Source organism: Neorhizobium sp. SOG26, assembly GCF_003491345.1.
Classification (GTDB): domain Bacteria; phylum Pseudomonadota; class Alphaproteobacteria; order Rhizobiales; family Rhizobiaceae; genus Neorhizobium; species Neorhizobium turbinariae.
Window position 1 is genome coordinate 660840 of the sequence record NZ_CP025513.1, and the last position, 112159, is coordinate 772998.

The window sequence follows — 112159 nt, forward strand, 5'->3', positions numbered from 1 at the left end:
GATCAACACGGTACATGCACCGCACTGGCCGTGGTCGCAGCCCTTTTTCGTGCCGGTCAGCTCCAGAGGACCACGCAGAAGATCCAGCAATGTCACCCATGGCGGGATGTCGAGCGACCGGTTTTCGCCATTGATGGAGATGTTGACGGAACAGGTCGGGAGGCCGGAGCCGAGAAGCGCGGAATCCATGAAGCTTGCCTTTTCTCGATAGAACCAGCCGGTAACGGCAGCCGGTGCGGATTGTTCCTGAGCAGCGGCATGAGGGGGCGGTCGGGCCTGTTACAGTCTGTTACAAAACAGCACCATTTTTCACACGTCAGGCATCAGCGTGTTACGGCCGCGCGACCATAAGGCTCCATCACAGAATGGAGACCAAGCCCGTGTTTCTCACCGCTTATGCGAATGCCCATCAGGTCGCCAAAGCAACGCCCTTCGCGGAAGCCGAAAACCTGCATTCGCTATTTGCGAAGCAGCCTCTGGAGCAGCTCGGCGCCGGTCAGTCCCTGTTCTTCGAAGGAGATGAAGCAAAGCACGTCTTCGAGATCGTCGAAGGCACCTTCCGACTCTTCCGGATCCTTGGGGATGGTCGCCGCGTCATCACCGGCTTCCTTTACGCGGGCGATATCGTCGGAATCTCGATGAAGGACTGTTACCTCTACAGCGTTGAGGCAATCGCGTCGGCCAAGATCAGAAGACTGAGCCGCCGGGCATTCCAGTGCGCCGTGGCAGAATCAGAAATACTGAGCGCCCTGGTTTTCGAGCATCTCTGCGACGAGATGGCTTCGGCTCAGGATCAGATGGTCCTGTTGTCGTGCAAGAGCGCGGAAGAACGGCTCTGCACCTTCCTGCTTCGGCACATGAACCGCACGAAGGCCGACGGTGCCGGACGTTTCGTCATCGAGATCCCCATGCCGCGCCAGGATATGGCCGACTATCTCGGCCTCACCATCGAGACCGTGTCGCGCACCATCACAAAGCTCATCGGCAAGGGTGTTCTCACCGTCGTTGATCCGGCGGCGCGCCACTTTATCAAGGTCGACAAGCCCGCAGCGCTTGCACAACTTGCCGGAGACGGCGATGAATGCATCGACATGCGTCGCGACCATGCCGTCTCTGGAGGTCGCCGGCGTCACTGACGGCTAGCATCCATGGGTCCATCATGAGCGGTAAGACACCGAACGACAATAATACCGATTATCTGCTCGATGCTGTCACCAACGTACTCAACGCAGCAAACCTTATCGTCCATGGGGAGGACGGCGTCATCAGCCGATGGACGGCCGGATGCCAACAGCTTTACGGCTGGGCTGCGGAAGAAGCGATCGGCAAGGTCGTTCACGAGCTTCTCGTTACCCGCTTTCCCGAGCCGCTCGATGCCATTCGCCGGCATGTCCGGCAGCACCATCATTGGCAGGGTGAGGTCGTCCATCGACACAAGGACGGCCGTTCGGTCGTCGTGGCGACCCGCTGGGTTGCCGTCAACCCGACACCCGGCGGCCCGACCATCATTGTCCAGACAAACAATGATGTCACGGAGATGAAGAGGGTGCAGAACAATCTGGCCGAGCGCGAAGCGCATCTTCGATCGATCCTGGACACGGTTCCGGAAGCCATGGTGGTCATTGACGAGGTCGGGATCATCACCTCCTTCAGCGCCGCTGCTGAGCGGCTTTTTGGATTCACGGAAGACGAGGTCGCCGGCAGAAACGTCAAGATGCTGATGCCGTCTCCGGACCGCGAAGCGCATGACGGCTATATCTCCCGCTACCTGGAGACGGGCGAACGGCGCATTATCGGTTATGGCCGGGTGGTGACCGGGCAGCGCAAGGACGGCTCCACCTTCCCGATGGAACTGGCGGTCGGGGAGGCGCTGACTGACGGCAAGCGCATTTTCACCGGCTTTATCCGTGACCTCACCAGCCGCCACAAGATCGAGGACGAACTCCGGCAGTCCCAGAAGATGGAAGCGATCGGGCAGCTCACGGGCGGTCTTGCGCACGACTTCAACAACCTTTTGACGGTCATCAGCGGCAATCTCGAGATGATCGAGGACCGGCTCGCCGACGACAAGCTGCGCGTACTGCTGCGAGAAGCCCAGGACGCCGCGGAAGACGGCGCCAAGCTGACAGGGCAGCTGCTTGCGTTCGGACGGCGCCAGCCTCTCAACCCGAAGCTTGTCGATATCGGCAACCTCGTCTCCAGCTTCTCTGACCTACTTCGGCGTACTCTCGGCGAAGCGATCGAGTTCCGCACCATCGTCAACGGCGCCTCCAACGAAGCCCTGGTGGACGGCTCGCAACTGCAAAACGCATTGCTGAACCTCGTGCTCAACGCGCGGGACGCGATGCCGCGGGGCGGTAAGCTGACCGTCGAGATCTCGCGTGTGCGGCTCGATGTCGATTATGCCCAGATGTATCCGCAGGCGCGCACAGGAGACTACGTGCTGATCTCCGTGACCGACACTGGCGAGGGCATGACCGCCGACGTGCGTGAGAAGGCATTCGAGCCCTTCTTCACCACCAAGAGCGTCGGCTCCGGCACGGGCCTTGGTCTCAGCATGGTCTACGGCTTCGCCAAGCAATCGGGCGGTAACGTCCACATCTACAGCGAGCCTGGTCAGGGCACGAGCATCAGGATCTTCCTGCCCGCCGCAGTGAAGGCCGAAACAACAGGCATTGATGCTGATGCCGCCGGTCCGCGCCCGACCCAGAGCATTCCAACAGGTACGGAAAAGATCCTGGTGGTTGAGGACGATGCACGCGTCCGTCGTGTCACGGTCTCGCGGCTTACCGGCCTTGGCTACGACATTGTCGAGGCGTCCAACGGCATCGAGGCGCTCGAACGCCTGAGCGAGCACGATGACATCGCGCTCTTGTTTACCGACATCGTCATGCCGGGCGGCATGGCAGGCGACGAGCTGGCGGCGGAGGTGCGTGTGCTTCGGCCTGAGATCAAGGTGCTCTTCACCTCGGGCTATGCCGAACCCACCATCGCAGGGCGTGAGCTTGCGCAATCCGGCAACTGGCTGAAGAAGCCGTATACAGCGCGCGAACTCGGCACCCGCTTGCGTGAACTGCTGGACTAAGAATTTCAAGAAGCGGCGAGGTCGCCGCTCCAATTCTTCCTGCATCTTCTATTTGTGCTGCTGTCGGTCTTCGGGAGGCTCGTCACCGAGGGCACGCCAAGCTGCGCCGTCCAGGTCTTCGTATTGACCGGTCTTGATCGACCAGAGGAAGGCAAGCAGACCCAGTGCGCCCAGGAAGAGCGCGATCGGGATGAGGTAGATGAGCATGTTCATGCTGCTTTAGCCTCTGTGAGCGACGGCTGCGTCGCAGCCGCTTCGGCCTTGTCCGCCCCCGAGTGAACCGAAAGGTTCAGCCGCAAGGCATTGGCGACCACGATCAGCGAAGACGTCGACATGGCAACGGCCGCAATGAGCGGCGTTGCATAGCCGGCGAGCGCGATCGGCACGGCGATGATGTTGTAGCCGATCGCAAGCGCAAAGTTCTCGCGGATCAGCCGCCCAGCCTTGCGCGACACGTCGATGGCCATGGGCACGGCTTCCAGGCTGTCGTGCATGAAGACGAAATCTGCAGCTTGACGGCCAATATCGGCGGCTGTGGCCGGGGCCATGGAAACATGCGCTGCAGCGAGCGCCGGTGCATCGTTGATGCCGTCGCCGACCATCAGGACACGTTTGCCGTCTTGTGCCAGCGACGAGCAGAATTCTGCCTTGTCCTTTGGCGATAGCTCGGCATGCCAATTCTTGATGCCGAGCGTGGCGGCGAGATCGGCCACAACAGCCTTTCGATCACCCGAAAGAATGCCCGCCGAAAGCTTCATCTTCTGCAGGGCCTCGACAGCAGACGGCGCGCCGGGACGGAGGATGTCCTGGAACTCGAACACCGCCACTTCCTTGTGATCGAGCGACAGGACCACTTCCGAGGCAGCATTGCCGGATGCGGTATTGTCCATGCCGAGCGCAAAGCGCCGGTTACCCAGGCGATAGATGCCCTTCTCGGTTTGCGCCTCAAGCCCGTTTCCCGGCAGCTCAATGACATTGTCGAAGACTGCGACCGGACCCGAAATAGCGCGCGCAAGTGCGGCCGAAAGCGGATGTTTCGAATGGAGTGCCAGCCCTGCAGCAACCGCCAACTGTTCGCGGCCGTACCTACCGATATTGAGGACGCGCGGGCGGCCCACGGTCAATGTTCCTGTCTTGTCGAACAGGACGGTATCGGCTTCCGCAAGACGCTCCATGGCCGAACCATCCTTCACCATGATGCCGTTCTTGAACAGGCGCCCGGCTGCGACGACCTGGACGACGGGCACAGCAAGCCCCAGCGCACAAGGGCAGGTGATGATGAGCACGGCGATCGCAATCAGCATCGCCTGTTTCCAGTCCCCGCCGATGATGCCCCAGGACAGGAAGGCGACAAGCGCAAGCAGATGGACCGCCGGTGAATAAATCTGCGCGGCGCGATCGGCGATGCGGCGATAGCGCGCCCGGCCGCCCTCGGCCGCTTCCATCAAGGATACAACCTCCGACAGGAAGCTGTCCTTTGCCGCCGTCGTAGCCTTGACGATGAGCGAGCCGGTGAGGTTCAGCATGCCGGCCTGGAGCGCATCTCCGGCCTTGACGGAAACCGGGGCGCTTTCGCCATTGACGATCGAGATGTCGAGATCGCTGGTGCCGCTCACCACGGTGCTATCCACCGGTACGCGATCACCTGCCGCGACGGAGACTTGATCGCCTGGCCGGATCTCTTCAACCGCTCGATATTCACGGGTCCCGTCAGCCGCCACGACCATCGCACCTCGCGGCGAAAGACGCGTCAGGCCGCTGATTGCCGAACGCGCACGATCGCGCATGATGTGATCAAGCGTCCGGCCGATGAGCAGGAAAAACAACAGCGACACAGTTGCGTCAAACCAGGCATGCGAAGCGTGATGAAGCGTCTCCCAGAGCGAAACGACGTAAGAAAGCGTGATCGCCAGCGCGATCGGCACGTCCATGTTAGTGTGGCCGCGCTTCAGAGCCGCCCAGGCGGAGCGGTAGAAGAACCGGCCACCATAGATCAGCGCCGGCGCCGCGATCATCGCCGAGATCCAGTGGAAAAGGTCGCGCGTCGCCGTATCGGCTCCGGACCAGACAGAGACCGAGAGCAGCATGATGTTGGCTGCCGCGAATCCGCATAGTGCCACGGCGCGGATCAGGTCCTTCTGGAGCTTGTCACCAGCGTCTTCGGCATCATGGAAGAGATGCGCCTCATATCCCGTCGCGTCGGTAATCGCCTTCACAAGTTCAACCGGGTCCGTCGGTTCTCCGGACACCCCTTCCTTCCAGACGATTGACACGCGCTTTGTCGAAAGGTTGACGCGCGCACGTTCGACGGACGGACGTTTGGTCAGTGCGTTTTCGATCGCCGTGATGCAGGTGCCGCAATGGACCTGCGGCACGCTGAGGTCCATCTGGCGAAGGCCAGGACCGACGGAGCGGCTCGACAGCACGAGTTCCTCAGAAGACGGCAGCGGATGATCCAGCGAACCTTCGACGCCGGGCGCACAGCAGGTCATTGTTATCTCCGCACCGAGATGCGCTCTACCTGGTGAAGGATGCGTTTGCCGTCGCGCGTGGCGCTGGCGTCAACGATCCACTCTCCTGGCAGGACTTCATGTTGTGTCGTGAACACGCCCTGAGAGACCGGAACGAGATCAAGCTCGAAATCCTGATGCTCGCCGACCGGCCGCTTGAACGCGAGGACGAGTTCGTCGGCAGCGACTAAGCCGTCGTCCGGATGGCTGATCTCGAAGCGGATGTCGGACCCGTCGATCAGCAAGGTTCCGACAACACCCGATGCTGCCAGGGCGCGAGCCTCGGCCGCCTTGCCGTTGAACTGCTGGCTGGCGACATAGGTGTTTTGAGCCACCAGACCGCTCCAGCTCGTCACGGCGTTGTAGGCCATGTAGACGTTGACGGAGATGATGGTGCCGAAAAAAAGCACCATCACGCCAATCATGTGCCAACCCGTGAAGACGAAGCCCTTGCCGTTGGAGAGGCTTGCATTGCGGCTCATTTCTTCGCTCCTGGTGTGTTGAAGGTGGCGGCATATCTGTCGGCTTCGTGGCTCGACCGGTCCTCAGCGATGAAGTGGAAGTCATTGACTTCGGACGCGATCGCCTCCTTCGGTAGCGTGACGAACACCTTGAGGGCCATCGTCTTGTCGGGTTCTACCTGGACGGCAAAGAGCCTGCCCGGAACCTCGGTGATACCGGTGATCTTCATCGTTGCTTCCGGCAGCCCGTCCATCGACAGCAGGATCGTGCGCGGTTCGGGGATCATGTTGAGCAGCCGGATGGTGTAGCCGTTGCGGATCGACCCGTCAGACTCCAGCACGAACTGGGGGTTGCGGTCGTGGAGCACGTTGATTTCCAGGCGGTCGCGCGACAGCAGGGCGTAGACAAGGCCGAGGCCGACCAGCGTCCAGACACCGAGATAAAGCAGCGTGCGCGGCCGCAGGATGATCCGCCAGTTGAAGTGGCGGACCTTGTCGATGAACGATCCGTCCGGGTTGCGCACCTTGGCCGGGTCGATGGCGGTCGTACCGTGCTCGGTCGCGAGTGCCATATTGTGCTCGTATTCGCTCAGCGTTGCATAAGCGATCAGGCCGCGTGGCTTGCCGATCTTGTCCATGACGCTGTCACAGGCATCGATGCAGAGCGCGCAGGTGATGCATTCCATCTGCTGGCCGTCGCGAATGTCGATGCCCATTGGACAGACGGCGACGCAGGCATTGCAATCGACACAGTCGCCAACTGGTTGGCCTGCAGCGGCGGCCTTCTTAGCATGCCGGCTGCGTGGTTCACCGCGCCAGTCGTTGTAGGTCACGACCAGCGAATGTTCATCCAGCATCGCGCCCTGGATGCGCGGCCAAGGGCACATGTAGATGCAGACCTGCTCGCGCATCAGCCCGCCCAGTACGTAGGTCGTGGCGGTCAGGATAGCGACGGTGGTATAGGCGACAACCGCGGCATTGCCAGTGAGGAAGTCGAAGGCAAGCGTCGGCGCATCAGCGAAATAGAAGATCCACGCACCGCCGGTTACCACCGCAATGACGATCCAGGTGGCGTGCTTGACGACGCGGCGCCAGAGCTTGTCAAACGTCCACGGAGCCGCATCAAGTTTGATGCGGGCATTGCGGTCACCTTCGATGAAGCGCTCGACGGCAAGGAAGAGGTCCACCCACACGGTCTGGGGACAGGCGTAACCGCACCATGCGCGGCCGACGGCCGAGGTGACGAGGAACAGCCCGAAGCCCGCCATCACCAGCAGGCCGGCGACAAAGAAGAATTCCTGCGGCCAAATTTCAATGAAGAAGAAGTAGAAGCGGCGGTTGGCGAGATCGACCAGCACGGCCTGGTCCGGGGCATAAGGCCCACGATCCCAGCGTATCCAAGGCGTCAGATAATAGATGCCAAGCGTGATGAGCATCACGAGCCACTTGAAGCGCCGGAAGCGACCTTCCGCTTTTTTCGGGAAGATTTTCTTGCGCTTGGCGTAAAGCGGCTCGCGTGGCTTGTTGCGTGAATGGGCAGGCTGGACGTCGATGCGTTCAACAGACGCAGGCTCGGTTTCCAGGTGGGGGGCTGTGTAGAGATTCATTGGGCCTATCCTTCTGGCCCGGTTGTGGCATCCGCCACCTATTCCCGCTTTGACCAATGTCAACTCGGCAGCGTGTGCCGCCCAAAGAAAAGGCCGCCCGGTTGCCCGAGCGGCCTTCGTTCAATGTGTTCAGGTCTTACTGCCCGCCACCCAGCGAGTGGATGTAGACGCTGAGCTGCTTGACGGCGACTTCACCCAAGCGACCTTCCCAAGCGGGCATGACACCATGCCGCGGGGCGACGATCTGCTGTGCAATGCCTGCCTCTCCGTCGACCTTCAGCCAGATGGCATCGGCCAGCGCAGGTGCACCCATGTCCTTGTTGCCCTCGGCACTCTCGCCATGGCACGAGGCGCAGTTGTCGGCGAAGAGCTGCTGGCCGGGAGCGACCATCGAGGGATCACGCGGCGTGCCCGTGAGGCTGACGACATAGGCGCTGATCTGGCGCACCTCCTCAGGCTTCAGCATATCGCCAAACGCGGGCATCTCCGAGACACGGGTATCAGGATCGGCGGGATCACGGACGCCATGGGCGATCGTCTGGTAGATCTCGTCGAGACTACCGCCCCAGAGCCATTCATTGTCGTTCAGGTTCGGATAACCCTGGCCGCCCGCAGCACCGCTGCCATGGCAGGGCGTGCAGTTGACGCGGAATGCTGCCGCACCGGCTGCGGTCGCGAACTGCGACAGTTGAGGATCCGCCACGATATCCTGCAGCGAGGAACTCGCAATCTTCTCGACCACCGCACCCTGTGCCGCCTTTGCGGCATTAAGGTCAGAGGCGAGTTCCGCGCGGCTCGAATATCCGAGCACCCCTCTGGTCGCTTCGTTGATCAGCGGCCAGGCGGGGTAGAAGATGCAATACGCGATCGCCCAGAGGATTGTCGCGTAGAACGTCAAGACCCACCAGCGTGGCATGGGGTTGTTGAGTTCGCGAATGCCGTCCCATTCATGGCCGGTTGTTTCGACGCCGCTGACGTCATCGACATGTTTTTGCGCCATCTTAGTCTTCCTTCAGGGGGATCTGTGCGGCCTCGGTGGCACGGGCCTTAGCAGCAGGACGAAACATGAAAAGAACCACGCCGAGGAAGAAGAGGGTCATGGCGAGCAAGCCCCAGCTGTCGGCGAAGTGACGCATGGCAGTGTAGATTTCCATCGTCTTAGCTCCTCAGCGGTAACCGGCAGCGTCGTCATAGGTGGAGAAGTCCACCAGCGTGCCGAGCATCTGCAGGTAGGCTACCAGTGCATCCATTTCGGTCAGCTTTTGCGGGTTGCCGTCGAAATCACCCACCTTCGCCTTGGGATAGCGAGCAAGCAGGCCCGAGGTATCGGCGTCCGGATCGGCTTGGGCCGCAAGGTCTGCCTTGGCGTTCTCGATCATCTCGTCCGAATAGGGGACGCCGACGGCCTTGTTGGCCTTCAGCTCCATCGACACGTCGGTCACCTTGAGCGGCGTTTCCTTGAGGAAGGCGTAACTCGGCATCACCGACTCCGGAACCACATCGCGCGGCTCGGTCAGGTGCTGCACATGCCATTCGTTGGAGTAGCGGTCGCCAACGCGGGCGAGATCAGGCCCGGTTCGCTTCGAACCCCACTGGAACGGGTGATCGTACATCGACTCCGCAGCAAGGCTGTAGTGACCGTACCGCTCCACCTCGTCACGGAAGGGGCGGATCATCTGACTGTGGCAGACATAGCAGCCTTCGCGAACATAGATGTTGCGGCCGGCGAGCTCGAGCGGCGAGTAGGGCCGCATGCCCTCCACCTTCTCGACGGTGTTCTCCAGGTAGAAGAGGGGCGCGATCTCGACGATCCCGCCGATGGAGACGACGAACAGCGAACCGACGAGCAGGAGCGTGGCGTTGCGTTCGATATGATGATGTTTGTCGAGGATTGACATCGAAGGAACTCCTTACTCGGCCGGCTGCAGGGCAGGGGCCTTCGCAGCAGGACGGCCGATCGGGGCCTCGTCGCGCTGGTGACCGAGGATGGTCATGGTGATGTTGAAGGCCATGATGAGAGCGCCCGCCAGGTACAACCCGCCGCCAATGGCGCGAAGGACGTAGTAGGGGATCATCGCGGCAACGGTTTCAGCGAACGAGTAGACGAGGAAGCCCTGGTCATCGTATTCGCGCCACATCAGGCCCTGCTGGACGCCGGCAACCCACATGACGGCTGCATAGACGACGATGCCGAGCGTGGCGAGCCAGAAGTGCCAGTTGACCATGCGCAGCGAGTAGAGGCGCTCGCGGTTCCACAGCTTCGGTACCATGTAATACAGCGCGCCGAAGGTGATGAGGCCGTTCCAGCCGAGCGCACCCGAGTGAACGTGACCGATGGTCCAGTCCGTGTAGTGGCTGAGCGAGTTGACCGCCTTGATCGACATCATTGGACCTTCGAAGGTGGCCATGCCGTAGAAGGCGACTGCCATGATCATCATGCGGATGATCGGGTCCGTGCGGATTTTGTCCCATGCGCCCGAAAGCGTCATCAGGCCGTTGATCATGCCACCCCACGAGGGCATCCACAGCATGATCGAGAACACCATGCCGAGCGTCTGCGCCCAGTCGGGCAGCGCGGTGTAGTGGAGGTGGTGCGGGCCGGCCCAGATATACATGAAGATCAGGGCCCAGAAGTGGATGATCGACAGGCGGTAGGAATAGACCGGGCGGTTCACCTGCTTCGGAATGAAGTAGTACATCATCCCCAGGAAGCCCGCGGTCAGGAAGAAGCCGACGGCGTTATGGCCATACCACCATTGGGTCAGCGCGTCCTGGACACCTGAGAATGCCGAGTAGCTCTTGATGCCCAGGAACGAGACCGGAACCGCCAGGTTGTTGACGATGTGCAGCATCGCAATCGTGATGATGAAGGCAAGATAGAACCAGTTCGCCACGTAGATGTGGGGTTCCTTGCGCTTCAGGATCGTGCCGAGGAAGACCAGCAGGTAGCAGACCCAAACGATCGTCAGCCAGATATCGACATACCATTCCGGCTCGGCATACTCCCGGCTCTGCGTGATGCCGAGGAGGTAACCGGTCGCAGCCATGACGATGAAGAGCTGGTATCCCCAGAAGACGAACCAAGCCAGGTTGCCGCCGAAGAGCCGCGCACGACAGGTGCGCTGGACCACGTAGAACGAGGTTGCAAGCAGCGCGTTACCGCCGAAGGCAAAGATTACCGCGGACGTATGAAGCGGGCGCATGCGGCCAAAGCCAAACCACGGCTCGATGTTGAGATCCGGGAAAGCGAGCTGCAGCGCAACGACAACGCCGACAAGGAAGCCTACGATTCCCCAGAACACCGTTGCGATCGCACCGTAGCGGATCACCTCGTCAAAGTATTCGGATTGTCGGGCGGCCACCGCGGCCGGATCAGGCCGTGTGAACGAGATGCGGCGCATCAGGACGATGGTGCTGATCAGCAGCACCACGAAGAGAACCCACATATGGGCTGCGAACTGACTATCGTGCGCATAGGCCGCGCCTAGAAGAGCGAGGAAGGTGCCGATCGCCAGGATGATCGTCTCGGAGACGTAAGTCATGGTCTTTGAACCTCACAGCGCACCCGCGCTGCCAGTTGATGGATTGTCACTACTGTCTGCTGACATATCGGAGAGAGTTCCGGTTTGACCTGCATCAACCAGACGGTCGCGCCTGTTGACAGCCGGCGGCAAACATTCCAGTCTGCGGAAATTCCGAGGGGGGCATCGTGCGGTGCTGAGATGGCGGTGAGCCGGACCCTTGAACCTGATCCGGGTCATGCCGGCGTAGGAACGGAAACGGCGTCACCTCTCGCGATGACACTTTCTCTTCTCCGCTTCACCTGGGTCTCCGTGATTGGTTTATCTGGAGATCGCCCATGATGTTCGAACACGCTTACCCGATCGCGGGATCCAGGGCCTTCCTCACCTCGTCTGAGTAGGCCGCGATGCGCACTTCCCATGCCGGCCTCGGCACCCTCCTGCTGCTGCTCTTGTGGCAGGCGGGTGTGATGCTGTTCGAGCCCCCGCGCTACGTGCTGCCATCACCGCTCACTGTCGGAGCCGCTTTCCTGCGGCAGCCAGCCTACCTGCTTCACCATGCGATGATCACACTGACGGAGATCGTCCTGGGGTTGCTGATCGGATCGACGCTCGGTGCCGCCATTGCCTTCGCTGTCGCGGCCTGGCCGCGGATCGGACGCCTGGCCTGGCCGATGGTGCTGATCCTGCAGGCGTTCCCCGTCTTCGTGCTCGCCCCGATCCTTGTCATCTGGTTTGGCTTTGGACTGGCTTCGAAAGTCGCCATGACGACGATCATCATCTTCTTCCCGGTCGCGTCATCCTTTGCCGATGGCCTGCGCCGTACGGAGCTGGACGTGCTCGATGCCGCGCAGCTCGACGGGGCGGGCCACTGGGACGTCCTCAAGAACATCCGCCTGCCGCTCGCTATCCCGAGCCTGATATCGGGGCTGCGCGTCGCCGCACCCTTGGCACCGCTTGGTGCCGTCGTCGGCGAATGGGTGGGGGCGGCGGGCGGGCTCGGCTTCATCATGATGCAGGCGAACGCGCGCATGCAGACCGAAACCGTCTTCGCCGCAATGCTCATTCTAGCCGCCCTCACCCTCGTCTTGCGGCTTCTCGTTGACCGGTTGACCCGTGGCCTTGCGCCTTGGGCGCACGAACAGCCCGAAGAGCCATCCCTTTTGCCCACAACGTCAAGAAGGTGATCTCATGATCCGTGTGTTTTCTGCTGTCATCATCGCCTGCGGCAGCCTCCTCTTGCCTGTGCCGTCGCAAGCGGCGGACAAGCTCTCTGTCCTGCTCGAATGGTTCGTCAATCCGGATCACGCGCCGATGGTCATTGCCCGCGAGCGTGGGCTGTTCGCGGACGCAAATCTGGAGGTTGAACTCATTCCGCCGTCCGATCCGTCCGTGGTGCCGCGTCTGGTTTCAACAGGCGAAGCGGACATTGGCATCCACTACCAGCCGAACCTGTTTCTGGATCACGACGCAGGCTTGCCGCTGGTGCGGTTCGGTACGCTCGTGGAAACGCCGCTGAACACAATCACCGTTCTCGCCGATGGCCCGATCAAAAGCCTCAAGGACCTCAAGGGTAAGAAGGTCGGCTACTCTGTTAGCGGCTTCGAGCAGGCGATGCTGAAGAAAATGCTTCAATCCGAAGGTGTTTCAAGCGAGGACGTCGAGTTGATCAACGTCAACTTCTCGCTATCTCCGTCGCTGATCGGCGGCAGGGTGGACGCGACACTGGGCGGCTTCCGCAACTTTGAGCTGACGCAGATGAAGCTCGAGGGGAAGACCGGCCGCGCCTTCTTTCCGGAAGAGCATGGCGTGCCGCCCTATGACGAGCTGATCTATGTCACACGCAGGGACCTGATTGGCGACGAACGGCTGCCCCGGTTCCTGTCTGCCGTGGAGCAGGCATCGATCTTCCTCACCAACCATCCGCAGGAGGGCTGGGAGTTGTTCATCAAGGCTTATCCCAATCTCGATGACGAGTTGAACAAGACAGCCTTCTTCGAAACGTTGCCGCGTTTCGCCAAGCGCCCCGCGGCGCTGGACCGCGGTCGTTATGCCCGCTTTGGTGCGTTCATGCAGGAGATGGGCCTGATCAAGGCCACTCCACAAACGGAAGACGTGGCGGTCGAGATCCGCTGACCGTCACCTGAGCCCGTAGCGCGGATGCGACAGCGCCCGCTCTATGCCGCGAAGCTCGGCGAGACCTTTCAAGCGACCGATCGCCGGATAGCCAGGCTGGGCACCGCGCTGCAGGTCATCGAGGATCTCCTGCCCGTGGTCAGGGCGCATCGGGATCTGGTGGTCGCTGCGTCCCTCCTGGCCGCGGCGGCGCTCTTCCGCCAGGAGCTCGGCGATCACCGCCACCATGTCGGTATCACCCTCAAGGTGCTCGTCTTCGAAGAAGGAGCAAGGGCTTGATTGCTCCTCGCGGCGGACGTTGCGAAGATGGACGAAATGAATGCGTGGCGCGAGGCGACGCACCATGGCGGGCAGATCGTTGCTGGCAAGGGCGCCGAGCGAGCCGGTGCAAAAGGTGACACCATTCGCGCGGCTATCGACCGCATTCAGCATGTGAAGGTAGTCGGCTTCCGTGGACAGGATGCGCGGCAGGCCGAGCAGAGGCCATGGCGGATCATCCGGGTGGGCACAGATGTTGATCCCGACCTTTTCCGCAACCGGCGTCACTTCCGAAAGAAAGTCGATGAGGTTCTGCTGCAGCCTTTCGCGGCTGATGCCCGAATAGGTTCGGAGGAGTTCAAGAAGCTGCGGCAGTGTATAACCATCGGCTGAGCCGGGCAGCCCGGCCCCGATGTTCTTCGACAAGGCGGAACGATGCTCATCACTCATTCGAGCGAACCGCTCCGCCGCCTTGTCACGGATGGCCTCGTCGTAATCGTGCGAGGCTCCCGGCCGGTTCAGCAGGTGGAGGTCGAAGGCGACAAAATCGATCAGGTCGAAGCGCATCGCCTTTGCGCCGTGGCGGGTGGACCACCGCAGGTCGGTGCGCGTCCAATCAAGCACCGGCATGAAGTTGTAACAGACGGTGCGGATGCCGGCCGCGGACAGCCGGCGCAGCGTCTCCTGCCAGTTGGTGATATGGGCACGCCAGTCCCCGGTTTGCGTCTTGATGCTTTCGGAGACGGGGACGCTCTCCACGACATCCCACACGAGACCGCCAGCCTTGATCTCCTCATGCCGCTTGGCGATCTCGGCTTCGGGCCAGGCATCGCCCGTGCGGATGTGATGCAACGCACTGACGATACCGACGGCGCCGGCCTGGGCTGCATCACGAACGGTAACCTTGTCGATGAGGCCGAACCACCGCCATGTATGTCTCATTCTCTTGTCCTCACGGCAGAAATGTCAGTTGCACCTTGCAGGCGGTACTGCGGTCGCCTGCGACTTCAAAGGCGGCGGCAGCCTCGTTGATCGGGAAGCTGTGCGAGATGATCGGACGCACATCGATGCTGCGCGACGAGATCAGGTTAACAGCCACGGCGAACTCGTTGTCGAAGCGCTGCGAGCCAATCCAGAGGATTTCCTTGCCGACAATCATGTTCAGCGGCACGGCGGTATCGCCGCCGACGCCGACCTGCACGATGGTGCCGCGCGGCTTCACCGCCGCAATGGCGTTTCGAATGGCCGGACTGGCCGCGGAACATTCGAAAACGACATCGAACCAGCCTTTGTCGGCCTCGAACTCAGCAAGCGCCTCAGCTTGTTTTGCGACGTTGATGGTCCGGCTCGCGCCCATCGCTTGTGCGCGCTGCAAGGCCGCATCCGTCAGGTCGGTGACCACGATCTCGTCCGCGCCGGCATGCCGCGCGGCCGCGACAACCAACGTGCCAATGGGACCCGCACCGGTCACCAGAACGCGCTTACCGACCAGGTTACCCGCGCGCGAAACGGCATGCAGGCAGACGGCGAGCGGTTCGGAGCAGGCCACTTCACCGGCACTGACGTCGCCACCCACCCAAAAGCATTGTTGTGCCGGAACAACCAGGTGATCCCGGAACATGCCCTGCGCGTGGGGAAGCCGCATTGCGCTACCCATGAACTGCATGTCGAGGCAATGGATTGCCATACCCTGAAGGCAGAAACGGCAGCGGCCGCAGGGTTGGCTCGGATTGACCGCAACAAGCTGGCCGATGGTCAGGCCGGAGACGCCGCTTCCGAGCGCTTCGACGGATCCGGCTGCCTCGTGGCCAAGGATGATCGGCTCGCGAACCCGAACAGGGCCGAAGCCACCATGCTGATAATAGTGAAGATCCGAGCCGCAGATGCCTCCAGCCGCCATCTTGAGGAGTACCTCGCCAGCGCCGGGCTCCGGTACCGGTGCCATCTCGATCTTCAGGATTCGCTCGGCATGCAGCCGCACGGTGCGTGTCTGCATGATGCGCTACTTGAGCAGGCCGAGCTGAGTCGGCAGCCACAGCGTGATCTGCGGTATGAAGGTGATCAGCAGCAGCGCGACGAAAAGCGGAATCATCCAGGGCAAGATTGCCATCGTCGTCCGTTCGATCGACAGCTTCGATATCCGCGAGAGCACGAACAACACCATGCCAACGGGCGGCGTCAACAGGCCGATCATCAGATTCAGCGTGAAGATCAGCCCCATATGCACCGGGTCGATGCCATACCGCGCTGCAATCGGCATCAGGATTGGCACCAGGATGCTGATCGCGGCAATGGTGTCGAGGAAGGCGCCAACGATCAAAAGCAGAATGTTGACGATGATCAGGAAGGTCCACCAGTTGCTGGTGAGCGAGAACATGAAGTCAGAAAACAGCTGGGCCGCTTGGCTGACGGTCAGGAGCCACGCAAAGATCGAGGCGGTCGTGACGATGAAGAGCACTGAGGCGGTGGTCTCGATCGTATCGAAGCTCGCCTTGGCAAGCGTGCGCAGCGTCATGGTGCGATAGCGCACCAGCCCGAGGAAAAGCGACCAGATCACGGCCGCAACTGCGGCTTCGGTTGGCGTGAACCAGCCCATGGTCATGCCGCCGATCAACAGAACCGGCGTCATCAGCGCCATCACGGCGGAGAAGTCATAGTACCAGTCGAGCGCTATCAGGACGACAAGGGCGATGAGGACCGCGATGTTGATGGAAAGCCCTGCCAGAACCAGCAGGTAGACCGCAAGGGGAAAGCAGAAAACGATGGCAATCTCGAGCGAGGCGCTGGCGAGCCTCTTGAGCTCGAAAGGCGTGTCCGATCCCCAGCCCTTGCGGTAGGCAAAGATGACAACGGTCAGCATCATCAGCACCGTCATCACCACACCTGGCAGAATCCCGGCCATGAACAGCGCGCCGATGGACACGTTCGCCATCATGCCGTAGATGACAAAGGGCAGCGAGGGCGGGAAGATCGGGCCGAGCGTTGCCGACGCGGCGGTCACGCCGACAGCGGCCTCGACCGGATAACCGTGGTCCTTCATCGCCTTGATCTCGATCGTGCCGATGCCTGCGGCATCCGCAAGCGCGGTGCCGGACATGCCGGAGAAGACGACCGAGCCGATGATGTTCACCTGCGCCAGGCCGCCCTTCATCCAGCCGACGAGCGACAGGGCGAAATGGTAGATGCGACCGGTGACCCCGGCGATGTTCATCAGGTTTCCGACAAGAATGAAGAAGGGCACCGCGATCAGCGGAAAGCTTTCCACCCCCGCGATCATGCGCTGGGCGGCGATGATATCCGGCGCGACGCCATAGATGACGAGATAAAGCAGCGAAGAGACGCCGAGCGACACCGCAATCGGTGCACCAATGATCAGCAGCAGCAGGAATGATCCGATAAGAAGCAGCATTGGTCAGATCCCCTGCACACCGGTTTCGTTCGCCTGCTCGCGAACCGTTTTTTCGTTGATCATGTCTTTGATGAAGTTCTGGACCGAGCGCGCGAGCATCAGCGCGAAGGCGGCGAAAACGGTGTAGAAGACGTAGCCGCGCGGCAGGTTGACGGTTACCATGCGCTCATTGCCGACAATGGCGATGTAACGCCACATCAGCCAGGTCGTGTAGGCGAAGAAGCCGATGACGATGAAGTCGACCAGAAGTTCGAGCGCCCGCCCGACCTTGCGCGACAGGAAGCGGTAGAGCATGTCCACGGAGATATGCCGTGCCATCCGCACGCACATGACGGAGCCCAGGAAGACGAGAACCACGAGGCAGTTGGCTGCAATCTCCTCGGTCCAAGCCAGGCTGTTGTTCAGAGCGTAACGCGTGAAGAACTGCAGGAAAACACAGGCGGCCATGGCCCAGAAAATCGCCATGTTGACCCAGTCCTCCACCGCGTAAGGTGAAAGATCCACGGGGCCGGCGCTTTCCTCGAAGGCATGCGCCATCTCGTCGACGCTAACCGGAGCGTGCTGTTGTTCGTGCATGGGAAACTCCGCCAGTTCAGGAGATGGAGAGAGCGCCCGGCAACTCATCGGGCGCTCCAGGAGGCGAGCTTTATTGGACGGCGCGGATGGCTTCCCAATCTTCCTTCTTGTAGCCGAACTCTTCGAAGGTCACCTTTTCCATGACGGTTTTCTCGAAGTCAGCCTTGTCCACTTCGGTGACCGACAGGCCCATTTCCTTGAACTTGGCGACGAGCTCTTTTTCGCGCTGTTCAATGATCTTAGTGCCACGTTCTGCAGCCTCAGCCATGACTTCGGAGAAGATCTTCTTGTCCTCGTCGGAAAGCTTCGCCCACAGGCTCTTGGAAACGACTGTGTTCAGATGGTCAACGATATGGCCGGACAGGATGATGTTCTTCTGCACTTCAAAGAACTTCTTGGCCTCGATCGTTGTCAGCGGGTTTTCCTGGGCTTCCACGGTGCCGTTCTGCAGTGCCAGGTAAACCTCTGCGAAAGCGATCGGCGTCGTGTTGGCTCCGCAAGCACGGGGCATGGCGAGATAGGCCGGCACGTCCGGAACGCGGATCTTCAGGCCCTGCATGTCGGCGCATTTGGTGATCGGCTTGTTTGCCGTCGTATGGCGGGTGCCATAATAAGTGACGGCGGTGATGTGGTTGCCCGAAGCCTCTTCATACCCTTGGGCGAGCCGCTTGAAGACGTCGCTCTTCGTGTATGAGATCAGGTGGCTCGGATCGCGGAAGATATACGGGAAGTAGGTGACGCCGATCGGCGGATATTCGCGGGACGCGAAGCTCGAACCCGAGATAATGATGTCAACGGTGCCGAGCTTGAGGCCCTGGTTGATGTCAGATTCCTTGCCAAGCTGCGAAGCCGGGAACACATCGATCTTGTAACGACCATCGGTGCGCTTGTTGATCTCTTCTGCCGCCCACACAGATTCCGTGTGGAACGGCTCGGACGTCTCATAGACATGCGCCCATTTGAGCGCGGTCTGTGCCTGTGCTGCCGCCGCGGACGCCAGAATGGCGACGGTGGCTCCTAAAATCGCAAATTTCACTTTCATGCCTTCATCCTCCCAGTTGAAGTCGATCCTGCCGAGACTACGGCGCTAGTGCATGTCTTCGCTCTTCGAGTGCGAGCCAGTCGGTCTCTCCACCGAAGCTTTCGGACAATCGTCGTTGCGCGAGTTCGAGATGGATACGCATCGCGTCCCGCGCAGCAGTGGGGTCACCCGCCGCAAGAGCGTCGCGGACCGCCCGATGTTCATTGAGAGCGGTCATCCAGGTGTCGCGGTTTTCGAAATAGCCGGCCAGCTTCTCGAAATATGGCGTCAGGCGCAGGTCATGAAGCTCACTAACCAGCCGTTCGAGCGTGGAGTTGCCAATGATGCCGGCGATGAGCGCGTGAAATTCGCGGTCGTGCTTCAGCGCCTCCGGTCGGTTATCCAAGGACTTGGCCATCATGGCGATGTTTTCGTTGAGTGCGGTAATGTGGTCAGGCCGCACCAAAGCCGCTGCCTGTTCTGCGATCGCGCATTCAACTAAAGATCGCGCCCGGAGAAGCTCGAATGGACCTTCGCTGTCAGGGACCGCGGGAGCGACCGGTGCTTTTCGCGAGGTGACGTAGACGCCCGATCCCATACGGATCGTGATGAAGCCTTCGACCTCGAGGACAATGAGCGCTTCGCGCACAGTGGGGCGCGACACGCCGAGCAATTCGGCAAGATCGCGCTCGGCCGGAAGACGGCTGCCGACCGGAAATTCCCCCTTTTCGATAAGCGTGCGCATCTGCTCCGCGGCCAGCCGGTAAAGCCGGCGCGGTTCCACAACCGAAAACATCAACAGGTCCTCCCCGTGCGCGCTACTCCTCCCGCGCACTGGTTAACTGGTCTTACCAGTTAACCAGATAATATGCTTGAGAAGAACAATGTCAACGGGTGTTTACTAGAGGTTGCCAAAGAGCAGTTGCTGCTGCTTATGTGGTTGGAAGCCCAAAGATTTGAGGCTTAAACGCCACCGTCTTGCTCGACCGTCCTTCACCAGCGGTCGCCTCCCGCACAAGCCTCGCGGCAATCTCACCGATCTCCCGCCGTGACGATTCCGATGTCGCGATCTTCACCGGTAGCGCATGCGCCAGTTCCAGACCGTTGAAGCCGGCGATCAGGATCTCGTCCGGCACGCTGACACCAAGCTCCATGCAGGCGAACAGTCCGCCAGCGGCCATGTCGTCGTTGGAGTAATAGATGCAGTCGAGCCCAGCCGATGCCTTCACCATCTCCATCGTAAGGCGCTTGCCGAGCACGATGGAAGAGGACCCGGGGTCGATGTGTTTGGCTGCAAAGCGCAGTCCGTGTTGGTCGAGAACACGCTCGAAGCCCCGCCTGCGCTTCTCGGCTCGGGTATCCCGGTTCAGCGCGCTGCCGATATAGCCGAAACGCCTGCGGCCCGCGGCAATCAGAGCCCGCGCCATGTCCTCTCCGGCGCCGCCTTGCGACAGCCCGACACAATGATCAACCGGCTCCCCATCCAGATCCATGATCTGGATGACCGGGATGTCCGCGTCCTTCAGCATGCGACGCGTGTCTTCCGGCTGGTCGAGTCCGGTGACGATGATCGCCGACGGCTGCCAGGAGAGCATGTCGCGGATCACCTCGCGCTCCTTGTCCACATCATAGTCGGATATACCGAAGACGGCTTGCATCCCGGAACCTTCAAGGCCGGCTGAAATGCCAGCCATTACCTCCGGAAACACGATATTCGACATGCTCGGCACAACGACCGCCACCAGCTTCGTCCGTTGCGCCGACATCGACAGAGCCAGTCGGTTTGCAACGTAGCTCAGTTGCTTGGCCGCCTGCAGCACTTTTGCGCGTGTTTCTGGTGAGACATCCGTCGTGCCCCGCAATGCCCGCGAGGCCGTCATCTTGCTGACGCCGGCGGCGGAGGCGACCTCTTCCAGTGTAGCTTTGCGCATTTTCCGTCCCCTCGACGGCCGACGATCCCGCATAAGCCATACGCTCACGAGCAGGGGAAAGTAAACCGGACGGGGCTTGACTTCTTCGACAAAAACCAATGGTGATAGCGATACCGGTACCGGTAACACCGTATCGGAACTTGAGTTGCACCTGGGGAGGAGCAGCCGTGCAGGAAGCTGAGAAGATCGCCGTGATCGGGCTCGGATCCATGGGTTGGGGCGCGGCCGTGTCCCTGCTCAGGGCTGGCTTTCGCGTAACGGGTTGCGACGTGCGCCCGGATGTTCTGCAGCGTTTGGAAGATGCCGGCGGCACACCCTGCGGGACCGCTTCAGAGGCGGCCAAGGATGCTGCTGCGGTCTTCATTTACGTGGTCAATAGTGCGCAGGCCGAAGAGGTTCTTCTCGGACAAGGTGGAGCGCTTGAGACCGCGGATCCCGGCACGGTTTTCATGCTCTGCAGCACCATGGCGCCAAGCGCCACGGTCTCGCTCGCCGATCGGCTGGAGGCTGCGGGGATGCTGGTCATCGATGCGCCCGTGTCAGGAGGACACCTGAAGGCCCTTTCGGGCGAAATCACGGTCATGGCATCCGGGTCCGATGCTGCCTTCGCCAAGGCGCAAACAGCGCTCGATGCTGTTTCTGCGAAGGTGTTCCGTCTTGGCGACAAGCCGGGCATGGGCTCGCAGGTCAAGATGATCAACCAACTCCTGGCAGGCGTCCATATTGCCGCAACGGCGGAGGCGATGACGCTCGCGGCGAAGACCGGCATCGATCTGCAGACGCTTTATGACGTGCTGCGGGTTTCCGCCGGCTCATCCTGGATGTTCGAGAATCGCGGCGAACACATCATTGCGGGCGATTATGCGCCGCGTTCGGCTGTCGACATCTTTGTGAAGGATCTCGGAATCGTCACGGCCGAGGCGGCACGAAACGGGGCGACAACGCCTCTTGCCAGCATCGCACTTGACCTCTTCAAGGAGGCCTCGGCGGCGGGCCTTGGCCGAGAAGATGATGCGGCAGTCGCAATAATCCTGGCGAAAAAAAGCGGTGTTTCCCTGCCCGGCATGGAGGGCCAGGCCTGATGGTGACGTTGCTCGGCTGCATTGCCGATGACTTCACCGGCGCCACGGATCTCGCCGCCTTGCTGGCGCGCAGCGGCCTGCCGGTCTCGCTGCGCATAGGCGTGCCGCAGGATGATCCTGATGATGCGGCGGCTCTGGAAGTCATCGCGTTGAAGATCCGCACCGTTCCCGCAGCGGACGCTGTTCAACAGGCCCGCGACGCAGCCCACTGGCTGAAGCGTGCCGGTGCAACGCGATTCTTCTGGAAATATTGTTCGACATTCGACAGCACCGCCGCCGGAAACATCGGCCCCGTGGCCGAGATGCTGATGCACGAAGTCGGCGCCGACCAGACGATCTATTGCCCGGCCTTTCCAGAGAATGGGCGCAGCGTCTTTATGGGGCACCTGTTCGTCGGCGAGCAACTGCTCGCGGAAAGCCCAATGAAGGATCACCCGCTGACGCCCATGAGGGACTCCAGTCTCGTGCGGTTGCTCGAACCACAGGTGCGCGGGAAGGTGGGGTTGGCCAACCGCCATGCGGTCGCGCAAGGCCAAGCCGCTTTGAATGAGCGGCTTCAGGAGCTCGTCACGGGCGAGGTCTCTCACGTCATCGTCGATGCCGTTTCCGAAACTGACCTCAACATAATTGCCGAAGCCGCGGCGGACATGCCGCTGGTGACGGGCGGCAGTGCAATCGCCGGCCAACTGGCGCAGGTTTATCTGCAGCGAGGACTGATCGCCAAACCCGAAGGCCGGGTGTCGCTAAACGTCCCGGCAGGCGGACAGCTGGTGCTTTCCGGCAGTTGCTCAGCGATGACGCGCAGGCAGGTCACTTCCTACAGCGCCACGAGCGCCAGCCTTAAGCTCGATCCTCTACGCCTTGCGGATGAGGGCGAGGTTGCCGCCGGTGAATGGCTCGAGAGGCAGCCATCCGAAGGTGCCAAGGTCATCTATGCAACAGCCGAACCGGACGAGGTGCGCAGCGCGCAGCAGAAGCTCGGCACCGAGCGCGCCGGCCAACTTGTCGAGCAGGCGATGGCGCATCTGGCGCGGCGGGCGTTCGATCTGGGCGTGCGCCGGTTCGTGGTGGCAGGCGGTGAGACGGCTGGCGCGATAACACAGGCCCTGGGCATCACACGTCTGGAGATCGGGCCTGAGATCGCGCCGGGTGTTCCCTGGGTTTTTGCTGATATGGAGGGCGAGCGCGTCGCATTGGCGTTGAAATCAGGCAATTTCGGCAGTGAAACCTTCTTCGATGACGCCTTCAAGCTTCTGGAGGCTGCATGAGCGAGGAAGCGTTGTTACGAGAAGACATTTGCCGGATGGCAAAGTCGCTCTACGACCGGGGGCTGACGGCTGGTTCTTCGGGCAACATCTCCGCGCGCTTGTCGGACGGGCGGCTTCTCGTAACGCCGACGGGCAGTTCCTTTGGCCGGCTGGACCCGGCCCGCCTAGCCTGTTTCGAGGTGGATGGGAAACAGACAGGCGGCGACAAGCCGACGAAGGAGATGCCGCTGCACTCCGCCTTCTACGAGACGCGGCCTGGCAAGACAGGTGCCGTGGTACACCTTCATTGCAGCCACTGCGTGGCACTCTCGCTGCTGCCGGAAGTCGATCCTGACAACATGGTGCCGCCGCTCACAGCCTATTCCATCATGAAGCTCGGCAAGGTGAAACTCTTGCCGTATTTCATGCCGGGCGACCCGGCCATGGGTGACGCTATCCGGGGACTCGCAGGCAAACGCAGTGCCGTGATGCTCGCGGCGCACGGTCCCGTCGTCGCTGGAAAGGATCTGGAAGCCGCCGTTTATGCGATCGAAGAGCTTGAAGAGACGGCCAGGCTTGCCCTGCTAACACGTGGCGCCAATCCGGACCTGCTCAGTGCCGGTCAGATCGAGCAGATCGTCCGCACCTATGACGTCGAGTGGGACTGATATGGCACGCTTCTCCGCAAATCTCGGGTTTCTATGGCAGGAGCTGCCGTTGCCGGATGCCATCCGCGCCGCAAAGGCGGCCGGATTCGACGCCGTCGAATGCCACTGGCCTTATGAAGTGCCAGTCGAAGCGGTGCGTTCGGCGCTGCGCGAGACAGGCCTGAAGATGCTTGGCATCAACACGATCCGAGGAGATGTCGCGGCGGGTGAAAACGGCCTTGCGGCGCTGCCGGGCCGCGAGAACCAAGCACGAGATGCGATCCAGCAGGCGGTCGCTTATGCCACGGAAATCGGTGCGGTCAACGTGCATGTGATGGCAGGCAGGGCATCGGGCGAGGCTGCGCGCGAGACCTTCATCGCCAACCTCCAGTTCGCGTGCGAGCTTGCGGCAGAGCCCGGCATCATGATTCTGATCGAGCCACTGAACCATCGGGATGCGCCGGGCTATTTCCTGCAGACTTGCGAGCAGGCGCTGGAGGTGATCGAGGCGGTCGGGCGGCCGAACATCGAGCTGATGTTCGACTGCTACCACCTGCAGATCATGCAAGGTGACTTGACCTTCAGGTTGCAAACGTATCTGAATTCGATCGGACATATCCAGATTGCGTCGGTCCCTGATCGACGCGAACCGGACCATGGGGAGATCAACTACCACCACATCCTGGCGCAACTGAACGAGCTTGGTTACCGGCAGCCGATCGGCGCCGAATACAGGCCGGCAACGTCGACAGATGCAGGATTGGGTTGGCTGAAGACGTTTCGGGAGAAGACATCGCTTTGACCTCGTCGAGAGGTGAAGTCCAGGGTGATACGGCTGAACTGGGAGGAGAAGGCCGAATGCATGTAATGGTCTTGGGTGGAGCAGGCATGATCGGTCGCAAGCTTGTGGAAATGCTTGCGCGGGAACCGGGCGTGCTCGGCGGCTCGATCGAGCGCTTGACGCTTGTCGACGCGTTTCAACCACCCGTACCAGAGGCTCTGCAGTCCATCTCGACGGCAATGACCGCCGACCTTTCTCAGAACGGTGTCGCCGAGAAGGTGATCGCTCTGCGACCGGACATCATCTTCCACTTGGCAGCCGTTGTTTCGGGTGAAGCGGAGGCCGATTTCGACAAAGGCTATTCCGTCAACCTCGACGGCAGTTGTGCGCTTTTCGAAGCCATCCGGCAGCAGGGGCAGAATGCAGACTATGTGCCGCGGGTGGTCTTCGCCTCATCGATCGCTGTCTTCGGGACCCCCTTCCCGGAAGTCATTCCAGGCGAGTTCTTCACGACACCGCTCACCAGCTATGGCACCCAAAAAGCAATCATCGAGCTGTTGCTTGCCGACTATTCCCGCCGCGGCATCTTTGATGGCATCGGCATCCGCCTGCCGACGATCTGCGTGCGCCCGGGCGCTCCGAACAAGGCCGCATCCGGGTTCTTTTCGAACATCCTGCGCGAACCATTGGTTGGCAAGGAAGCCGTCCTGCCGGTCAGCGAGAATGTGCGCCACTGGTTCGCGAGCCCGCGCTCGGCGGTCAACTTCTTCATTCATGCCGCGACGATCGATACGGCAGCCGTGGGACCGCGCCGCAACCTGACCATGCCGGGGCTTTCTGCCCTGGTCGGAGAAGAGATCGAGGCTTTGCGTCGTGTCGCGGGTGACAAGGCCGTTGCGCTCATCAAGCGCGAGACCGATCCTGTCATCGAAAAGATCGTCGCCGGTTGGCCGACACAGTTCGATGCCAGCCGCGCCGAGGCGCTGGGTTTCCAGGCGGAGAAGGATTTCGACCAGATCCTGCAGGCGCATATCGAAGATGAACTGGGTGGGAGGATCGCTTGAGCATGGAATGGACCAAGATTGCACTGGTTACCGGTGGCGGGACGGGGGTCGGCAAGGCGATCGCCAAGGCTCTGGGCGTTGCAGGTTACAAGGTGGTCATTTCAGGCCGGCGAAAGGAAGTGCTGGAAAGCGCGGCATCTGAGCTGGAAGCTGCCACCGGCAGCGAATATCTTGCCGTGCCGGCCGATGTTGGAGATGCTGCTTCGGTGCGAAGGCTATTCGATACGATCGCCGAAAAGTACGGGCGGATCGACCTTCTGGTGAACAATGCGGGCATGAATGTGCCGAACGTGCCAATCGAGGAACTTGAGGTCGAGCACTGGCATGCGATCGTCGCTGCAAACCTGACGGGCGCCTTCCTGTGCACCCAACAGGCAGTGCGGATGATGAAAAGCCAGACGCCGCGTGGCGGGCGCATCATTAATAACGGGTCGATTTCGGCGACCACGCCGCGTCCGCATACGGCGCCTTACACGGCGACCAAGCATGCGATCACCGGCTTGACCAAGTCGACGGCGCTCGACGGACGCGACTTCGATATCGCATGCGGCCAGATCGATATCGGCAACGCCGCAACCGATATGACCAAGAAGATGCAGGCGGGCGTCATGCAGGCGAATGGCGAGGTGGCGATCGAGGCTACCATGGATGCAACGCACGTTGCAGACGCGGTGGTCTACATGGCGAGCCTGCCACTTAGCGCCAACGTGCTGACGATGACCGTGATGGCGACCAAAATGCCGTTCGTCGGACGAGGGTAATGCTGCGGGACCTTCCGCAGATACATGAAATGGCATGCGTGGTGCTCGATATCTGGGAGGAGTAGAGTATGGCAGATGTGCAGTTCGCCGATGTGCGGAAATCGTTCGGTTCGTTTCCGGTCATCAAGGGCGTCAACATCGACATTGCCGATGGGGAATTCGTCATCCTCGTCGGGCCCTCTGGCTGCGGGAAATCGACGCTTCTGCGGATGCTTGCCGGCTTGGAAAACATATCCGAAGGCGAGATCAGGATCGGCGGACGGGTCGTCAATACGCTGCCGCCGAAAGAGCGCGACATCGCCATGGTGTTCCAGAACTACGCGCTTTATCCGCACATGACGGTGGAGCAGAACATGGGCTTTTCGCTCATGCTCAACAAGGCGCCGAAGGCAGAGGCCGAGAAGCGGGTGAAATACGCCGCCGGCATCCTGGGGCTCGACAAGCTGCTCGACCGTTATCCGCGCCAGCTCTCCGGCGGCCAGCGCCAGCGCGTCGCCATGGGCCGCGCCATCGTGCGCGACCCAGAAGTTTTTCTGTTCGACGAGCCGCTGTCGAACCTCGATGCGAAGCTGCGCGTGGCGATGCGCGCCGAGATCAAGGAACTGCATCAGCGGCTCAAGACAACGACCGTCTATGTCACGCACGACCAGATCGAAGCCATGACCATGGCCGACAAGATCGTCGTCATGCACGATGGTGTTGTGGAGCAGGTGGGCTCGCCGCTGGAACTCTACGACAAGCCGGCGAACCTCTTCGTCGGTGGCTTCATCGGCTCGCCGGCCATGAACATGATCAAGGGCAGGCTCGACACTGCCGATGGCGGCCGGTTCATCACCAGCGATGGCACAGCGCTGCCCGTGTCGAACCCGCCGGCGGCGGCTCAAGGCCGCGATCTGGTCTACGGTCTGCGCCCGGAATACATTTCACTGGCAGATGATGGTCTGCCCGGTGAAATCATCGTCATCGAACCTACCGGCTACGAAACGCATCTTTCCCTTCGCCTGGGTGGCAGCGACCTGAACTGCGTATTCCGTGAGCGCGTCACCGCGCGGCCCGGTGAAACTCTGCGCGTCGCGATCGACGCGACCCATGTGCATCTCTTCGACGCTGAAACGGGTCGAAGATTGACAGACTGACGTTGGGCGGCGGTTCGGGAAGAGGAGCCCGATCAGCCGCTCAGCACGCAACCCGCTACGGGTGCAGCAGGCTGTCGTTCGCCAGCGGGAGGCGGATGACAGAGAGTTCGCTCCCGCTTTGCAAGAGGAGGAATATTATGACGATCAGAAGACGTGACTTTCTAGCTGCTTCAGCAGCCGTCGCTGGCGCAACCGGCTTCGGCATCCGCCCTTCGTTTGCGCAGGCGGAACCGAATTACACACCTGAAAGCGGTGCGAGCCTGCGCCTTTTGCGCTGGACACCTTTCGTGAAGGGCGATGAAGAAGCCTGGCTCGCCAACACCAAGAAGTTTACCGAGGCGACGGGCGTCGAGGTTCGCATCGACAAGGAAAGCTGGGAAGACATCCGTCCGAAAGCCGCCGTCGCGGCCAATGTCGGCTCCGGCCCGGACCTTGTCATGTGCTGGTTCGATGACGCGCACCAGTATCCGGACAAGCTGGTCGACCTGACCGAACTCGCCAACTATCTCGGCAACAAATACGGCGGCTGGTATGACGGCGTGAAGGGTTATGCGTCGCGCGGCGATCAGTTCATCGCCATGCCACTCACCGCCATCGGCAACGCCGTCGTTTACCGCGACAGCCACATGAAGGCGGCAGGCTTCAGCGAATTCCCGAAGGATACGGCAGGCTTCCTGGAGCTCTGCAAGGCGTTGAAGGCGAAGGGCACACCCGCCGGCTTCCCGCATGGCAAGGCCGTGGGTGACGGCAATAACTATGCCCACTGGCTGTTGTGGAGCCACGGCGGCAAGATGGTCGATGAAAGCGGCAAGGTGACGATCAATAGTCCCGAAACGCTGGCATCGATCAACTATGCCAAGGAGCTCTACGCCACCTTCATCCCGGGCACGGAAAGCTGGCAGGACGTCAACAACAACCGCGCCTTCCTGGCAAACCAGGTCTCGCTGACGGCCAACGGCGTCTCCGTCTATTACACCGCCAAGGCAGATCCGAAGCTTGCCGAGATTGCCCAGGATATCCGCTCGACCAACTTCCCGGTCGGCCCGGTCGGCCAGAGCGTCGAACTGCACCAGACCAGTTCGCTGCTGCTGTTCAAGCACACCAAGTACCCGGAAGCTGCCAAGGCCTACATCAAGTTCATGATGGAAGCGGACCAGATGAACGCGTGGCTGGAGGGCTCGAGTGCCTATTGCTGCCAGCCGCTGAAGGCCTACGCGAAAAATCCGATCTGGACAGCCGACCCGATCCACGCGCCTTACGCGCGCGCCTCGGAAACGCTGCGCCCGAACGGGTATGCCGGCCCGCTGGGTTACGCTTCGGCAGCCACGATGGCGGACTATGTGCTCGTCGACATGTATGCGGCAGCCGTCACCGGCCAGTCGTCTCCGGAGGACGCCATGAAGGAAGCGGAACGCCGCGCGAACCGCTACTACCGCGTGTAACAGACAAAGCGCCTGCGGCACTCATCGTGCCGCAGGCCAACGACTTTTTCAGGCTGGAGAATAGCAATGGCGACCGTAGATTCCAGACGTGGCCAAGGCCGCCGCCCGTCGCTCCTGCAGAACAACAACGTGCTCGGCTTCCTGTTCATGTTGCCGGCTGCCGTGTTTCTCGTCTGCTTCCTCACCTATCCGCTCGGTCTTGGGGTGTGGCTTGGCTTCACCGATACGCGGATCGGCCGTGACGGCATCTTCATCGGGCTTGAGAACTACCAGTTCCTGATGGACGACGGCGTCTTCTGGCTCTCCGTCTTCAACACGGTGCTTTACACCTTCGTGGCGTCGGTCCTGAAGTTCGCGCTCGGGCTCTGGCTCGCGCTGTTGCTCAATCAGCACCTGCCGTTCAAGAGCTTCTTCCGCGCCATCGTGCTGTTGCCATGGGTCGTGCCGACGGTGCTCTCCGGCCTTGCCTTCTGGTGGATCTACGACTCTCAGTTCTCGATCATCTCCTGGTCGCTGATGCAGATGGGCCTTATCAACGGGCCGATCAACTTCCTGGGTGATCCCACCAATGCTCGTATCTCTGTCATTCTTGCCAATGTCTGGCGCGGGATCCCCTTCGTCGCCATCTCGCTGCTCGCCGGCCTGCAGACGATCCCGGCATCGCTTCAGGAGGCGGCCTCGCTCGATGGCGCGAGCAACTGGCAACGGTTCCGCTACGTTACGCTGCCGATGCTGACCCCGATCATCGCCGTGGTCATGACCTTTTCTGTCCTGTTCACCTTCACGGATTTCCAGCTGATCTACGTGCTGACAAAGGGCGGACCAGTGAACGCCACGCACCTGATGGCAACCTTGTCCTTCCAGCGCGGTATCCCCGGCGGGCAGCTCGGCGAGGGCGCGGCAATCGCCGTTGCCATGGTTCCGTTCCTGTTGGCCGCGATCATGTTCAGTTTCTTTGGCCTGCAACGCCGCAAATGGCAGCAGGGCGGTCAGGACTAAGGGAGAACCATATGTCGACCAATTCCAACGCCGCTGACCCGATCCTGACCGACAATGCCGAAGGCATGAGCTACCTGAACCGCCTGCCGCGGCGGATCGTGATGCTCTATCTGCCGATGGCGGTGTTTGTCTTCGTGCTGCTTTTCCCATTCTACTGGATGGCAATCACGGCGGTGAAGCCGAACGACCAGTTGACGGATTATTCGAACTACAGCCCCTTTTGGGTCGTGAAGCCGACGTTGGACCACATCAAGTATCTGTTTTTTCAAACGTCCTATCCGGGATGGCTGTGGAACACGATGCTGGTAGCGGTCTGCTCCACCTTCCTGTCGCTTCTCGCCTCGGTCTTCGGCGCTTATGCGATCGAACGCGTGCGATTCACGGGTGCGCGATCGATCGGTCTGGTGATCTTTCTCGCCTATCTGGTGCCGCCGTCGATCCTGTTCATTCCGCTCGCCTTCATCGTCTTCAAGCTCGGCATCTATGATTCGCGCCTTGCGTTGATCTTCACCTACCCGACCTTTCTCATCCCCTTCTGCACATGGCTGTTGATGGGCTATTTCCGGTCGATCCCCTTCGAGCTGGAAGAGAGCGCGCTGGTCGATGGCGCCAACCGCTGGCAGATCCTGACGAAGATCATCCTGCCGTTGGCGGTGCCGGGCCTGATCTCGGCCGGCATCTTTGCCTTCACCCTGTCCTGGAATGAGTTCATCTACGCGCTCACCTTCATCCAGTCGTCGGAGAACAAGACGATCCCGGTTGGCGTGCTGACCGAACTTGTGCGTGGCGACGTGTTCGAATGGGGATCGCTGATGGCCGGTGCGCTATTCGGCTCCCTGCCGGTCGTCATCCTCTATTCCTTCTTCGTCGACTATTACGTGTCGTCAATGACCGGAGCCGTGAAGGAATAGGAGCAGGAAAAGGCCTCTTGCCGGGCAAGAGGCCTTCAATATCGCTGAGGCTTCAAGCTTTGATCTTGTCCTGTGTCTTCGTGTCGAAGTCGGATGCGTCGTGGCGCTCGTGCAACTGTTCCGAGAGCTCTCCGCTCACGCGGTTCACCATCCGCCCGCGCTTGACCGCAGGACGGGCCAAGATGGCATCGGCCCAGCGGATGACGTTCTTGTATTCGTGCACCGAGAGGAACTCGGCCGCGCCATACTGCCAGCCCTTCACCAGCCCACCATACCAGGGCATGACGGCCATGTCGGCGATCGTATAGTCGCTGCCTGCCAGGTATTCGTTCTCGGCCAGACGCCGATCGAGCACATCAAGCTGTCGCTTGGTTTCCATAGCAAAGCGGTCGATCGCGTATTCAATCTTGGTTGGAGCATAGGCGTAGAAATGACCGAAGCCCCCGCCGAGATAAGGCGCGCTGCCCATCTGCCAGAACAGCCATGACATGCATTCCGCACGCTTTGCCGGCTCCTGTGGTAGGAACTCGCCAAACTTCTCTGCAAGATAAAAGAGGATCGATCCCGACTCGAAGACACGAATGGGTTCAGGCCCCGAGCGATCCATGAGGGCCGGGATCTTGGAATTCGGGTTCACCTCGACAAAGCCCGAGCTGAACTGGTCGCCGTCGCCGATCCTGATCAGCCAGGCGTCGTATTCGGCACCGGAATGGCCGAGCGCCAGCAATTCCTCCAGCATTATGGTGACCTTCTGGCCGTTCGGCGTCGCCAGCGAATAAAGCTGCAGCGGATGTTTCCCGACCGGCAGTTCCTTGTCATGCGTCGGCCCGGCGATCGGCCGGTTGATGTTGGCGAACTGACCACCATTCGCCTTGTTCCAGACCCAGACCTTTGGAGGTGTATAGTCAGACATATCTGGCCTTCCCATTCGTTTCGCTTGGTGAGGTTGAGGGTGAACCCGCGGCTAGAGCAGCCGCCGCTTGGCAAGGTTCTGCATCAATGCACCGATACCGAAGCTCCAGGGAGAGCATTCGGTCGAGCGGCGTACGGTGTTGCGCAAAGTGCCCAGCGCCGCAGAAGAGATCTCCACGACATCGCCGTCCTTGTGAGTGAAGCCCTGGTTCGGCGTGTCGCGATCTTCCGTCGGCGCGAACAAAGTGCCGAGGAACAACATGAACCCATCCGGATACTGGTGGTGGGCGCCGCAGGTCTGCGAGACGAGGTCGAGCGGGTCGCGGCTGATCTGCGACATCGAGCTCTTGCCGTGCAGCACGTAGCCATCTTCGCCAGTGACCGTCAGGTCAAGCTCCGCCTGGCGGATATTGTCGAGCGTGTAGCTGGCATCGAGAAGGCGGATGAATGGGCCGATTGAGCAGGAGGCGTTGTTGTCCTTCGCCTTGCCGAGCAGCAGCGCAGAACGACCCTCTACGTCGCGCAAGTTCACGTCGTTGCCAAGCGTCGCCCCCTTGATCTCGCCGCGGCTGTTGACGGCAAGCACGACTTCCGGCTCCGGATTATTCCAGGTGGAGACCGGATGCAGGCCGACATCCGCACCCCAGCCGACGGACGAAAGCACCGGCGCCTTGGTGAACACTTCCGCGTCCGGTCCGATGCCCACTTCAAGGTATTGGGACCACATGCTTTCTTCGATCAGCGCCTGCTTCACGCGCTGAGCCTCCGGCGAGCCGGCCTTGAGGTTCTTGAGGCTTCCACCAATGAGGGACGCGACCCGCTCGCGGATGGCGGCAGCGCGATCCGGGTTCCCGGCGGCTTTTTCCTCGATCACACGCTCGATCATGGACTGGGCGAAGGTCACGCCGCAGGCCTTGATGACCTGCAGGTCCACCGGCGCGACCAGGTACGGCTTCGACGGGTCCGGGGTGCCTTGGCTGTTCGCTGCAACAGACGCCAGATCTGCAACTGTCTCGCCTGGGGCGCGAGCCACATATTCTGCCGCGTCGTCCCGTTCCAACACGGCACTGATCGTCGGTGCCTCAGCTGTCGTGATGTCGACCAATGAGCCATCTCGTATCGTGACGACACTCGGACCCTGGACATCGGGCCGCCAGATGCGGCCGAGGAGAAGTGCTTGTTCGGGCAGGTTCAGAAGATCAAGGCTCATCAATCACAATCCGCTCGTATATCGGGAGGTCTGTTGTAGATGATATTGTGCCGTGAGCGCCAGTGGGGAGAGGCAGAAGCGCAACATCCGGGACGTGACTTTACAAACCTTCACAGGACGCTAACTTCAGCCCGCGCTGAAGAACTGGAAACCCAAAAGTAAGGATCAGTTGAGTGGACCATCCCGCGACGGATCTCGAAGCCTGTGCTCAAGAGCCCATCCATATTCCAGGCGCTATCCAGCCGCACGGGGTGCTCTTCGTCCTGCGACCGCCGCATATGGCGGTGGTGCAGGCAAGCCAGAATGCGGAGCGCTTTCTTGGCCAACCGGTACAATATGGCGAGCCTCCGCGCAGACGCCTTGATCCGATCCTGCCAAAGATCGCCGCATGGCATGGCTCCAGCGAGCCGACATTCCAGATGCCACTCACGAATGAGCAGGTGACGGTCAGCGCCCACAGGTCTGGCCGCTCGATCATCCTGGAAATCGAAGAGGCAAGCTATCCGCCGCTTGATGATCTTCTGCCGAAACTGAGGAGCTTCGGCCAGATCCTTGCGGGGCAATCGGATATCGCGGGCTCGATGGCCGCATGCGCACGGTTCATCGCGCAACTGACGGGTTTCGACCGCGTGCTTGTCTATCGCTTCGACAAGGACTGGAACGGCCATGTTGTTGCCGAGCACGGTAACGGCAAGCTGCCGTCCTATCTGGATCTGCGGTTCCCTGCAAAAGACATTCCTGCGCAGGCGCGCGCCCTGTACGCCGCCAACCCGATCCGCATCATTCCGAACGCTTCCTACCAGCCGGTCCCGATCGAGCCTTCGGTTGATCCTGAGCACGGCAAGCCGCTCGACCTCAGCAACGCCCAGCTGCGCAGCGTTTCGCCGGTGCATTTGGAGTATATGCGTAACATGGGGACGGCGGCTTCCATGTCCGTTTCCATCATGGTGAATGGGACGCTCTGGGGTCTCGTTTCATGTCACAGCGCCAACCCGCACATGGTCTCGGCGCCCATCCGCGACGCCTGCGATTTCGTGGTTCAATCGCTCGCGATCCGGATTGCGGCCCAAGCTCACTCGGATGACTCGGCAAGGCGTGTGGAACTCGGCCGTGTGACAGCGCAGTTGCTTGCCTCGATGACCACAGAAGCGTCATGGCTCGAGGGCCTGGTGGGAGATGGTGAGGCGCTGCTTGCGCAAGTAGGGGCTAGCGGCGCGGCCATCGTTGCCGAGGATGCCTACCTTACAACAGGTAGCGTCCCGCGCGAGGAAGAGGTTCGCGAGCTGGTGGAATGGCTGCGCGCGCAAGGCGAGGCGGAGCTTTTCTCAACCGCGTCGCTTGCGCAACATCTCCCAGGCAGCGGGCGGTTCGCGGACGTTGCAGCGGGTGTCATCGCGGCTCGCATCTCGGAACTGCACTCCAGCTGGCTCATCTGGTTCCGGCCGGAGGTCGTGCGAACCGTTCAATGGGGTGGTGATCCGCACAAGGAAGTGCGCGAAGAGGGGAGGATCCACCCGCGCAAATCTTTCGATGCATGGCGCGAACAGGTGCGCCTTACTGCGCTGGAGTGGACTGGTGCGGAACTCGCCGCAGCGCGTGACCTGCGCACTGCGATCGTGGGGATCGTGCTGCGCAAGGCAGAGGAACTTGCCTCGCTCTCCGCGGAGCTGCAGCGTTCCAACAAGGAGCTCGAAGCCTTCTCCTATTCGGTGTCACACGATCTCCGGGCCCCCTTCCGGCACATCGTCGGTTTCGCGCAGTTGCTGCGGGAGCGGGAGTCGGACATGGATCCGAAGTCGCTGCATTATCTCAACACCATATCGGAATCGGCGCTTGCCGCAGGCCGGCTCGTCGACGACCTGTTGAATTTCTCGCAGCTCGGACGCACCTCGATCACCTACAAGAATGTCGACATGAATAAGCTGGTCGCCGAGGTGTTGCGCAGCGTCATGCTGACCAACGAAGGTCGCAACATCGACTGGAAGATCGCCGATCTGCCGCCTGCATGGGGTGACGCGACATTGCTGAGGCAGGTCTGGTTCAACCTCATCGAGAACGCGGTCAAATACACCCGCCCACGCGAAACAGCCCATATCACCGTTTCCGGCAACGGCTCTGACAGCGCGACGACCTATACGGTGTCAGACGATGGCGTCGGGTTCGACATGACCTATTCCGGGAAACTTTTTGGCGTTTTCCAACGTCTTCAGCGCCAGGAAGACTTCGAAGGAACCGGGATAGGCCTTGCTCTTGTTCGACGCATCATTGAACGGCATAACGGCACGATCACGGCGACGGGCGAGGTCGACAAGGGCGCCTCGTTCACCTTTGAGCTTCCCACAGTCCAACCGAAAGGCCATGCCTTTGCCTGAATTGAGACCAATCCTTCTCGTGGAAGATAGCCCGCGAGACTTGGAGTTGACGCTTGCAGCATTGGAAAAGTGCCAGCTGGCGAACGAAATCATCATTGCGCGCGACGGCGCGGAAGCTGTCGACTACCTCTTCTCCACGGGCGCCCACAGTGGCCGCAATGGAGGAGATCCAACCGTGGTCCTCCTGGACCTGAAATTGCCAAAGGTGGATGGGCTGGAAGTCCTTGAGCGGGTCAAGAAGGACGAGAAGCTGCGACACATCCCAATCGTCATGCTGACCTCCTCCCGCGAGGAGCAGGATCTCGTCAGGAGTTATGAACTTGGCGTCAACGCATTCGTGGTCAAGCCAGTCGAATTCAACGAATTCTTCAAAGCCATCCAGGACCTGGGAGTCTTCTGGGCTCTCCTCAACGAACCCCCACCGGGATATCGGGGACAAGGTGCCGGCTAGCGCTGCAGCCCCAGTGCCCCGCATTCTGCTTCTCGAAGACAGCCACCTGGATGGTGAGCTGATCTGCGAACATCTCGAGCGCATGGATCCGCGGCCGCAGGTGCGGCGTGTCGCCAACCGGGCCGGCTATATGGAAGCTCTTCAGCAACGGGACTTCGACCTGATCCTGTCCGACTTTTCGCTTCCGGATTTTGACGGGATGAGTGCACTTGAGCTTGCGAGCGCGGCGCTGCCGGAAATCCCATTCATCTTCGTCTCAGGCGTGCTGGGTGAAGAGGCGGCGATTGAATCCTTCCGGCACGGCGCCACTGACTACGTCTTGAAGCAGCGGTTGATCCGCCTGCCCGCGGCAGTCGATCGAGCACTGGCGGAAGCGCGTGAGAAGGCGGAGCGCAGGCGGGCCGAACATCAGAAGGAATTGCTGGTTCGCGAGTTGAGCCACCGCGTCAAGAACACCATGGCGATGGTGATGTCGCTGGTGCGGCGCACTGCCAAGAGCAGCCTCACGGTTGACCAGTACACGGAAGTTCTGCTCGGTCGTTTGCGTGCCATGGCTGACGCGCATGCCCTTCTGTTCGAGACGAACTGGAGCCAGGCCGAACTTCTTGAGGTCGTGCGCCGTACGCTTGAGCCCCATCGCCAAGGACGTGGCGAGCGCTTCAGGATCGAGGCGGGCCCGCTTGTGCATCTTGACCCGAAGACGGCGCTGGCGCTGAGCATGGTGTTCAACGAGCTGACCACCAATGCCGTGAAATACGGCGCTCTGTCGCAGGATGGCGGCTACATCTCAATTACCTGGCACCGCGAGGAGGCCCAAGACGAGGCACGGGTTCATCTGAGCTGGGAGGAGCATGACGGTCCAGCGATCGCAGCTCCCGGCGACCAGGGTTTCGGGACGACCCTGATCCAGCGAAGCGTGCATTACGAACTGCAGGGTGAAGCGGTTCTCGACTACGCCGCGACGGGGTTGAAGTGCCACATCACCTTCCCGCTCCAGGCTTGATCCTTGCGTCAGACGCGGTTGTTGACGGAGAAATGCTCCTGCATCAGCCGCGACAGGATCTTGGCGTCCCAAGGTTTGGGAAGCAGCGGTAGCCCGGCAAGGCGTGCCTTAAGCTCCGGTAGTTCCGCATAGCCGCTGCAGACGATCACCGGGATAGAGTGCTGTTGCAGGAGCTCGATGACCGGGAATGACAGCTCCCCGTGCAGGTTGAGGTCGACGATCGCGCAATCAAGCTCCGTCCGCCCGATCGCATCAACGGCATCCGCGACGCGGCCGAACGGTCCGACGATCGTGAAACCCTTGTCGATGAGGTAGTCCTCCATATCCATGGCAAGGAGAAGGTCGTCCTCCAGCAGGAGGATCCGTTGGGTATCTTTTTGCAACACGTGGGTACCACAGGTTCGGGTGACAATTTCCTGTCGACAGACTTAGCGGCCATGATCAGATCATCAAGGCCCGTGCGTTCTCAGCGCGACATGAGGAAGATGAGAATTAGCGCTTGGTTAAGCCCCGCGCGGCACCCGTTAACCATTTGTTAACCATCGAAGCAGTAAATCCAATCAACGATTTGTTTACGTAGATGACCAAAGTGCTAACAGACGCTCGCTCGATCCGCATCAAGGGCCGCTCATTCCTCGCGGTCGTTCTTTCTCCGGACCTTCCGGTAGAAGACTGGTTGACAAGGCTCGATGATCTGGCGTCGCGTTCGGCCGGCTTCTTCCTGGGCCGTCCGGTGGTGCTGGACGTTAACGACCTTGATATCGGCAAGGCCGACCTGAAGGAACTCGTCGCGCAGCTTTCGCAGCGCAACGTCAGCATCATGGGCATCGAGGGCGCGCGTCCGTCACTGCTCGGTCCCGGCATGCCACCGGCACTGAAGGGCGGCCGGCCGGTTTCCGACGAGGCGATTGCCAAGGAGCCTGTTATCGAGCTTCGCAACAGCGAGGCAGAGGTAAAGCCTGCTCCGGTAGAGGTGCGGCCGACGCTCCAGTCGCTGGTGATCAGCGAGCCGGTGCGTTCCGGACAGTCGGTGATCTTCCCGGAGGGTGACGTGACGGTGATCGGATCGGTTGCTTCCGGCGCGGAAATCATCGCTGGCGGATCGGTGCACATCTACGGCGCCCTGCGCGGTCGAGCCATGGCGGGTTCGCTTGGCAACGCCACGGCGCGGATATTCTGCCGCAAGCTCGAAGCCGAGCTGGTGGCAATCGACGGCATCTACAAGATGGCGGAAGACATGGCCGAAAACCTGCGCGGACAACCGGTCCAATGCTGGCTCGACGGCGATTCGATTATTGCAGAAATACTGACGTGAGCCGAGGCGGGCTCTTAAAGGAGATCGAGATGGGGAAGGTCATTGTAGTTACCTCAGGCAAGGGTGGCGTCGGCAAGACGACGTCTACCGCCGCACTCGGCGCGGCCCTGGCGCAGAGGAATGAGCGCGTCGTCGTCGTCGATTTTGACGTAGGGCTACGCAATCTCGACCTCGTCATGGGTGCCGAGCGCCGCGTCGTTTACGACCTGATCAATGTCATCCAGGGCGAAGCCAAGCTTTCCCAGGCGCTGATCCGCGACAAGCGGCTCGAAACCCTGTTCCTGCTGCCGGCCTCCCAGACCCGCGACAAGGACAACCTGACGCCAGAAGGCGTGGAGCGGGTGATCAATGAGTTGAAGCGCGTCTTCGACTGGGTCATCTGCGACAGCCCCGCCGGCATCGAAAGCGGCGCAACACTTGCCATGCGGCACGCCGACGTGGCGGTTGTCGTCACCAATCCGGAAGTCTCTTCCGTCCGCGACTCCGATCGCATCATCGGCCTGCTCGACGCCAAGACGCTGAAGGCCGAGCGCGGCGAACGGATGGAAAAGCACCTGCTGCTGACCCGTTATGACTCCAATCGTGCCGAGCGTGGCGACATGCTCAAGGTCGACGACGTTCTCGAAATCCTGTCGATCCCGCTTCTCGGCATCATCCCCGAAAGCATGGATGTGCTGCGCGCGTCCAACATCGGCTCCCCTGTCACCCTGGCAGACGCACGTTGCGCACCGGCCATGGCCTATTTCGACGCTGCTCGTCGTCTCGCAGGCGAGTCCGTGCCGATCACCGTCCCGAATGAAAAGCGGGGTATCTTCGACAAGATCTTCGGAAGGAAGGCGGCATGAGCATCCTCAATCTGTTCCGCAAGCAGCGTTCTGCTCCGATGGCGCGTGAGCGTCTGCAGGTCCTTCTGGCCCATGAGCGCGCTTCTTCCAACTCGGATCTCGTCGCGGTCCTGCGCGAAGAAATTCTCGCCGTGATCGCCAAGCATGTCGAGATCGACAGCGACAAGGTCCACATCAAGATCGACCGCGACGAAAACGTCTCGATCCTGGAGATCGATGTCGAAATTCCGGTCGCCGTCGCAGCCGAAGCGGCTTAATCCATACAAGTGTCACCGTCGTCCGAACAGGGCGGCGGTGATGGGCTTCTAGTGGTTGCGGAAGACGGTGCACGGAACGCCCGCGGCCTTGATCTGACCGCAGAGGTCGTTTGCCTCGGCGCGCGTCTGCATCCCGATCCGTGCCGCATAACGCGGGCGACGTCCGAAATTCCCGCCGCGCTGCCTGACGATCAGGGCTCGCTGTTCCTTCAGGTTTTTCGGCAACTGATCGACTGAGCGGGTGAAAAGCCTGCTCGCGACCGACGGGTTGTAATGGGCCGCCAACTGGACGCCCCAAGGCGCCCAATCTGCCGATGCAAGGATGGGCTCGGTAATGGATCTTCGACGGGCGAGATCCATACAGGCTTCATGGAAAGACTTATCCTTATCAAGCGCCGGTGCCGGATCGGCCGGTGGGGAGGTTTTCCACGTTTCCGCCGTGTGGCCAGTGATTGCGAAGACATAGTCTCGCGTTTCGAGCGGCAGCGCTCCTGATGAGAGGAACCGCTGGGCTCCGGCTTCACCCGAATTATAAGCCGCCGCCGCCAGGCCAAAATTTCCGAAGCGCTCCTTCAGTTCTTTCAGATAAGCGGCCGACGCCGTAAGCGCCTCGACGGGATCGAAGCTGTTCTGAAGCCCCTTAAGCTTGGCCGTCGCAGGCATGAATTGCGCGATGCCTTCCGCGCCTTTGGGGCTGACCGCATCGGGCTTGAACAGGCTCTCTCGCCAGATCAGCCGCGCAAAGAAATCAGGTGGAACGGAGTTTCGGAGGGCCACGGCCTCCATATGCGTGCAGAGATCCTCATGGTACGAGCTTCTCCGGATGCAGGCCGGAGGGGCGGCCGGTCCGGCGGGTCCGGAATAAAGGCACTGCTCGGGTTCGTTCTTTTTCTCCTCCGCCTGAGCAGGAATAGGAGATAGAAGCTGCGTCAGGCCCATCAAGGATCCTGCCAACAACATGCGGTAGGTCGGTTGGGCCCGCGGACTGCCAACATCATCTCCCACAACAGCAACATTCATGGTGATCAATCCGTCGTCGGTGATGTGTCTGTCGCTAGCATGCTCGCAGTGTTGGCCTGGTTCATCTGCCGGACCAAGGTATGGCTCGGCAGCTCCAGATCAAGCTCCAAAGCCTTGTGGTCTCGAAACGGCGCGAGTGGAACTTCTCGGCGGACTTGAGGTTGGTAGGGCCAAACAAGAGGAGTATCCGATGTCCCAAGAGCCGCGCGAACTATTCATTACCGGACTTAAAAATGCACATGCCATGGAAAACCAGGCATTATCGATCATGAAGCCGCAGCTTCAGCGCATCGAGAACTACCCGGAAGTCGCCGCCAAGCTTGATCAGCATATCCGCGAAACGGAAGGCCAGATCCGGCGTCTCGAAGAAGTTCTGAGCGGCCTTGCCGAGAGCCACTCATCAATCAAGGACGCCGCGCTTTCCTTCACGGGCGCGATGGCAGCGCTCGGGCATACGGTTGCCGGTGACGAGATCCTCAAGAACTCGATGGCGAACTTTGCCTTCGAGAATTTCGAGATCGCAGCCTACAAGTCGCTGATCGCGTTGGCTGACTATGCGGAGCTTCCGGCGCTTGCAACGCCGCTGAAGGCAAACCTTGAAGAAGAACTCGCCATGGCGAAGTGGCTTGATGAAAACATCGGCACCCTGACCACCAAGTTCGCCGCACTGAAGCAGCAGGGGGCGAGTGCCAAGGTTTGATTACAGCGACAAACGGCCGGCTCGAAGTCGATCCGGCCGTTGAAGTCCGTTGCCGCTCAGGCTGATCGGGCAGCCGAAACGGCAGATGCCACGCCCGCGCCGAGGAACATCGTGTCGCTGGCGATGAGGTAGAAGGTGATTTCGGCGTCCCTCCATTTTCCAACATCATCTGGCGATGGCCGGAAGATGCCGACTGCCTTGCCAGCGGCGCGCGCGGCCTTTGCGATCGTCAGGATCGCCGCTTCCAGTTTTTTCGCTCCCTCCGGCCCAAGAGCGTTTATAGAAACTGAGAGGTCGCCCGGGCCGATGAAGATCACATCCACCCCTTCAACGGCGACGATCTCCTCAACCTTCGCCAATCCTTCCGCCGTCTCTATCTGGACGGCGAGCAGGATCTCGTCATTCGCGCGCTTCAGGTAGTCCGGAATGCGGTAGCCATAGCCGGCTGCGCGCCCCGGGCCAACCCCACGTTCGCCAAGCGGCGGGTAACGCGTCGCCATCACGGCTGCCTTCGCCTGGGCGGCTGTCGAGACTCGTGGAACAAGAACGCCAGCGGCCCCGGCATCGAGAACCCCGGCAATGGATTCGGGGGCATGACCCGGCACGCGCACGATCGCCGGTACCCGGTGAACATCGGAGGCGCGGATGAGGTTTTCGATCAGTTCTCGTCCGATCTGCGAGTGCTCGGCGTCGATGCAGAGAAAGTCCACACCAGCCGCGGCCGTGACCTCGACAGTCACCGGATGAGGTACGGCGGCAAAGGTGCCGATCAGCCGTTCACCGCCAAGGCATTTCTGTCGAAAGTCACTCATTGTTCTGCATCCTCGATGATCAGGGTGGTGGAACTGGCCTCAATCAGCTTTAAGCCTGAAACGTCCCGCCCTACAAGATGTGGAAAACCGTATACTGATAACACGGCCGGTCTTCACATTCTATGTGCGGTAGCCGCTCATTCCCTTGAATATAGCCATGAACGGTATACGGTTTCGGCAGGAGATGGGATGTTGAAGCCGGTTGATAATCTCGTGGATGGAATTTATGCCGACCTGCGCTTGAAGCTGCAGCGGAGTGCGATTGCACCATCGGAAAGGCTGGTGGATACCGAGATTGCAGCCAGACACGGCATATCGCGCATGCCAGCCCGTGAAGCTTTATTGCGGCTGGTGGCGGAGGGTTATCTTGTTGGAACGACGCGGGGGTTTGCCGTGCGAGAGCTCTCGCCGGCCGACATCTCTGGCTTGTTCGAGGTTCGCCGGCAACTTGAGCCTCGCGCTGCGGCCTCAGCCGCGCGTGACCTGACGCCCGAGGTTGCCGGGAAACTATCGGAACTGTTCGCACTCATTGAAAAGGCGCTTGCTGAGGGAGATCTCCCGGCACTCCTGGCTGCCAATGTGGATTATCGCAATGCCTGGCTTGAGGCTGTTCGCAATCCCCACATGGCGGCAACGATCGCGCGCTTCATAGACTACTTCCAGTCGGTCCGCATCGGTACGTTCGCCGATCCCGCCACGGCCGCGACCTACATCTCCAGTCTTTCTCGAATCCAGTCAGCCTTCATGGCGCGCGATCCGCTGATGGCGCAGGACCGGATGATGCTTTTCCTATTTGCGGCGGAGGAGGCCTTCCTCTCCGTCCGTCATCGCCAGTTGCAAGAAGCCGAGAGGCAGGCGCTCTCGGGTCGAAGAAGAAGTCGGAGGACGAAATGAACCGCAGACCACACCCGCTCAAAGGTGCGAGCAAGCTGAAGCTTGGGGTATTTTCCGCCAATGCAGACGGTGGATTGGCTATTACGGATGTGCCGGAGCGGTGGCAGGCGCGGTGGGAGGACAACTTGAACGCCGTCCAGATCGCAGACCGCGGTGGTCTCGATTTCTTCCTCCCGATCGCGCGCTGGAAAGGTTTCGGTGGCAAGAATCGGGTGAGGGAGTGGTCGTTTGAAACTTTCACCTGGGCAGCCGGCCTTGCCTCGGTAACCGAACGGATAGGCCTCTTCATGACGGTCCACGTGCCGCTCGTGCATCCGCTATACGCGGCGAAGGCGCTCGCGACGGTCGACCATATCAGCGGCGGACGCGCCGGGCTCAATATCGTCTGCGGCTGGAACCCGAAGGAGTTCGGGATGTTTGGCGTACCGCTGGTGGAGAAGGGTTATGACCAGGCCGCGGAATGGCTGGAGATTGTCGAACGGTCCTACACTTCCGACGCTCCCTTTGACTTCAACGGCCAGTATTACAAGCTGAAGGACGTGGTCACCCGCCCTGCGAGCATCCAGACGCCGCGGCCTGTGACGATGAATGCGGCCTTCGGCGGACCGGGGCGGGATTTCGCCGCCAGGAACTGCGAATATCTGTTCACCACCTTCACGGAACTCTCGGAAGCCGGCAAGCATGTAGAAGACATCCGCAACCGGGCCAGCGTCATCGGCCGCGATGTTGGTGCCTATACCGTCTGCCACGTTGTTTGTCGCGAGACGCAACAGGAGGCGGAGGATTATTACGAGCGTTATGCAGTGACGCTTGCCGATCATGAGGCTGTCGACGCCCATATGGCAGGCAAGAAGGAGTTCTCGCAGTCGCACGACAAGGAAAGCTACGACCGTTACCGCAAGCGCTTTGCCGGGGGCGCCGGCGGATATCCGCTCGTTGGCACGCCGGAGAAGATCGTCGAGGACATGCTGGCGATCTCCCAGCAGGGCTACTCCGGCATTGCCTTATCCTTCGTCAACTACACTTACGAACTGCCATTCTTCTGCGACCGTGTTATGCCGCTGCTCAAGAAGGCAGGACTGCGAAGCGAATGACGAGTGAGATGATGCAGGACGACATCGAGGCGAGCCGCCTCGCCTTTCGAGAGGGTATGTCGCGGTTGGCGGCGGCGATCAATATCGTCACCACCAACGGGGCGGCCGGCGTGGCAGGGTTCACTGCCTCGGCTGTCTGTAGCGTCACAGACCAGCCGCCAACGCTGCTGGTTTGCCTGAACCGCTCCAGCTCGGTCGCGAAGATCTTCGAGACGAACCGGGTGCTTTGCGTCAATGCGTTGACGAGCCGGCACGAGGGTTTGTCCAAGCTCTTCGGTGGCGCAACGCCGCAGGAGGAGCGGTTTTCTCGCGGCAACTGGACCGCGAGTGAGACGGGATCTCCGGTGCTCTCCGATGCAGTCGTATCCTTCGACTGCGAGGTTGCGGACGTCGTCCAAAGCGGCACGCATCATGTGCTGTTCTGCCGGGTGCGCGGCGTCATCCATGGCAATGACAATGACGAGGCGCTCGTTTATTTCCGTCGCCGTTATCATCACATCCGCTAGCAAATCGAGGGTCAGGACCGGATGAGGCGCACCGCTGAGGTTGAGCAACATGCTGTCGCGGCCCGCCACCGGGATTGCTCGCACCGAGACGATGCGAGGCGCAGTTTGTGCAAGGTGCGGGTCAGTCCTGCCTGCCGTGGTGGCATCCATTGGCATCATCTCGTCCTCCTCGGCTCGACCTATGGGCGGCCGCGCTCGCCGTTGGTGACTCATCCACCCTTTCCCAAGCAAGGCGTCATCCGGCTGCTGGTGACGAGAGCTGATGCCTAAAGCCTGGCCATAGGCAGTGCGCGGATGACGATCTCCTCCTGCTGGAAGCGATCCTCCAGTGCCTTGCGATAGGCATGCCACCAGTCGCGATGCAGGTCATCGATCATCACCTCTGCAATGATGATGGCGTCCTTCTCGACGTCATCATCATTCGCCCAGAGCCCTTCGGCGGGCGCGTTCTTGTGGAAGGTCATCCCGCCAAACCGGCTGGTGAGCTCCTCGCGAAGCATTTCGTACGGATCCGGTCTGTCGCTCTGTGGGCCGATCACGGGCAGGAGGATCTGGATGAGGTACATTTCAGCCATGCGCGTAGCCCATGCGAACGAGAGCCGGTTTAACCAGGTTGAAGGCGACGACCGCGGCAGCACCGATAACCAGGCCCAACACCGCCTGCTGCAGGGACGTAGCGAGCCACCCAACGACCGAAGGTAGCACCCGTACGACGGCGGCGGCCTGTTCTGCAACATGTTCGATCATGTGCTCCGGTGCGTGGAAGCCGAGCTCCGCCAGACCGTGGACGATGATGCTGCCACCGACCCAAAGCATCGCGGCAGTTCCAATGCCGGCCAGCAGTTGCAGAAAAACAGGCACGCCGCGGACGAGCAACTTTCCGAAACCGCGCAGGGCCGCGGAGCCGCTCTTTGCCAGCGCTAGCCCGATGTCGTCTGCCTTAACAATCAACGCGACAACGCCATAGACCGCCGCGGTGATGAATATGCCGACGCCAGCGAGCACCGCAGCCTGCGCGTAGAAGCCGGACTCCGACACACCCGCCAGCGTCAGCGCCATGATCTCGGCCGACAGGATGAAGTCGGTACGGATTGCGCCGGACACTTTCTCCTTCTCGATTTGACTGGCATCCGTGCCATCCACTTCCGTCGCGCCTTGCTCCCCATGATGGCCGAACACCGCTTCATGAAGCTTCTCCGTACCTTCAAAGCACAGGTAGATGCCGCCGAGCATCAACAGCGGCATGATCAGCCATGGCGCGAAGTAGCCGAGCAGCAGGCACAGAGGCAGGAGAAAGATCAGCTTGTTCTTGAGCGAGCCGAGGGCGATCTTGCCGATGGTCGGAAGTTCGCGAGCAGGCGACAGACCGACGACATATCGCGGGGTGACCGCGGTATCATCAATCACGACACCCGCAGCCTTGGTGCTGGCCTTGATCGTTTGCGCGGCCACATCGTCAAGGGACGATGCCGCGAGTTTTGCAATCGCCGCCACGTCATCAAGAAGAGCAATCAATCCCGTTGCCATTCAACTCACCGACACTATCGTTGCATTGGATGATGAAGGCGAAGCCATGGCAGATGGTTCCGTTGAGGCGGGGGATCGTAGTTATTTGCTGCGCTCCGGTTTGCCAAAGCTCGTCCATCTTGTCGATGCCTGCGACAACGCAGGCCTCCGGAGCAATCCATGGCCAAGACCAGTGCAGGTCTCTTGATCTATCGAATGACGGACAGCGAAGCGGAAGTTTTGCTGGTGCATCCGGGCGGACCGTTCTGGGCGAAGAAGGACGAGGGCGCCTGGTCGATCCCCAAAGGCTTGGTGGAGGACGACGAGGAACCTTTGGACGCGGCCATTCGCGAAGTACAGGAAGAGCTGGGCGTAGCGGTCGACGGCGACTTTTCCGAGCTTGGGAGATATCGCCAGCCTGGCGGCAAGATCGTTCTGGTTTGGGCGGTGGAGGCAGAACCGGATTTTGACCTTGACCACCCACAAAGCAGCCCGTTCCAGATGGAATGGCCGCCGAGGTCGGGACGGATGCAGTTCGTTCCCGGAGGTAGATCGCGCTGGCTGGTTCGACATCGCCGCCGCGCGCACGAAGATTCTGATCGGCCAAAAGCCGATGCTCGACGACCTTCTCAGCAGCCTGGGCAAGGCGAAGGCTTCGGGCTGACAGCGGTCTAGGTCGTGGTCAGGTTGCGTTGATCGTCGGCAGATGAAGCTCCACCTCGCGGCGCTTGTCTTCCGGCAGCGACTGGATGTGCTTATCCCAGAATGCGGCCGCTTCCGGAGGGTCATTCTCCCACAGCCGTGTATTGACGATGTTGTCATCGATCTTGGCTCTCCGTGCGCCGCCCAAGGAAAGGTACTCCTTGGCAAGCTTCAGGCTCTCCGTTTCCATCTCGCTCATCGATCGTCTCCACGTCATGTGTTGGGTTGTTGTCCTAACAACCCCTGATGCTGGAGAAGGTTTCGTGCAAGCCGCCTCGCTGGCCACGCGAGCAGCCGACGCTCGCGGCGAAGGTTGATCGCGGCCATCAACTTTCTTGCGACGCGACGAAACTTAATGCCGATCTCGTTGTTCTTTGCGCTCCCCCAACCAAAAGGAGAGCTTCATGTTCTACACTGACGGCAAGTTACAGTATCCGGTCCGCGTCGAGACCCCCGATCCTCTGTTTGCACGGGCGCTCCAGCAGGCGATCGGTGGTGTCGAAGGCGAGATCCGTGTCGCCATGCAGTATTTCTTCCAGGCCTGCGGTGCGCGTGGTAACCCGAAGTTCCGCGACCTGTTGATGAACACTGCTGCCGAAGAACTCGGTCACATCGAGATGCTGGCAACGGCTGTGGCTCTCAACCTCGAAGGCGCTCCGCTGAGCGTGAAGGAATCGGTTGCTGCTGACCCTGTGGGTGGTGCCGTGCTCGGCGGCCTGAACCTGAAGAACCTTCTGTCTGCAGGCCTCTCGGCTATGCCGGTTGATTCCGACGGAGTGCCGTTTGACATGTCGCACATCTATGCGAGCGGCAATATCGCTGCCGACATGACGGCTAATGTTATGGCCGAGTCGACCGGTCGCGTTCTCGCCGTTCGTCTCTACAACATGACAAACGATCCGGGCATGAAGGACATGCTGTCTTTCCTGATTGCCCGAGACACCATGCACCAGAACCAGTGGATGGCTGCGATCGAAGAGCTCGGCGGTGCTTCCGGCGCCTTCCCGATCCCGAACAGCTTCCCGCAGGAGCAGGAGAACCAGGAGTTCAACTACAGCTTCCTTGGATTCCAGGCTGACGGCAGTGATCCGGTTCCAGGCCGCTGGTCGGAAGGTGCATCGATCGACGGCAAGGGCCAGTTCAAGCCGATGCGCATGACCGAAGCGCTTGGCGAGAAACCGGTTCTGGGACCGGCCAAGCCGAACAGCGGCGCACAATCCGAGCAGATGTAAGGACCAGTCGACGCCGGCAGCCATGCCGGCGTCCTCTTCATGTATGAGCAAGCATCCAGGCAGGGTACATCCATGGCGGAAGGGCGGGACCCATTCGGCGCAAAGGACGAAAATACGGAGTATGACGGGCAGCAACGGCCCGCACCTCATACCGGAAATGGCCGGTCCGCGTGGTCGGTTGCGATAGCCGCCGGCGTTCTGGCGTTGATCCTCGCCATCATGTTCCTCCGGACACCGGAGAATACCGAGACTGCACCGAACCGGCCGACAACGGGTTCGGGTATTGACGGTAGCGCAGGTCCAACGGCGCCGAGACAGTGATGCCCTATCGCGTTTGAGTGTCCTTGACCTTCGCCGGAATTGGCGTGGTCGAGAGATAACGCCGTGCAATCAGCCAGCATCCGAGCGCCCACGTCGCGCCCGCGCACCAGCCGCCGAGTACGTCTGTCGGGAAATGCACGCCGAGATAGATGCGGCTGATGCCGATGAGCAAGGTCAGGAAGATCGCTGCGCCAAGAAGAAAGATCCGTGTCGAGCGATAAGGCTGCGCGCGGGACAGAAGGGCGCCAAGGGTGAGGTAGGTCGCGGCCGACAGCATCGCATGACCGCTCGGAAAGCTGAGGCTGTGCACATCCACCAAATGCGGCACGATGTCTGGCCTTGGGCGAGCAACCCCGAGCTTCAGCAGTGAACTTACCAGCAAGCCGCCAGCGATCGACAGAAAGGTGAAGATGGCAATTGCCCGCTGCCGCGACAGAAACAGGAAGATGGTGGCCATGATGGTCATCAGGCTGAGCACGGTGTGCCCGCCAAGGGCCGTAATATCGCCCATCGCCTGGCCGAGCCAAGCCGGCCCGAGCGGCGTCCCGAGGTCGGTGGTGTTACGAAGGGCAAGCAGGATCCGCTCATCGAAGGCATGGGTATTGCCCTCCATCACTTCGCCGGTGAGTTGGAAGAAGAGGAACAGGCCGCCCGCCACGATCGCGACCATGATGAGCCCCAGCGGCTCGAAGCTCTTGAACTTGTCGAGAACCCTGCGCGCGTAAACGTGATGAAAAGCCATGCCGAACCCCTAGATTGAGGCTCTAACCTAACGCCGAGCGCGCAGCGCTCAAGGGTCTCTGTAAGTCGGGGCTGCGGATCATCCTGTATCGGCTTGCGATCAGGCCATAGAGCCCGAAAGCAAACAGGCCAACGGCGACGAGAAGATAGAGTAGCGCGCCGAAAGGAAGCTCGCGGATCCATGACAGCGCATCCGCTGTTCCACCCGCTTGTTCTGGATCGATGGTGAAAGCAGCATAGGCAAGGAAGACGCCGAGTATCACCAGAACCGCTCCGCGGGCCACCAAGCCATAGATGCAGGCGGCGTTGAGGACCTTCTTGTGTTCGAAACTGTGTGAGAAGTACTTGAGGTACCCGCGCTTGGCACCCTTCAGGATCTGCGCTCCACCGGCACCAATGACAGCCAGGGCGACGAGGCCAACGACATAGCGGCCGAAAGGCTGCTGCATGAGCCATGCCGTCCAGTCCTGCCGGCTGTCGGATGATCCGCCGCCGAGGCTGAAATGCAGGGCGTGACTGATCGCATAAGCGGCAAGACCGGTATAGGTGGCTGCGCTGATCAGCAATCCGCCCCGGACTACGTAGCCCTTGAGGTCCTGCCCGTGCCCATCGGTATCAAGCGTCGCCTGTGCAATGCGCCACAGGATGAAGCCGACCAGTCCCAGGCCGATCAGCCCGAGCCAGATCTGACCGAAAGGTTGCTCGAGTACAGTCGTCAGCGCTGACTTGGAATCAGCCTTTCCGCCACCAAAGATCGGAAGGACTGCCAGGGCGGCGACGAGGATATAGACCACGCCTCGCGCCGCATATCCTCCACGCGCCAGCCATTCCAGTCTTTTGCCAGTCATACGGCCACCAATGTCTTTCAGCGAAGTCTCATGGAGGATGGAGCAGGTTGATTGCCAAGCAGTTCAACCTGCTCGACGTGTCATGCGTCGGGGGCTTAGCCGCTGGTCGTTTCAGACACGACCTCAGGCACATAAACCTTTGCCGAGGCGACCTTCGCGGGATCGTTGAGGAACGCCAGCGTAGCCGTCATGCCTACCATGAGAACGAGGATCGAGAAGATTGCAGATTTCATGCTCTTGAACCGTCTGTTGGATGCTGAAGGCGCGGTGGCCTTCATGCGAGTTCAGTTGATGGCGGGATAACGCAAGCTTCCTCCAAGCGTTCCGGCCTGGGCCTTAAGTCCCACCTGTTTTTGATGATGTTCGTTGACCGGGGACAGCAACCTTCAGAGTGCGTGATCTTGTATGAAGACGTGAATCGTGCGATATCGTGCAAACAACGTGGGAGGGTGTAATGGCGGTGGCGCAGAGAGTTCGGGTCGAGGATGTGACGATCCTTTCCGATGACTGGTATGTGCTGAAGAAGACGACCTTCAGCTTCCTGAGATCGGACGGGACGTGGCAGAGGCAAAGCCGCGAGACCTATGACCGCGGCAATGGCGCAACCATCCTGCTTTATGATCTTGAGCGTAGAAGGGTGCTGCTCACCCGCCAGTTCCGTTACCCCGCCTTCGTCAACGGGCATGACGATCTGCTGATTGAGACGCCGGCGGGGCTTCTCGATCACGCGAGCCCGGAGGAGCGGATCCGGGCCGAGGTGGAGGAGGAAACCGGCTATCGGGTGAGCGACGTGCGCGAGATCTTCGACGCCTTCATGAGCCCGGGCTCGGTAACGGAGCGGCTGCATTTCTTCGTTGGCGCTTATTCAGCCGCTGATCAGGTTTCTACTGGCGGCGGCAATGCGGAAGAGGGCGAGGACATCGAGCGGCTGGAGCCGACGATCGAGGAGGCGATGCAGATGATCTCGAACGGCCGGATACGCGACGGCAAGACGATCATGCTGTTGCAACACGCGGCGCTGAACATCTTCAAGGAGAGCAGGTCACCTTGAAGCGCGGCGGCGGTTTGCCGGTCTAGCATACCTGACGTGAAGCCATATATCCTTCCAACCGACGACGTTAAATGGAGAGGTGGGATGGGTATCTTTGGTGCGCGCCAGCGCAGATTTGTCGCCCGGATGCTCGCAATTCTGTGGATGATCATGCCAGCTTCACTGTGGGCGCAGGACCGGGTGACTGTCTTTGCAGCGGCAAGTCTCAAGAACGCGTTGGACATGGCCAACAATGCCTGGGCCACGCAGGGCCAGCCACCGGTCACCGTTTCCTATGCCGCAAGTTCGGCGCTTGCCAGGCAGATCGAGGCAGGAGCGCCAGCCGACATCTTCATCTCCGCCGACCTCGACTGGATGCAATATCTATCCGAAAAGGGTCTGCTGCAGGAGGATTCGCGGACCAATCTTCTCGGGAACCGCCTGGTGCTCATCGCGCCGAAGGCCCATGCGACCCCCATCCAGATCGCGCCTGGATTTGATCTCGCCGCGCTGCTGAACGACGGCAAGCTCGCCATGGGGGAGCCGAACTCGGTGCCGGCCGGCAAATATGCCAAGGCGGCGCTGGAAAAACTCCGCCTTTGGTCGGTGGTCGAAAAGCATGTTGCGGGCGCCGAAAATGTTCGCGCGGCCCTTGCTCTAGTCTCGCGCGGAGAAGCGCCCTATGGCATCGTTTATCAGACGGATGCCGCGGCAGACCCGGGTGTCGCGGTCGTTGGCACCTTTCCCGAAGATCTCCATCCGCCGATCATTTACCCGATCGCGCTGCTGAAAAGTTCGGGGGCTAGTGCGGCGTCATCTTACCTAAATTTTCTGAATTCTCCGAAAGCGGCACCTTTTTTCGAGAAGGAAGGCTTCACGATCCTCCATTAAACGGCTTTGTTGTGCCTGCGTCGAAACGAGGATTGCGTTCTGTTGGAATGGCTTCATCTCAGCGAGGATGAATGGGCGGCGGTCAGGCTTAGTGTGTGGGTGTCGACGATCGCGACACTGGTGGCGCTGCCGTTCGGCGTGTTCGTTGCTTACCTCCTGGCGCGGGGAAGGTTCTGGGGCAAGTCGGTGCTCAACGGCCTCGTGCATCTGCCTCTCATTCTGCCGCCGGTCGTGACTGGATATCTGCTGCTCATCGCCTTCGGCCGCCGCGGTGTGTTTGGCGCTTATCTCGAAAGCTTGTTCGGGATCGTCTTCTCGTTCCGCTGGACAGGGGCGGCACTGGCCTGTGGCGTGATGGGCTTTCCGCTGATGGTGCGTTCGATCCGGTTGTCGCTCGAGGCGGTGGATGGGAAGCTCGAGGAGGCCGCTGCGACGCTCGGCGCCAACCGGGCCTGGGTTTTTCTGACAGTGACGCTCCCTCTGAGCCTTCCCGGAATCATTGCCGGTATGGTCCTGGCGTTTGCGAAGGCGATGGGCGAATTTGGCGCGACGATCACATTCGTGTCCAACATTCCGGGTGAGACGCAGACCTTGTCTGCTGCGATCTACACCCTGACCCAGGTCCCGGGTGGCGACGCGGGCGCAACGCGCCTGACGCTGGTGGCGATTGTAATCTCGTTCTCCGCGCTGATGGCTTCGGAGCTCTTGGCACATTGGGCTGGGAGGAGGCAGCACCATGATCCTGTCCGTTGAAGCACAAAAACATTTTGGTGCCTTCGCACTTGACGCAGGGTTCACGTCTGCGGCTGGTGTGACAGCTTTGTTTGGTCGCTCGGGATCGGGCAAAACAACGTTGCTGCGCATTATTGCGGGGCTTGTGAGACCGGATGTTGGACGGCTGACTTTTGAGGATGCGGTTCTGGTGGACACCCAGCGCAAGGTCTTTGTGCCGGTCCACCAGCGCCGCTTCGGGTACATCTTCCAGGACAGCCGGCTGTTTCCGCATCTTTCGGTGCGCAACAACCTGAACTTCGGATCCTGGTTCACGTCGCGAAAAAGGCCGGCAGATTTTGACCACATCGTGCATCTTCTCGGCATCGAGGCGCTGCTGGATCGCAAGCCTCACGGCCTTTCCGGCGGCGAGAGGCAGCGCGTCGCGATCGGCCGTGCCTTGCTGGCGTCCCCGCGTCTCCTCTTGATGGACGAGCCGCTGGCGGCGCTGGATGATGCGCGCAAGAGCGAGATCCTGCCTTATCTCGAAAAGCTGCGCGACGAGATGAAGACGCCGATGATCTACGTCAGCCATTCGGTCGCCGAGGTCACGCGGCTGGCAGATCGTGTCATCGTCCTGGCCGATGGAAAGATCGAAGCTGCAGGATCCCCGGCCGAGGTGCTGGCGAGCCCCTCGATCGACCAAAGAGACACGGGGGTGATCATCAGCGGCACGGTGGCGTCAGCCGATGCGCAGCACCGTGTTTCCCATGTCACGCTGAGGGCGGGGGAGGTGATCTTACCAGCCGCAGGACTGGAGCGCGGCCGGCGGGTGAACATCCATATTGCCGAGCGGGATGTCCTGGTCGCCGTCCAGCAACCAGAGGGCCTGAGCGCGCTCAACATCCTTGAGGGGTACATTATTACCCTGGAGCCGCAGCGTGAAGGTACGGTCCGCGTGAGGATCGACGCCAAGGGTGATATCCTGCTGGCGCGCGTCACGACGCTTTCCGTCGACCGACTGGGACTGACCGTCGGCCGACCCATATTTGCAGTCATCAAGGCGATGGCGCTCATCCATTGACGCTGCCGATCCAACAGTTCACGAAAGTCTCATGCCCGTCGAAGATCGCAAGAAAAGCCGAGTGACCCTCTTGGATGTAGCGCAGCGCGCGGGCGTGTCTCGCGCCACAGCTTCGCTCGTGGTCCGCAAGAGCCCGCTTGTCGGGGCACAGACGCGTGCCCGGGTCGAAGAGGCCATGGCGGCGCTTGGCTACGTCTACAACATGGGTGCCGCGAGACTCAGGGCTGAACGCAGCAATGCTGTCGGCGTCGTTGTTCCGAATCTGACCAACCCGTTCTTCGCCGAGCTTCTGTCCGGCATCGAGGCGGTCATCGACCGCGCAGGTATGGTGGTCTTGCTGGTCAACAGCGGCGATACGGTGGAGCGACAGGACGTGTTGATGCGCCGCCTTCGGGAGCATGGCGTAGACGGCATCATTCTGTGCGCCGCCGCGGGCACGCAAGCCGGGATTGTACAGCAATTGCTCGACTGGGATCTGCCTGTCGTGCAGACCCTGAGACATATTTCGCCAGAGCTCGACTATGCCGGTGCGGACTATGCCGCCGGTATGCGTCAAGCCGTTGATCATCTCGCAGACCTGGGTCACACGGCGATTTCCTTTGCCGTGCATGGTCCGGTTCACTCCGCCTACGACGAACGCATCAAGGGCTTCGATGAAGCGATGCGGGCGAGGGGGCTCAAAAGCGATGATGTCATCCGCGTGCCGGACCAGACGGCGCAGATCCCCCACGCTGCCAAGGCGCTCTTCGAAGCGTCACGACCCACCGCGATAATCTGCTTCAACGATGTCATTGCGGTCGGGCTAAATGCAGGACTGAGCGACCTTGGGCTGAAAGTCGGCGAGGACGTATCCCTCGTCGGCTTCGACGATGTTACCGAAGCTGACATTACCCGTCCGCGGCTGACCTCAATATCGACTGAGCCCGTGACCATTGGCGAGGATTCCGCGCGGCTGCTGCTGGATCGCATCCGCGAGCCGCAACTGCCGCCCCGCTGGATTATCAAGCCGACGCAATTGCATGTGCGGCAGTCTTCTGCGGCGGCTGCGCTATCTTTGGGAATCCATAAGGCGGGTTGACCTCGCACTCGGACCCTATTAGATCGATCTAAATCGCAGCCTGCTCTGGGAGAAGAGACGGCTGCAAACGTGGTCGGGAGGTCACAGGTTGTACAACTTCAACTTCGAACCGGTACTCGCAGGCTTCGACAAGCTTCTGGTGGGTGCGGCGCTGACGATCCAGCTTTCTGTCGGCGCGATGCTGATCGGCCTGATCGTCTCGATCTTTTGCGCCTGGGGCAAGACATCCGGCCCTCTGCCTCTCCGCTGGTTGGTCAACGCCTATATCGAGATCATCCGCAACACGCCGTTCCTGGTGCAGATCTTCTTCATCTTCTTCGGTCTTCCATCGCTCGGGCTCCGCCTGACACCGAACAGTGCCGCGCTTCTTGCTCTGGTCGTCAACTTCGGCGCCTATGGAACGGAGATCATCCGCGCCGGCATCGAGTCGATCCAGAAGGGGCAGGTGGAGGCTGGCACGGCGCTCGGCCTGTCGAAACTCCAGATCTTCCGCTACATCGTCATGAAGCCGGCGCTGCGCACCGTGTACCCGTCGCTGACCAGCCAGTTCATCTACCTGATGCTCAACACCAGCGTCGTTTCCGTCATATCCGCTGACGACCTTGCTGCGGCCGGGAACGACCTGCAATCAGCGACCTTCGCAAGCTTCGAGGTCTATGTCGTCATCACGGCTATGTACCTCGTCATGTCGGTTGCCTTCTCGACGCTGTTTGCCGCCATCCAGAAGGTGGCCTTCAAATATCCGCTGAGCCGATAGGGGAAGACAGACATGCTGATCAGACCTTTCGGCTGGAACGAGTTTTGGATCATCGTCATGGCGGCGCAGTGGACGATCGCGCTGTCGGCGATCGCCTTTGCGGGCGGCGGTGTTGGTGGACTTCTCGTTGCTCTCGCCCGTGTTGCCGACCACAAGGTGCCGCGCCTCCTCGCCACGGGCTTCATCCGCCTTTTCCAGGGAACGCCGCTACTGATGCAGCTTTTCCTGGTGTTCTTTGGCATGAACATCTTTGGCTTTGCCGTGAATCCGTGGATCGCTGCGATGATTGCGCTGACGCTTCATGCCAGCGCCTTCCTTGGCGAAATCTGGCGTGGCTGCATCGAGGCGGTGCCGCCGGGCCAGCGCGAGGCCGCAACCGCACTTGGCCTGCGTTACATCAACCGCATGAGATACATCATCCTGCCGCAGGCGACCCGTGTCGCGGTCGCACCGACCGTTGGCTTCCTCGTGCAGCTCATCAAGGGCACGTCCCTTGCGGCAATCATCGGTTTCGTTGAACTGACGCGCCAGGGCCAGATCATCAACAACGCGACGTTCAGCCCCTTCCTGGTCTTCTCCACGGTGGCGGCGATCTACTTCATCCTGTGCTGGCCGCTGTCGCTGCTGGCCGGACGCATGGAACGCAAATTCTCCCGCGCAACAACACGTTGACGGGACCCGCGCCGGAGGGAGGTAAACCGGCATAACTGAAAGGGTAGGAACATGGAAATTTCCAGACGAATGCTGACGGCAGCCATTGGTGCCGGTCTTCTTGCGGGCGCGATCGCATCGACCGCCGCCGCACAGACGGTTGAAAGCATCAAGTCGGCCGGTACCTTGAAGGTCGGCATGTTGGTTGACTTCCCGCCGTTCGGCATCATGAACACGTCGAACGAGCCGGACGGCTACGATGCAGACGTTGCCAAGCTTCTGGCCGAAGAACTGGGCGTCAAGCTGCAGATCGTCCCGGTCACTGGCCCGAACCGCATTCCGTATCTCCAGAGCAACCAGGTCGACGTGCTCGTTGCGTCGCTCGGCATCACCGAAGAGCGTGCGAAGAACGTGGACTTCTCCGCGCCTTACGCTGGCATCTCGGTTGGGGTCTTCGGCGGCAAGGACATCCAGGTTTCGAAGCCCGAGGATCTTTCCGGCAAGACCATTGGCGTCGCACGTGCATCCACGCAGGACACCGGCGTCACCAAGATTGCTCCGGCTGACGCCAAGATCCAGCGGTTCGATGACGACGCGAGCGCCATCCAGGCCCTGCTTTCCGGCCAGGTTCAGCTGATCGGCGTATCCAACGTCGTGGCGGCGCAGATCGAGACGGCGGCTCCGGGCAAATACGAGCAGAAGATCCAGCTCAGCCAGCAGGTCCAGGGCATTGCCGTGCGCAAGGGCTCCAGCGAGCTGTTGACTGCAGTCAACGCCTTTGTCGACAAGGTCAAGGCGAGCGGCGACCTCAACAAGATCCACGAAAAGTGGCTCGGTTCCCCGCTGCCGGCTTTCGTCACCGACGCCAAGAAGTAAGCTAGTCAGAGATTGAAAGGAGTTCCTCGCATGGCTGAGGTAGGCGCAAACGCACCGGCATCGGAGATGCGGGGAGCTTCAGATCTGGCAGTACAGATGGAGGGCGTGAACAAGTGGTATGGTGCTTACCACGCCCTTCGCGACGTCAACCTGTCGGTGAACCGTGGCGAGCGCATCGTCATCTGCGGTCCGTCTGGTTCGGGCAAATCCACCCTCATTCGCTGCATCAACCAGTTGGAAACGATCCAGAAGGGCCGGATCGTCGTTGACGGTCACGACCTAACGGCTGGCGGCAAGAATGTCGATATCGTCCGTCAGGAGACCGGTATGGTCTTCCAGCAGTTCAACCTCTTCCCGCATATGACGGTGCTTGAGAACTGCACGCTTGCGCCGATGAAGGTCCGCGGTATTGCCAAGGCGGAAGCCGAGGCAACCGCCCGTCGCTACCTGGAACGCGTTCGGATTCCTGAGCAGGCGGAAAAGTATCCGGCACAGCTCTCCGGTGGCCAGCAGCAGCGTGTTGCCATTGCCCGTGCGCTTTGCATGAATCCCAAGATCATGCTTTTTGATGAACCGACCTCCGCGCTTGACCCGGAAATGGTCAAGGAAGTGCTCGACACCATGATCGACCTTGCGAAGGAAGGCATGACGATGTTGTGCGTGACCCACGAGATGGGCTTCGCTCGACAGGTGGCGGACCGCGTGATTTTCATGGACCAGGGCCAGATCCTGGAGTCGGGCGCACCGGATGAATTCTTCGGCAACCCGAAGAACGAACGCCTGAAGCTTTTCCTCGGCCAAATCTCCTGATTTTTTGAAAGAAGCGATATGAAACCGGATCTCCTGCTTGTCGAACCGATGATGGAATTCATCGAAGAACGTCTCGATGCAAATTACACGGTGCATCGCCTTTATGATGAGTCGCAGAAGGAAAGCCTCGAGGCCGCGCTTCCCAAGATCCGCGCAGTTGCCACGGGTGGCGGAACGGGCATCTCCAACGAGTGGATCGACAAGATGCCGTCGCTCGGCGTCATTGCCGTCAACGGCGTCGGCACGGACCGCATTGATCTCGCCCATGCGCGCAGCCGCAACATCGATGTTGCCACCACCCTCGGCGTTCTGACGGATGATGTGGCCGATCTCGGCATCGCCCTGATGCTCGGCGTTCTGCGCCAGGTTGCGTCAGGTGATGCTTACATGCGCGCCGGCAAGTGGGGCAAGGAAGCCTTCCCGCTGGGCACAAGCCCGAAAGGCAAGCGCCTCGGCATCCTCGGGCTTGGCCAGATCGGCAAGGCCGTCGGTCGCCGCGCTGAAGTGTTCGGCATGGATGTGCGGTTCTGGAACCGCTCGCCGATCACTGACACCTCGTGGAAGTCCTGCGCCTCGCCGGTAGAGCTTGCCGAAGACAGCGACATCCTTTGCGTCATTGTTGCTGCGACCGCCCAAACCCAGAATATCGTCAATGCTGATGTCCTCAAGGCGCTTGGGCCAAAGGGCGTGCTGATCAACATCGCGCGCGGCAGCGTGGTGGATGAGGATGCGCTGCTCGCGGCGCTCAACGATGGAACGATCGCCGGGGCCGGTCTCGACGTGTTCGTCAACGAACCGAACATTCGCCCGGAGTTCTACTCCGCACCTAACACGCTGCTCCTGCCCCACCAGGGTAGCGCGACGATGGAAACGCGCATCGCCATGGGCGAACTTGTGCTTTCTAATCTTGAAGCGCATTTCGCCGGCAAGAAGCCGCCGACCACAGTCAACTGACCGAAGAGAGTATCATGATCATTCGCCAGGCCTTCTTCGAAGGCACGATCAAGCCCGGCCAGGACGATGCGTTTCGCGCCTATGTCGCCGAGAAGCTGATGCCCATGTGGCTGGCTTTCCCGGGCGTGAAGGAAGTTCGCGTCCTCTACAACATCGAGCGGGACGAGGGCGCACCGTCTTACGTCATGGCTCTTTCAACCATGTACGAGGATCGGGCCGCGCTCGCAGCTGCCCTGGAATCGCCGGTGCGCTACGAGAGCCGTGAAATGACCAAGGGCTTGCTTGAGATGTTCGACGGCCATATCCATCACCACGTCTTCGACATGGGTCCGTCCAGCTAAGCCCGATCGGTTTCAAGCACAGATCTGAAAGGGAGCGTCTCCATCGAGACGCTCCCTTTTTATTGCTTAGTCCAGAAGGTCCGCGGGTACCTTGCCACCGTTCTCGGAGAGCTTCTTCAGCAGTGCCTTGTGCAGCCACATGTTCATGGTAGCCGAGTCGTTCTTGTCACCCGTGTAGCCCAATTCGTCGGCCAGTTCCTTGCGCTCGGTGAGGCTCGCGTCCATTCCGAGCGCCTTCATCAGGTCGACGATCGAGCGGCGCCAATCAAGCTTCTGGCCGTTCTTCTTGACGGCCTCGTCAAGGATGGCCGCCACGTCTACGTTCTGCGCCGGGGTGCTGCCGGCCGGCTGCGCTGGACTGCTCGATGCGGAAGACGGTGCAGCAGATGATGCCGGTGCGGGTGCTGCGGATGCCGCCGAGGGTGCGGCAGGCGATGCGGTTGCGGCTTGCGTCGGCGCCGTGGTGGACGTGGTCGGTGCGGCGGCAGGTGCGGCCTGTGCCGGGCCCCCAAAGATGGCCGACTTGATTTTGCTGAATATGCTCATGAAACCTCTCCTCTAACTGACAAGTGCCAACTCTGCTGGCATCTCGCTGTTCCGGCACTCCTGCCGTCTTGCAACGATAGAGCAGTTCTCGACATTGAACACGGGTGTTTCACAAAAACTTCAACATGGAACCTCCCGACGCGAACGGGGTTTATCCCTCCTGTCGTACGAAAGGATTCCACAATGCGCACAATGTCCAAATTGCTTTCTGCAGGCGCCATGAGTGTCATGATGTTTGCATCGTCCCTCACCCCAGCAGGCGCGGTCATGATGCCGAAGGTCAAGTCTCCTGAAGCTTCCGCCGTCGAGCAGGTGCAGTTTCGCCGGGATCGCCGCGACCGCCGTGGCTGGTATCATGGTCATCGTGGACATCGCGAGTACCGCCGTGGCTATCGCCGCCACAGTGACGGCTTCTGGTATCCGCTCGCCGCCTTCGGTGCTGGCGCGATCATTGGTGGCGCAATCGCCAACCAGCCGACGCGCGCTTACGCCGGTTCTAGCCGCCATGTTCAGTGGTGCACGGAACGCTATCGCACCTACCGCGCATCGGACAATACCTACGTCCCGCGTGTTGGCGTACGCGCGCAGTGCAACTCGCCGTACAACTAAGCCGTCTTCGGTAACCCGATTGAAAAGCCCGCCAACCGGCGGGCTTTTTTCTGCCTTTGAAAGTCGCCACTTTAGCCGAGCTTGGCTGGCCTTGGGCCGCCATAGGCCCAGTCCAACAGTTCCACCGTGTGAACGATCGGCACTGCTGTTCCGGATGCGATCTGCGTCATGCAGCCGATGTTTCCGGTGGAAATGATGTTGGCCTTCGTGGCTTCGATGTTCTTTACCTTGCGGGCTTTAAGCTGTGCCGAAATCTCCGGCTGGAGGATGTTGTACGTGCCTGCCGAGCCGCAACACAGGTGGCCTTCAGCCGGATCGCGGACGGCGAAGCCTGCCGCTCTCAGGAGCGCCTTCGGCTGCAGCGTGATCTTCTGTCCGTGCTGCATCGAACAGGCGGAATGGTAGGCGACGGTCTCGGCTCTCGGTTCCAGCTTCGGCAGGTCCAGTGTCGCCAGGTATTCCGTCACGTCCTTGGCCAGCGATGAGACCTTATCGGCCTTGGCGGCATAGGCCGAGTCGAGGCGCAGCATGTGGCCGTAATCCTTGATCGTCGTGCCGCAGCCAGATGCCGTGATGATGATCGCGTCAAGGCCGCCGTCCTTCTCCATCTCGCGACACCAGACATCGATGTTGCGGCGCGCGAAGTCGAGCGCCTGTTCCTCGCGGCCCATGTGATGCACAAGCGCGCCGCAACAGCCTTCGCCCGCCGGTGTCACCACTTCGACGCCGAGGCGGGTCAGGAGGCGAATCGCGGCTTCGTTGATGCCAGCATCGAGCACGCTTTGGGCGCAGCCGGCGAGGATCGCGACGCGCCCACGCTTCGGCACGTCGACCGGCGGCAGTGCGCGTGCGGAAGTGTCCGCCTTGCCCAGCCGAGACGTCGGAGCGAGATCCAACATTGCGCCGAGCGGCCTCAAGGCCGGCACACGTTTGAATAGCGGGGCAAGCGGTCGGCCGAGCTTTGCCAGCAACAGGGCGGCGCGGAAGCGGCGAGGGTAGGGTAGCACCGCGGCCAGGGTGGAGCGTATCAGCCGGTCCACCGGAGGCCGAGTGTATGTTTTCTCAATATGAACGCGGGCGTGGTCGACGAGATGCATGTAGTCGACGCCGGAGGGGCAGGTCGTAACACAAGACAGGCAGGAAAGGCAGCGGTCGATATGCGTGACCACCTCCTCGTCGGCTGGTCGTCCGTTCTCCAGCATGTCCTTGATCAGGTAGATGCGGCCACGCGGACTGTCGAGCTCGTTGCCAAGCGTCACATAGGTCGGGCAGGTGGCGGTACAGAAACCACAATGAACGCAACGGCGCAGGATTTTCTCCGACTCCGCCACATGCGGGTCGGCAAGCTGTTCGGCGGTAAAGGAAGTCTGCATTCTCTAAAAGCCCATCTTCCCTGGCGCAAAGATGCCCCACGGATCCAGTTTCTCCTTGACGCGAGCCGACAGTGCCGCGACGGCCTCTGGCAAGGGTTCGAAAGCCGGGGTCTGCTGCCGCACAAGCTCGGAAGCCCGCACGAGGGTCGCATGGCCGCCGCCAAGCGCGCGGATATAGCGGCGGATAAGCTCGGCTTCAGGGTCGGCCTCCATCCGCATCCAGACAAGGCCTCCTTGCCAATCGTAGAAAGCATCTATGCCCGCTTCAAGGCGAAGCGCTGCCACCAACTGATGCCCGGCCGACGGTGCGACTGATACCCGCCAGAGCGGCTTTTCCGTGCCGTCTGCATACGGATGGATGTCCCGGATCTGGCGCCAAAGAGTGAGGCTGTCGTCCATGCCAAGACGCGTTACCGGGCCGAAGGCCTGCATGACAGCTTCGAGTTTGTCTGCCCGGACACCAACGGATGCCTCTAGACCTTCGAGCCGCAGAACGGTCGCCTCACCCTCCGGAAGCTTGCCGTCGATGAATTTCGACCGCACCGTCTGCGGCAGGTGCGCGGCACCCGAGACCTCGACCGGCATCGCCATGGCTGCTGCCATCGCATTGGTCGCGGCGTCATTGTTAAGGCCGGAGATGACGATGGTTTCCACCGTCTGCGGCACCGGCAGAACCCGGAACGTCACTTCCGTCAGGAAACCTAGCGTTCCTTGGGAGCCAGCGAGCAGCTTCACCAGGTCGAGCCCAGTGACATTCTTCATGACCCGGCCACCGGCGCGCACCGTCTCACCTTTGCCGTTGATGAAGCGGATGCCGAGCAGGCTGTCACGCGCAGCACCCGCCACGAACCGACGGGGCCCTGAAATATTTGCCGCAAATACGCCACCGATGGTGGGCTCGCCGGAAGTCTTCAGGATCCCGCGGTGGTCCATCGGCTCGAACGCCATCATCTGGCGGTTTTCGGCCAGGGTCGCTTCGATCTCCGCAACGGGGGTGCCGGCGCGGGCCGTCATTACCATTTCGGCAGGGTCATAGGTGACGATGCCGGACAGGCCGCGCGAACTGACCACTTCTATGTCAGCAAGCGGATCGACGTCCGGCGAGCGGGTCTGCCCGCCGCACAGAATGAGCGCCTTCTTGTTTGCTGCCGCCGTGCGGATCACATAGGCAGCATCATTTTCGGAATGGGGTATCAGCATCACGCGTCTTGTCGGCCCTCGGGCCTCCCTTCGAGCGGGAAGACCTTTGACGGGTTGAGGATCCAGCCATCGTCGAATGCGGAGCGGACCGCCATCTGCTGGTTGAGATCCACGTCATTATATTGGTGGCGCATCAGGTCGCGCTTTTCGATGCCAACGCCGTGCTCGCCAGTCAGGCATCCACCGGCATCGACACAGAGCTTCAGGATCTCGTTGCCAGCCGCTTCGGCTTTTGCAGCATCTTCGGGATCATTGGCATTGAACAGGATCAGGGGGTGCATGTTGCCGTCGCCGGCGTGGAAGACATTCGCCACCCGCAGGCCGAACCGGTCGGTGATCTCCGATGTCTTGTTCAGCACATAGGACAGCTTGCTGAGCGGTACCGTGCCGTCCATGCAGATATAGTCCGCGATACGGCCTGTCGCGCCGAAGGCGGACTTGCGACCCTTCCAGATCAGTGCGGCTTCCGTTGCAGACTGGCATTCGCGCACCGTCTGCACGCTGTGGCGGCCAGCGATCTCGACGATGCTCTTCAGCATCGCGTCCATCTCGGCGTCCGACCCCTCGACCTCAACAATCAGCAGGGCCTCGACATCCAGCGGATAGCCAGCCTTGGCGAAGGCCTCGCAGATCTCGATCGCCGGCTTGTCCATGAACTCTATCGCAACAGGAATGATCCCGGAGCCGATGATGTCGGCCACACATGCCCCTGCGGCCTCGGAACTGGGAAAGCCGAAGAGAACCGGACGTGCACCCTCCGGCTTGGCAATCAGCCGTACCGTTGCTTCGGTCACGATGCCCAACTGTCCCTCGGACCCACAAACAAGACCAAGCAGATCGTAACCCGCGGCATCCAGGTGCTTTCCACCGAGCTCGATGATGGTGCCATCGACCAGAACCATCTTGACGCCCAGCAGGTTGTTGGTCGTGACGCCATATTTCAGACAGTGTGCACCGCCGGAGTTCATGCCGATATTGCCGCCGATTGTGCAGGCGAGCTGTGAACTGGGGTCGGGCGCATAGAAGAAGCCGTCGGCACCGACGGTTTCCGAAATGCTCAGGTTCGTGACGCCGGCCTGAACCATGGCCGTCCTGTTGGGGTAATCCAGTTCCAGGATGCGCGACATCTTGGAAAGGCAGAGGACAACCGCATCCTCCTGGGGAATGGCTCCACCGGAAAGGGACGTACCTGCGCCGCGGGGCACGACGGGGATCTTGTAGCGGTGGCAGTATTTCATCACCGCGGCGACCTGCGCCGTCGTCTTCGGCAAGGCAACCGCCAGCGGCACCCGCCGATAGGAAATGAAGGCGTCCGTCTCGAAGGGTACGAGTTCGCGAGCTTCATGCACAAGGCATTCGGCAGGCAAGAGCTCCGCAAGATCCGCGATGATGATCTTCCTTCGGGACAGGACATCTTCCCGTGCCGGCAGAAAGGCGATCTGGTTCAAGTGCTGCTCCTTCCCATTGCGGAACGACTCTAACTGAAAGAGCGAATACAAGACAATCGCCTTATGGCGAGCATCACCGGGTTTAGAGCCTATGTCAGAGGTGGGCGCGCCAGTGAACTTCGGAAACGATGGAAATAGGCACGCCCTTTCTCCGGTACTCAACAGCGTTGGAAATCGTGCTTCCGATGGTGGAGTCCTGCCAGATGTCGGTCGTGTACATGCCGATCACCAGCACGTTCGTCTTGCTGTTCAGCCCGCTAGTGAGCGCACCGCGTTCGATGACAGCCTCTTCGCAGAGACGCCGCCGGCCGTAGTTGAAGATGCCCGTGAAGCAATAGACGGTGGCGGGGAAAGCAAGAGCTGGCGCCGGGCTGCAGAGCGGCAAGGCGTTGCCGCGCAGCGCTTCGAGCTGCTTGAGGTCCCCGCCGGACAGGCGATGCAGGGTTTCCAGAAGCTCCGCCCTTTCAGCGTCATCGGCGATGCCGTCAGCCATGATTTCACGAACTCGGCGATAGAGCGTGTTGACGGCGGGAAGGTCGCTCATGTCCCGGTTGGCGATCAGCCAATTCTCGAGAAACTCGACTTCATCCTGGTTGATAACGCCATCGGCAACCAGACCACGCGCCACGCCGACAAGTTCATCCAGTTGACCAGCCGAAACACGGTCGTTTCCAGTCTCTTGAAGAAGCAGCCCGTCCACCTGACGCCTCGCGAGGATAGTTTCCGCAGAGGCAGTGTTTTCCTCTCCGGCTTATCACCTGTCAAGCTCGCGGCTAGAGGAGCCGCTTCCGCCAGATGACATAGGTGATGCCGCCACTCATCAGCGCCATGGAAAACCATGTCAGCGCGTAAACCAGATGTGTGTTGCGGAACCGGATGACGGTCAGGCCACCAACCGGATATCCGCCCGGATTGGGCGTCGCATCGGCGTCGATGAAATAAGGTGCCGTTTCAGGCAAGTCCTTGGCGGAAGCGATGGCCGAGACATCGCGTGAATACCAGCGATCTGCCTCCGGCGCGTTCGATCGCAGGAAGCCGCCGCCTTCTTCGCTGATCCGAAGAAGGCCCTTCACCTCGACGGTGCCTTCCGGCTGCCCCTGCGGACGGTTCGCCTGGTCCCGCCGTTCGGGCGGCACGAAGCCACGGTTAATCAGGATGGTTGAACCGTCTTGCGTTGCCAGTGGCGTCAGGACCCAGAAACCGGGCCCGAGCTCGGTGACAGCCTGCACGAAGGTCTCCTTCGTGTGATCGAACTGCCCGGTCGCCGTCACGTGCCGGTATTCGTCACGCTCCGCGGTCACGTCCGGCCATTGGGTGCGCGTCGGTGCCTGCACGGGTTCCGCATTGACCCGGCTCTCGACGCGTTCGATCAGGTCGAGCTTCCAGAAGAGACGCTGAACCTGCCATGCACCCAAAGCGGTGAACACCAACATGAGAACCAGCATGGCACCGGTAAAGGCGAGGCGGCGACGCGACGAGCCGTCGCGTTGGGATGGGCCCGCCGCCTCTGCACCGTTTTCAGGAGGATGCATGGCGATGCCTCGTCAGGGCATGTTCTTCATCATCTCCGGCGTCATCGGCATCATGTTGGCATTGAGGTGATGCATCACCCAAAGCGAGCCGGCAAGCGTGATGCCGACGAGCACGAGGGTGAAGATCAACGCCATCAATGTCCAACCGCCTTCCGAGCGCGGGTTCATGTGAAGGAAGTAGATCATGTGCACCACGATCTGAACAACACCCAGAGCCATGACCATGAAGGCCGTGGCGAGCTTGCTGTCGAAGACGCCGCCCATCACCAGCCAGAATGGGATGGCGGTGAGGATGACCGAAAGCACGAAGCCGATCATATAGCTCTTGAAGGAGCCGTGCGCCGCTTCATGACCATGGGAGTGGCCGTGATGCGTATTGCTCGCGCTTTCGTGCGAAGGTGCTTGGGTGTTCGAGGTCATCCGAGGACTCCCATCAGATAAACAAAGGAGAAGACGCCGATCCAGACAACGTCGAGGAAGTGCCAGAACATCGAAAGGCACATCAGGCGACGCCGGTTCTCCGGGATCAGGCCGAACTTGCCGACCTGCACCATCAGGGTAACGAGCCAGATGATGCCGAAGGTGACGTGCAGCCCATGCGTACCGACGAGCGTAAAGAAGGACGACAGGAAGGCCGAGCGCGTCGGGCCGGCGCCTTCATGGATCAGGTGCGCGAACTCATAGAGTTCGAGCCCGAGGAAGATCAGCCCGAAGATGCCGGTGATGCCAAGCCAGAACAACGTCTCGGCCTTGGCGCCCCGCTCCATCTGCAGCATGGCGAAGCCATAGGTGATGGAGGAGAGAAGCAGCATCGCCGTGTTGATGGCGACGAGCGGCAGGTCGAACAGATCAGCAGGAGAGGGCCCGGCCGCATAGGAGCGGCCGAGAACGCCGTGGGTCGCAAAAAGCACGGCAAAAATCAGGCAGTCGCTCATCAGGTAGAGCCAGAAGCCAAGCATCGTGCTGCCTTCTGGATGATGCTCTTCCGTCAGGTAGAACTGCGGAGCGTCCGTGGTGGAGCCTCGGGTTTCAACGTGTGTCTGGCTCATGGGTCAGCTCCGTTGCGCGAGCAGCTTGGTCCGCTCGTCTTCTGTTGCAGCCACGTTCTCGGCTGGGATGTAGAAGTCACGGTTGTAGTTGAACGTATGTCCGATCGCGACGGCGAGCAGCGCCAGGAAGCAGACGATCGCCAGCCACCAGATGTACCAGATCATCGCGAAAGCGAGCACCACGCTCAACCCGGCCAAGATCACGCCGGCGCCGGTGTTCTTGGGCATGTGGATCTGCATGAAACCCTGGAGCGGACGCTTGTAGCCGCGGTTTTTCATGTCGTACCAGCTGTCATGATCGTGCACGACCGGCGTGAAGGCGAAGTTGTAGTCCGGCGGTGGCGACGAGGTCGACCATTCGAGCGTGCGGCCGTGCCACGGGTCACCGGTGTCGTCACGCAGTTGGTCACGCTTCAGGAAGGAAACGATCAACTGGATGATGAAGGCGGCAATTCCGACAGCGATCATGGCCGCGCCGATCGCGGCGATGATGAACCAGATCTGCAGCGAGGAATCCTCAAACTGGCTCAGGCGGCGGGTGACACCCATCAGGCCGAGCACATAGAGCGGCATGAAGGCAACAAAGAAGCCGATCTGCCAGAACCAGAAGCTGATTTTGCCCCAGAACGGATCGAGCTTGTAGCCGAAGGCCTTCGGGAACCAGTAGTTCACACCGGCGAGCAGGCCGAACAGCACGCCGCCGATGATCACGTTATGGAAGTGCGCGATCAGGAAGAGTGAGTTGTGCAGCACGAAGTCGGCGGGCGGTACGGCCAGCATCACGCCGGTCATGCCACCGATGACGAAGGTGACCATGAAGCCGACGGTCCACAGCATCGGCACTTCATAGCGGATGCGACCGCGATACATTGTGAAGAGCCAGTTGAAGATCTTCGCACCCGTTGGGATGGAGATGATCATCGTGGTGATTCCGAAGAAGGCGTTCACCGATGCGCCCGAGCCCATCGTGAAGAAGTGGTGCAGCCACACGATGTACGACAGGATCATGATCACGCAGGTCGCATAGACCATCGAGGCGTAACCGAAGAGGCGCTTGCCGCAGAAGGTCGCAACCACTTCCGAGAAGATGCCGAAGGCGGGCAGAACGAGGATGTAGACCTCCGGGTGACCCCAGATCCAGATGAGGTTGATATACATCATCGGGTTGCCGCCGAGGTCGTTCGTGAAGAAGTTCGTGCCGGCATAGCGGTCGAGCGTCAGCAGAACGAGGGTGGCCGTCAGGATCGGGAAGGTCGCAACGATGAGGATGTTGGTGCAGAGCGAGGTCCAGGTGAAGATTGGCATCTTCATGAAGGTCATGCCCGGGGCGCGCATCTTGACGATGGTCGCTACGAGGTTGATCCCGGACAAGGTCGTCCCAACGCCCGCCACCTGCAGGCCCCAGATATAATAGTCAACACCAACGCCGGGGCTGTAGTCCGCGCCGGATAGCGGCGGATAGGCGAGCCAGCCTGTGCGGGCGAACTCGCCGACGAACAACGACATCATGATGATGACGGCGCCGGCCGTGGTCATCCAGAAGGAGAAGTTGTTGAGGAACGGGAAGGAAACGTCGCGCGCGCCGATCTGCAGCGGCACCACGTAGTTCATGAAGCCGGTGACGAACGGCATCGCCACGAAGAAGATCATGATCACGCCATGCGCGGTAAAGATCTGGTCGTAGTGGTGCGGGTTGAGATAGCCCTCATTGCCGTTGAAGGCGATCGCCTGCTGCACGCGCATCATGATTGCATCGGCAAAGCCGCGCAAAAGCATGATGATGGCGAGCACGATATACATGATGCCGATCTTCTTGTGATCGACACTCGTGAACCACTCGTTCCAGAGGTAACCCCAGAGCTTGTACTTGGTGATCAGCGCCAACAGCCCGAGGCCACCGATCGCGACCGCGATGAAGGTCACGACGAGGATTGGCTCGTGGTAAGGAATGGCTTCAAAGGAAAGCCTTCCGAAGAGAAACTGCGTCAGGGTGGTATTACCGAACATGGGTCCCTACCAAATATTGTCTGCCGAGTTCACGGCTGGGGTGCAGGCTGAGCCGGCGGATTGTTATTGAGCTGAGGAGGTGCGGCGCCGCTCTGATCTCGGTTCATGTCCTTCATGTCATGATCAGTCGTTTGCGGCTGGCTTTCCGTGCGATCGTTGACGCCCTGCGCAGGCTGGTCGGTCTTTGCCGGATTGCCCGTTGCCGGGAAGGTCGCGCCAGGGCCGGGGCGGCCACTTTCCTCGTTCTCATTGGCCTCGCCTGCATGGCGGTTGTCATGCTCTAGACGGGCGCGGTTCTCGTGGCTCTCGACCCCGGCACCGCCGGACATGTCGATATGCATCATTTCGTCCATGCACATCTGTCCGGGCCGCGTGCACATGTTGAGAATGGTGCGGTAGAGCCCTTCCTCGACATTGGCGTAGTAGCGCACCGGCTCCTTGGCGCTCGGCTTTTCAAGCTTGAGGTATGCATCGCGGTTGAGCGCCGTGCCGTTCTGCTTCACACGCGCAATCCACTGGTCAAAGCCGTCCTGGTCCGTGCCGTGGAACTTGAAGCGCATGTGGGAGAAGCCATCGCCGCTGTAGTTGGCGGAGATGCCCTCATATTCACCCGGCTTGTTGATGACCGCGTGGAGCTTCGTCTCCATGCCCGGCATGGCGTAGATCATGCCCGCGAGCGCCGGAACGTAAAACGAGTTCATGACCGACGACGCCGTGATCTTGAAGTTGATCGGCACATCGACCGGTGCTGCCATCTCGTTAACCGTGGCAATGCCGTAGTCCGGATAGAAGAACAACCACTTCCAGTCGAGCGCGACGACCTCAACCGTGAGCGGTTTGGTATCGGCGGGGACCGGACGTTCTGCGTCGATCCGCTCCAGTGGTCGGTAAGGGTCTAGCTTGTGGGTGCTGATCCAGGTGATCGCTCCAAGGGCGACGATGATCGCGAGCGGTGCCGACCAGATGATGACTTCAAGACGCGTGGAGTGGTGCCATTCGGGATCGTAGGGCGCATCGGTGTTGGAACTGCGATACCGCCAGGCGAAGAACAGGGTGAGGAAGATCACCGGGACAATGATGAGGAGCATCAGCACCGTCGACACGACGATCAGTTCTGCCTGCTGTTGCGCGATATCGCCAGAAGGCGACATCACCACCAAGTTGCAGCCTGAAAGCATCACCAGTGTCAGCAATGCCAACAAGCGTCCAACGATTTTAAACTGAGGGATCATCTCAAGCTCGATCTACGTTTTTGCTGGCCCGGACTACGCCCGTTCCAATGTCCACTGGAATGAGGCCGGTTGTCGCACTGCAGCAATCCGTCGCACTGCAACAAAAAACCGCATGGTATTCGCCTTGTATCTAAGGCATGAACCGGAACAGGCTCAGCCGGAAGTCCACTACCGGTCAATCTAGGTCATCGTTCCAAGGTGACCAGAGGCCGCAGCGGGAGGAACGCTGCACGTACTACGCAGGCTGTTTTTTGTTCGCCCTTCCTTGATCTCCAACGCGTGTTGATCAACATTCAAGGCAAGAGGCGAATATCGCCAGGAGGAATCTATGACCACGGCCGTCAACACCGCGTCCGCAGGCCCTACATCATCCGGCCTTGAAGAGGATGCCCGCCGCATCCACGACGACAAGCCCATCTCCGCCGGTAATATCGCGATCGGCGTGATCATCGGCCGCACATCTGAATTCTTCGACTTCTTTGTCTATGCGCTTGGCTCGGTTCTCGTCTTCCCGAAGCTGATCTTCCCGTTTGCGCCAAATCCGGTTGCAGCAACGCTGATGTCGTTTGCGATCTTCCCGCTGGCCTTCATGGCACGGCCGGTCGGATCCTTCGTGTTCATGTGGATTGACCGAAATTACGGGCGCGGCACGAAACTCACGATCGCGCTCTTCCTGCTTGGCGGCTCGACAGCATCGATCGCCTTCCTGCCCGGCTACGAGACCATCGGTTATTGGGCCGTCGCCTTGCTGGCGCTGTTCCGCATGGGGCAGGGCTTTGCGCTGGGGGGCGCCTGGGATGGGCTTGCTTCGCTTCTGAACCTCAACGCGCCGCAGAACCGTCGTGGCTGGTACGCGATGATCCCGCAGCTCGGTGCGCCGATCGGTTTTGCGCTGGCAAGCCTGCTGTTCGGTTATTTCGTCGCCAATCTCTCGGAAGAAGAGTTCCTGTCCTGGGGCTGGCGTTATCCGTTCTTCGTTGCCTTTGCGATCAACGTCGTCGCGCTGTTCGCTCGCTTGCGCATCGTCGCGAGCAGGGAGTTTGGTGCTGCGATGGACGCCAACGAACTGCAGGCGCGGCCGGTCTTCGAGATGCTCAGCAAGCACGGCTATGACGTGATCCTTGGCGCTTTCGCGCCGCTGGCAAGCTTCGCGATGTTCCACCTCGTCACGATCTTCCCGTTGAGCTGGGTGATCCTTAACGGCGGCCAATCTGCAGCGGAATTCCTTCTGGTGCAGGTTGCCGGTGCGGCGGTGGGCCTGGTTGGCATCGTGCTGTCGGGCATCATCGCTGACCGTATCGGCCGCCGCAGCCAGTTGATGATCGGCGCGAGTCTGATTGCCATCTTCTCGTTCTCGGCACCCTTCCTGCTCGACGCCGGCGGCAAGGGCCAGGATGCTTACATCATCATCGGCTTCTTTATCCTCGGCCTGACATTTGGCCAGGCGTCCGGCGCGGTGTCGTCGCGCTTCACCCAGTATTATCGTTATACGGGTGCAGCCCTGACATCCGACCTGGCATGGCTGGTGGGTGCGGGCTTTGCGCCGCTGGTAGCGCTGGGGCTTGCCACCAACTTCGGCATCATCTTCATCGGCGGGTACCTGATCTCCGGAGCCATCTGCACACTCGTGGCGCTGAGCCTCACCCGCGTGCTTGACCAGGCGAACGAGCCGGGTCCTCGCTAAACCCACAAAAAAATGCCGGGCCGAGGCCCGGCATTTGCTTTCCATGACGTAACCCGCTGCAGATCAAGCGAACGGTTCGGTCGGACCTTTCGCAGGCTCGGTAAACCATCTAGGGCCTTCGGCCGACATGTAGATATGGTCTTCGAGCCGGATGCCGAAACGGTTGGGATAGACGATCATCGGTTCGTTTGAAAAGCACATGCCCGGCTCCAGGCCCGTTCGGTTGCCGCGCACGATGTATGGCTCTTCGTGGATCTCCATGCCGAGCCCGTGCCCGGCGCGATGAGGTAACCCCGGCAAGGCATAGTCCGGGCCCAGGCCGTGGCGCGCCAGCACCGCACGGGCGGCATCATCCAGGCTACCGCAGGTGGCGCCGAGTTGAGCGGCATCGAACACTGCCTGCTGCGCCTCTCGTTCGATCGCCCATGCTGCCGCGAACTCCGGTGTCGGCTCTTCCATCACATACGTTCTCGTGAGGTCGGAGTGGTAGCCGTCGAGCCGGCAGCCGGTATCGACAAGCACCACGTCACCCGGCTGATAAGTCTGGTCGCCATCAGCGCCATGCGGAAGCGAGGTCGCCACCCCGAAGGACACGATGCAGAAGCTCGATCCGCTGGTGCCAAGCGCGCGATGTTGTTCATCGATAGAGCGAACCACCTCCGAAGACTTTACCCCCGGCTTGATCATCGCATGGGCGCGGCGGTGGACCTCCAGCGTCAGGCCCATCGCGTACTTGATCAGCGCGATCTCGTTCTGCGACTTGCGCAGACGCAGGCCGCGGATGAACGGGCCCCCGTCAACGAGGCGGTCGGCCCCGAAGACATGGGCAAGCTGATGATACACGAAGAGCGGCAATGCATCATCCAAGGCAAGCTTGCCGCCTTGCGGCATGAGGCGTGCAACGAGTTCTGCACTCGACTGATCTTCCTGCCAGACAACGATCTCGCCCGGAAGATGCGGCAGGCTCTCGACGCGGCTCTGCTCGAAGCCCGGGACGACATAGGTCCCCGCGTCCGGCGTCACCAAGGCGCCAACAAGCCTTTCGCTCGCGTGCCAGACCAGACCGGTGAAATAGCGGAGGCTTTCGGTGGATCCTAGCAGCAGTCCCTGGATGTTCTGCTCCGAGAGCCGCTCCTGCAGCCGCTTGAGGCGCCCGCGTCGTTCATCATCGGATATAGGGGGAACGGGGTGCTTCCACGACATTCTGGACCTCACTGCACTACAAGCTGGATGGCCACTGCGTTAGCGCGTCGTGGATGCAAAGTCGATCATGGATAGGTAGGATTGGACGCTGGCTTCAGCGTTACGAAGCGTGTGCTAGTCCATTATGGATCTGAAGCGGGCGCGGTCGGCGCCTGTCGCCGGGCGGCTGATGATCGTGCGTCCCCGTCGGTCACGCATGGTGTAACGATCGCGCGTCAGGACTTCCTGAATTCCCGAGCGGTGCCGCACCTCCACAGATGACCCGTTGACGCTTACGCTGTCTCCATTGCGCGAACTCGTGCGACTGCCTTGGCCCTTTGAGCCGCCGCGACCTGGTGAGCCTCCACTCGCACCTGAGCTTGCGCCGCCACGGCCGCTATTGCCTCCGGAGTTTCCTCCGCCATTGCTGTTGCCGCCGCCGGCACCACTATTCCCACCACCGTTGCCATTGCCGCCGCCGTTGCCTCCGCCGTTGCCGCCCCCGTTACCACCGCCATTGCCGCCGCCGTTACCGCCCCCATTGCCATTGCCTTGCGCAAAGGCCACCTGGCGGTTGAAGGCGGCCTCCAACAGCAGGGCAGTTGCACCCAAGAGGATCGTTCTGCGCGCTAACACCGGAAACTCCTAAAACTTCTCACACTCTACGCAAAAAGGGCGTCCCTTGACCATACCATCGGCAAGACGCGCTGCCGCGTGTCAACTTGCGAGGGCACCAAGAGTGGTCATTCCGACCGTCAGAGCAAAGATGATAAACAGCAGCCAGCGTGCTTGATGTATGCTTTCTTCCATGGTTGCCTCCTTTTTCAATGGGGCAACACCTGCTCCTTTGCGGCGGTTCCGCCCCAGGACCTTATCCTCAGGCTCCGCCGTCATAAGTCCGAAATCGGATGGCCATTGGTCCAGCAGCACGTCAGACTGAAGGCTGACGCGGGGTAGTGACGCGAGCGCGATGCCGCAGCCTGATTGATCGCACGTGGTCTCCCGCGATCAATCAATTGCTGGATAAGCTACATCAGGTCGGAGGTTAGTGGTCCTGCTGTTTCGATAACCGCATCGCCCGAAGCCGCGCGGTCTTCTCGTCGCGCGCCTTCTTTTCAGCTTCCGCCGCGAGCTTTGCGAACTCGGTCGTTTGCTCGAAAGCGGCTCGTTTCATTTCGGTGGTGGTGGGCTTTTTCTGTGTCGTGTCCGTCATGCACGAGTAGTTAGGCCAGTGTCGGGTCGCGGCAAGGCTGAACCTGAGCTTCCCACGCCAGAAATCAACGGGCGTGCTCAGAGGCCGGCTTGCTTGCGCAAACGGGTAAGTTCATCCTCAGTGAGCGGTCGGCTTTTGCCCTTGGCCAGCTGCCCCAGCTCGATATCCCCCATCCGGACGCGAACGAGCCTCAGGCACTCGAAACCGAGCGCTTCGAGCATTCGTCTGATCTGGCGGTTCTTTCCCTCTTGCAGTTCCACTTCGATCCAGGCGTTCTTGTCGCCCTGTCGGAGCAGTTTGACCGCAGAAGCCCTCAGGAACTCGCCGTCGTGCTGCACGCCGGCCGCCATGTGCTCCAGAAACTCGGTGTCTACCGATCCCTTGACCTGAACGTGATAGGTCTTCGCCACATGTGTTTCGGGATCGAGCAGCCGCTGCGCGAACACAGTGTCGTTGGTGAACAGCAGCAAGCCTTCGCTCGCTTTGTCCAGCCGGCCGACCGGCGACAGGTGGGGCACGTCATAGGCTTCCAGGCAGCTGAATACGGTCGGCCGCCCCTCGGGATCGTCCCTGGTCGTGACCAGACCCCTCGGCTTGTTCAGCAAGAGATAGACCTTGGATGCCGCGGCGACACGAATGTCATCGACGGAGATCTTGTCACGGGTGATGTCCACCCAGCTGTTCAGGCTTTTGTCGACGCGGCCATTGACCTTTACCTGGCCGCCCGCCACGAGCTGCTCCGCTTGCTTGCGCGAACAAAAGCCAAGCTTGGAAAGTGCACGGGGTAGCGTGACCCTGACGCCAACTGCCGCGGACCGGCTGTTCTTCAAGATCCACTCCTTCTTGCCGCTGCTTCGGTCTTTGACCTAACCTGACATTCCTGGAAGCGCCAGAGCTAGACGTTCTCCGTTGTGGCGGGTTGGATGTGCTGTGGTGCGTTCAACTGCAGGTCCGCCAGGCAGGTCTCTATCCTGTGCACCAATGCCTCGCGGGTCGGGCGAACCGACCACAGGATGTCGCTGAACAGCCTTTCGTTGATACCGCCAGCGATGTACTCGGACAGGCAGAAGGCAAAGCGACACGGTTTATGCCCCAGCACCTCCTGAACCTCTGCGATCGCGCAGAAAGCGTTTGCCGCTCGGCGGGACACGAAAACCACACCCAGTAGCGACCCACTGCGAAAAGCGTCGAGGGTCGTTTCGCGGACGTCCTCAACCTGGTCCGCCACATAAGCGGTGGCACGGCTCGCCTTGTACCCCCATGACCGAAGCTCGAGCGCGATATCGCATTTGACGTGTTTCCCGGAGACATGGACGATCTTGCCGTCGGTCGGTCTCCAGGTCGAGAAGATCAGGCGGAGCAGGCTGTCAGCGTCTCCCTCTCCGACGACCGCATCTCGATACCCGTGCTGTGCGAGGCAGGCTGCCGTCTGCGGACCCACCGCATAAAGCCGGACATTGTCACTGATCTGTCCCTGCCTGAGGAGGGCTTCAACACCATTCGCAGAGGTAAAGACAAGAGCGGCGGCATCCGCCGCCTCGTCTCTGTCAATGGGCAGGTCGCGCGTCACCAGCATAGGCTCTACCAGGCCACTGACGCCGATCCCCGCCAACGCTTCCACCGTGCCGCGCGCGTGCGGCGCGGATTGGGTCACCAGAAGCTTTGGTCGCTGAGCGTAGTGGTCGAAGTGCAACATCGACGTCAGGCGGCCTGGGACTTTGCCATTGGCTCGACGGAAAGGATCGTCAGCCGGTGGACCTGGCCGTCCCTGGCCGTCCAGTTGATGGACTGGCGCGGCGAAAGACCAAGAAGGGCCACGCCGATCGGCGTCATGACGCTGACCATTGAGCGGCCGATATCCGCTTCGCCCGGGTAGCAAAGGGTGACGGTTCGGGTCTGGCCGAGCTCGGTTTGGTAAGACACTGTCGAACCAATACCGACGACATTCGCCGGCAGCTTCTTGTCAACAACTATCTTTGCGCGTTCCAGTTCTGCAAGCAGTTCGTCTGCGACTTCGAGGTCACGCCCTGGAGCCGCCAGGGCAAGCGACGTCAAGCGAGCGTGTTCAGTTTCGCGAACGATGATCAGCGGCTTGCTCACCTTTTTCGATACGGAGTTCATGTTCATAGCCTCTCGCGCAGCCGCCAGCCGCGCACCGGATGTGTAGAAGATGGGTGATTGGGTCGCGCAAAAACTTAAGCGAGGTGCCTAAGAATCCCGGTCCTGACGCGCGACAGCAGTCAAGGAGCCGGGCTAGTGTCCTTCGATGGGACACTCACGGCGGAGGCGATAGCTATGGAGATCCGAAATCTTCATCATGGCAGCCTGATGATGTCACGCTTCCACGGGAAGTCAACCACCGCAGCGGAGGTCGATCTGTCGCACAGTTTTTTATTTCCCTCGTCCGCACGGTTGGGTTACTGCACGCTTCCAGTCAATGGATAGCACCAAGGAGTGAAATAATTGCAGGTCCATGAGAAGCTGGAACCGATCCTGACAGAAGTACTGCGTCGCAATGGTGGCGAGCAAGAATTCCACCAAGCCGTGCGCGAGGTTCTCGAGAGCCTTGGCCGGGTGATCGCCAAACATCCCCGATACGCAGACAATGCTCTGATCGAGCGTATTTGCGAACCCGAGCGCCAGATCATCTTCCGCGTGCCGTGGGTAGATGACACGGGGCAGGTGCAGATCAACCGCGGTTTCCGCGTTCAGTTCAATTCGGCCCTTGGCCCTTACAAGGGCGGCATCCGCTTCCATCCCTCGGTCAATGTCGGAATCATCAAGTTCCTCGGTTTCGAGCAGACCTTCAAGAATGCGTTGACCGGCATGCCGATCGGCGGCGGCAAGGGCGGCTCGGATTTCAATCCGCGCGGCCGCTCGCAGGGCGAGATCATGCGCTTCTGCCAGTCCTTCATGACCGAGCTACACCGCCATCTGGGTGAATATACCGACGTGCCGGCCGGGGATATCGGCGTTGGCGGTCGCGAGATCGGTTACATGTTCGGCCAGTACAAGCGCCTGACCAACCGGTATGAAGCCGGCGTTCTTACGGGCAAGGCCCTGTTCTACGGCGGGTCGCGCGCTCGCAAGGAAGCGACAGGCTATGGCGCGACTTATTTCGTGCAGCGCATGCTCGGCACAAAGGGGCAGTCCTTCGAGGGCAAGCGCGTCGTCGTTTCCGGCTCCGGTAACGTCGCCATCTACACGATGGAGAAGGTCATCGAGTTTGGCGGCAAGGTGGTGGCCTGCTCGGATTCCAACGGCTTCATCATCGACGACAGCGGGATCGACCTGGACCTGGTGAAGGAGATCAAGGAAGTCCGTCGCGCTCGCATCAGCGAATATGCAAACCTCAAGAAGGGTACCGCGCGCTATGTCGAGGGCGGCTCGATCTGGGACGTAACCTGCGATGTGGCAATGCCATCGGCCACGCAGAACGAACTGACCGGCAAGGACGCACGCACGCTGGTGAAAAACGGGGTCATCGCTGTAGGCGAGGGTGCCAACATGCCCTCAACGCCGGAGGCAGTTCGCATCTTCCAGGATGCGGGCGTCCTGTTTGCGCCCGGCAAGGCAGCCAACGCCGGTGGCGTGGCGACTTCGGCACTCGAAATGCAGCAGAACGCCTCGCGTGACAGCTGGACCTTCGAGCAGACGGAGAGCCGCCTCGCATACATCATGGAATCCATCCATGACCGCTGCGCGGAAACGGCGGAAGAATATGGCGCGCCGGGCGATTACGTTCTGGGCGCCAATATCGCCGGCTTCGTACGCGTTGCCGAAGCCATGGACGCGCTCGGCGTCATCTGATCCACAGAAGTTGTTACAAGACGAAGTGCCGCAGGCCTACCGCCTGCGGCACGGCGCCGCGCGGCTTGACTTCGGTGATCGGCCAACCGATCTTATGGCCATGTTGACGAACCGCGACATACTTCGGCTGAACGCCTTTCGGGTGTGCCCCATCGCAGGATCCTGACCCGGGTCCGGTGTTTCGTCGCCTATCGGACCCTGGGATACAGATCAGCTTTAGCGCTGATTCTCGCGACAACCTTCATCACTTAGGTTGATTTGGGCAGACTGCCCCAGAGGTACTGACATGATTTCCGGAAATTCTCATTGGCCCCCTTTGGTGGGAATAAGCGACCATGCACGCCTGAGCGCGCTGATGCACAGGGCGCCTGCCGATTCCAAGCTGCGGCGGCGACTGGCCGAAAAGCTTCGGCAATCCTGCCTGATGCTGGACGACCAGCTTCCACCGAATGCGATACGGCTTGGCTCCACCGTCACCTTCGAGGCCGAGGGTGAGCCGGCGAGAACCATTACGGTGGTGCATCCAAGCGAGATCGATGCAGAGGAGGCCCGGATCTCGATCCTGGCGCCGGTTGGCCTTGCGCTATTTGGCCTGCGTCCACGCCAGCACGGCGAATGGATCGCCCAGGACGGGCGCAAGAGGCAGGCGATCATCCTTGGTGTGGAAGGCCGCGCTTAGGCTCCAGCCACAAACCCGCAGAACCAGTTTCGAGAGACAGGTGGAAATGATGCAGATCGTGTCCAGAGGAGGTTGCCTTACCGCAGGCCCGTAGCCCTGTGCCGCCGACACGGCCGGCACAGGGAGTTCTTGTTTCGCCCACTTGAACGCCATCGGGAGACGATTATGCCTGCCGCCAATGCCCTTGCATTCCTCACCGCCGAGGATGCTGCCGTCCTGCAAATCCTGCTTCAGGATCCTGCCCTTACGGATACAGAAAAAGCGACCATCTTCCGCAAGCTCGATACCGCTCGCATCATCGACGGCGGGCGGGTGCCTGCAGATGTCGCGACCATCAACAGCCGGATCACCTACCAAGTGAACGACGGCGTGCCCGTGTCCGCCTTCCTCGTCAATATCAGAAAACCGTTCCGCTCGTTCCAGGGCGTCATTCCGCTTCGCGGGATCGGCCTGTCTCTGCTCGGCATGCGGGAGGGAAGCCGAGCACAAATCGTGCTGCCTGGAGATGCAGCAGCGGAGCTTGTGCTGAAGCGCGTGCTTTACCAGCCACAGCGCGTGGGGGCAGACGTGTTCGGTTGTGTGGCGCAAAAGACGAAAGCGCACCCGGCACCACGTCTCCGGCCACGGTTGGATCAGCGTACGGTGCAATCGGCTGCGGGAGGGGAGCAATGACCGGCGTCCATGGCGACCTCGCGGCCCGCTCCAGGCCGTGGATCGATGTGCAACTGCATTACGATCACTTCAGCGGAAGGGCGCTGATCTGCTTTCCCTCGGGCGAGCGGATCATGCCGTCCCGGTACCCCAGCCGTGAAGCGGCCGCAGATGCGGCACGTGAGCTTGTCGCTCTCACGAGTGCGGAGAACGGCGCGCAGATTGAGCAAGATCGCATCCGCATCTGGCTGCGCTAGCCGATCTGCCACCGAATTCAAGACCAAACCTGGATCGCACCTGACGATCCTGTCGATACCAGCACGCTGGAGGATTACGATGTCCCGTGAAGCTTTTTGCCAACTGACTGCAGGCGATCTCAACGTCCTGATGTCGATGCTCGACCAGGAGAATGATTTCTCCGAACGCTTTCTCGTTCTGCTTCGCGAGAAGCTGAACCATTCGAGTATCTTCTTCCGCGAGGATATTCCCGCGAACGTGGTGACGATCGACTCGCAGGTTTTCTATCAGGTCAACGGGGTGCAGGCTGGGCCGCATGTGCTTGTCCGCAACCCCGGCGATGACCTTCCCAACTTCGCGATCTCGGTGCAGTCGCTGCGCGGACTGGCCCTGCTCGGCCTCGCCGTCGGCGAGTCCACCGAAATCTGCACCGATGACGGCTACTGCGAGACAATCACGGTCGAGAAAGTGGTCTTCCAGCCGGAGGCTGAGGCGCGACGCAGGTCTGCGCGGGTTGAGCCGCGCGAACTGCTGGATCACGCCCCGCAGATCCTGAGCTTTCGACCGAAGCCGCGAAGGGTGTTCACGGGTTACGACGACGATCCCGGTCCCAGCGCGGCCTGATCTTTATTCAGACACTCCGGTGACCATGGCTGCAGCCATGGTCACGCCTGTATAATTCTCATCTCTGCTAGGCTCCGGGCACAACCGGCGTGGATGCTTGCGCCTTTTCGCGGTCCCGGCCTGTCAGGAATGACTTGTATTCCCAGCCGCCGTCGTGGCCGCGGTTGCGATAAAGCGTCTCGAGCCAGAACAGCCCGTCGTCGTCATGAGGCTGGACCGGATACCAGGCATACCACTCATGCCAGATCGTCTTTCTGCCTCCAGGTTGCATGCCGTGCCTCCTCCTTGCATCAACAATACGCCTGAACCATTGCTACCGTTCGTGAGGGTCACGAGCGGGTAGACTCTTCCTGCTCGTCCGATGGCGCACTCCGCAGAGCCGTGGCATCCTTGTTCTTCTTGCGCTCGTTCTTGCGCGGCAACGGCGTGTCGAGCCCCATGTACGCGGGATCCACTTCGTGCATTAAACATGCCGGCGAAGAATACTCGTTCTGCTCGTCTTTGCTCATCTGGACGCTCTCCTAGAAAGCCTTTCCTATCTTCGAGATGATTTTGGTCATCCGAACTCAGGTCGGCCATTGCCATCATTCTATTTTACGGAATAATAAGCAAGAATTTTCCAGAAGTGAGATCGATGGATCTGTCCTCAGTTGAAATCTTCGTTGCGGTGGCCGACAGCCAGAGCGTGACGCGTTCCGCGCAGCGGCTTGAGCGTGCGCCCTCGAACGTGACGACGCGCATCCAGCAGCTTGAGCAGAAGCTGGGCGTCAACCTTTTCAGCCGCAATTCGAAGAAGATGACGCTGACGGAAGAGGGCAGGGCCTTCCTGCCCTATGCCAAGAAGTTGATCGCGCTGGAGCAGGAGGCGAGAAATGCCGTCAAGGCGCTCGACGTCCCGCCCGTCCTCAACGTCGGCACGATGGAAAGCACGGCCGCAAGTCGCCTGCCGCCCGTGCTGGCCGCCTTCAGCAGCGAGTGCGGCACGCCTCTGCAACTGACGCTCGGTGCGACGCGCGAGCTGATCCGCGCCGTGGAGTCCGAAGCACTCCACTGTGCGTTGATCGCGGCGCCGCATGACGAGCCCGAGTGGTTTGCGCAGGCCGTTGGACGGCTCGATCACCTGCATTCGGTCCGCGTGTTCCAGGAAGACCTGCTGCTCGTTTTTCCCTCGACACACCGCTCTGTCGAACAGCCCGCTGACATCGCCGTGCCGTCGCTGGCCGCGCTGGAGCCCGGTTGCACCTATCGACAGGTTGCGGAACGCTGGATCGGCTCATCGGCGCGTTGCCCGACGCTGGAGCTGTCTTCCTATCATTCCATTCTCGCGCATGTCGTTGCCGGCAATGCGGTAGGCGTCATGCCGCTTTCGGTGTTGAACATGCTCCCCTGGAACAGCGAGGTTCGCACCCGCTCGATCGGGGTCATCGACACCCTGCTGATCTCCCGCGCAGGCGATCGGCCCCCAACGCTCGGGCAGTTCGAGCAGATCCTTCTTGCATCATCGGCTGCAACGGCTGACAAGATGCTGCAATCCCAGTTCGTCCAATAAACTCCCAAGAGCGTTCATGCCTCCTTCCTTGCCTGATGAGCCATCTCATCGTTCAGAGCCGTCACGCTGGTTCAACCCGATCCTGGCCGGGGCGACGCTCCCCGATCGACTGCTCGCCTGTGCGGCGGCGCTGGTTGCGATCATCCTGACGGGGCTGATTTGCGGCCTCATGTTTGGCGAAGGCTCGCACCTGCCCCTCATCGTTGCCCCGATGGGTGCCTCGGCTGTTCTTCTCTTTGCAGTGCCTTCCAGTCCGCTGGCGCAGCCTTGGCCGATCATCGGCGGCAATACGATCTCCGCGCTTATCGGCGTTGCTGCCGCGAGCGCCATCAGCGACCCGATCATCGCAACCGGTGTTGGCGTTTCGCTCGCCATCGCGGCGATGTCGTTTACCCGTTGCCTCCATCCACCCGGAGGTGCCGCGGCCTTAACGGCGGTGCTCGGCGGTCCGGCTGTTGCGAGTTGGGGGATGCTGTTTCCCTTCGTACCGGTTGCGCTGAACTCCTGCCTGCTGGTCGCCATTGGCCTGGCGTTCCACAAGCTCTCCAAACACAATTACCCGCATGTCGCGACGCCGCCCGTGAACACCCACCTGACCGCCGATCGCCCGGCGGCCGAGCGCGCGGGCTTCCAGGAGCAGGATGTGGATGCGGCACTTGCGGCCTTGAAAGACAGCTTCGACATCGATCGCGACAGCCTCCTTCGGCTCTTGCGCCAGGTGGAGCTTGAAGCCGTTGCCCGCTCTAACAGCGAGATCAAGTGCGCCGACATCATGTCGCGCGACGTCGTTTCCGTCGATATCGATGCAAGCGTTGAACAAGCGCGATGGCTGCTCCTGCATCACAATGTCAGGACGCTGCCGGTGAGGGACCACGACCGGAAGCTTGTAGGGACCGTCGGCCTGCGCGAACTGGCCGTGGCCGCCGGCTCCGTCGAGCCGCTGATTGCGCGGCCGATTTCAGCCCGGCCTGACGATCCGGCGCTGGCACTTCTTCCGGTGCTGACGGATGGGCGGGCGCATGCCGTCATCATCACGGACGCGCAGCGCAACATTCTGGGGCTGATTTCACAGACGGATCTGCTGAGCGCAGTTGCCCGGTCACTGCCCAAGGCGGTGCAGCCTCAGACCGTTGCAGCGTAGGCGTCAGCGCGCTCCAACGTAGGCGAGGAGACAGGCCGCCGCGCAGAGAACGGGAAGCACCGAGCGCGTCGGATTTCCTAAGAGTGCGATCGGCACCGCTGCCGCGAGGATAAGGCTGAAGGCTGTAAGCTCGGTGTCCGCCAGCGCCAGTCCCAGCGCGCCGAGAAACACGGCGGTGGCAATCGTTGGCATCAACGGCGAAGCTTCAACTCGCGCGGGCGCTGCCGTGTAAAGCAGCATGAACTGCCTGAAACTTAAGCCCGCGGCGCAGGCCAGGAGGAAACAGTTGAGGAAGACCTGCATTTTGCGCCTCGCCGACTGATTGTTTTCAGTTCACGTTGCAATCTTCGTGCCAGTGCGGCAGGGGGCGGATTCTCGCGATCCTCTTGATCAACGGGCTCTAACCTGATCAAGACGAAGTTGTCGCCATAACCGGGGCGGGATCACGCAGGAAATCGGCAGTCTATGGCTCGTGAATTCGAAAGAACTGGCAGCGAAACATCCGGGTCGGTGGCATCGGATGCATTCCTTCGTCTGCACCAGGTCTCCCGCTCCTTTGGCAAGACAGCGGCGGTCAAGTCGGTGTCGCTGGCGGTGCGCGCCGGCAAAGTGCTGTCGCTCGTCGGTCCTTCCGGTTGCGGCAAGTCCACGCTCCTGCGCATGATTGCCGGCGTCGAGCATGCCGATCAGGGGCGGATCGTTATTGATGGTGTCGAAGTGGACGGCGCCAGGTTCGTACAGCCGGAAGAGCGCAGCGTCGGCTTCGTGTTCCAGGACTACGCGCTGTTTCCACATCTGACGGTGCGGGAGAATGTGCTTTTCGGTTTGAAGCGCTTCGACCGCTCGTCGGCCCGCGCGAAGGCGGACGCGGTGATCGACCGCATCGGCATCATGCACCTGGCGGGGCGTTATCCAGCAAGCTTGTCGGGTGGCGAGCAGCAGCGTGTCGCCCTGGCGCGTGCGCTGGCGCCGGACCCAAAGATCGTCCTGATGGACGAGCCCTTCTCAAATCTCGATCAGGGGCTTCGTGCGCAGGTGCGGGGTGAGACGCTGGCTCTTTTGAAGGGGTTGGAGACCACGGTCGTTCTTGTGACCCATGATCCGCAGGAGGCGCTTTCGGCCGCCGACCAGGTTGTTCTGATGAAGCGGGGTGAGGTTATTCAGGCTGGCAGTCCTTATGATGTCTACGATCGGCCAGTCAGTGCATATGCGGCCGAGTTCTTTGCGCCCTCCAACAAGGTGCAAGGCGTCCTGCGTGGCAATCGTGTTGACACGCCGCTCGGAGCGTTTCCTGTCCTTGAGCGTACGTTCGAGACGTCTTCTCCCATCGTCTACATCCGCCCGCACATGATCACGCTGTCGCCGGACGGTGGCGAGATTGTAGGCAAGGTGGAGCGCCGTGTCTTTTCTGGCGACACCGAGGAAGTGGTGCTGCGGATCGAGGGATTGCAGGAACCGCTTCGTGCGGTGGCGTCGAAGCGCCTGCCGCTCAACACGGATACGGTTGGGATACACATCGAGCGCGACAAGGTGCTGATGTTCGACCCGGCCTGAGGGCGCGGCGCGTCACCGTTCACGTTATCGTGAACCGCAGTCAGTATTAGAAATTAAACTTGACTGTCAGCATCCACAAATGCTGGAAGCGTTCCCGTGTTTCTCACGTCTCGGGGGGAGTTCCAGATGACATCACGCACGATCCTTCAGGCCGCTCTTATGGCAACGGCCGCCATGTTGCCGTCCTATGCCGTGTCGGCAGAGCTGAACCTCTACACGACCCGCGAACCCGCTCTGATCGCTCCCTTGATCGAAGCCTTCACCAAGTCGAGTGGCACCAAGATCAACACCATCTTCCTGAAGGACGGCCTCGCTGAGCGGGTCGCCTCGGAAGGTGAAAGCTCTCCGGCCGATATCCTCATGGCCGTCGATGCGGGCAACCTTGTCGATCTTGCCGAGAAGGGTGTGACGCAGCCGGTTGATTCAGAGGTGCTGAAGACAGCCGTTCCTGAACAACTGCGGGATGTCAACGGGCACTGGTTTGCGCTTTCGATGCGCGCTCGTGTTCTTTACGCGGCCAAGGATCTCGATCTGGTCAGCTTCAATTACGAGGATCTGGCGGATCCCAAGTGGAAGGGCAAGGTCTGCATTCGTTCTGGCCAGCACCCTTACAACACTGCGCTTTTTGCGGACTACATCGCCCACCATGGCGTTGAAGAAGCGGAAAAGTGGTTGGCCGGCGTCAAGGCCAACCTTGCCCGCAAGGCCGCCGGGGGTGATCGCGACGCTGCCAAGGACATCCTTGGTGGGATCTGCGACATCGGCATCGCGAACTCCTATTACGTCGGCCTGATGAAGTCGGGTGCCGGCGGTCCGGAACAGGAGAAGTGGGCAGAAGCCATCAAGGTCATCCTGCCGACCTTCAAGGACGGTGGAACCCAGGTCAACATCAGCGGTGCTGCGGTTGCCAAGCATGCACCGAACAAGGCCGAAGCAATCAAATTCCTGGAGTATCTGGTCTCGGACGAAGCACAGCAGATCTATGCCAAGGCGAACTTCGAATACCCGGTAAAGGCTGGCGCCCAGATCGATCCGATCATCGCGTCCTTCGGCGAACTCAAGATCGACAACAAGTCGCTCGCCGAGATCGTCAGCCATCGCAAGGAAGCCAGCGCCCTTGTCGACAAAGTCGGCTTCGACAACTGAGGCGGAGGAGGGCGCCGTTCGTGGCGCCCGCCTCTTTCGCGTGATCGGCGTCTGAATGCTGCATCCGTTCCAGTCAACCTCTGCTTCCAAGTCCGGCGGCGCAGTCATTCCAACAGCTTTGTTGGTAATTGCGCTTCTCGTCATTTTGCCGTTCGGCGGCCTGGTTCGCGAGGCACTGCGCGGCTCACCCGGGCTTTGGGAGCATCTCGCTTCCACTGTTCTACCCACCGCTTTGCTCGACACGGCGATCCTGCTTGCCGGCGTCGGGGTGATTACGACCCTGATAGGCACATCCGCCGCCTGGCTCGTCAGTGCCTACCAGTTTCCGGGACGAAATGTTCTCCAGTGGGCGCTGCTGCTGCCGCTCGCCGTTCCGACCTACATTATTGCCTATGCCTATCTCGACATCCTGCATCCGGTGGGTCCGGTTCAGGAGGCCGTTCGCTGGCTGCTGGGTTATGAGAGCCCCCGCCAGTTCCGCCTGCCGGATATCCGCTCTATGCCAGGATGTATCCTGCTCCTGGGTTTCGTCCTTTACCCCTATGTCTATATTCCAACGCGGGCGATGTTCCTGACCCAGTCGGGTAACCTCGTCGATGCTGCGCGCACGCTTGGCGTCTCCAGGCGGGCGATCTTCTGGCGGGTGGCGCTTCCGCTTGCGCGGCCCGCGATTGCCGTGGGGGTCAGCCTCGCGCTGATGGAAACCCTGAATGATGTCGGTGCCGCGGAATTCCTGGGTGTCCGGACGCTGACGGTCACCATCTATACGACCTGGATTACCCGTACGGACCTGCCCGGCGCCGCGCAGATCGCTCTCGCGCTTCTCACCATTGTGGTGTTGCTGGTCATGCTGGAGCGCTGGGCGCGGCAGAAACAGAGTTTTGTCACAGACGCACGCCGTAACCGTCCCTTGCCTTTGCAACAGACCTCCATGCTTCACGGTCTCGCCCTGCTCCTGGCCGGGACAATCCCGGTTGTCATTGGTTTTGCAGCGCCGGCGCTCTACCTCGTGAAGGAGGCCTGGCAGCGATACCAGTTCGCAGGCATATCTCCCCGGCTGTTTGATGAAGCCATTGCGACGCTTGGCATTGCTGCTGCCGCGACCGGCGCGACCATCCTGCTCGGACTTGCAGCCGCTCATGCGATCCGGTTCAACAAGGGGCGCCCCGTCTCCGGGTTGTTCCGGATCCTGATGCTGGGTTACGCCGCTCCCGGCACGGTAATCGCCATCGCGGTCCTGATCGTGCTGGCTGGCGCGGATCGTGCAATCGACGCTGCCTTGCGCCAGTGGCTGGGTGTCTCTGTTGGCCTCGTCTTCCTGGGCTCGGGCGTGGCTGTCGTCTACGCGCTGACGGTGCGGTTCCTCGCCATCTCCGCCGGCAGCATCGAAGCGGGCTTTGCGCGCATCCCCGGCTCCTTCGACCAGGTTGCCAGAACGCTTGGCCATACGCCTTCCGACACGTTTCGCAAGATCCACATCCCGCTGTCGAAGACGATGATCTCGGCCGCCGCCATTCTGGTCTTCGTGGACTGCGTCAAGGAACTCCCTGCAACGCTTCTTCTGCGCCCGCTGAACGTCGAGACATTCGCCACGCACCTTTACGGCGAAGCAGCCCGAGGAACCTATGAAGAAGGATCAATCGTCGCGCTGGCGATCGTGGCAATCGGCATCATCCCGGTCATCCTGCTGTCGCGTGTGGGCGCGAAACATTAGGCGGGAAGCGCTCCTTGAGTGTCTCTTCAAGCACGTCCCAGACTTGGGCGTCCAGCATCTGTGAAACGTTGAATCGCATGAACCCGGTTGCGGATTGTGACAGGCTGAAAACGTTGCCGGGTGCTAGGATCACCTTCCGCTTCAACGCGCTTCGAGCGATATCCGCGGCATCCACGCCCTCCGGCAGCTGGCACCACAAAAACATGCCGGCCTGCGGCTCCAGCCATGGCGTGACACCGAGGTTCTTGAGCTTTGAAGATGCCTCGCGCATCGCCTTCGACAGTCTCACGCGCGTCGCTTCAAGATGTTTTCGGTAGCCGCCGTCGCTCATGACGTTGAACACAAGTTCTGCCGCCAACCGGCCGCCGCCGAAGGAGGTTGCAATCTTCAGGTCCGTCAGACCTTCAATCCAATCCGGTTTGGCGATGATGAAGCCGCAGCGGGCCGAAGCAGACAGCGTCTTCGAAAAGCTGCCGATGTGGATGACGCGGTCTAGACCGTCGAAGGCTGCGAGTCGCGGCGCGGGTATGTGTTCGAAGTCGGCGAAGATATCGTCCTCAACGATGGTCAAGTCGAACTGGTCCGCCAGCTTCAGGACCTTATGCGCAATGACAGGCGACAAGACGGCTCCCGTCGGATTGTGGATCCCGGAATTGGTGATGTAGAGGCGCGGCCGGTGCTCCCGCAGAATATGGGCGAAGGCCTCAACATCTGGTCCAGCCGGTGTGTAAGGCACCCCGACGATCTTCGCCCGGTGCGCCCGAAGAAGCGCATGGAAGTTGAAGTAGCAGGGGTCATCGACCATCACCGTGTCACCGGGCTCCAGCAGGAAACGACACAGGAGGTCGATTGACTGGGTACCGGATTCGGTGAGCATGATCTGGTCAGGCGAGGCTTCGATGCCCTTCTCGGCCATCCGCCGGGATAGAAGCTGGCGCAGCGGCGGCAGCCCAAGTGGCGAACCGTAGTCACCGAGCGTGCCTTCCCCGGCACGTGCAAGTTTCCGGAGCGCGCGACGGAGCGCATCATTGGGCAGCCAGGACTGGGGAAGCCAGCCGCAACCTGGCTTCAGATCATCCTCACCCGCTTCGAGCGACTGCCGCGACACCCAGAACGGGTCCACTGCGCGGTCTGTCCTCGGCCCGGCCTCAGCTACCGTGAAAGGGAGCGCCTGGTTGGCAACGTAGAAGCCGGATCCTGGCCGGGAAAAGATCACGCCTTCTGCGGCGAGCCGGTCATAGGCCTCGACCACGGTGGCGGGAGAGAGCTTCAATGATGACGCTAGGCTTCGGACAGATGGGAGCTTCGCACCCGGCCCCAAGGCGCGGCCGGCTATACGCTGGCGGATCGTGTCCATCACCAGCGCTATCCGCGTCTGCCTTACGCCATGCTCAACCATCTGTATCAGTCTCTCGCCCATAACAGTTTTGCTCAACTGTATCAGACTGTAACTAGCGCCGCCACGGCTCCTCGTCGATGAATATCACCTTTAGCATTGGAGCAGATGATGGATCGGACAACAGCTGGCTGGATCAACGGCTTTATCGGGATGGTGATATTCAGCGGCTCGCTGCCGGCGACACGGGTAGCGGTGATGCAGTTCGATCCGGTGTTCCTCACCGTCGTGCGAGCCGCCATTGCGGGGATGCTTGCGCTCGCGCTTCTCCTTCTGCTCAAGCAGAAGCGGCCGCCTGCTGGAGATGTGATGTCGCTGGTCATCGTCGGAGCCGGCGTGGTGGTGGGTTTTCCGTTGCTAACCGCGCTGGCGCTGCAACACGTGACTTCAGCACACTCCATCGTCTTCATCGGCTTGCTGCCGCTCGCAACGGCGTTCTTCGGTGTCATCCGCGGCGGTGAGCGGCCAAGGCCAGCCTTCTGGTTGTTCTCTGGCCTGGGCTCCCTGCTGGTTGCCGGCTTTGCCCTGTCGCAAGGGTCGGATCTGTCGCCGGTGGGAGATCTCCTGATGCTTGCCGCCGTCCTCGTCTGTGGCCTCGGATATGCGGAAGGTGCCAAGCTTTCGCGTCAGCTTGGTGGATGGCAGGTCATCTGCTGGGCACTCGTCTTGTCACTGCCGCTGATGGCGGTCGCCGCCGTGATCACTATGCCGCCCACATTCGCCGGAATAGGCGCGCCCGCATTGATCAGCCTTGGATATGTCTCGCTCTTCAGCATGCTGATCGGCTTTGTGTTCTGGTACCGCGGGCTGTCGGAAGGCGGTATTGCTGCCGTGGGTCAGTTGCAGCTTCTGCAGCCGTTCTTCGGACTGGCGCTCGCAGCGACGCTGCTGCGCGAGCCGGTCTCTCTCGGCATGGTTTTTGTCACCCTCGCCGTTATCCTGTGTGTGTTCGGCGCCAAACGGTTTGCTCGCTGAGGCGACCGGGACGGTAACTTTCGGGTCGCTTACGCGTTCTGGAAAACCGTGACCATCAGGAGGCTGGGATGCCGGTTCGAGTGTTGTTGTGTAAGAGACCCAGTTGTGCCCATGCCTGGGCCAAACAGTGAAGATCGCCACTTATAACGTCAACGGAGTGAATGGTCGCCTCGAAGTCCTGCTGCGGTGGCTCGAGCAGGCCTCCCCGGACATCGTCTGCCTGCAGGAGTTGAAGGCACCGGACGAGAAGTTTCCCGCCAAAGCACTCGAGGCTGCCGGCTACGGGGCGATCTGGCACGGCCAGAAAAGCTGGAACGGCGTCGCGATCCTCGCGAAGGAAAAGGAGCCTCTGCTGACCCGCAAGGGTCTGCCCGGCGGTTTCGATGACGTGCAAAGTCGTTACATTGAGGCGGCGATCAACGGCATGGTCATCGGCTGCCTCTATCTTCCGAATGGTAACCCGTTTCCCGGTCCGAAGTTCGACTACAAGCTTACGTGGTTCGAGCGCCTTCATTCCTATGCTGCAGAGCTTCTCGCGCTGGAAGTCCCCGTGATCCTCGCCGGCGACTACAACGTGATGCCCACGGATCTCGACGTGTACAAGCCGGAGCGCTGGAAGAACGATGCCCTGTTTCGCATCGAGGTGCGCGACGCTTTCCGCCGCCTCGTGGAGCAGGGTTGGACGGATGCGCTGAGAAAGCTTCATCCTGACGAGCGCGTCTATACGTTCTGGGACTATTTCCGGAATGCCTTCGCACGGGACGCCGGGCTGAGGATCGACCATTTCCTGCTTAGCGCAGACATTGCCGCGCGATTGTCGGCCGCAGGCGTTGATCGGGAGGTTCGCGGCTGGGACCATACCAGCGACCATGCCCCCACCTGGATCGAAATCTCCGACAAAGCCACCAAACGCAGGAAGGTGCGGTAGCCACACACACGGAACAAGTCAGGGCTCTTCGTGTTGACCACCCTCAACAACGAGGAGACATCAATGGTAACGATGGTAGGAAACGAATCCGACATCAAGGGTCTGGTGAAGGACCTGATCTATCTCGAGCACGATGCAATCGCCGCTTACGACTCCTGCATCGAGCGGCTGAACGATAGCAGCCTCTCTGCGCAAATCGCGACGTTCAAGCAGGATCATCTCCAGCACCTCGTGGTGCTCAACGACATGGCGCGTGAGCTCGGAATAGAAGCGCCGACAGAAGGCGACATGAAGCAGATGCTGACCACCGGCAAGATCGCCCTCGCCGACCTGCTCGGCGACGCTGCAATCCTCAAGGCCATGAAGACCAATGAGGACGACACGGTCACCGCCTATGAACGTGCGGCGCGCCATCCCAATGCCATCCCGGCATCCAAGGCATTTTTCGAAAAGGCCCACCAGGACGAAGAGCGTCACCGCGCCTGGATGGAAACCACCGCCATGGCCCTTTGAGCCGCGATCAGATGGAGACGCCTGCGGCGTCTTCATCTCCTTGCACGGAGCGCGCATTTTGGGGAACGTCATCGGCGGTCGCTAGTTCTTCTTCCCGAAAACAAGGAGATCGGACCATGAAAGTGCTGTTTGCTGCGGCGCTGGCGTCGGCCGCAATGTTATCCGGCAACGCATATGCGGCCGAAGAAGACTTCCTGAAGTCCATCGAAGGCAACTGGACGGGCGGAGGCAAGGTTCTTCGAAAGCTCGGCGGCGAGAATGTCAGCGTGACCTGCAACATGAAGTCGGACGCACAAGCGTCGAGTTTCTCGATGGACGGTTCTTGCCGTGCGCTTGTGGTCGTGACGCGCGGCTTCAATGCCAAGGTCAAGACGTCCGGCAACTCCTATTCCGGCACCTATGTCGGTGTATCAGGCAAGCCTTCCACTCTCTCGGGCAGCCGGAAGGGTAACACGATCAATCTCAACGTCACCTGGGCGAACGAGATGTATGGCGACCGGAAGGCAACCATGACCATCCAGAAGGTCGGAAACGATGGCCTGCGCATCCGCACGATCGATCGTGATCCGTCGTCCGGCAAGTCCATCGTTACGACGCATCTCGACTTGCGGCGAAGCTGATCGCTCTGGCGGAGCAGAACTAGAGGCCAAGGTCGAACTGCTGTTCCGTCACCGTTGCGTTCCGCCGTTCAAGCGAGGAGAGGGTGACCCCAAGCAGCCGCACACCTTTGTCGCTTGGAAACTCGCCTGCGAGGATCGTGTTGCAGATCTCGCGGATCATTTCGACCGACTTGATCGGCGTAGCGGTTGATCGGCTGCGCGTCACCTGCCGGAAGTCCGCATACTTGATCTTCACCGTCACAGTTCGCGGCCGTATGTCGTTTGCCTCGCAATAGCGCCAGGCTTTGTTGATCAGCGGTACGACCTCGGTTTCCGCCGCTTCCAGTCTGTGGATGTCCTGCGAGAACGTGTCCTCAGCACCCACGGACTTCCGAACCCGATCTGGCCGCACCTGCCGCTCATCGATCCCCCGCGACAGTCCGTAGAAGTAGGGACCGGATTTGCCGAAGTGCTGGACCAGGAAGTCGAGCGACTTTGACTTCAGGTCGGCGCCGGTCTTGATGCCAAGCCGGTGCATCTTTTCGGCTGTCGCTGGGCCGACGCCGTGAAACTTCTTGATCGGAAGGGCCTCCATGAAGGCCGGCCCATTCTTTGGCGTGATCACCGCCTGGCCGTTCGGTTTGTTGAGGTCGCTCGCCATCTTCGCCAGGAATTTGCAGTAGGAGATCCCGGCAGAGGCGTTGAGGCCGGTGGCCTGCTTGATCTTTGCCCTGATTTCCTGCGCGATCTCCGTGGCGACCTGCATGCCCTTCAGGTTTTCCGTCACGTCGAGATAGGCCTCATCGAGCGATAAGGGTTCTATCAACGGCGTATATTCCAAAAAGATCTCCCGGATCTGCAGCGACACCGCCTTGTAGACGTCAAACCGCGGCCGCACGAAGATAAGGTCCGGGCACTTCCGCATTGCCGTAACGGAGGCCATGGCCGAATGGATGCCGAACTTGCGGGCCTCGTAACTTGCTGCGGCCACGACGCCACGGGCCTGCCCATGTCCGACGGCGACCGGCTTGCCTCGGAGCTCAGGATTATCGCGCTGCTCGACGGAGGCGTAAAAGGCATCCATGTCTACATGGATGATCTTCCGGATCGGCCGCGCGTCGTTCTGGTCAGGCACCGCGCCCATTAAACCTGCCTGTCCTCTTCATCCGCGTTGCAAAGGTCTTGCTGTTCAATCGCTACCTAATGGAACAGATACGGAACATCAATGACTATTAACCGCGACCGGAAAATGTCGCCGCCCACCGATTGCAACCGGGGGTAACCTCATCCATCTTCGCACACGACCATGTCGCTCCGGAGCTTGCTGCATGCCACAGCCACGTCCGCCACGTCTTGCGGTGCTCATCGATGCGGAGAACGCATCGGCCCGGATCGTCGATGGGCTGTTCGACGAGATTGCCAAGATCGGCGAGGCGAGTGTCAGGCGCATCTATGGCGACTTTACCAGCAGCCGCTCCAGACCATGGATCGACGTGTTGGCGCGGCATGCGATTATCCCTCAGCAACAGTTTGCCTATACGACGGGCAAGAATGCCTCGGACATCACGCTCGTGATCGACGCGATGGATCTGTTGCATAGCGGGCGGTTCGACGGCTTTTGCCTCGTCTCCTCCGATAGCGATTTCACCCGCCTTGCTTCCCGTATCCGCGAACAAGGCGTGGATGTGTTCGGTTTTGGCGAACAGAAGACACTGGAGAGCTTCCGCCAGGCCTGCCGGCGCTTCATCTACACAGAAAACCTCATACCGCCTCAAACGGTAGAGGGGGCAGATGCTGCCCCACCCGCACCGCCACTTCAGCCACTGAGTGCCGCCACGCGCATCATCAGGAAAGTGATCGCCCAGATGGAAACGGAAGATGGATGGGTGTCTTTGGGCCCTGTTGGAAGTCAACTGGGGAACATGGCGTCAGACTTCGACCCGCGAACCTTCGGGTTCAAGAAACTGAGCGACCTAGTCAAGAAGACGAATGCCTTCGACGTCGATCATGTAGAGGGGCGACCTCTGCGCATCAGGTTGAAACAGCATCCAAAGCCGGTGCAGGTCAAGGCCGCTAACGGATCAGCGTGATCAGCTTCTTCCGCCAGAAGCGCGTTTGGGGCTGCTGGCGGGAGTATCTGCCTGATTGTCAGGCTTCTGTACCTCGTGATCTCCGCCGCTCATCGAGAGCGCCGCAAACGGGACACGGATCTCGCACTCTACCCCTCCCGGCTTGAAGTGCCAGGCGACATCGCCGCCGACGCTCTTGGCGAATGCCATCTTGATCATCCGTGAGCCAAATCCCTTGCGGGCCGGTTCCGCTACAGGCGGGCCATTTCGCTCGACCCACCGGAACACCAGTTGCTCTGGATCGGTTGCACCGTCATGGCGCCAAGTGATTTCCACTTCGCCCGCGCTGTTGCTGAGCGCCCCGTATTTCGTGGCGTTGGTGCAGAGCTCATGAATGGACAGCGCAAACGGCAAGATCAGTTGCGACGGCAGCCGCACGTCTGGTCCCTGGACCTTGAAACGCTCGCTACCATTGCGGAACGGCGAGGTCGCCAAGTTGTCGATCAGGTCGTGCACTCTGACGCTGGTCCAGTTCGTTTGTGTGAGCAGGGATTGCACGCGCGCGAGCGCCGTCAGGCGTTGCTCGAAATCACTGTAGCGGGATTTTTCGACATGCCGTCTCAGCGTGTTGGAGGCGATGGCACTGACGACAGCGAAGGAGTTCTTCATCCGATGCGCCAGTTCCTGCAGCAGAAGATGGCGTTGCTCGCGACTGCGCTCCCTTTCGATCGCAAGCGAGGCAATCTTGACGAGCAGTGTGACGATCTCGATGTCTCGTGGCTCGGGTGAGCGAGGCTCGCGGTGATAAACCGCAAAAGTCCCCAAAACCGTATTCATGCGTGACATGATCGGGGTGGACCAGCAGGCTCGGAGTTGGTGCTGCCGCGCCAAGGCGCGAAAGTCTGCCCATTCGGGAGCCGTCTCGACATCGGCAACATAAACTGGCTGTGCGCGAAATGCGGCCGATCCACATGACCCGGCCGATGGTCCGATCTCCAATCCGTCGATCGCCTTGTTGTAGCTGTCGGGCAGACTGGGTGCGGCACAATGGCGGAGACGCTTGCCATCGTCATCGAGCAGAAGAACGGATGCGAGGACGGTATTGTCTGAATACACCTCGATTGTCCGCGCAACGCTGGAAAGCGTCTCGGCCAGCGGCTTGTCTTCTGCGATCAACGTCAGCGTGTCGTTTTCGGCACTGATCAGCCGCATCTGTCGCTCGGTCTGCTTCTGGCGCTCCTGCGAACGCCGCAGCAGGCGCCGATATTCATCCGAAATCCAGATGATGAGGCCGGAGATCAGTGCATATTGAAGCAGGCCGGTGACGGAAAACTGCTCGGGCACATGCTCCACGAACACGAACCACGCCAAAACAACCCCGAGCACCGCGCCGACGAGGCCTGCCATGCTGCCTGCGACGATCGCCGTGATCATCGTCGCAACGAGAAATGCGGGGAACGGCGGTGCAGCAGGATCAAGCATTCCAATCGCTGCGCGAAAGCCCAGTGCCGCTGCCGAACAGATCACTGCAAAGGCAAACGCTTTCCCCGTCCGCGGTTCGATGGTGACAGTGGGCAGTCGTTCGAATACCCGGATCCCCGCCTGGGGCATTTGCGCCTCCCTTCCGTCAACCACGCTGATTATGCATGAGTCTGGAGGCGTGACAACGCCCCGTCGCTATCGCGGAAACCGGAGTCCTTGGCGCCGGGCGGTAGGCTTAACGGCTTCTTAACCTCTCGAGACACACGGACGATCCGATCGAATGAATGGCTACAGGCGGTATCCGTTGGTCCGGAAGTAGGTTTCGAGAGACTGATCGGCATTCGCGATAGGTTCATTCAGCGCGACATATCCGTCCGGGCGCAGAAGGATGGCGCGATCCGCCGTTTCGGCTGTTTCTGAAACAACAATACGCAGTGGGGCCGCAAGGCCTGCCGGAGGTTCGAATGTTGACGAGCCGGTGACAAGAACAAAATCTTCAGCCGGCCGGATCGGTCCTGGATCGACACAGTCAGCATGTCGCGACAGCTTGAAGCCTGGTAGGGCCGAGAACTGATGGCTGCCGAGGGCCGAGGGGAGGCCTTGCGTCCCATAAGATAGAGGCGAGCCGGTATAATGCGGCGCGAACTGCTCTACCTCGCGAACGCTGAACTCGCGCCGACGTGCCAGTTCGGCGGCGAAAGCCTCTGCATTGCGATCAGGGTGGAAGTTGTTCAGGAAGTCAGCGTCGCTCTCGATGGATCTGCGAATAAAATCGCGGATGGTGGAGTCGAACACATGACGGCGCTCGAAGTCATAGGTATCCAGAAGACCGTCCGAGGCCCAGCCTTTGACGATGGCCTCAAGCTTCCAGCCGAGATTACGGGCATCCTCGAAGCCGGAATTGATCCCGTAACCACCATAAGGTGGGTGGGAATGTGCCGCGTCTCCCGCTATCAGCAGCCGCTTGTTGCGGTAGCAATCCGCAAGAGCAAATCGCAGGTCCCAGAAGCCGAGGTAGACAAGCTCGACATCAAACGGCTTGCCGACCACTGTCGCGAGCAGTTTGGCGAGGTCGCCAGCGCTAAATTCCTGTTCGAGCCCCACGGGGGCATGAAAAAACCATTCCCGCTGGTCATCAACACGCCCGAGGAACTGCCAGTAACCCTTCAACTCAGGCGACAGGTTGTTGAAGATGGAATAGTGCCGATGCTCGCCGAGCACTTCGTCAAGCTGGGTTGAGCGAAACACCGCCAGCAGCATGCGCTTGTCGTGGTCGTCCACGGTCTGGACGAGGCCAGCTTGCCCGCGCAAGCGGGACCGGCTTCCGTCACAGCCAACGACGTAGCTGGCGGTCAGTTGGAGTTCCGTCTCAACCTCCTTGCGACTGGCGGACACGCGGCAGCCGGACTCGTCCTGGGTAACATTCGTGAACTCCACACCGTATTCTACAATTACTGTGCCAAGCTCCGCCGCGCGTGCGCGAAGTGCTTCTTCCGTCTTGTACTGTGGCAGACGCTCGTTCGGCTCGTCGTAATAGCGTGAAACCAAACCGCGGTTCAGCCACTCGTAGTTACACCCTGAGAGCAGCGTCCCCCAGCTAACCAAACCGCCGGTATTCTTGGCGCGATCTGTGGTGCGCAGCGCGCGAAGCCGCTTGTCGACGCCCCAGCTGACCGCAATCTCCATGGTGCGGCCGGTGAGGTTCTGGCCCTTCGGTACCGGCTGAGGCTGCGCGTATTTCTCAAGAACGGCGACGTGGAGCCCGCGTTGTCCAAGATCGATTGCCAGGCCCATGCCGACCGGCCCACCTCCAACGATGATGACGTCATAGTGGCTCATACGCGCCTACAGCTCGTAATCATTCTCGAGATAAACATGCTTGGTCTCCTGGAAATCCAGAAGCGCCTCGACTCCGTGCAGCCTACCGATGCCTGACGATTTGTAGCCGCCGGTCTCCACCTCAACGAACAGCCGGTTATGGCAGTTGATCCAAACGGTCCCGCTGTCGATGCGGCTCGCTACCCACCGCGCGCGGTTGATGTCTGTGCTGTGGACGCTCGCCGCGAGCCCGAAATCAGGAACGTTGGCAAGCGCGACGGCCTCTTCGGGGTTGTCGAAAGTCTCGAACGACGCCATCGGCGTGAAAAGTTCGTTCTGGATCAGCGGATGGTCGGTGGTGCGGCTCGAGAACAGGGCCGGCGTGACAAAACAGCCGCCAGTTTCATCACGAAGGTCCTCGCCCGCCAGCAGGACTTCCATGTCAGGGTGAGCGCGTGCCGTCTGCTGGTTCGTCATGTGACGCTCGACCGCGCCGTCATCGAACATCGCACCCATGGTTGATGATGGGAGGTGTCCCGGGCCCGGCCGGACCGCTGAAAGCTCCCCTATGAGCTTATCCCGGAACGCCTCTGCAATGTGGCGGTCAACGAGAACGCGGGAAACGCAGACGCACATCTGCCCGGAAAGAACGGTGATGCCCTTGGCGATCTCGCGCGCTGCACGATCGAGATCGGCATCTTCCAAAACAACGGCGGGCGCCTTGCCCCCGAGCTCAAGGGATAGCTTCTTGAAACGAGAGGCCGCCGAACCTGCGATTTTCGCCCCGGTCGCGGTGGAACCCGTGAAGGAAATGACCCGAATATGTTCATGGTTCACCAGCCGTGCGCCGACCCAATCCCCCGGATCGTTGAGCGATTGAAGGACGCCCGTTGGTAGATTTGGGACCGATGTGATCGCGCGCATGAAGAGATTGCTGACAACAGTCGTCGCCCGGTGCGGCTTGACGATGACGGTGCACCCTGCAGCCAGGGCAGGACCGAGCGAGCGCACAAGGAGCGTCAGCGGTGCGTTCCATGGCGTGATGACGGCGCAAACACCCGCAGGTTCCTTATCGATCAGAGACAACTGGCCAGGCTGCCCGGAAAATGTCCTGCCGAAGATATCGCGTGAGAGCCCCGCGTAATAGCGAAGCTCAGAAATAGACGCCATTACCTCACCGGTCGCTTCGGCGCGTAGCTTGCCGTTCTCCCGCACGAGAAGATCGATAAGGTCATTGGCGATGGCGGCAACCGCATCCGCCATCGCATTCAATGCGGCAGCGCGCGTCCGGGGACTGCGCGCCCATTGGCCTTTGCGGAACCCGCGCACGGCCGCCGCAACGGCTTGTTCAGCGACAGCCGCGTCCGGACCATGCACCTCGCCGACTGGCGATCGATCAGCCGGATTGAGGCTGACGTAGCAACCATTGATGCCTTGAAGCCAGACGCCATCCACAAGACTGAAGTGACCGTGGTCCATCATGCTCGCTCTCCTCAAACCTTCAGCCCGAGGAGATTGGCGGCATTATCTTGGTAAAGCTTACGGCGAACCTCCTCCGAGACGTCGAGCTCATCAAGGATGCGGATCGTCTCGCGGATATACATCGGGCCGCCTTCCGGATCGAAGGGAGCATCGGAGGCAAACAGCACGTGGTCTTCACCAAAAAACTCGATTGCATGCTTGATCGCCATGCGTGAGCCGAAGCTTGCTGTATCGGCGTAGAAGTCCTTGAAATACTCGAGGTGGGGCCGCTTGAGAGAGCGGCGCACCGCTGCCAGATCACGGTCCGTCGTGCGTTTGCCCATCTGGTCCCAGCCGGGGCCGACGCGACCTTCGAAGAAGGGGATCATGCCGCCGGCATGGTGCGTGATGACCTTCAGACCCGGGTGTTTGTCGAACATGCCGGAGAACACCATACGCGCCATCGCGGCTGAGGTCTCGTACGGCCAGCCGAAGGTCCACCAGATCTCATATTCGGAGCGCTTTTCGCTGAGGTAGTCCGGGAAGTTCTCGCCGCGGGCAGGATGCATCCAGACCGGCTTGCCGACGGAGGCCATGTATTCGAAGAATGGACCAAACCCTGGAAGATCGAGCGGCTTACCGCCGACATTGGTGAAGATCTGCATGCCGACGGCGCCGAGATCTTCCACAGCGCGCCGTGCCTCCGCAACAGCCGCGTCGGGATTGTTAAGCGCCGCCGTGCCGATGAAGGCCGGGAAGCGTTCGGGATACTTCTGGCAAAGCTCGGCCATTGAGTCAGAGCCGATGCGGCTGAGATCGGCGGCCTTTTCAGGTCCGGCAAGCTTTTCAAGCGGGGGCGAGGCGAGGGACAGCACCTGCTGGTAGTCCTCGCCGAACATGTCCATGACCTCGAACCGCCGATCCAGTTCCGTCATCATTGGGACGGCGCCGGAGCGCATGGTGATGTCGGTCATCGTGCCGATGTGGTTGATCAACGCATCGAAGAAGGGCTTTGGCCAGATGTGGTTAAAAATATCGATCTTCTTCATGGATGGCCTCCTCCTGCCATGCTGCCGGGCCCACTCCAGAGATGAATGGCCCGTCCGTTCGTCGTGAGGTGAGGCTAGGCGATAGCTGATGCCCCACGCTCCTCCCTCAGCCAAGATGCGGAGGGGCACCGCACAAGTCAACACGTTTTCTCTTATGATGAGATTTTATGATGTTTGTTGATGCCGGCGCGAGGCAAGGGCGGTGCTAAGTTCGCCGCCTGCCTGGCGAACTTGCTGGCCAATTGCATCGATGGTGGTCCCGTCAACGAGGCTTCCGGAAATCGTGCAGCAGATACTGGCGATCGGGCTACGCCCGGCGTCGAAAACGGGCGCGGCGATACCAACCACACCTGGCGTGACTTCACCATAAGCGACGGCGAAGCCGGCCTTTCGCACTCGCTTCAAGCTCTCCTGAACCTCTTCTGGTGTATCTCCAAGCCCCACTGCCTTCACATCGGCCATGGTCTTTTCAATCAGCGGTACCAGATGACGCTTGGGTAGGAACGCCATGATGGAGCGACCGATCGCGCCGCGGCTCAATGGCATTGGCCGCCCCCGTGGATAGGAACTGATGGGGTTCTTTGCCGAACTGCGCGAATCCACGCAGAGGATCTTTTCACCATACCAGCGCACCAGAAGCGCCGTGCAACTGTATTGCGAGACGAGATTTTCGAGAAATGGCGCGCCACTGTTCATCAACGCGTCTGATTTTCTCAGGAGGTAGTCGAGCTCGACGATCTTGGGGCCGAGGGTAAAGCCGGTATTGGGCATTGACGTCAACAGACCAGCGGCCTTGAGGATCTTCAGGTAACGATAGAGGGTCGGGCGGCTATAGCCCAGCGCCTCCATCATTTCCTCGGGCGTCCATTCCAGGCGGTCTTCGGTGAAGACCTCCAGCACAGCCTGTAGGCGTTCGAGACTGTTGACCGCCGTTGTCGTCAAGTTGCCGCCTGCTGAACCGTTTTTCTACCGTTGACGTAGGCGAATATCATTGCCGGTACCCCTACCACAAGTCCAACAGCGTCCGTGTAAATCGCGCCTGGGAAAGCGCCGGCAGGGATGAGCGCAAGCAGGCCTGCCACGGCGAAGATGATCCGCATCTGCATCGACAGACGGTTGGCGAAATATCCCGCAAGCGCAGCCGAAACGAGCCACATGCCGAAGGTTGCCGTGATCACGGCCCAGGTCACCTCACCCGTGTCGCCGATAAGAAGCAGGCTCGGCGAATAGGCGAACATGAACGGGATCACGAAGGCGATCCAGCCGAACTTGCAAGACGCAATCCCGGTCTTGATAGGATCGGCCTTGGCGATGCTTGCGGCCGCAAACGAGGCCAGCGCGATGGGTGGCGTTATCATGGACATCATGCCGAAATAGAGCACGAAGAGATGTGCCGCCATCGGATGCAGCCCCACCTCGACCAGTGCAGGTGCAACAAGCGAAGCCAGCAGCACATAAACGGCAAGCGTGGGAAGCCCCATGCCAAGAATGATGCAGACCACGGCCGACATCAGCAGCAGCACGATTGCGCTGCCGCCGCCGAGTTGCACGAGCGCGTAGGTAAGGTTGAAGCTGAGGCCGGTAATGTTCATCACGCCGATGACGATGCCGGCGGCGGCCGAGATGACCACGATTTCGACCACGGCCTCTCCGGTGTCCACGACGGTCATCAGAAGCTGGCGGAGAGAGGCTCGCATCCCGTCATAACCGAAGACGGCTGCTGTCGCGACGACACTCGCGCAGGCGAGGAACGCCGCGCGCTCTGGAAGCCAGTTCATCGAAAAGAGGGCGTAGATCAACAACCCGAACGCGATGAGGAAGTGCAGGCCGCCGACAATGGTTCGGCCGCTGGGAATTTGGTCTTCGGGCGCGCTCTTGATGCCAAGCTTGGCTGCCTCGAGGTCCGCCTGGATGAAGAGTGCGCCGTAGTAGAGCAGCGCAGGAACGAGAGCTGCGAGCGCAACATCGGAATAAGGTACCTGCAGGAATTCAGCCATCAGGAACGCGGCCGCACCCATCACGGGCGGCATCAACTGTCCGCCGGTCGAGGCAACCGCTTCGATGGCGCCGGCCTTGTGCGCAGGATATTTGTCGCGCTTGATCATCGGGATGGTGACGACGCCAGTCGCAACGACATTCGCCACGGCAGAGCCGGAGATCGAGCCGAACAAACCGGAAGCGGCTACTGCAATCTTCATCGAGCCGCCGCGATAGCGCCCCATGGATAGAAGTGCTGCATCCGTGAAGAACCTGGCGCCGCCGGTCGTCTGCAAAAGCGCGCCGAAGAAGATGAAGGCGACAACGATGGTCGCGCCAACTGAGAGCGACAATCCGAAGATGCCGTTCACGTCATAGGCCATGTAGCCGGCAAGCTTCTGCCAGTCCTGGGGGCGGCCAGCCAGGCGGCCCGGGATGACATTGCCGAACATCGCGTAAAGCAGGAAGACGACCATGATGACGACCAGCACCCAGCCGGTCGACCGCCGCAATCCCTCGAGAAGCAGGATCAGCAGGATGACGCCCGGCAGCCAGGCTTCAACGGGTCGGGTGAAGACGAAGTTCACCACGGATGCATAGTTGATGGCGATGTAGGCACAGGCGCCGAGGCTCAGGATCGCGCAGGCGATGTCATGCCAGGGCAGGGTTTCGTCGAGCCGCCGCTCGCGATTGGGCCGGTAAAGCATGAAGGTCAGCGGCAGGGTCAGTGCGAGGATGACGGCCAGGAACTGCTGAGGATAATACGACACGCCCATCATGCGCGGCACGTCCAGCGACCATGCCATTGCGGCGAGCGTGATAGCCGCGGCAAGCGCCGCAGCTATCGGTTTCCACAGATGGGCGGGAACGCCGAAAGCGGGCTCCCTCGTGCGTTCCGCGTCCATGGTTGTCACTCTTTCCAAAGCCCCACTTCCTTGTAGAAGCGGATGGCGCCTGGATGATATTCGCCGGGTGCTGTCTCGCCGACCATGCCCTTCGGCTCGAACTCCGCGAAGGGCGGGAAGGCAGCCTTCATGGAATCTTTGCTCTCGTAGATGACCTTGGTCATCTTGTAGACCGCTTCCTCATCGGCCGCGGCATTGGTGAAAACGAGCTGCGGGTAGGCGATGTAAGTTCCCGCTTCCAGCACCCCTGGCGTTGCCGGTCCTGGCTCCATCTTCACGACATAGCCGGATTTCCAGTGCTTGCGGATCGCTGCCTTCGCCTCTTCCGTGTCGGGAATGGTCAGCGCGCGCAGCCCGCCAACGGCCGCATCTGCCTCTCGCACCTTGCCAGCGCCATGGGCGAAGATGAACCCGACACTCTGGCCGGAAATGAAGGCATCGGCGCCTGCAACGACGCTTGGTACCTGCACCGGCTTCATGTCGGCGCGGGTCAAGCCCGCCGTGGCGTAGATCGCGTCGAGCTGCGGCAGGATTGTCTGCTGCGCGGTATACCCGTCCACCATCGGTTTGCCCTTGAGGTCAGCCGTTGTCTTGATGTCGCTATCGGCGCGAACGAAGATCGCTTCCTTGATGGGCATGATGAGCCCGACCACGCGAAGGTTTTCGTTGACGCTGCCCTTGAACCAGGCCTCACCCTTCAGGGCATTATTGAATTCTTCGAGATTGCCGACGCCGAATTCCACGTCGTTCTGATTCACCAGCGGCATGTACTGATTGGGGCTGGTGGCTGGTTGAATGGTGGCGTTGAGGCCTGCATCGTTGGCCGCTTTTGCGACTGCCGTGCCGATATTGTGGAAGATCGAACCAGGGTTCGAGGTAGCGATGCCCACGGTCTGGGCGTCTGCATTGCCGAAGACGGCAAGGCCGGCCGCAAGGGCGACTGCGAACAGCGTATGCTTCATGTCTTGTTCCTCCCGCTCGTTTCCTCCATCGGTCGAGCTACCGATATAAAATCTCAATATGAGAGATTATTGCCGGATACTCTCTTGCATTTGTCAATTTTACAAGTGCATTTTTGGTGCAGGAGCTTCAGTGCGTGCCATCGAAGGCTTCGCCATGAATGCTGTCTGGGAGGAAATCGTGGACGTAAAAAATGAAACATCGACATCGCAGTCGGGGATGACCGGGGCTGAATCCCTGCTGCTGGGGCTGAAGCGCAACGGGATAGATTACATCTTCGCCAACGCTGGGACCGACTTCCCGCCAATCATCGAGGCGTTTGTATCGCTGTCGGAGGATGCTGTTCCCGAGCCGATCACCGTTCCTCATGAGACGGCAAGTGTCGCAATGGCACACGGCTACTACCTCGTGACCGGCAAACCGCAGGCAACGATGGTGCATGTGAATGTGGGGTTGGCCAATTCAGTGATGGGAGTCATCAACGCGGCAAGCGACAATATTCCCGTCGTGGTGCTGTCGGGCCGCACGCCGATAACCGAAAGCGGTCGTCGCGGTGCCCGGGTGACGCCGATCCAATACGGTCAGGAGATGTACGATCAGTCGTCGATGGTCAGCGATGTCACCAAGTTCCATTACGAGATGCGGTATCCGGAGCAGGGAGACTTGCTGGCGGGACGTGCAACGACACTGGCGATGAGCGAGCCGCGCGGCCCCGTTTACGTCAGCCTGCCGCGCGAACCTCTCATGGAAACGGTGCCGGCCTCGGCGGCACGTCCTGCCTCGCCGCAGGCGGTGTCGTCGCGAGCCTACCCGGATCCGGAGGCAATCCGTATCGGGGCAGACTGGCTTTCCGGCGCGCGCGCTCCACTCGTCATCTGCCAGCGTAGCAGCCCCGATGGAAGTGCTGCTCAAGAGATCCTGAAATTGGCCGAGGAATTCGCGATTCCGGTGGTTGAGCCATTCACCGTCCGCAACGTCATGCCGTCGAAGCATCCGATGTTCCTCGGCTACGACGTGAAAGCGCCGCTCGCCGAAGCGGATGTCGTTCTCGTTGTGGACAGCGCCATTCCTTGGATGGAATCTCTGCATCGTCCGGGCGAGGGTACCCGAGTCATCCACCTTGGCCCTGATCCGCAGTTTCAACGTATGCCGATTAGAGGCTTCCGCAGCGATCTTTCCATCATCGGCGATCCCGCTGCAGGCGTCGCTGCGCTTGCGGAAGCGATGCGGCCTCTCTTGGCGGATGTTGCGGAACGGCGGAACCTGATCGCGGGGCGCAGCCGGGAGCGACTGGAGCGAGCAGCCTCGCTCGCGGTAGCGGGCTGCGAAGACCCGATGACGGCGGAGTGGATGAGCCACTGCCTCTCAGAGGCGATGGACGAGCGTGCAGTAGTGTTCTCCGAGCTTGGGATCGTGCCCGACATGATGAAGGTCACCGGACCAAACCGCATCTTCAACAACCCGCATTCCGGCGGCCTCGGCTGGGGGCTACCTGCGGCACTGGGCGCTCAGCTCGCGGACCGCGACCGGCTCTGCATCGCCTGCGTCGGCGATGGATCCTACATGTTCTCCAACCCTGTTGCCTGTCACCAGATTGCCGAGGCGCTTCAGCTTCCGGTGCTGACGATAGTGAAGAACAACGGGATCTGGAACGCGGTGCGGCGCTCGGTCGTGCGGAGTTATCCGGAGGGCGCTGCGGTAAAAGCCAACAGGATGCCGCTCGTGTCGCTCGAGCCGTCGCCTGACTATACAAATATCGCGGCCGCAAGCCGCGCCTATACCGAACGCGTCGAACATGGCCAAGACCTGCCCGCGGCACTTGAGAGGGCAATCGACGTAATCCGTCGTGAGAAGCGGCAGGCGATGCTGGAGCTCAAGATCGCCGTTTCTGACGACCGGTGAACGGCGTATCGGAGAGTGCTTTGGTCGCGGCTTAGAGCACCTTACCCAGCATGGTGGCCAACTGCTCCTGGGTATAGGGCTTTGCCAGGCGCGCCACGTCAATCTCTATGCCGACAGGCAGGTCGGCGTAGCCGGAGGCAAGGAGGATCGGCAGCCTCGGCAAGCGGTCGCGGGCGGCCTTCGCCAGTTCTGCGCCGGTCATGCCGGGCATCGAATAATCTGTAATCATCAGGTCGAAGGTGGCGCCGCCGTCGATCAAGGCAAGCGCCTCCTTGCCAGAATGCGCCTCGACCACCTCATGGCCGAGGTCGCTCAACATGTCGGCGGAGCTCATGGCGATCAGCACGTCGTCATCGACGAGCAGGATACGTTTTGGGCTGGCTTCGGCGGAGGTTTCGGTCGCTGTTCGTTGCTCCTGTTCCGGAACATCAGTGGTCGAGACCGGGATCCAGAGTTCGGCGGTCGTTCCCTTGCCCGGAGCACTCGTCAGCTTCAACCGGCCGTTCAGCTGCAGCGCAAGACCGTGGACCATCGAAAGACCGAGGCCGGTACCCTTGCCGAGCTCCTTCGTTGAGAAGAATGGCTCGATCGCCTTTTGCAAAGTGGCCGCATCCATGCCCTGACCCTGGTCGATGACCGCAAGCACGACATAGCGACCGGGCACAAGCCCATCGGCTTCCGTGGTGTGTTCAATCTCCTTGAGTTCGATGCGGATCGCGCCGCCGTCCGGCATCGCATCACGCGCGTTGACCGCGAGGTTGAGCAGGGCGAGTTCCACCTGGTTGGCATCGGCCGAAACCGGCGGAAGCCGTTCCGGAACGGCGACCCCCACCGCGATGCGCGAGCCGACTGACCGCTGCAAGAGGTCTTCCATCTCGGTGACGAGGCGCGCGAGATCAACCGGCCCCACCTGAAGGTCCTGCCGGCGGGCAAAGGCAAGCAGCCGCTGGGTTAGCGAGGCTCCGCGTTTTGCGCCCTGAAGCGCGCCATCGATCAGCCGAGTCGCCTTCACGTCGCCAGCTACGTGCTTGCGCAGAAGCTCCAGATTGCCCAGCACCGCCATCAGCAGGTTGTTGAAGTCGTGTGCTACCCCGCCCGTCAGCTGGCCGATCGCCTCCATCTTCTGTGCCTGGCGAAGCTGTTCTTCGGCACGTTCGCGCTGACTCACCTCCGCCAGCACCAACTGATGCGCCTCTTCAAGCTCGCGCGTGCGTTCGGCGACACGCTCCTCCAGAACCTCGTTAAGGTGACGTTGCTGCTCCTCCGCCTTCAGCCGTTCGGTGATGTCTGCCGAGACGCCGACGAGCTTGACAGGCCGCCCCGTGCGGTCGCGGTGAAGCTGTGCGCGGATTTCCGCGCCATGGACGGAGCCGTCGGGCCAGACAGTGCGATAGGCGACCGCGTAGTCAGCTCCCGTTTCAATCGTGTTGCGAACCGCTTCCTTCATGCGCTCGATGTCTTCGGCATGTATGGATTGCAGCAGGTCCTGATAGGTTAAGTCATCATCCGGCCCACGGCCGAATATGCCCCTGCAGGTGGAAGATGTCGTTAGTGCACTGGTTGCGAGGTCTAGCTCCCATGCGCCAAGCCGACCCGCCTGCAGGGCCGTCTGGAGGCGGCGCTCCCCTTCGTCCAGCGCTTCCATGCGCATCCGTGCTTCGTACTGCCGGCGGCGCGCGCGCATGGCGGAGCGGGTAACACTGATGAATGTCGTTGCGTGGAAGGGTCGCTCGATAAAGCTGACATTGCCGAGCACCTCCAACAGCCGGGCAGCAGCCGGATTATGCTCCGGCCCACCGCCGCGCGCCGTCATGATGATGAAGGGCAGGTCCGACCAGCTTGGCTGGGCCTCGATCCAGGAGGAAAGCGGACGCAGGTCTGCCCAGCGCAAGGACTCTTCGGTCATCACTGCGAAGGCGGTCCTGTCGTCGAGGCTTGCCACCAGATCATCCAACGTGGGCGCGACTTTCGCGCAGAGTCCCGCTTCCTTAAGCAAGGTTGCGGCGATCTGCGCATCGCGGCCCAGCGGGGCATGGATCAGGCCAAGCACGTCGCGCTCAAGAATGGGAGCCATCCTCGTCATGGTTCTGCAGCAAGGGTTGCCTGTCGCCCACAAAGATAGGGACGCCGCGCAGGATCCCCTGGAAGCCGGAAAGTGGCTCGCCGAGCGTCAGCCCCTTGGTGCCGATCTTGTATTCGCGAATGGTGTCCTCGTGATGGCCCGTACGCTTCTTGATGACGGAAATTGCGCGGCGAACCCGCCCTTCCGCCTCGAAATAACGGAGCAGGATGACGGTGTCAGCAAGGTAGGTCACGTCCACCGGGGACTTCATGTCCCCGACCAGGCCGTGTTGTGCGACGGTGATGAAGGTATTGGCGCCCTGCCGGTTCAGGTATTGCAGCAATTCGTGCATGTGGAGAATGAGGGCATTTTCCCCCGGCATCGCAGCCTGATATCCATTGATGCTATCGATGACGACGGTCTTTGCGGAGAAGCTGGCGACCCTGTCCCGTACACGCTGGGCGAACTCGCCCGGTGACAGTTCGGCGGCGTCGAGCTGCTCGATGTAAACGAGCCCGTCAGCCTGCATGGCCTCAAGATCGAGCCCCATGGCCTTGGTGCGGGAGAACAGCAGGCCGAGTTCTTCATCGAAGACGAACACCGCCGCGCGCTCGCCGCGTCGAATCGCAGCTTCGACGAAGTGCAAGGCAAACAGGCTCTTTCCGGTGCCGGCCGGGCCGATCAGCAGCGTGCTTGATCCGCGCGCGATGCCGCCGCCGAGCAGATCGTCAAACCCGCTGATGCCGCTCCGCAGGATCGTCCGCTCAAAGCTGGACCTGTGCTCGATGGAACGCAGCCGCGGAAACACGGCGACGCCGCCAGTCTTGATGATAAAATCGTGGTAGCCGCCGCGGAAGGCTTGGCCACGGTATTTCAGGACGCGAAGTCTACGCCGCTCGGATCCATAATCCGGTGCAAGCTGTTCCAGGTGAATGACGCCGTGCACGACGCTGTGAACCGTCTTGTCCATGGCTTCCGAGGTCATATCGTCCAGCAGCAGGACCGTGGCATCGGAGCGGGAAAAGAAGTGTTTCAGTGCCAGGATCTGGCGTCGGTAACGCAGCGAACTTTGGGCGAGCAGCCGGATTTCCGAAAGGCTGTCGATGACCACCCGATGCGGCTTCACCCGCTCGAAGGTTTCGAAGATGAGCTTGGTGGTTTCGCCGAGTTCCAGGTCGGAGGAGTAGAGCAGGCTCTGCTGCTGGTCCGCATCAAGCAGGCTCTCGGGCGGAACAAGCTCGAAGATCGTGACCTGGTTCCCTATTTCCTTGCCGTGCGACAGAGCGCTCTCGCGCAGCTCTTCTTCAGTCTCGGACAACGTAATGTAGAGGCAGCGTTCGCCGATACTGGCACCTTCCAGCAGGAATTGCAGCGCAATCGTCGTCTTGCCAGAGCCGGGTTCACCCTCCAGCAGGAAGACGTGACGGCGTGAAAGTCCGCCGGATAGAACGTCGTCCAGCCCCTCTACCCCGGTCTTCGCTTTCGCTGCTGAGATGTCTGTCATTCATCCTCCATGACGGCGTGTGGAGATAGTGCGATCGTTGTGTTTTGGTAGAAGGCAAGACGCGGAGGCAGTAAAATCGTTCCGGTTGAAGAAATGCCGGCGGGGATGGGTCGCAAATCGGAGTAACTGTTACTTTTACGTTCGGTTGCAGTTCGCTCACCAGTCAGGGCTCTCCTGCCTCGCTCGACCGACCGATCTTTCTGCGCAGGTTGGCGATGATCGTCTCCAGCCCGTTCAGTACCTCGTTCCGCTGTTCAGCGGACAGGTTCTCACAGAGCACCTGTTCGTGCTGGTCCGCCTGTTCCACCAGCGTGCGGACGACCTTCTCTCCCTCCGGCGTCAGCCAGACGGATTTTGCACGACGGTCTGTTTCCGAATTACGACGCTCCAGGAGCCCGTCGGCTTCGAGACGATCAAGGATCGTCACGAGGCTGGAGCGCTGCAGGGCGATTGCCTCTGCCAGCTTCGTCTGGGTCTGGCCGGGATTAGCGCGGATCACACAGAGCAGACCGAGGTAGCGAGGCGCGGCGCCAAAACCCTTAACCTGTTCCTCGAACGCCTGATAGGCCATGATCTGGGCAAGGCGCAGCTTGTAGGCGATCGACCGTTCTTGGGAGCCGGCTTTCAACTCACCGCCGTTCTGATCTTCCACGCTCAACCCCTCATTGACTTCGATCACATCAACTATATAGTTCGATATCGAACAATTCGGCACCGACCAATAAAGCCATTCTAGCGGATTGCGCGATCGTGTCGAAGACTTTCGTTTTCGGGGAGGAGAACGCAAGGTGGCAGTTCATGACGGCGTTGCACACTGGCATCCGGAAGGGGAAGGTGCGCCGCTACACGATCTGACGGTGGGCGAGGCGCTTCGGCGGCGCGCTCAAAAAGATCCGCAGGCGTCGGCCTTGGTCTTCGAAGATCCGGCGAGTGGTCGACAGCTCCGCTGGACGTATCGCGAGCTTGATCAGCAAGCAGACCGTGTGGCTCAAGCGCTGCTCTGCTGGGGTGTCCGCGCCGGCGACCATGTCGCTGTCATGGCCGTGAACTCTCCCGAATGGGTCCTGCTGGAATACGGTCTTGCGCGGATCGGCGCCGTTCTGGTGACGATCAACACCGCGCTGCGGCGCGACGAAATCGGCTATATCCTTGCCATATCCAAGGCGAGCGTCTTGTTCTTTAACGCCGAGCAGCGCGGGTATGATGTCTCCTCGGCCCTCTCCTCCCTGCGGCCAGGCCTCCCACACCTGGAGAAGCTCTGTGTAATTGGTGACGTGGCCGCGGCGGGTGCGATCAGGTGGGACGAGTTCATGTCGCTTGCCAACCAGTCCAACCCTGAGGCGCTGGCACGAGCGGAAGCCGCCGTATCTCCGTCCGATGTCGCCCAGATCCAGTTTACCAGCGGCACCACCGGCTCCCCGAAAGGCGCGATGCTGCGGCACCTCAGCATCGTCAACAATGCCAATCTCATGTCTGAGCGGGCAGGCTTCCATACGGACGACAGGCTTCTGAGCGCCATGCCCCTGTTTCACACGGCAGGCTGCGTCTGCAACGTGCTCGGAATGCTGATGTCGGGTGGATGCCTCGTGCTGATGCCGGGCTTTGATGCGCGTCACATGGTGGATCTTGGCGCAAGGGAGCGCATCACCGTCATCAACGCCGTACCGACGATGTATCTGCGCATGTTTGAAGAACTGGACCGCCTTGGGGATCGCGCACCAGACCTGTCTTCCCTTCGCATCGCCTTCACGGGAGGCACCTCGATTCCGCCGGAGATGATGCGGCGTCTCCATGACCGCTTCGGTGCCGAGCCGATGATTATCATGGGCATGACGGAAGCGAGCCCGATTATCACGCAGACGAGTGCGGATGACGACTTCGAGCAGAAGATTTCTACCGCCGGCATACCCTTGCCGCATACTGAACTACGCATCGCCCACCCAGAAACCGGAGCCACGCTGAAGTGCGGTGAAATCGGCGAGTTGAAGATCCGCGGCTACCAGATCACGGCCGGCTATTTCGACATGCCGGACGCGACGGAGAAGGCGATCGATGGAGAGGGCTGGCTCTCGTCGGGCGATCTCGCGGTTCTCGAAGCCGATGGCCATCTTCGCATCGTCGGCCGGATCAAGGACATGCTGATCCGCGGCGGCGAAAACATCTATCCGGTAGAGATCGAGACGTTTTTGCAGAGCCATCCGGATGTCGCGGATGCCTATGTGGTTGGCGTGCCCGACCGGGATCTCGGCGAGGAGATCTTCGCTTTCGTCAAGCTCCGACCGGGAGTGACCCTGTTGCCTGAAGCTCTGCGGCAGCATTGCAAGGACAACATGAGCCGCCAGAAGGTGCCGCGCTACATTCATTTTGTCGAGACCCTGCCGATGACCGCAAACGGGAAGGTGCAGAAATTTGCGCTGCGGGAGATGGCCGCGGCGATTGCCAGTGAGAATTTGGTAGGATGATGAAGGACCAGGAACCGGCCCTGCTCAGCGAAACGCGTGATGGCATTCTGCTGTTGACGCTCAATCGCCCACAGGCGCGCAACGCCATCAGCCCCGAAATTGCGTGCCGGCTGTCAGATGCCTTTGCCGCTTTTGCAGAGGATCCGGACCAGCGGGTGTGCATCCTGACCGGCGCGGGCGATAAGGCATTCTGTTCCGGCGGCGATCTCGCGCTCACACTGCCGCTTCTGACAGGTGCGCGCAGCCCTGAAACGGAATGGGATCATCGCGTGCTGGACGATCCGACTGTCATGAGCCGGTCGGCGCTGCGTAACTTCGAACTCAACAAGCCCATCATCGCTGCCATCAACGGCGCCTGTCTTGCCGGCGGCATGGAAACGATGCTGGCTACCGACATCCGCATTGCCGCGAGCCACGCCACCTTTGGCCTTCCGGAAGCCAAGCGAGCCCTGATTCCATTCGCCGGCTCGCTCGTCCGGCTGCCGCGGCAGGTCTCTTATTGCGTGGCGATGGAGATGCTGCTCGTCGGCGACAGCCTCGATGCAGAGTCCGCGCGCCTGGCGGGGTTGGTGAATTATGTTGTTCCGCCTGAAGAGGTGCTGCCGCGCGCTTGGGCGCTGGCGACCAAGATCGCGGCCAACGGTCCCGTTGCCGTCAGCGAGATCAAGAGGACTGTACTCGCCTCCAGCGGACGCACCCTGGAGGAGGGGTATGCGCTGGAAGACGCCGCCAAGGATCGCGTGATGGCGACCAGTGACGCACGCGAGGGACCGCGCGCCTTCATGGAAAAGAGGCAGCCTGCCTATGTCGGACGATAACATGGCAACATCGATCGACCTCTCGGGCAAGTCGGCAATCGTGACCGGGTCGGGACGCGGTATTGGCCGCGCCACTGCGCTCGCCCTGGCGCACGCCGGCGCCTCGGTTGTCGTCAATGATCTCGATGGTGATGCGGTGGAGGAAGTCGTTGCCACCATATCCGAGGCTGGCGGAAAGGCAGCGCCTGCCGTTCATGCCATCGGCTCCAGCGAGGCGGCACAGGCCTGCGTCGAGACCGCTCTTTCGGCTTTCGGTCGTCTCGACATCATGGTGACGAACGCTAGCAACCTTCGCGACCGCGTGCTCTGGAACACCGGGGACGAGGACTTCGACTCCGTCATACAAACGCACCTGCGCGGAACCTTCACCTGCGCACGCGCCGCTACTCGCCACTTCCGTGAAGCCGGCGGCGGTGGACGGCTGATCCTCGTGTCGTCGCTGGCAGGCCAACGCGGCAACTTTGGGCAGACGGCTTATTCCGCGGCGAAGGCCGGAATTGCCGCCATGACCCGCACGTGGTCGATGGAACTCGCAAAGGCGCGTGTCACGGTGAATGCGATCGTCCCGAACGCGCTGACGCGGATGACGA

At 60.8% G+C, this 112159-nt stretch carries 114 protein-coding genes, 2 pseudogenes and 1 riboswitch (2 of these 117 only partly in view); of the genes and pseudogenes, 58 read left to right on the forward strand and 58 right to left on the reverse strand.

Features of this window, described 5'->3' with window-relative positions; genetic code table 11:
* A protein-coding gene (locus CYG48_RS19670; protein ID WP_118852227.1) for a (2Fe-2S)-binding protein crosses the window boundary here: on the reverse strand, positions 1-189 show its 5' end (the start). The gene continues 336 nt to the left of window position 1, outside the view; the window shows 189 of its 525 coding nt (coding positions 1-189); the start codon lies at positions 187-189; the stop codon falls past the left edge of the window.
* A 176-nt stretch (positions 190-365) separates the two neighbouring features.
* On the opposite strand from CYG48_RS19670, the gene CYG48_RS19675 reads away from it, so the two are divergent.
* On the forward strand, positions 366-1136 hold the full coding sequence (locus tag CYG48_RS19675) for a Crp/Fnr family transcriptional regulator (protein ID WP_118852228.1): 771 nt from the start codon (positions 366-368) through the stop codon (positions 1134-1136).
* 23 nt (positions 1137-1159) lie between these two features.
* On the forward strand, positions 1160-3085 hold the full coding sequence (locus CYG48_RS19680) for a hybrid sensor histidine kinase/response regulator (RefSeq protein ID WP_118852229.1): 1926 nt from the start codon (positions 1160-1162) through the stop codon (positions 3083-3085).
* 48 nt (positions 3086-3133) lie between these two features.
* Here the strand turns inward: CYG48_RS19680 and ccoS are convergent, their stop codons facing one another.
* The 8 genes from ccoS to ccoN all read right to left on the reverse strand — a co-directional run bounded on the left by ccoS (position 3134) and on the right by ccoN (position 11205).
* The gene (gene ccoS / locus CYG48_RS19685; RefSeq protein ID WP_118852230.1) at positions 3134-3298 is read right to left on the reverse strand and encodes a cbb3-type cytochrome oxidase assembly protein CcoS; all 165 of its coding nucleotides are present in this window, start codon (positions 3296-3298) and stop codon (positions 3134-3136) included.
* Positions 3295-5577 (reverse strand): cation-translocating P-type ATPase, encoded by a 2283-nt coding sequence (locus tag CYG48_RS19690; RefSeq protein ID WP_118852231.1) that lies wholly within the window; start codon positions 5575-5577, stop codon positions 3295-3297. The genes ccoS and CYG48_RS19690 overlap by 4 nt, the downstream gene beginning before the upstream one ends.
* Before the next feature lie 2 nt (positions 5578-5579).
* Positions 5580-6077 (reverse strand): FixH family protein, encoded by a 498-nt coding sequence (locus CYG48_RS19695; protein WP_118852232.1) that lies wholly within the window; start codon positions 6075-6077, stop codon positions 5580-5582.
* On the reverse strand, positions 6074-7663 hold the full coding sequence (gene ccoG / locus CYG48_RS19700; RefSeq protein WP_118852233.1) for a cytochrome c oxidase accessory protein CcoG: 1590 nt from the start codon (positions 7661-7663) through the stop codon (positions 6074-6076). The genes CYG48_RS19695 and ccoG overlap by 4 nt, the downstream gene beginning before the upstream one ends.
* Before the next feature lie 136 nt (positions 7664-7799).
* Complete coding sequence (gene ccoP, locus CYG48_RS19705) at positions 7800-8663, reverse strand: cytochrome-c oxidase, cbb3-type subunit III (RefSeq protein ID WP_118852234.1); 864 nt, start codon at positions 8661-8663, stop codon at positions 7800-7802.
* A 1-nt stretch (position 8664) separates the two neighbouring features.
* Positions 8665-8817 carry a cbb3-type cytochrome c oxidase subunit 3 gene (locus CYG48_RS19710; RefSeq protein ID WP_118852235.1) on the reverse strand — a complete coding sequence of 51 codons (153 nt, stop codon included), beginning with the start codon at positions 8815-8817 and terminating at the stop codon, positions 8665-8667.
* Between the two features lie 12 nt (positions 8818-8829).
* Positions 8830-9561, reverse strand: coding sequence for a cytochrome-c oxidase, cbb3-type subunit II (ccoO, locus tag CYG48_RS19715; RefSeq protein WP_118852236.1), 732 nt, complete (start codon positions 9559-9561; stop codon positions 8830-8832).
* Between the two features lie 12 nt (positions 9562-9573).
* On the reverse strand, positions 9574-11205 hold the full coding sequence (ccoN, locus tag CYG48_RS19720) for a cytochrome-c oxidase, cbb3-type subunit I (RefSeq protein ID WP_118852237.1): 1632 nt from the start codon (positions 11203-11205) through the stop codon (positions 9574-9576).
* 146 nt (positions 11206-11351) lie between these two features.
* Positions 11352-11454: riboswitch (TPP riboswitch) on the forward strand.
* A gap of 137 nt (positions 11455-11591) precedes the next feature.
* Between ccoN and CYG48_RS19725 the strand changes: the two genes are divergently transcribed.
* Both CYG48_RS19725 and CYG48_RS19730 read left to right on the forward strand, forming a co-directional pair.
* Positions 11592-12371: an ABC transporter permease gene (locus tag CYG48_RS19725; RefSeq protein WP_118852238.1), complete on the forward strand. Its 780-nt coding sequence runs from the start codon at positions 11592-11594 to the stop codon at positions 12369-12371.
* Positions 12372-12375: 4 nt separating this feature from the next.
* Positions 12376-13320, forward strand: a complete 945-nt coding sequence (locus CYG48_RS19730) for an ABC transporter substrate-binding protein (protein ID WP_199925308.1) — start codon at positions 12376-12378, stop codon at positions 13318-13320.
* A gap of 3 nt (positions 13321-13323) precedes the next feature.
* On the opposite strand, the gene uxuA is transcribed toward CYG48_RS19730, so the two are convergent.
* The 7 genes from uxuA to CYG48_RS19765 form a co-directional block, all read right to left on the reverse strand.
* Positions 13324-14520, reverse strand: a complete 1197-nt coding sequence (uxuA, locus tag CYG48_RS19735; protein WP_118852239.1) for a mannonate dehydratase — start codon at positions 14518-14520, stop codon at positions 13324-13326.
* A 10-nt stretch (positions 14521-14530) separates the two neighbouring features.
* A complete protein-coding gene (locus tag CYG48_RS19740; protein WP_118852240.1) occupies positions 14531-15574 on the reverse strand; it encodes an L-idonate 5-dehydrogenase in 1044 nt (347 codons plus the stop codon).
* A gap of 6 nt (positions 15575-15580) precedes the next feature.
* Positions 15581-16987: a TRAP transporter large permease gene (locus CYG48_RS19745; RefSeq protein WP_118852241.1), complete on the reverse strand. Its 1407-nt coding sequence runs from the start codon at positions 16985-16987 to the stop codon at positions 15581-15583.
* A 3-nt stretch (positions 16988-16990) separates the two neighbouring features.
* Entirely contained in the window at positions 16991-17563 is a 573-nt protein-coding gene (locus CYG48_RS19750) for a TRAP transporter small permease (protein ID WP_118852242.1), read from the reverse strand.
* A 70-nt stretch (positions 17564-17633) separates the two neighbouring features.
* The gene (locus CYG48_RS19755; protein WP_118852243.1) at positions 17634-18605 is read right to left on the reverse strand and encodes a sialic acid TRAP transporter substrate-binding protein SiaP; all 972 of its coding nucleotides are present in this window, start codon (positions 18603-18605) and stop codon (positions 17634-17636) included.
* Positions 18606-18642: 37 nt separating this feature from the next.
* Complete coding sequence (locus CYG48_RS19760; RefSeq protein ID WP_118852244.1) at positions 18643-19380, reverse strand: FadR/GntR family transcriptional regulator; 738 nt, start codon at positions 19378-19380, stop codon at positions 18643-18645.
* Positions 19381-19516: 136 nt separating this feature from the next.
* On the reverse strand, positions 19517-20515 hold the full coding sequence (locus tag CYG48_RS19765; protein WP_118852245.1) for a LacI family DNA-binding transcriptional regulator: 999 nt from the start codon (positions 20513-20515) through the stop codon (positions 19517-19519).
* A 209-nt stretch (positions 20516-20724) separates the two neighbouring features.
* Here CYG48_RS19765 and ltnD point away from each other — a divergent pair, with 209 nt between their 5' ends.
* From ltnD to CYG48_RS19815, 10 genes are all read left to right on the forward strand, one after another.
* Positions 20725-21597, forward strand: a complete 873-nt coding sequence (ltnD, locus tag CYG48_RS19770) for an L-threonate dehydrogenase (RefSeq protein WP_445304368.1) — start codon at positions 20725-20727, stop codon at positions 21595-21597.
* Entirely contained in the window at positions 21597-22865 is a 1269-nt protein-coding gene (gene otnK / locus CYG48_RS19775; protein ID WP_118852247.1) for a 3-oxo-tetronate kinase, read from the forward strand. Before ltnD ends, otnK begins: the two co-directional genes overlap by 1 nt.
* Positions 22862-23512, forward strand: coding sequence for a 3-oxo-tetronate 4-phosphate decarboxylase (gene otnC / locus CYG48_RS19780; protein ID WP_118852248.1), 651 nt, complete (start codon positions 22862-22864; stop codon positions 23510-23512). The genes otnK and otnC overlap by 4 nt, the downstream gene beginning before the upstream one ends.
* Position 23513: 1 nt before the next feature.
* The gene (locus CYG48_RS19785; RefSeq protein ID WP_118852249.1) at positions 23514-24293 is read left to right on the forward strand and encodes a hydroxypyruvate isomerase family protein; all 780 of its coding nucleotides are present in this window, start codon (positions 23514-23516) and stop codon (positions 24291-24293) included.
* Between the two features lie 56 nt (positions 24294-24349).
* The gene (denD, locus tag CYG48_RS19790; RefSeq protein ID WP_118852250.1) at positions 24350-25336 is read left to right on the forward strand and encodes a D-erythronate dehydrogenase; all 987 of its coding nucleotides are present in this window, start codon (positions 24350-24352) and stop codon (positions 25334-25336) included.
* Between the two features lie 2 nt (positions 25337-25338).
* Entirely contained in the window at positions 25339-26097 is a 759-nt protein-coding gene (locus tag CYG48_RS19795) for an SDR family oxidoreductase (protein ID WP_118852251.1), read from the forward strand.
* A 68-nt stretch (positions 26098-26165) separates the two neighbouring features.
* On the forward strand, positions 26166-27233 hold the full coding sequence (locus CYG48_RS19800) for an ABC transporter ATP-binding protein (protein ID WP_118852252.1): 1068 nt from the start codon (positions 26166-26168) through the stop codon (positions 27231-27233).
* 137 nt (positions 27234-27370) lie between these two features.
* Positions 27371-28675 carry an ABC transporter substrate-binding protein gene (locus CYG48_RS19805; RefSeq protein ID WP_118852253.1) on the forward strand — a complete coding sequence of 435 codons (1305 nt, stop codon included), beginning with the start codon at positions 27371-27373 and terminating at the stop codon, positions 28673-28675.
* 66 nt (positions 28676-28741) lie between these two features.
* Entirely contained in the window at positions 28742-29674 is a 933-nt protein-coding gene (locus CYG48_RS19810; protein WP_118852254.1) for a carbohydrate ABC transporter permease, read from the forward strand.
* An 11-nt stretch (positions 29675-29685) separates the two neighbouring features.
* Complete coding sequence (locus CYG48_RS19815; protein ID WP_118852255.1) at positions 29686-30585, forward strand: carbohydrate ABC transporter permease; 900 nt, start codon at positions 29686-29688, stop codon at positions 30583-30585.
* Positions 30586-30637: 52 nt separating this feature from the next.
* Here CYG48_RS19815 and yghU read toward each other — a convergent pair whose 3' ends face one another.
* A complete protein-coding gene (yghU, locus tag CYG48_RS19820) occupies positions 30638-31498 on the reverse strand; it encodes a glutathione-dependent disulfide-bond oxidoreductase (RefSeq protein ID WP_118852256.1) in 861 nt (286 codons plus the stop codon).
* Positions 31499-31549: 51 nt separating this feature from the next.
* Positions 31550-32707, reverse strand: coding sequence for a fumarylacetoacetate hydrolase family protein (locus CYG48_RS19825; protein ID WP_118852257.1), 1158 nt, complete (start codon positions 32705-32707; stop codon positions 31550-31552).
* 173 nt (positions 32708-32880) lie between these two features.
* Here CYG48_RS19825 and CYG48_RS19830 point away from each other — a divergent pair, with 173 nt between their 5' ends.
* From CYG48_RS19830 to CYG48_RS19840, 3 genes are read left to right on the forward strand one after another with little or no spacing between them, the layout of a single operon-like run.
* Positions 32881-35079 (forward strand): ATP-binding protein, encoded by a 2199-nt coding sequence (locus CYG48_RS19830; RefSeq protein WP_118852258.1) that lies wholly within the window; start codon positions 32881-32883, stop codon positions 35077-35079.
* The gene (locus CYG48_RS19835) at positions 35072-35530 is read left to right on the forward strand and encodes a response regulator (protein WP_118852865.1); all 459 of its coding nucleotides are present in this window, start codon (positions 35072-35074) and stop codon (positions 35528-35530) included. The genes CYG48_RS19830 and CYG48_RS19835 overlap by 8 nt, the downstream gene beginning before the upstream one ends.
* 13 nt (positions 35531-35543) lie before the next feature.
* The gene (locus CYG48_RS19840) at positions 35544-36533 is read left to right on the forward strand and encodes a sensor histidine kinase (protein ID WP_245450548.1); all 990 of its coding nucleotides are present in this window, start codon (positions 35544-35546) and stop codon (positions 36531-36533) included.
* Between the two features lie 8 nt (positions 36534-36541).
* Here the strand turns inward: CYG48_RS19840 and CYG48_RS19845 are convergent, their stop codons facing one another.
* Positions 36542-36919, reverse strand: a complete 378-nt coding sequence (locus CYG48_RS19845; protein WP_245450549.1) for a response regulator — start codon at positions 36917-36919, stop codon at positions 36542-36544.
* Between the two features lie 194 nt (positions 36920-37113).
* On the opposite strand from CYG48_RS19845, the gene minC reads away from it, so the two are divergent.
* From minC to minE, 3 genes are read left to right on the forward strand one after another with little or no spacing between them, the layout of a single operon-like run.
* Entirely contained in the window at positions 37114-37848 is a 735-nt protein-coding gene (gene minC / locus CYG48_RS19850) for a septum site-determining protein MinC (protein WP_118852260.1), read from the forward strand.
* A 29-nt stretch (positions 37849-37877) separates the two neighbouring features.
* Positions 37878-38693, forward strand: coding sequence for a septum site-determining protein MinD (minD, locus tag CYG48_RS19855; protein ID WP_118852261.1), 816 nt, complete (start codon positions 37878-37880; stop codon positions 38691-38693).
* The gene (gene minE / locus CYG48_RS19860) at positions 38690-38950 is read left to right on the forward strand and encodes a cell division topological specificity factor MinE (RefSeq protein ID WP_118852262.1); all 261 of its coding nucleotides are present in this window, start codon (positions 38690-38692) and stop codon (positions 38948-38950) included. The genes minD and minE overlap by 4 nt, the downstream gene beginning before the upstream one ends.
* A 48-nt stretch (positions 38951-38998) precedes the next feature.
* Here minE and CYG48_RS19865 read toward each other — a convergent pair whose 3' ends face one another.
* Positions 38999-39889 (reverse strand): lytic transglycosylase domain-containing protein, encoded by an 891-nt coding sequence (locus tag CYG48_RS19865; protein ID WP_118852263.1) that lies wholly within the window; start codon positions 39887-39889, stop codon positions 38999-39001.
* 271 nt (positions 39890-40160) lie between these two features.
* Here CYG48_RS19865 and CYG48_RS19870 point away from each other — a divergent pair, with 271 nt between their 5' ends.
* On the forward strand, positions 40161-40670 hold the full coding sequence (locus tag CYG48_RS19870; protein ID WP_118852264.1) for a ferritin-like domain-containing protein: 510 nt from the start codon (positions 40161-40163) through the stop codon (positions 40668-40670).
* Positions 40671-40726: 56 nt separating this feature from the next.
* Here CYG48_RS19870 and CYG48_RS19875 read toward each other — a convergent pair whose 3' ends face one another.
* On the reverse strand, positions 40727-41482 hold the full coding sequence (locus CYG48_RS19875) for an HpcH/HpaI aldolase family protein (protein ID WP_118852265.1): 756 nt from the start codon (positions 41480-41482) through the stop codon (positions 40727-40729).
* A gap of 189 nt (positions 41483-41671) precedes the next feature.
* Here CYG48_RS19875 and CYG48_RS19880 point away from each other — a divergent pair, with 189 nt between their 5' ends.
* Genes CYG48_RS19880 through CYG48_RS19890 form a run of 3 tightly spaced genes read left to right on the forward strand, consistent with a single transcriptional unit; the run spans position 41672 to position 43976 of the window.
* Positions 41672-42376, forward strand: a complete 705-nt coding sequence (locus CYG48_RS19880) for a GntR family transcriptional regulator (RefSeq protein WP_199925309.1) — start codon at positions 41672-41674, stop codon at positions 42374-42376.
* Complete coding sequence (locus CYG48_RS19885; RefSeq protein WP_118852267.1) at positions 42373-43470, forward strand: LLM class flavin-dependent oxidoreductase; 1098 nt, start codon at positions 42373-42375, stop codon at positions 43468-43470. Before CYG48_RS19880 ends, CYG48_RS19885 begins: the two co-directional genes overlap by 4 nt.
* Positions 43467-43976, forward strand: a complete 510-nt coding sequence (locus CYG48_RS19890; RefSeq protein WP_118852268.1) for a flavin reductase — start codon at positions 43467-43469, stop codon at positions 43974-43976. Before CYG48_RS19885 ends, CYG48_RS19890 begins: the two co-directional genes overlap by 4 nt.
* 266 nt (positions 43977-44242) lie before the next feature.
* Here CYG48_RS19890 and CYG48_RS19895 read toward each other — a convergent pair whose 3' ends face one another.
* Both CYG48_RS19895 and CYG48_RS19900 read right to left on the reverse strand, forming a co-directional pair.
* Complete coding sequence (locus tag CYG48_RS19895) at positions 44243-44551, reverse strand: hypothetical protein (protein WP_245450550.1); 309 nt, start codon at positions 44549-44551, stop codon at positions 44243-44245.
* Complete coding sequence (locus CYG48_RS19900) at positions 44544-45503, reverse strand: DUF808 domain-containing protein (RefSeq protein WP_118852270.1); 960 nt, start codon at positions 45501-45503, stop codon at positions 44544-44546. Before CYG48_RS19900 ends, CYG48_RS19895 begins: the two co-directional genes overlap by 8 nt.
* A gap of 159 nt (positions 45504-45662) precedes the next feature.
* On the opposite strand from CYG48_RS19900, the pseudogene CYG48_RS19905 reads away from it, so the two are divergent.
* Positions 45663-46146: pseudogene (locus tag CYG48_RS19905) on the forward strand (NUDIX domain-containing protein).
* Positions 46147-46164: 18 nt separating this feature from the next.
* On the opposite strand, the pseudogene CYG48_RS19910 reads toward CYG48_RS19905, so the two are convergent.
* Positions 46165-46380: pseudogene (locus tag CYG48_RS19910) on the reverse strand (hypothetical protein); the annotation flags it as partial.
* Between the two features lie 208 nt (positions 46381-46588).
* Here CYG48_RS19910 and CYG48_RS19915 point away from each other — a divergent pair.
* A complete protein-coding gene (locus tag CYG48_RS19915; RefSeq protein ID WP_118852272.1) occupies positions 46589-47416 on the forward strand; it encodes a manganese catalase family protein in 828 nt (275 codons plus the stop codon).
* Between the two features lie 325 nt (positions 47417-47741).
* Here the strand turns inward: CYG48_RS19915 and CYG48_RS19920 are convergent, their stop codons facing one another.
* The 3 genes from CYG48_RS19920 to CYG48_RS22615 all read right to left on the reverse strand — a co-directional run bounded on the left by CYG48_RS19920 (position 47742) and on the right by CYG48_RS22615 (position 49559).
* Positions 47742-48479 (reverse strand): phosphatase PAP2 family protein, encoded by a 738-nt coding sequence (locus tag CYG48_RS19920; RefSeq protein WP_118852273.1) that lies wholly within the window; start codon positions 48477-48479, stop codon positions 47742-47744.
* A gap of 22 nt (positions 48480-48501) precedes the next feature.
* Positions 48502-49326 (reverse strand): DUF1206 domain-containing protein, encoded by an 825-nt coding sequence (locus CYG48_RS19925; protein WP_118852274.1) that lies wholly within the window; start codon positions 49324-49326, stop codon positions 48502-48504.
* Positions 49327-49421: 95 nt separating this feature from the next.
* Positions 49422-49559, reverse strand: a complete 138-nt coding sequence (locus CYG48_RS22615) for a hypothetical protein (protein ID WP_199925310.1) — start codon at positions 49557-49559, stop codon at positions 49422-49424.
* A gap of 221 nt (positions 49560-49780) precedes the next feature.
* Between CYG48_RS22615 and CYG48_RS19935 the strand changes: the two genes are divergently transcribed.
* From CYG48_RS19935 to CYG48_RS19985, 11 genes are all read left to right on the forward strand, one after another.
* Entirely contained in the window at positions 49781-50377 is a 597-nt protein-coding gene (locus CYG48_RS19935; protein WP_118852276.1) for an NUDIX domain-containing protein, read from the forward strand.
* A gap of 84 nt (positions 50378-50461) precedes the next feature.
* Positions 50462-51247: a molybdate ABC transporter substrate-binding protein gene (modA, locus tag CYG48_RS19940; RefSeq protein WP_118852277.1), complete on the forward strand. Its 786-nt coding sequence runs from the start codon at positions 50462-50464 to the stop codon at positions 51245-51247.
* Positions 51248-51286: 39 nt separating this feature from the next.
* Positions 51287-52000 carry a molybdate ABC transporter permease subunit gene (gene modB / locus CYG48_RS19945; protein ID WP_118852866.1) on the forward strand — a complete coding sequence of 238 codons (714 nt, stop codon included), beginning with the start codon at positions 51287-51289 and terminating at the stop codon, positions 51998-52000.
* Positions 51984-53042 (forward strand): molybdenum ABC transporter ATP-binding protein, encoded by a 1059-nt coding sequence (gene modC / locus CYG48_RS19950; RefSeq protein ID WP_118852278.1) that lies wholly within the window; start codon positions 51984-51986, stop codon positions 53040-53042. Before modB ends, modC begins: the two co-directional genes overlap by 17 nt.
* A gap of 31 nt (positions 53043-53073) precedes the next feature.
* The gene (locus CYG48_RS19955; protein ID WP_118852280.1) at positions 53074-54120 is read left to right on the forward strand and encodes a LacI family DNA-binding transcriptional regulator; all 1047 of its coding nucleotides are present in this window, start codon (positions 53074-53076) and stop codon (positions 54118-54120) included.
* Positions 54121-54208: 88 nt separating this feature from the next.
* Complete coding sequence (locus CYG48_RS19960; RefSeq protein ID WP_118852282.1) at positions 54209-54877, forward strand: amino acid ABC transporter permease; 669 nt, start codon at positions 54209-54211, stop codon at positions 54875-54877.
* Between the two features lie 15 nt (positions 54878-54892).
* The gene (locus tag CYG48_RS19965) at positions 54893-55549 is read left to right on the forward strand and encodes an amino acid ABC transporter permease (RefSeq protein WP_118852867.1); all 657 of its coding nucleotides are present in this window, start codon (positions 54893-54895) and stop codon (positions 55547-55549) included.
* A gap of 51 nt (positions 55550-55600) precedes the next feature.
* Positions 55601-56404, forward strand: coding sequence for a transporter substrate-binding domain-containing protein (locus CYG48_RS19970; RefSeq protein WP_118852284.1), 804 nt, complete (start codon positions 55601-55603; stop codon positions 56402-56404).
* Positions 56405-56434: 30 nt separating this feature from the next.
* Positions 56435-57214, forward strand: a complete 780-nt coding sequence (locus CYG48_RS19975) for an amino acid ABC transporter ATP-binding protein (RefSeq protein WP_118852286.1) — start codon at positions 56435-56437, stop codon at positions 57212-57214.
* Between the two features lie 18 nt (positions 57215-57232).
* On the forward strand, positions 57233-58168 hold the full coding sequence (locus CYG48_RS19980) for a 2-hydroxyacid dehydrogenase (RefSeq protein WP_118852288.1): 936 nt from the start codon (positions 57233-57235) through the stop codon (positions 58166-58168).
* A gap of 14 nt (positions 58169-58182) precedes the next feature.
* On the forward strand, positions 58183-58509 hold the full coding sequence (locus tag CYG48_RS19985; protein ID WP_118852290.1) for a putative quinol monooxygenase: 327 nt from the start codon (positions 58183-58185) through the stop codon (positions 58507-58509).
* Positions 58510-58575: 66 nt separating this feature from the next.
* On the opposite strand, the gene CYG48_RS19990 is transcribed toward CYG48_RS19985, so the two are convergent.
* Complete coding sequence (locus tag CYG48_RS19990; protein WP_118852292.1) at positions 58576-59055, reverse strand: DUF3597 domain-containing protein; 480 nt, start codon at positions 59053-59055, stop codon at positions 58576-58578.
* 183 nt (positions 59056-59238) lie between these two features.
* Here CYG48_RS19990 and CYG48_RS19995 point away from each other — a divergent pair, with 183 nt between their 5' ends.
* Complete coding sequence (locus CYG48_RS19995) at positions 59239-59664, forward strand: BA14K family protein (RefSeq protein WP_390919623.1); 426 nt, start codon at positions 59239-59241, stop codon at positions 59662-59664.
* A 71-nt stretch (positions 59665-59735) separates the two neighbouring features.
* Here the strand turns inward: CYG48_RS19995 and glcF are convergent, their stop codons facing one another.
* From glcF to cyoA, 9 genes are all read right to left on the reverse strand, one after another.
* Positions 59736-61037 (reverse strand): glycolate oxidase subunit GlcF, encoded by a 1302-nt coding sequence (gene glcF / locus CYG48_RS20000; protein WP_118852294.1) that lies wholly within the window; start codon positions 61035-61037, stop codon positions 59736-59738.
* Positions 61038-61040: 3 nt separating this feature from the next.
* Positions 61041-62237: an FAD-binding protein gene (locus tag CYG48_RS20005; protein WP_118852296.1), complete on the reverse strand. Its 1197-nt coding sequence runs from the start codon at positions 62235-62237 to the stop codon at positions 61041-61043.
* A complete protein-coding gene (locus CYG48_RS20010; protein WP_118852298.1) occupies positions 62237-63685 on the reverse strand; it encodes an FAD-binding oxidoreductase in 1449 nt (482 codons plus the stop codon). The genes CYG48_RS20005 and CYG48_RS20010 overlap by 1 nt, the downstream gene beginning before the upstream one ends.
* Before the next feature lie 94 nt (positions 63686-63779).
* On the reverse strand, positions 63780-64385 hold the full coding sequence (locus tag CYG48_RS20015; RefSeq protein WP_118852301.1) for an NAD-dependent DNA ligase: 606 nt from the start codon (positions 64383-64385) through the stop codon (positions 63780-63782).
* Between the two features lie 73 nt (positions 64386-64458).
* Positions 64459-65217, reverse strand: coding sequence for an SURF1 family protein (locus tag CYG48_RS20020; protein ID WP_118852303.1), 759 nt, complete (start codon positions 65215-65217; stop codon positions 64459-64461).
* Positions 65218-65229: 12 nt separating this feature from the next.
* Complete coding sequence (gene cyoD / locus CYG48_RS20025) at positions 65230-65637, reverse strand: cytochrome o ubiquinol oxidase subunit IV (protein ID WP_118852305.1); 408 nt, start codon at positions 65635-65637, stop codon at positions 65230-65232.
* A complete protein-coding gene (cyoC, locus tag CYG48_RS20030) occupies positions 65634-66266 on the reverse strand; it encodes a cytochrome o ubiquinol oxidase subunit III (RefSeq protein WP_118852307.1) in 633 nt (210 codons plus the stop codon). The genes cyoD and cyoC overlap by 4 nt, the downstream gene beginning before the upstream one ends.
* Positions 66267-66269: 3 nt before the next feature.
* Positions 66270-68273 (reverse strand): cytochrome o ubiquinol oxidase subunit I, encoded by a 2004-nt coding sequence (gene cyoB / locus CYG48_RS20035; protein ID WP_118852309.1) that lies wholly within the window; start codon positions 68271-68273, stop codon positions 66270-66272.
* 29 nt (positions 68274-68302) lie between these two features.
* Positions 68303-69505 (reverse strand): ubiquinol oxidase subunit II, encoded by a 1203-nt coding sequence (gene cyoA, locus CYG48_RS20040; protein WP_118852311.1) that lies wholly within the window; start codon positions 69503-69505, stop codon positions 68303-68305.
* A gap of 328 nt (positions 69506-69833) precedes the next feature.
* Here cyoA and CYG48_RS20045 point away from each other — a divergent pair, with 328 nt between their 5' ends.
* The gene (locus CYG48_RS20045; protein WP_118852313.1) at positions 69834-71189 is read left to right on the forward strand and encodes an MFS transporter; all 1356 of its coding nucleotides are present in this window, start codon (positions 69834-69836) and stop codon (positions 71187-71189) included.
* A 63-nt stretch (positions 71190-71252) separates the two neighbouring features.
* Here the strand turns inward: CYG48_RS20045 and CYG48_RS20050 are convergent, their stop codons facing one another.
* The 6 genes from CYG48_RS20050 to rnk form a co-directional block, all read right to left on the reverse strand.
* Positions 71253-72392, reverse strand: coding sequence for a M24 family metallopeptidase (locus tag CYG48_RS20050; RefSeq protein ID WP_118852315.1), 1140 nt, complete (start codon positions 72390-72392; stop codon positions 71253-71255).
* A gap of 114 nt (positions 72393-72506) precedes the next feature.
* Positions 72507-73007, reverse strand: a complete 501-nt coding sequence (locus tag CYG48_RS20055; protein WP_118852317.1) for a hypothetical protein — start codon at positions 73005-73007, stop codon at positions 72507-72509.
* A gap of 409 nt (positions 73008-73416) precedes the next feature.
* A complete protein-coding gene (locus CYG48_RS22620) occupies positions 73417-73584 on the reverse strand; it encodes a hypothetical protein (protein ID WP_199925312.1) in 168 nt (55 codons plus the stop codon).
* Between the two features lie 77 nt (positions 73585-73661).
* Positions 73662-74417 carry a pseudouridine synthase gene (locus CYG48_RS20060; protein ID WP_118852319.1) on the reverse strand — a complete coding sequence of 252 codons (756 nt, stop codon included), beginning with the start codon at positions 74415-74417 and terminating at the stop codon, positions 73662-73664.
* A gap of 62 nt (positions 74418-74479) precedes the next feature.
* On the reverse strand, positions 74480-75238 hold the full coding sequence (locus tag CYG48_RS20065) for a uroporphyrinogen-III synthase (protein ID WP_199925313.1): 759 nt from the start codon (positions 75236-75238) through the stop codon (positions 74480-74482).
* A gap of 47 nt (positions 75239-75285) precedes the next feature.
* Entirely contained in the window at positions 75286-75711 is a 426-nt protein-coding gene (gene rnk, locus CYG48_RS20070; protein WP_445304354.1) for a nucleoside diphosphate kinase regulator, read from the reverse strand.
* Positions 75712-76047: 336 nt separating this feature from the next.
* Between rnk and gdhA the strand changes: the two genes are divergently transcribed.
* The 5 genes from gdhA (at position 76048) to CYG48_RS20095 (ending at position 79585) form a co-directional block, all read left to right on the forward strand.
* Positions 76048-77394 (forward strand): NADP-specific glutamate dehydrogenase, encoded by a 1347-nt coding sequence (gdhA, locus tag CYG48_RS20075; RefSeq protein ID WP_118852323.1) that lies wholly within the window; start codon positions 76048-76050, stop codon positions 77392-77394.
* Between the two features lie 355 nt (positions 77395-77749).
* The gene (locus CYG48_RS20080; protein ID WP_199925314.1) at positions 77750-78073 is read left to right on the forward strand and encodes a GreA/GreB family elongation factor; all 324 of its coding nucleotides are present in this window, start codon (positions 77750-77752) and stop codon (positions 78071-78073) included.
* A 165-nt stretch (positions 78074-78238) separates the two neighbouring features.
* Entirely contained in the window at positions 78239-78745 is a 507-nt protein-coding gene (locus CYG48_RS20085; protein ID WP_118852327.1) for a hypothetical protein, read from the forward strand.
* Positions 78742-78981, forward strand: a complete 240-nt coding sequence (locus CYG48_RS20090) for a hypothetical protein (RefSeq protein ID WP_118852329.1) — start codon at positions 78742-78744, stop codon at positions 78979-78981. Before CYG48_RS20085 ends, CYG48_RS20090 begins: the two co-directional genes overlap by 4 nt.
* 79 nt (positions 78982-79060) lie before the next feature.
* Entirely contained in the window at positions 79061-79585 is a 525-nt protein-coding gene (locus CYG48_RS20095) for a transcription elongation factor GreAB (protein WP_118852331.1), read from the forward strand.
* Between the two features lie 67 nt (positions 79586-79652).
* On the opposite strand, the gene CYG48_RS20100 is transcribed toward CYG48_RS20095, so the two are convergent.
* The gene (locus CYG48_RS20100) at positions 79653-79856 is read right to left on the reverse strand and encodes a hypothetical protein (RefSeq protein WP_118852333.1); all 204 of its coding nucleotides are present in this window, start codon (positions 79854-79856) and stop codon (positions 79653-79655) included.
* Positions 79857-79914: 58 nt separating this feature from the next.
* Complete coding sequence (locus CYG48_RS20105) at positions 79915-80094, reverse strand: hypothetical protein (protein WP_118852335.1); 180 nt, start codon at positions 80092-80094, stop codon at positions 79915-79917.
* A gap of 125 nt (positions 80095-80219) precedes the next feature.
* Between CYG48_RS20105 and CYG48_RS20110 the strand changes: the two genes are divergently transcribed.
* The gene (locus tag CYG48_RS20110) at positions 80220-81134 is read left to right on the forward strand and encodes a LysR family transcriptional regulator (protein WP_118852337.1); all 915 of its coding nucleotides are present in this window, start codon (positions 80220-80222) and stop codon (positions 81132-81134) included.
* Positions 81135-81150: 16 nt separating this feature from the next.
* The gene (locus tag CYG48_RS20115) at positions 81151-82275 is read left to right on the forward strand and encodes an HPP family protein (protein WP_118852339.1); all 1125 of its coding nucleotides are present in this window, start codon (positions 81151-81153) and stop codon (positions 82273-82275) included.
* 3 nt (positions 82276-82278) lie between these two features.
* Here the strand turns inward: CYG48_RS20115 and CYG48_RS20120 are convergent, their stop codons facing one another.
* Positions 82279-82578: a hypothetical protein gene (locus tag CYG48_RS20120; RefSeq protein ID WP_118852341.1), complete on the reverse strand. Its 300-nt coding sequence runs from the start codon at positions 82576-82578 to the stop codon at positions 82279-82281.
* Positions 82579-82740: 162 nt separating this feature from the next.
* Here CYG48_RS20120 and CYG48_RS20125 point away from each other — a divergent pair, with 162 nt between their 5' ends.
* The 3 genes from CYG48_RS20125 to CYG48_RS20135 all read left to right on the forward strand — a co-directional run bounded on the left by CYG48_RS20125 (position 82741) and on the right by CYG48_RS20135 (position 86689).
* Positions 82741-83829: an ABC transporter ATP-binding protein gene (locus CYG48_RS20125; RefSeq protein WP_118852343.1), complete on the forward strand. Its 1089-nt coding sequence runs from the start codon at positions 82741-82743 to the stop codon at positions 83827-83829.
* Between the two features lie 159 nt (positions 83830-83988).
* On the forward strand, positions 83989-84975 hold the full coding sequence (locus CYG48_RS20130; RefSeq protein WP_118852345.1) for an extracellular solute-binding protein: 987 nt from the start codon (positions 83989-83991) through the stop codon (positions 84973-84975).
* Between the two features lie 55 nt (positions 84976-85030).
* Positions 85031-86689: an ABC transporter permease gene (locus CYG48_RS20135; RefSeq protein WP_118852348.1), complete on the forward strand. Its 1659-nt coding sequence runs from the start codon at positions 85031-85033 to the stop codon at positions 86687-86689.
* Here CYG48_RS20135 and CYG48_RS20140 read toward each other — a convergent pair.
* Positions 86655-88109: an aminotransferase-like domain-containing protein gene (locus CYG48_RS20140; protein ID WP_199925316.1), complete on the reverse strand. Its 1455-nt coding sequence runs from the start codon at positions 88107-88109 to the stop codon at positions 86655-86657. The two genes, CYG48_RS20135 and CYG48_RS20140, sit on opposite strands and share 35 nt — an antisense overlap.
* An 87-nt stretch (positions 88110-88196) precedes the next feature.
* Between CYG48_RS20140 and CYG48_RS20145 the strand changes: the two genes are divergently transcribed.
* From CYG48_RS20145 to CYG48_RS20160, 4 genes are all read left to right on the forward strand, one after another.
* Positions 88197-89060, forward strand: a complete 864-nt coding sequence (locus CYG48_RS20145) for a DMT family transporter (RefSeq protein ID WP_118852350.1) — start codon at positions 88197-88199, stop codon at positions 89058-89060.
* Between the two features lie 127 nt (positions 89061-89187).
* On the forward strand, positions 89188-89988 hold the full coding sequence (gene xth / locus CYG48_RS20150; protein ID WP_118852352.1) for an exodeoxyribonuclease III: 801 nt from the start codon (positions 89188-89190) through the stop codon (positions 89986-89988).
* A 63-nt stretch (positions 89989-90051) separates the two neighbouring features.
* Positions 90052-90501 carry a DUF2383 domain-containing protein gene (locus tag CYG48_RS20155; RefSeq protein WP_118852354.1) on the forward strand — a complete coding sequence of 150 codons (450 nt, stop codon included), beginning with the start codon at positions 90052-90054 and terminating at the stop codon, positions 90499-90501.
* A 116-nt stretch (positions 90502-90617) separates the two neighbouring features.
* A complete protein-coding gene (locus CYG48_RS20160) occupies positions 90618-91121 on the forward strand; it encodes a hypothetical protein (protein ID WP_118852356.1) in 504 nt (167 codons plus the stop codon).
* Positions 91122-91140: 19 nt separating this feature from the next.
* Here the strand turns inward: CYG48_RS20160 and dinB are convergent, their stop codons facing one another.
* Positions 91141-92244, reverse strand: a complete 1104-nt coding sequence (gene dinB, locus CYG48_RS20165; RefSeq protein ID WP_118852358.1) for a DNA polymerase IV — start codon at positions 92242-92244, stop codon at positions 91141-91143.
* Between the two features lie 184 nt (positions 92245-92428).
* Between dinB and CYG48_RS20170 the strand changes: the two genes are divergently transcribed.
* A complete protein-coding gene (locus CYG48_RS20170) occupies positions 92429-93190 on the forward strand; it encodes an NYN domain-containing protein (protein WP_118852359.1) in 762 nt (253 codons plus the stop codon).
* Here CYG48_RS20170 and CYG48_RS20175 read toward each other — a convergent pair whose 3' ends face one another.
* From CYG48_RS20175 to CYG48_RS20205, 7 genes are all read right to left on the reverse strand, one after another.
* A complete protein-coding gene (locus CYG48_RS20175) occupies positions 93191-94780 on the reverse strand; it encodes a sensor histidine kinase (RefSeq protein WP_118852361.1) in 1590 nt (529 codons plus the stop codon).
* A gap of 159 nt (positions 94781-94939) precedes the next feature.
* Positions 94940-96490: an FAD-dependent monooxygenase gene (locus tag CYG48_RS20180; protein WP_118852363.1), complete on the reverse strand. Its 1551-nt coding sequence runs from the start codon at positions 96488-96490 to the stop codon at positions 94940-94942.
* 6 nt (positions 96491-96496) lie between these two features.
* A complete protein-coding gene (locus CYG48_RS20185) occupies positions 96497-97951 on the reverse strand; it encodes an aldehyde dehydrogenase family protein (protein ID WP_118852365.1) in 1455 nt (484 codons plus the stop codon).
* An 11-nt stretch (positions 97952-97962) separates the two neighbouring features.
* Positions 97963-98979, reverse strand: a complete 1017-nt coding sequence (locus CYG48_RS20190) for an amidohydrolase family protein (RefSeq protein WP_118852367.1) — start codon at positions 98977-98979, stop codon at positions 97963-97965.
* A 165-nt stretch (positions 98980-99144) separates the two neighbouring features.
* Positions 99145-99921, reverse strand: a complete 777-nt coding sequence (locus CYG48_RS20195; RefSeq protein ID WP_118852369.1) for an IclR family transcriptional regulator — start codon at positions 99919-99921, stop codon at positions 99145-99147.
* A complete protein-coding gene (locus tag CYG48_RS20200) occupies positions 99918-101861 on the reverse strand; it encodes a TRAP transporter permease (protein ID WP_118852371.1) in 1944 nt (647 codons plus the stop codon). Before CYG48_RS20200 ends, CYG48_RS20195 begins: the two co-directional genes overlap by 4 nt.
* Before the next feature lie 5 nt (positions 101862-101866).
* Positions 101867-102823 carry a TAXI family TRAP transporter solute-binding subunit gene (locus CYG48_RS20205; RefSeq protein ID WP_118852373.1) on the reverse strand — a complete coding sequence of 319 codons (957 nt, stop codon included), beginning with the start codon at positions 102821-102823 and terminating at the stop codon, positions 101867-101869.
* Between the two features lie 130 nt (positions 102824-102953).
* Here CYG48_RS20205 and CYG48_RS20210 point away from each other — a divergent pair, with 130 nt between their 5' ends.
* Complete coding sequence (locus CYG48_RS20210; protein WP_340162648.1) at positions 102954-104723, forward strand: thiamine pyrophosphate-requiring protein; 1770 nt, start codon at positions 102954-102956, stop codon at positions 104721-104723.
* A gap of 31 nt (positions 104724-104754) precedes the next feature.
* Here CYG48_RS20210 and CYG48_RS20215 read toward each other — a convergent pair whose 3' ends face one another.
* The 3 genes from CYG48_RS20215 to CYG48_RS20225 form a co-directional block, all read right to left on the reverse strand.
* Positions 104755-106797 (reverse strand): ATP-binding protein, encoded by a 2043-nt coding sequence (locus CYG48_RS20215; protein WP_118852375.1) that lies wholly within the window; start codon positions 106795-106797, stop codon positions 104755-104757.
* Complete coding sequence (locus CYG48_RS20220) at positions 106781-108289, reverse strand: ATPase domain-containing protein (protein ID WP_118852377.1); 1509 nt, start codon at positions 108287-108289, stop codon at positions 106781-106783. Before CYG48_RS20220 ends, CYG48_RS20215 begins: the two co-directional genes overlap by 17 nt.
* A gap of 163 nt (positions 108290-108452) precedes the next feature.
* Positions 108453-108941: a MarR family winged helix-turn-helix transcriptional regulator gene (locus CYG48_RS20225; protein ID WP_118852379.1), complete on the reverse strand. Its 489-nt coding sequence runs from the start codon at positions 108939-108941 to the stop codon at positions 108453-108455.
* A gap of 136 nt (positions 108942-109077) precedes the next feature.
* On the opposite strand from CYG48_RS20225, the gene CYG48_RS20230 reads away from it, so the two are divergent.
* The 3 genes in view from CYG48_RS20230 to CYG48_RS20240 are tightly spaced (at most 1 nt apart) and all read left to right on the forward strand, a layout consistent with a single transcriptional unit that may run on beyond the window.
* Complete coding sequence (locus CYG48_RS20230) at positions 109078-110751, forward strand: AMP-binding protein (RefSeq protein WP_118852381.1); 1674 nt, start codon at positions 109078-109080, stop codon at positions 110749-110751.
* Positions 110748-111569 (forward strand): enoyl-CoA hydratase/isomerase family protein, encoded by an 822-nt coding sequence (locus tag CYG48_RS20235; RefSeq protein WP_245450552.1) that lies wholly within the window; start codon positions 110748-110750, stop codon positions 111567-111569. Before CYG48_RS20230 ends, CYG48_RS20235 begins: the two co-directional genes overlap by 4 nt.
* Before the next feature lies 1 nt (position 111570).
* Positions 111571-112159, forward strand: partial view of an SDR family NAD(P)-dependent oxidoreductase gene (locus CYG48_RS20240; protein ID WP_118852383.1) — the 5' portion only. Its footprint extends 323 nt past the window's final position; only the first 589 of its 912 coding nucleotides appear in the window; the start codon lies at positions 111571-111573; its stop codon lies beyond the right edge, outside the window.

Excerpts from the sequence above, each read along its gene's own strand:
- CYG48_RS19675 (WP_118852228.1), top strand. The coding sequence starts at position 366 with ATGGAGACCAAGCCCGTGTTTCTCACCGCTTATGCGAATGCCCATCAG.
- CYG48_RS19680 (WP_118852229.1), top strand. The coding sequence starts at position 1,160 with ATGAGCGGTAAGACACCGAACGACAATAATACCGATTATCTGCTCGAT.
- ccoS (WP_118852230.1), bottom strand. The coding sequence starts at position 3,298 with ATGAACATGCTCATCTACCTCATCCCGATCGCGCTCTTCCTGGGCGCA.
- CYG48_RS19690 (WP_118852231.1), bottom strand. The coding sequence starts at position 5,577 with ATGACCTGCTGTGCGCCCGGCGTCGAAGGTTCGCTGGATCATCCGCTG.
- CYG48_RS19695 (WP_118852232.1), bottom strand. The coding sequence starts at position 6,077 with ATGAGCCGCAATGCAAGCCTCTCCAACGGCAAGGGCTTCGTCTTCACG.
- ccoG (WP_118852233.1), bottom strand. The coding sequence starts at position 7,663 with ATGAATCTCTACACAGCCCCCCACCTGGAAACCGAGCCTGCGTCTGTT.
- ccoP (WP_118852234.1), bottom strand. The coding sequence starts at position 8,663 with ATGGCGCAAAAACATGTCGATGACGTCAGCGGCGTCGAAACAACCGGC.
- CYG48_RS19710 (WP_118852235.1), bottom strand. The coding sequence starts at position 8,817 with ATGGAAATCTACACTGCCATGCGTCACTTCGCCGACAGCTGGGGCTTG.
- ccoO (WP_118852236.1), bottom strand. The coding sequence starts at position 9,561 with ATGTCAATCCTCGACAAACATCATCATATCGAACGCAACGCCACGCTC.
- ccoN (WP_118852237.1), bottom strand. The coding sequence starts at position 11,205 with ATGACTTACGTCTCCGAGACGATCATCCTGGCGATCGGCACCTTCCTC.
- CYG48_RS19725 (WP_118852238.1), top strand. The coding sequence starts at position 11,592 with ATGCGCACTTCCCATGCCGGCCTCGGCACCCTCCTGCTGCTGCTCTTG.
- CYG48_RS19730 (WP_199925308.1), top strand. The coding sequence starts at position 12,376 with ATGATCCGTGTGTTTTCTGCTGTCATCATCGCCTGCGGCAGCCTCCTC.
- uxuA (WP_118852239.1), bottom strand. The coding sequence starts at position 14,520 with ATGAGACATACATGGCGGTGGTTCGGCCTCATCGACAAGGTTACCGTT.
- CYG48_RS19740 (WP_118852240.1), bottom strand. The coding sequence starts at position 15,574 with ATGCAGACACGCACCGTGCGGCTGCATGCCGAGCGAATCCTGAAGATC.
- CYG48_RS19745 (WP_118852241.1), bottom strand. The coding sequence starts at position 16,987 with ATGCTGCTTCTTATCGGATCATTCCTGCTGCTGCTGATCATTGGTGCA.
- CYG48_RS19750 (WP_118852242.1), bottom strand. The coding sequence starts at position 17,563 with ATGCACGAACAACAGCACGCTCCGGTTAGCGTCGACGAGATGGCGCAT.
- CYG48_RS19755 (WP_118852243.1), bottom strand. The coding sequence starts at position 18,605 with ATGAAAGTGAAATTTGCGATTTTAGGAGCCACCGTCGCCATTCTGGCG.
- CYG48_RS19760 (WP_118852244.1), bottom strand. The coding sequence starts at position 19,380 with ATGTTTTCGGTTGTGGAACCGCGCCGGCTTTACCGGCTGGCCGCGGAG.
- CYG48_RS19765 (WP_118852245.1), bottom strand. The coding sequence starts at position 20,515 with ATGCGCAAAGCTACACTGGAAGAGGTCGCCTCCGCCGCCGGCGTCAGC.
- ltnD (WP_445304368.1), top strand. The coding sequence starts at position 20,725 with ATGGGTTGGGGCGCGGCCGTGTCCCTGCTCAGGGCTGGCTTTCGCGTA.
- otnK (WP_118852247.1), top strand. The coding sequence starts at position 21,597 with ATGGTGACGTTGCTCGGCTGCATTGCCGATGACTTCACCGGCGCCACG.
- otnC (WP_118852248.1), top strand. The coding sequence starts at position 22,862 with ATGAGCGAGGAAGCGTTGTTACGAGAAGACATTTGCCGGATGGCAAAG.
- CYG48_RS19785 (WP_118852249.1), top strand. The coding sequence starts at position 23,514 with ATGGCACGCTTCTCCGCAAATCTCGGGTTTCTATGGCAGGAGCTGCCG.
- denD (WP_118852250.1), top strand. The coding sequence starts at position 24,350 with ATGCATGTAATGGTCTTGGGTGGAGCAGGCATGATCGGTCGCAAGCTT.
- CYG48_RS19795 (WP_118852251.1), top strand. The coding sequence starts at position 25,339 with ATGGAATGGACCAAGATTGCACTGGTTACCGGTGGCGGGACGGGGGTC.
- CYG48_RS19800 (WP_118852252.1), top strand. The coding sequence starts at position 26,166 with ATGGCAGATGTGCAGTTCGCCGATGTGCGGAAATCGTTCGGTTCGTTT.
- CYG48_RS19805 (WP_118852253.1), top strand. The coding sequence starts at position 27,371 with ATGACGATCAGAAGACGTGACTTTCTAGCTGCTTCAGCAGCCGTCGCT.
- CYG48_RS19810 (WP_118852254.1), top strand. The coding sequence starts at position 28,742 with ATGGCGACCGTAGATTCCAGACGTGGCCAAGGCCGCCGCCCGTCGCTC.
- CYG48_RS19815 (WP_118852255.1), top strand. The coding sequence starts at position 29,686 with ATGTCGACCAATTCCAACGCCGCTGACCCGATCCTGACCGACAATGCC.
- yghU (WP_118852256.1), bottom strand. The coding sequence starts at position 31,498 with ATGTCTGACTATACACCTCCAAAGGTCTGGGTCTGGAACAAGGCGAAT.
- CYG48_RS19825 (WP_118852257.1), bottom strand. The coding sequence starts at position 32,707 with ATGAGCCTTGATCTTCTGAACCTGCCCGAACAAGCACTTCTCCTCGGC.
- minC (WP_118852260.1), top strand. The coding sequence starts at position 37,114 with ATGACCAAAGTGCTAACAGACGCTCGCTCGATCCGCATCAAGGGCCGC.
- minD (WP_118852261.1), top strand. The coding sequence starts at position 37,878 with ATGGGGAAGGTCATTGTAGTTACCTCAGGCAAGGGTGGCGTCGGCAAG.
- minE (WP_118852262.1), top strand. The coding sequence starts at position 38,690 with ATGAGCATCCTCAATCTGTTCCGCAAGCAGCGTTCTGCTCCGATGGCG.
- CYG48_RS19865 (WP_118852263.1), bottom strand. The coding sequence starts at position 39,889 with ATGGGCCTGACGCAGCTTCTATCTCCTATTCCTGCTCAGGCGGAGGAG.
- CYG48_RS19870 (WP_118852264.1), top strand. The coding sequence starts at position 40,161 with ATGTCCCAAGAGCCGCGCGAACTATTCATTACCGGACTTAAAAATGCA.
- CYG48_RS19875 (WP_118852265.1), bottom strand. The coding sequence starts at position 41,482 with ATGAGTGACTTTCGACAGAAATGCCTTGGCGGTGAACGGCTGATCGGC.
- CYG48_RS19880 (WP_199925309.1), top strand. The coding sequence starts at position 41,672 with ATGTTGAAGCCGGTTGATAATCTCGTGGATGGAATTTATGCCGACCTG.
- CYG48_RS19885 (WP_118852267.1), top strand. The coding sequence starts at position 42,373 with ATGAACCGCAGACCACACCCGCTCAAAGGTGCGAGCAAGCTGAAGCTT.
- CYG48_RS19890 (WP_118852268.1), top strand. The coding sequence starts at position 43,467 with ATGACGAGTGAGATGATGCAGGACGACATCGAGGCGAGCCGCCTCGCC.
- CYG48_RS19895 (WP_245450550.1), bottom strand. The coding sequence starts at position 44,551 with ATGGCTGAAATGTACCTCATCCAGATCCTCCTGCCCGTGATCGGCCCA.
- CYG48_RS19900 (WP_118852270.1), bottom strand. The coding sequence starts at position 45,503 with ATGGCAACGGGATTGATTGCTCTTCTTGATGACGTGGCGGCGATTGCA.
- CYG48_RS19915 (WP_118852272.1), top strand. The coding sequence starts at position 46,589 with ATGTTCTACACTGACGGCAAGTTACAGTATCCGGTCCGCGTCGAGACC.
- CYG48_RS19920 (WP_118852273.1), bottom strand. The coding sequence starts at position 48,479 with ATGGCTTTTCATCACGTTTACGCGCGCAGGGTTCTCGACAAGTTCAAG.
- CYG48_RS19925 (WP_118852274.1), bottom strand. The coding sequence starts at position 49,326 with ATGACTGGCAAAAGACTGGAATGGCTGGCGCGTGGAGGATATGCGGCG.
- CYG48_RS22615 (WP_199925310.1), bottom strand. The coding sequence starts at position 49,559 with ATGAAATCTGCAATCTTCTCGATCCTCGTTCTCATGGTAGGCATGACG.
- CYG48_RS19935 (WP_118852276.1), top strand. The coding sequence starts at position 49,781 with ATGGCGGTGGCGCAGAGAGTTCGGGTCGAGGATGTGACGATCCTTTCC.
- modA (WP_118852277.1), top strand. The coding sequence starts at position 50,462 with ATGGGTATCTTTGGTGCGCGCCAGCGCAGATTTGTCGCCCGGATGCTC.
- modC (WP_118852278.1), top strand. The coding sequence starts at position 51,984 with ATGATCCTGTCCGTTGAAGCACAAAAACATTTTGGTGCCTTCGCACTT.
- CYG48_RS19955 (WP_118852280.1), top strand. The coding sequence starts at position 53,074 with ATGCCCGTCGAAGATCGCAAGAAAAGCCGAGTGACCCTCTTGGATGTA.
- CYG48_RS19970 (WP_118852284.1), top strand. The coding sequence starts at position 55,601 with ATGGAAATTTCCAGACGAATGCTGACGGCAGCCATTGGTGCCGGTCTT.
- CYG48_RS19975 (WP_118852286.1), top strand. The coding sequence starts at position 56,435 with ATGGCTGAGGTAGGCGCAAACGCACCGGCATCGGAGATGCGGGGAGCT.
- CYG48_RS19980 (WP_118852288.1), top strand. The coding sequence starts at position 57,233 with ATGAAACCGGATCTCCTGCTTGTCGAACCGATGATGGAATTCATCGAA.
- CYG48_RS19985 (WP_118852290.1), top strand. The coding sequence starts at position 58,183 with ATGATCATTCGCCAGGCCTTCTTCGAAGGCACGATCAAGCCCGGCCAG.
- CYG48_RS19990 (WP_118852292.1), bottom strand. The coding sequence starts at position 59,055 with ATGAGCATATTCAGCAAAATCAAGTCGGCCATCTTTGGGGGCCCGGCA.
- CYG48_RS19995 (WP_390919623.1), top strand. The coding sequence starts at position 59,239 with ATGCGCACAATGTCCAAATTGCTTTCTGCAGGCGCCATGAGTGTCATG.
- glcF (WP_118852294.1), bottom strand. The coding sequence starts at position 61,037 with ATGCAGACTTCCTTTACCGCCGAACAGCTTGCCGACCCGCATGTGGCG.
- CYG48_RS20005 (WP_118852296.1), bottom strand. The coding sequence starts at position 62,237 with ATGCTGATACCCCATTCCGAAAATGATGCTGCCTATGTGATCCGCACG.
- CYG48_RS20020 (WP_118852303.1), bottom strand. The coding sequence starts at position 65,217 with ATGCATCCTCCTGAAAACGGTGCAGAGGCGGCGGGCCCATCCCAACGC.
- cyoD (WP_118852305.1), bottom strand. The coding sequence starts at position 65,637 with ATGACCTCGAACACCCAAGCACCTTCGCACGAAAGCGCGAGCAATACG.
- cyoC (WP_118852307.1), bottom strand. The coding sequence starts at position 66,266 with ATGAGCCAGACACACGTTGAAACCCGAGGCTCCACCACGGACGCTCCG.
- cyoB (WP_118852309.1), bottom strand. The coding sequence starts at position 68,273 with ATGTTCGGTAATACCACCCTGACGCAGTTTCTCTTCGGAAGGCTTTCC.
- cyoA (WP_118852311.1), bottom strand. The coding sequence starts at position 69,505 with ATGATCCCTCAGTTTAAAATCGTTGGACGCTTGTTGGCATTGCTGACA.
- CYG48_RS20045 (WP_118852313.1), top strand. The coding sequence starts at position 69,834 with ATGACCACGGCCGTCAACACCGCGTCCGCAGGCCCTACATCATCCGGC.
- CYG48_RS20050 (WP_118852315.1), bottom strand. The coding sequence starts at position 72,392 with ATGTCGTGGAAGCACCCCGTTCCCCCTATATCCGATGATGAACGACGC.
- CYG48_RS22620 (WP_199925312.1), bottom strand. The coding sequence starts at position 73,584 with ATGACGGACACGACACAGAAAAAGCCCACCACCACCGAAATGAAACGA.
- rnk (WP_445304354.1), bottom strand. The coding sequence starts at position 75,711 with ATGAACATGAACTCCGTATCGAAAAAGGTGAGCAAGCCGCTGATCATC.
- CYG48_RS20080 (WP_199925314.1), top strand. The coding sequence starts at position 77,750 with ATGCACAGGGCGCCTGCCGATTCCAAGCTGCGGCGGCGACTGGCCGAA.
- CYG48_RS20085 (WP_118852327.1), top strand. The coding sequence starts at position 78,239 with ATGCCTGCCGCCAATGCCCTTGCATTCCTCACCGCCGAGGATGCTGCC.
- CYG48_RS20090 (WP_118852329.1), top strand. The coding sequence starts at position 78,742 with ATGACCGGCGTCCATGGCGACCTCGCGGCCCGCTCCAGGCCGTGGATC.
- CYG48_RS20095 (WP_118852331.1), top strand. The coding sequence starts at position 79,061 with ATGTCCCGTGAAGCTTTTTGCCAACTGACTGCAGGCGATCTCAACGTC.
- CYG48_RS20100 (WP_118852333.1), bottom strand. The coding sequence starts at position 79,856 with ATGCAACCTGGAGGCAGAAAGACGATCTGGCATGAGTGGTATGCCTGG.
- CYG48_RS20105 (WP_118852335.1), bottom strand. The coding sequence starts at position 80,094 with ATGAGCAAAGACGAGCAGAACGAGTATTCTTCGCCGGCATGTTTAATG.
- CYG48_RS20110 (WP_118852337.1), top strand. The coding sequence starts at position 80,220 with ATGGATCTGTCCTCAGTTGAAATCTTCGTTGCGGTGGCCGACAGCCAG.
- CYG48_RS20115 (WP_118852339.1), top strand. The coding sequence starts at position 81,151 with ATGCCTCCTTCCTTGCCTGATGAGCCATCTCATCGTTCAGAGCCGTCA.
- CYG48_RS20120 (WP_118852341.1), bottom strand. The coding sequence starts at position 82,578 with ATGCAGGTCTTCCTCAACTGTTTCCTCCTGGCCTGCGCCGCGGGCTTA.
- CYG48_RS20125 (WP_118852343.1), top strand. The coding sequence starts at position 82,741 with ATGGCTCGTGAATTCGAAAGAACTGGCAGCGAAACATCCGGGTCGGTG.
- CYG48_RS20130 (WP_118852345.1), top strand. The coding sequence starts at position 83,989 with ATGGCAACGGCCGCCATGTTGCCGTCCTATGCCGTGTCGGCAGAGCTG.
- CYG48_RS20135 (WP_118852348.1), top strand. The coding sequence starts at position 85,031 with ATGCTGCATCCGTTCCAGTCAACCTCTGCTTCCAAGTCCGGCGGCGCA.
- CYG48_RS20140 (WP_199925316.1), bottom strand. The coding sequence starts at position 88,109 with ATGGGCGAGAGACTGATACAGATGGTTGAGCATGGCGTAAGGCAGACG.
- CYG48_RS20145 (WP_118852350.1), top strand. The coding sequence starts at position 88,197 with ATGGATCGGACAACAGCTGGCTGGATCAACGGCTTTATCGGGATGGTG.
- CYG48_RS20155 (WP_118852354.1), top strand. The coding sequence starts at position 90,052 with ATGGTAACGATGGTAGGAAACGAATCCGACATCAAGGGTCTGGTGAAG.
- CYG48_RS20160 (WP_118852356.1), top strand. The coding sequence starts at position 90,618 with ATGAAAGTGCTGTTTGCTGCGGCGCTGGCGTCGGCCGCAATGTTATCC.
- dinB (WP_118852358.1), bottom strand. The coding sequence starts at position 92,244 with ATGGGCGCGGTGCCTGACCAGAACGACGCGCGGCCGATCCGGAAGATC.
- CYG48_RS20170 (WP_118852359.1), top strand. The coding sequence starts at position 92,429 with ATGCCACAGCCACGTCCGCCACGTCTTGCGGTGCTCATCGATGCGGAG.
- CYG48_RS20175 (WP_118852361.1), bottom strand. The coding sequence starts at position 94,780 with ATGCCCCAGGCGGGGATCCGGGTATTCGAACGACTGCCCACTGTCACC.
- CYG48_RS20180 (WP_118852363.1), bottom strand. The coding sequence starts at position 96,490 with ATGAGCCACTATGACGTCATCATCGTTGGAGGTGGGCCGGTCGGCATG.
- CYG48_RS20185 (WP_118852365.1), bottom strand. The coding sequence starts at position 97,951 with ATGATGGACCACGGTCACTTCAGTCTTGTGGATGGCGTCTGGCTTCAA.
- CYG48_RS20190 (WP_118852367.1), bottom strand. The coding sequence starts at position 98,979 with ATGAAGAAGATCGATATTTTTAACCACATCTGGCCAAAGCCCTTCTTC.
- CYG48_RS20200 (WP_118852371.1), bottom strand. The coding sequence starts at position 101,861 with ATGGACGCGGAACGCACGAGGGAGCCCGCTTTCGGCGTTCCCGCCCAT.
- CYG48_RS20205 (WP_118852373.1), bottom strand. The coding sequence starts at position 102,823 with ATGAAGCATACGCTGTTCGCAGTCGCCCTTGCGGCCGGCCTTGCCGTC.
- CYG48_RS20215 (WP_118852375.1), bottom strand. The coding sequence starts at position 106,797 with ATGGCTCCCATTCTTGAGCGCGACGTGCTTGGCCTGATCCATGCCCCG.
- CYG48_RS20220 (WP_118852377.1), bottom strand. The coding sequence starts at position 108,289 with ATGACAGACATCTCAGCAGCGAAAGCGAAGACCGGGGTAGAGGGGCTG.
- CYG48_RS20235 (WP_245450552.1), top strand. The coding sequence starts at position 110,748 with ATGATGAAGGACCAGGAACCGGCCCTGCTCAGCGAAACGCGTGATGGC.